This is a genomic window from Pseudomonas maioricensis (genome assembly GCF_022790535.1).
GTDB classification, from domain to species: Bacteria; Pseudomonadota; Gammaproteobacteria; order Pseudomonadales; family Pseudomonadaceae; genus Aquipseudomonas; species Aquipseudomonas maioricensis.
In genome coordinates, this window is sequence record NZ_LOHG01000009.1 from 75,083 (window position 1) to 190,425 (window position 115,343).

General features: G+C 56.0%; 93 protein-coding genes and 5 pseudogenes (1 of these 98 cut by a window edge). 42 read left to right on the top strand and 56 right to left on the bottom strand.

Features of this window, described 5'->3' with window-relative positions; genetic code table 11:
* Window positions 1–61 precede the first annotated feature (61 nt).
* Window positions 62–853: a substrate-binding domain-containing protein gene (locus AUC61_RS15480; RefSeq protein ID WP_243247132.1), complete on the bottom strand. Its 792-nt coding sequence runs from the start codon at window positions 851–853 to the stop codon at window positions 62–64.
* 315 nt (window positions 854–1,168) lie between these two features.
* On the opposite strand from AUC61_RS15480, the gene AUC61_RS15485 reads away from it, so the two are divergent.
* From AUC61_RS15485 to AUC61_RS15500, 4 genes are read left to right on the top strand one after another with little or no spacing between them, the layout of a single operon-like run.
* Entirely contained in the window at window positions 1,169–2,260 is a 1,092-nt protein-coding gene (locus AUC61_RS15485) for a glycosyltransferase family 2 protein (protein WP_243247133.1), read from the top strand.
* A 46-nt stretch (window positions 2,261–2,306) separates the two neighbouring features.
* Window positions 2,307–3,134, top strand: a complete 828-nt coding sequence (locus tag AUC61_RS15490; protein WP_243247134.1) for an ABC transporter permease — start codon at window positions 2,307–2,309, stop codon at window positions 3,132–3,134.
* Window positions 3,124–4,518 carry an ABC transporter ATP-binding protein gene (locus AUC61_RS15495; protein ID WP_243247135.1) on the top strand — a complete coding sequence of 465 codons (1,395 nt, stop codon included), beginning with the start codon at window positions 3,124–3,126 and terminating at the stop codon, window positions 4,516–4,518. The genes AUC61_RS15490 and AUC61_RS15495 overlap by 11 nt, the downstream gene beginning before the upstream one ends.
* Entirely contained in the window at window positions 4,484–8,971 is a 4,488-nt protein-coding gene (locus AUC61_RS15500) for a glycosyltransferase (RefSeq protein ID WP_243247136.1), read from the top strand. Before AUC61_RS15495 ends, AUC61_RS15500 begins: the two co-directional genes overlap by 35 nt.
* A 3-nt stretch (window positions 8,972–8,974) precedes the next feature.
* Here the strand turns inward: AUC61_RS15500 and AUC61_RS15505 are convergent, their stop codons facing one another.
* A complete protein-coding gene (locus AUC61_RS15505) occupies window positions 8,975–11,581 on the bottom strand; it encodes a DUF7657 domain-containing protein (RefSeq protein WP_243247137.1) in 2,607 nt (868 codons plus the stop codon).
* 250 nt (window positions 11,582–11,831) lie between these two features.
* On the opposite strand from AUC61_RS15505, the gene AUC61_RS15510 reads away from it, so the two are divergent.
* The 3 genes from AUC61_RS15510 to AUC61_RS15520 all read left to right on the top strand — a co-directional run bounded on the left by AUC61_RS15510 (window position 11,832) and on the right by AUC61_RS15520 (window position 14,386).
* Entirely contained in the window at window positions 11,832–12,689 is an 858-nt protein-coding gene (locus AUC61_RS15510) for a class I SAM-dependent methyltransferase (RefSeq protein WP_243247138.1), read from the top strand.
* 115 nt (window positions 12,690–12,804) lie between these two features.
* Window positions 12,805–13,140 (top strand): GtrA family protein, encoded by a 336-nt coding sequence (locus tag AUC61_RS15515; protein ID WP_340163296.1) that lies wholly within the window; start codon window positions 12,805–12,807, stop codon window positions 13,138–13,140.
* Between the two features lie 208 nt (window positions 13,141–13,348).
* Window positions 13,349–14,386, top strand: a complete 1,038-nt coding sequence (locus tag AUC61_RS15520; RefSeq protein ID WP_243247139.1) for a glycosyltransferase family 2 protein — start codon at window positions 13,349–13,351, stop codon at window positions 14,384–14,386.
* Between the two features lie 18 nt (window positions 14,387–14,404).
* On the opposite strand, the gene AUC61_RS26635 is transcribed toward AUC61_RS15520, so the two are convergent.
* The 4 genes and pseudogenes from AUC61_RS26635 to AUC61_RS15535 form a co-directional block, all read right to left on the bottom strand.
* Window positions 14,405–15,268 carry a methyl-accepting chemotaxis protein gene (locus AUC61_RS26635; RefSeq protein WP_422765398.1) on the bottom strand — a complete coding sequence of 288 codons (864 nt, stop codon included), beginning with the start codon at window positions 15,266–15,268 and terminating at the stop codon, window positions 14,405–14,407.
* Window positions 15,260–16,324: pseudogene (locus AUC61_RS26640) on the bottom strand (methyl-accepting chemotaxis protein); the annotation flags it as partial. The gene AUC61_RS26635 and the pseudogene AUC61_RS26640, both read right to left, overlap by 9 nt.
* A gap of 271 nt (window positions 16,325–16,595) precedes the next feature.
* Window positions 16,596–18,518: a HAMP domain-containing methyl-accepting chemotaxis protein gene (locus AUC61_RS15530; protein ID WP_243247141.1), complete on the bottom strand. Its 1,923-nt coding sequence runs from the start codon at window positions 18,516–18,518 to the stop codon at window positions 16,596–16,598.
* A 368-nt stretch (window positions 18,519–18,886) separates the two neighbouring features.
* The gene (locus tag AUC61_RS15535; protein WP_243247142.1) at window positions 18,887–19,309 is read right to left on the bottom strand and encodes a hypothetical protein; all 423 of its coding nucleotides are present in this window, start codon (window positions 19,307–19,309) and stop codon (window positions 18,887–18,889) included.
* Between the two features lie 200 nt (window positions 19,310–19,509).
* Between AUC61_RS15535 and AUC61_RS15540 the strand changes: the two genes are divergently transcribed.
* Window positions 19,510–22,140: a bifunctional diguanylate cyclase/phosphodiesterase gene (locus tag AUC61_RS15540; protein ID WP_243247143.1), complete on the top strand. Its 2,631-nt coding sequence runs from the start codon at window positions 19,510–19,512 to the stop codon at window positions 22,138–22,140.
* A 166-nt stretch (window positions 22,141–22,306) separates the two neighbouring features.
* A complete protein-coding gene (locus AUC61_RS15545) occupies window positions 22,307–24,256 on the top strand; it encodes a putative bifunctional diguanylate cyclase/phosphodiesterase (protein ID WP_243247144.1) in 1,950 nt (649 codons plus the stop codon).
* Window positions 24,257–24,512: 256 nt separating this feature from the next.
* Here the strand turns inward: AUC61_RS15545 and AUC61_RS15550 are convergent, their stop codons facing one another.
* Window positions 24,513–25,466 carry a LysR family transcriptional regulator gene (locus AUC61_RS15550; RefSeq protein ID WP_243247145.1) on the bottom strand — a complete coding sequence of 318 codons (954 nt, stop codon included), beginning with the start codon at window positions 25,464–25,466 and terminating at the stop codon, window positions 24,513–24,515.
* A 271-nt stretch (window positions 25,467–25,737) separates the two neighbouring features.
* On the opposite strand from AUC61_RS15550, the gene AUC61_RS15555 reads away from it, so the two are divergent.
* The 3 genes from AUC61_RS15555 (at window position 25,738) to mmsB (ending at window position 29,669) form a co-directional block, all read left to right on the top strand.
* Entirely contained in the window at window positions 25,738–27,081 is a 1,344-nt protein-coding gene (locus tag AUC61_RS15555; protein WP_243247146.1) for an MFS transporter, read from the top strand.
* Window positions 27,082–27,102: 21 nt separating this feature from the next.
* Window positions 27,103–28,629, top strand: coding sequence for a CoA-acylating methylmalonate-semialdehyde dehydrogenase (locus AUC61_RS15560; protein WP_243247147.1), 1,527 nt, complete (start codon window positions 27,103–27,105; stop codon window positions 28,627–28,629).
* Between the two features lie 152 nt (window positions 28,630–28,781).
* The gene (gene mmsB / locus AUC61_RS15565; protein WP_243247148.1) at window positions 28,782–29,669 is read left to right on the top strand and encodes a 3-hydroxyisobutyrate dehydrogenase; all 888 of its coding nucleotides are present in this window, start codon (window positions 28,782–28,784) and stop codon (window positions 29,667–29,669) included.
* Window positions 29,670–29,820: 151 nt separating this feature from the next.
* On the opposite strand, the gene AUC61_RS15570 is transcribed toward mmsB, so the two are convergent.
* The 7 genes from AUC61_RS15570 to argH all read right to left on the bottom strand — a co-directional run bounded on the left by AUC61_RS15570 (window position 29,821) and on the right by argH (window position 37,095).
* Window positions 29,821–31,182, bottom strand: a complete 1,362-nt coding sequence (locus AUC61_RS15570) for an MmgE/PrpD family protein (RefSeq protein ID WP_243247149.1) — start codon at window positions 31,180–31,182, stop codon at window positions 29,821–29,823.
* A 133-nt stretch (window positions 31,183–31,315) separates the two neighbouring features.
* Entirely contained in the window at window positions 31,316–32,218 is a 903-nt protein-coding gene (locus AUC61_RS15575) for a polysaccharide deacetylase family protein (protein ID WP_243247150.1), read from the bottom strand.
* The gene (locus AUC61_RS15580; RefSeq protein ID WP_243247151.1) at window positions 32,211–33,059 is read right to left on the bottom strand and encodes a polysaccharide deacetylase family protein; all 849 of its coding nucleotides are present in this window, start codon (window positions 33,057–33,059) and stop codon (window positions 32,211–32,213) included. The genes AUC61_RS15575 and AUC61_RS15580 overlap by 8 nt, the downstream gene beginning before the upstream one ends.
* Before the next feature lie 63 nt (window positions 33,060–33,122).
* Window positions 33,123–33,959, bottom strand: a complete 837-nt coding sequence (locus tag AUC61_RS15585) for an ABC transporter substrate-binding protein (protein ID WP_243247152.1) — start codon at window positions 33,957–33,959, stop codon at window positions 33,123–33,125.
* Window positions 33,960–33,987: 28 nt separating this feature from the next.
* A complete protein-coding gene (locus AUC61_RS15590) occupies window positions 33,988–34,752 on the bottom strand; it encodes an amino acid ABC transporter ATP-binding protein (RefSeq protein WP_122666804.1) in 765 nt (254 codons plus the stop codon).
* An 18-nt stretch (window positions 34,753–34,770) separates the two neighbouring features.
* A complete protein-coding gene (locus tag AUC61_RS15595) occupies window positions 34,771–35,646 on the bottom strand; it encodes an amino acid ABC transporter permease (protein WP_243247153.1) in 876 nt (291 codons plus the stop codon).
* A gap of 21 nt (window positions 35,647–35,667) precedes the next feature.
* Window positions 35,668–37,095 carry an argininosuccinate lyase gene (argH, locus tag AUC61_RS15600; protein ID WP_243247154.1) on the bottom strand — a complete coding sequence of 476 codons (1,428 nt, stop codon included), beginning with the start codon at window positions 37,093–37,095 and terminating at the stop codon, window positions 35,668–35,670.
* Window positions 37,096–37,260: 165 nt separating this feature from the next.
* On the opposite strand from argH, the gene AUC61_RS15605 reads away from it, so the two are divergent.
* Window positions 37,261–38,232, top strand: coding sequence for a LysR family transcriptional regulator (locus tag AUC61_RS15605; protein WP_243247155.1), 972 nt, complete (start codon window positions 37,261–37,263; stop codon window positions 38,230–38,232).
* Between the two features lie 73 nt (window positions 38,233–38,305).
* Here the strand turns inward: AUC61_RS15605 and AUC61_RS15610 are convergent, their stop codons facing one another.
* Window positions 38,306–39,277 (bottom strand): LysR family transcriptional regulator, encoded by a 972-nt coding sequence (locus AUC61_RS15610; protein WP_243247156.1) that lies wholly within the window; start codon window positions 39,275–39,277, stop codon window positions 38,306–38,308.
* 121 nt (window positions 39,278–39,398) lie between these two features.
* On the opposite strand from AUC61_RS15610, the gene AUC61_RS15615 reads away from it, so the two are divergent.
* The 3 genes from AUC61_RS15615 (at window position 39,399) to AUC61_RS15625 (ending at window position 42,571) form a co-directional block, all read left to right on the top strand.
* Complete coding sequence (locus AUC61_RS15615; protein ID WP_279291049.1) at window positions 39,399–40,175, top strand: class II aldolase/adducin family protein; 777 nt, start codon at window positions 39,399–39,401, stop codon at window positions 40,173–40,175.
* Window positions 40,172–41,098 (top strand): 2-hydroxyacid dehydrogenase, encoded by a 927-nt coding sequence (locus AUC61_RS15620; protein ID WP_243247157.1) that lies wholly within the window; start codon window positions 40,172–40,174, stop codon window positions 41,096–41,098. Before AUC61_RS15615 ends, AUC61_RS15620 begins: the two co-directional genes overlap by 4 nt.
* Before the next feature lie 219 nt (window positions 41,099–41,317).
* Window positions 41,318–42,571, top strand: a complete 1,254-nt coding sequence (locus AUC61_RS15625; RefSeq protein ID WP_243247158.1) for an OprD family porin — start codon at window positions 41,318–41,320, stop codon at window positions 42,569–42,571.
* A gap of 73 nt (window positions 42,572–42,644) precedes the next feature.
* On the opposite strand, the gene AUC61_RS15630 is transcribed toward AUC61_RS15625, so the two are convergent.
* On the bottom strand, window positions 42,645–43,586 hold the full coding sequence (locus tag AUC61_RS15630; RefSeq protein WP_243247159.1) for an NAD-dependent epimerase/dehydratase family protein: 942 nt from the start codon (window positions 43,584–43,586) through the stop codon (window positions 42,645–42,647).
* A gap of 112 nt (window positions 43,587–43,698) precedes the next feature.
* Window positions 43,699–44,601: a LysR family transcriptional regulator gene (locus AUC61_RS15635; RefSeq protein ID WP_243247160.1), complete on the bottom strand. Its 903-nt coding sequence runs from the start codon at window positions 44,599–44,601 to the stop codon at window positions 43,699–43,701.
* Window positions 44,602–44,839: 238 nt separating this feature from the next.
* Here AUC61_RS15635 and AUC61_RS15640 point away from each other — a divergent pair, with 238 nt between their 5' ends.
* The 4 genes from AUC61_RS15640 (at window position 44,840) to ggt (ending at window position 49,279) form a co-directional block, all read left to right on the top strand.
* Complete coding sequence (locus tag AUC61_RS15640) at window positions 44,840–45,601, top strand: sulfite exporter TauE/SafE family protein (protein WP_243247161.1); 762 nt, start codon at window positions 44,840–44,842, stop codon at window positions 45,599–45,601.
* Between the two features lie 141 nt (window positions 45,602–45,742).
* Window positions 45,743–46,327 carry an NADPH:quinone oxidoreductase MdaB gene (gene mdaB, locus AUC61_RS15645; RefSeq protein WP_243247162.1) on the top strand — a complete coding sequence of 195 codons (585 nt, stop codon included), beginning with the start codon at window positions 45,743–45,745 and terminating at the stop codon, window positions 46,325–46,327.
* 188 nt (window positions 46,328–46,515) lie between these two features.
* Complete coding sequence (locus tag AUC61_RS15650; RefSeq protein ID WP_243247163.1) at window positions 46,516–47,412, top strand: LysR family transcriptional regulator; 897 nt, start codon at window positions 46,516–46,518, stop codon at window positions 47,410–47,412.
* 199 nt (window positions 47,413–47,611) lie between these two features.
* On the top strand, window positions 47,612–49,279 hold the full coding sequence (gene ggt / locus AUC61_RS15655) for a gamma-glutamyltransferase (RefSeq protein ID WP_243247164.1): 1,668 nt from the start codon (window positions 47,612–47,614) through the stop codon (window positions 49,277–49,279).
* 144 nt (window positions 49,280–49,423) lie between these two features.
* Here ggt and AUC61_RS15660 read toward each other — a convergent pair whose 3' ends face one another.
* A complete protein-coding gene (locus AUC61_RS15660; RefSeq protein WP_243247165.1) occupies window positions 49,424–51,007 on the bottom strand; it encodes a peptide chain release factor 3 in 1,584 nt (527 codons plus the stop codon).
* 346 nt (window positions 51,008–51,353) lie between these two features.
* Between AUC61_RS15660 and AUC61_RS15665 the strand changes: the two genes are divergently transcribed.
* Genes AUC61_RS15665 through AUC61_RS15680 form a run of 4 tightly spaced genes read left to right on the top strand, consistent with a single transcriptional unit; the run spans window position 51,354 to window position 54,806 of the window.
* Window positions 51,354–52,067: an ABC transporter permease gene (locus AUC61_RS15665; RefSeq protein WP_095098671.1), complete on the top strand. Its 714-nt coding sequence runs from the start codon at window positions 51,354–51,356 to the stop codon at window positions 52,065–52,067.
* Between the two features lie 15 nt (window positions 52,068–52,082).
* Window positions 52,083–52,976, top strand: coding sequence for a glycine betaine ABC transporter substrate-binding protein (locus tag AUC61_RS15670; protein ID WP_122666788.1), 894 nt, complete (start codon window positions 52,083–52,085; stop codon window positions 52,974–52,976).
* A 13-nt stretch (window positions 52,977–52,989) separates the two neighbouring features.
* Window positions 52,990–53,643: an ABC transporter permease gene (locus AUC61_RS15675; RefSeq protein WP_087266619.1), complete on the top strand. Its 654-nt coding sequence runs from the start codon at window positions 52,990–52,992 to the stop codon at window positions 53,641–53,643.
* Window positions 53,640–54,806, top strand: a complete 1,167-nt coding sequence (locus AUC61_RS15680; protein WP_243247166.1) for an osmoprotectant ABC transporter ATP-binding protein OsmV — start codon at window positions 53,640–53,642, stop codon at window positions 54,804–54,806. Before AUC61_RS15675 ends, AUC61_RS15680 begins: the two co-directional genes overlap by 4 nt.
* A 228-nt stretch (window positions 54,807–55,034) precedes the next feature.
* Here the strand turns inward: AUC61_RS15680 and AUC61_RS15685 are convergent, their stop codons facing one another.
* The 3 genes and pseudogenes from AUC61_RS15685 to AUC61_RS26645 all read right to left on the bottom strand — a co-directional run.
* Window positions 55,035–55,301, bottom strand: coding sequence for a type II toxin-antitoxin system RelE family toxin (locus AUC61_RS15685; protein WP_231673760.1), 267 nt, complete (start codon window positions 55,299–55,301; stop codon window positions 55,035–55,037).
* Complete coding sequence (gene relB, locus AUC61_RS15690; protein ID WP_122805763.1) at window positions 55,285–55,512, bottom strand: type II toxin-antitoxin system RelB family antitoxin; 228 nt, start codon at window positions 55,510–55,512, stop codon at window positions 55,285–55,287. The genes AUC61_RS15685 and relB overlap by 17 nt, the downstream gene beginning before the upstream one ends.
* Window positions 55,513–55,721: 209 nt before the next feature.
* Window positions 55,722–55,865: pseudogene (locus tag AUC61_RS26645) on the bottom strand (DUF6124 family protein); the annotation flags it as partial.
* Window positions 55,866–56,708: 843 nt separating this feature from the next.
* Here AUC61_RS26645 and AUC61_RS15700 point away from each other — a divergent pair.
* Entirely contained in the window at window positions 56,709–57,872 is a 1,164-nt protein-coding gene (locus AUC61_RS15700; protein WP_243247167.1) for a type III PLP-dependent enzyme, read from the top strand.
* A gap of 108 nt (window positions 57,873–57,980) precedes the next feature.
* On the opposite strand, the gene AUC61_RS15705 is transcribed toward AUC61_RS15700, so the two are convergent.
* From AUC61_RS15705 to AUC61_RS15715, 3 genes are all read right to left on the bottom strand, one after another.
* Entirely contained in the window at window positions 57,981–58,817 is an 837-nt protein-coding gene (locus tag AUC61_RS15705) for a hypothetical protein (protein WP_243247168.1), read from the bottom strand.
* Window positions 58,818–58,901: 84 nt separating this feature from the next.
* Window positions 58,902–59,885 (bottom strand): alpha-xenorhabdolysin family binary toxin subunit B, encoded by a 984-nt coding sequence (locus AUC61_RS15710; RefSeq protein WP_243247169.1) that lies wholly within the window; start codon window positions 59,883–59,885, stop codon window positions 58,902–58,904.
* A gap of 5 nt (window positions 59,886–59,890) precedes the next feature.
* Entirely contained in the window at window positions 59,891–61,186 is a 1,296-nt protein-coding gene (locus AUC61_RS15715) for an alpha-xenorhabdolysin family binary toxin subunit A (RefSeq protein WP_243247170.1), read from the bottom strand.
* A 412-nt stretch (window positions 61,187–61,598) separates the two neighbouring features.
* Here AUC61_RS15715 and AUC61_RS15720 point away from each other — a divergent pair, with 412 nt between their 5' ends.
* Entirely contained in the window at window positions 61,599–64,124 is a 2,526-nt protein-coding gene (locus AUC61_RS15720; protein ID WP_243247256.1) for a sulfite reductase flavoprotein subunit alpha, read from the top strand.
* 145 nt (window positions 64,125–64,269) lie between these two features.
* Here the strand turns inward: AUC61_RS15720 and AUC61_RS15725 are convergent, their stop codons facing one another.
* From AUC61_RS15725 to AUC61_RS15775, 11 genes are all read right to left on the bottom strand, one after another.
* Complete coding sequence (locus AUC61_RS15725; protein WP_243247171.1) at window positions 64,270–65,244, bottom strand: peptide ABC transporter ATP-binding protein; 975 nt, start codon at window positions 65,242–65,244, stop codon at window positions 64,270–64,272.
* Complete coding sequence (locus AUC61_RS15730; RefSeq protein WP_243247172.1) at window positions 65,244–66,212, bottom strand: ABC transporter ATP-binding protein; 969 nt, start codon at window positions 66,210–66,212, stop codon at window positions 65,244–65,246. The genes AUC61_RS15725 and AUC61_RS15730 overlap by 1 nt, the downstream gene beginning before the upstream one ends.
* A 10-nt stretch (window positions 66,213–66,222) precedes the next feature.
* Window positions 66,223–67,134, bottom strand: coding sequence for an ABC transporter permease subunit (locus tag AUC61_RS15735; RefSeq protein WP_243247173.1), 912 nt, complete (start codon window positions 67,132–67,134; stop codon window positions 66,223–66,225).
* Window positions 67,135–67,145: 11 nt separating this feature from the next.
* Window positions 67,146–68,156, bottom strand: a complete 1,011-nt coding sequence (locus tag AUC61_RS15740) for an ABC transporter permease subunit (protein ID WP_243247174.1) — start codon at window positions 68,154–68,156, stop codon at window positions 67,146–67,148.
* Window positions 68,157–68,229: 73 nt separating this feature from the next.
* Entirely contained in the window at window positions 68,230–69,825 is a 1,596-nt protein-coding gene (locus tag AUC61_RS15745) for an ABC transporter substrate-binding protein (protein WP_243247175.1), read from the bottom strand.
* Between the two features lie 80 nt (window positions 69,826–69,905).
* Window positions 69,906–71,288: an OprD family porin gene (locus tag AUC61_RS15750; protein WP_243247176.1), complete on the bottom strand. Its 1,383-nt coding sequence runs from the start codon at window positions 71,286–71,288 to the stop codon at window positions 69,906–69,908.
* Window positions 71,289–71,459: 171 nt separating this feature from the next.
* Window positions 71,460–73,058, bottom strand: a complete 1,599-nt coding sequence (locus AUC61_RS15755; protein ID WP_243247177.1) for an ABC transporter substrate-binding protein — start codon at window positions 73,056–73,058, stop codon at window positions 71,460–71,462.
* Between the two features lie 355 nt (window positions 73,059–73,413).
* Window positions 73,414–75,042: an ABC transporter substrate-binding protein gene (locus AUC61_RS15760; RefSeq protein ID WP_122666774.1), complete on the bottom strand. Its 1,629-nt coding sequence runs from the start codon at window positions 75,040–75,042 to the stop codon at window positions 73,414–73,416.
* A gap of 283 nt (window positions 75,043–75,325) precedes the next feature.
* Window positions 75,326–76,927, bottom strand: a complete 1,602-nt coding sequence (locus AUC61_RS15765) for an ABC transporter substrate-binding protein (protein WP_243247178.1) — start codon at window positions 76,925–76,927, stop codon at window positions 75,326–75,328.
* A 128-nt stretch (window positions 76,928–77,055) separates the two neighbouring features.
* The gene (locus tag AUC61_RS15770; protein ID WP_243247179.1) at window positions 77,056–79,275 is read right to left on the bottom strand and encodes an HET-C-related protein; all 2,220 of its coding nucleotides are present in this window, start codon (window positions 79,273–79,275) and stop codon (window positions 77,056–77,058) included.
* A gap of 218 nt (window positions 79,276–79,493) precedes the next feature.
* Window positions 79,494–80,207, bottom strand: a complete 714-nt coding sequence (locus AUC61_RS15775; RefSeq protein ID WP_243247180.1) for an SIMPL domain-containing protein — start codon at window positions 80,205–80,207, stop codon at window positions 79,494–79,496.
* 250 nt (window positions 80,208–80,457) lie between these two features.
* Between AUC61_RS15775 and AUC61_RS15780 the strand changes: the two genes are divergently transcribed.
* From AUC61_RS15780 to AUC61_RS15815, 8 genes are all read left to right on the top strand, one after another.
* Complete coding sequence (locus tag AUC61_RS15780; protein WP_243247181.1) at window positions 80,458–81,717, top strand: ATP-binding protein; 1,260 nt, start codon at window positions 80,458–80,460, stop codon at window positions 81,715–81,717.
* Window positions 81,714–82,274 carry a response regulator transcription factor gene (locus tag AUC61_RS15785; protein ID WP_122395569.1) on the top strand — a complete coding sequence of 187 codons (561 nt, stop codon included), beginning with the start codon at window positions 81,714–81,716 and terminating at the stop codon, window positions 82,272–82,274. Before AUC61_RS15780 ends, AUC61_RS15785 begins: the two co-directional genes overlap by 4 nt.
* A gap of 86 nt (window positions 82,275–82,360) precedes the next feature.
* Entirely contained in the window at window positions 82,361–84,097 is a 1,737-nt protein-coding gene (locus AUC61_RS15790; protein ID WP_243247182.1) for an ABC transporter ATP-binding protein/permease, read from the top strand.
* Window positions 84,098–84,190: 93 nt separating this feature from the next.
* Window positions 84,191–84,940 carry a FadR/GntR family transcriptional regulator gene (locus AUC61_RS15795; RefSeq protein ID WP_122666767.1) on the top strand — a complete coding sequence of 250 codons (750 nt, stop codon included), beginning with the start codon at window positions 84,191–84,193 and terminating at the stop codon, window positions 84,938–84,940.
* 352 nt (window positions 84,941–85,292) lie between these two features.
* Window positions 85,293–86,204 (top strand): 5-dehydro-4-deoxyglucarate dehydratase, encoded by a 912-nt coding sequence (gene kdgD / locus AUC61_RS15800; RefSeq protein ID WP_027901126.1) that lies wholly within the window; start codon window positions 85,293–85,295, stop codon window positions 86,202–86,204.
* A gap of 226 nt (window positions 86,205–86,430) precedes the next feature.
* A complete protein-coding gene (locus AUC61_RS15805) occupies window positions 86,431–87,810 on the top strand; it encodes an MFS transporter (RefSeq protein ID WP_243247183.1) in 1,380 nt (459 codons plus the stop codon).
* Between the two features lie 10 nt (window positions 87,811–87,820).
* The gene (garD, locus tag AUC61_RS15810; protein ID WP_243247184.1) at window positions 87,821–89,374 is read left to right on the top strand and encodes a galactarate dehydratase; all 1,554 of its coding nucleotides are present in this window, start codon (window positions 87,821–87,823) and stop codon (window positions 89,372–89,374) included.
* Window positions 89,375–89,604: 230 nt separating this feature from the next.
* On the top strand, window positions 89,605–90,795 hold the full coding sequence (locus AUC61_RS15815; protein ID WP_243247185.1) for a zinc-dependent alcohol dehydrogenase: 1,191 nt from the start codon (window positions 89,605–89,607) through the stop codon (window positions 90,793–90,795).
* Window positions 90,796–90,972: 177 nt separating this feature from the next.
* Here AUC61_RS15815 and AUC61_RS15820 read toward each other — a convergent pair whose 3' ends face one another.
* From AUC61_RS15820 to AUC61_RS15835, 4 genes are all read right to left on the bottom strand, one after another.
* The gene (locus AUC61_RS15820) at window positions 90,973–91,743 is read right to left on the bottom strand and encodes an alpha/beta hydrolase family protein (protein WP_243247186.1); all 771 of its coding nucleotides are present in this window, start codon (window positions 91,741–91,743) and stop codon (window positions 90,973–90,975) included.
* Window positions 91,727–92,851, bottom strand: a complete 1,125-nt coding sequence (locus AUC61_RS15825; RefSeq protein ID WP_243247187.1) for a DUF3182 family protein — start codon at window positions 92,849–92,851, stop codon at window positions 91,727–91,729. Before AUC61_RS15825 ends, AUC61_RS15820 begins: the two co-directional genes overlap by 17 nt.
* A 25-nt stretch (window positions 92,852–92,876) precedes the next feature.
* The gene (locus AUC61_RS15830) at window positions 92,877–93,254 is read right to left on the bottom strand and encodes a Rho termination factor N-terminal domain-containing protein (RefSeq protein WP_243247188.1); all 378 of its coding nucleotides are present in this window, start codon (window positions 93,252–93,254) and stop codon (window positions 92,877–92,879) included.
* A 132-nt stretch (window positions 93,255–93,386) separates the two neighbouring features.
* Window positions 93,387–93,764, bottom strand: coding sequence for a low affinity iron permease family protein (locus AUC61_RS15835; protein ID WP_243247189.1), 378 nt, complete (start codon window positions 93,762–93,764; stop codon window positions 93,387–93,389).
* Between the two features lie 173 nt (window positions 93,765–93,937).
* On the opposite strand from AUC61_RS15835, the gene AUC61_RS15840 reads away from it, so the two are divergent.
* The gene (locus AUC61_RS15840) at window positions 93,938–94,132 is read left to right on the top strand and encodes a hypothetical protein (protein WP_243247190.1); all 195 of its coding nucleotides are present in this window, start codon (window positions 93,938–93,940) and stop codon (window positions 94,130–94,132) included.
* Between the two features lie 381 nt (window positions 94,133–94,513).
* Here AUC61_RS15840 and AUC61_RS26500 read toward each other — a convergent pair whose 3' ends face one another.
* The 3 genes from AUC61_RS26500 to AUC61_RS15850 form a co-directional block, all read right to left on the bottom strand.
* On the bottom strand, window positions 94,514–94,711 hold the full coding sequence (locus tag AUC61_RS26500; RefSeq protein WP_340163297.1) for a hypothetical protein: 198 nt from the start codon (window positions 94,709–94,711) through the stop codon (window positions 94,514–94,516).
* A 226-nt stretch (window positions 94,712–94,937) separates the two neighbouring features.
* Complete coding sequence (locus tag AUC61_RS15845) at window positions 94,938–95,957, bottom strand: alpha/beta hydrolase (protein ID WP_243247191.1); 1,020 nt, start codon at window positions 95,955–95,957, stop codon at window positions 94,938–94,940.
* Between the two features lie 50 nt (window positions 95,958–96,007).
* Entirely contained in the window at window positions 96,008–96,421 is a 414-nt protein-coding gene (locus tag AUC61_RS15850) for a DoxX family protein (protein WP_243247192.1), read from the bottom strand.
* Between the two features lie 381 nt (window positions 96,422–96,802).
* Between AUC61_RS15850 and amaA the strand changes: the two genes are divergently transcribed.
* Both amaA and AUC61_RS15860 read left to right on the top strand, forming a co-directional pair.
* Complete coding sequence (gene amaA / locus AUC61_RS15855) at window positions 96,803–98,089, top strand: L-pipecolate oxidase (RefSeq protein WP_243247257.1); 1,287 nt, start codon at window positions 96,803–96,805, stop codon at window positions 98,087–98,089.
* Between the two features lie 124 nt (window positions 98,090–98,213).
* The gene (locus AUC61_RS15860) at window positions 98,214–98,420 is read left to right on the top strand and encodes a DUF6434 domain-containing protein (protein ID WP_243247193.1); all 207 of its coding nucleotides are present in this window, start codon (window positions 98,214–98,216) and stop codon (window positions 98,418–98,420) included.
* Here AUC61_RS15860 and AUC61_RS15865 read toward each other — a convergent pair whose 3' ends face one another.
* From AUC61_RS15865 to AUC61_RS15890, 6 genes are all read right to left on the bottom strand, one after another.
* Entirely contained in the window at window positions 98,421–98,765 is a 345-nt protein-coding gene (locus AUC61_RS15865) for a hypothetical protein (protein WP_243247194.1), read from the bottom strand.
* 315 nt (window positions 98,766–99,080) lie between these two features.
* Window positions 99,081–100,481, bottom strand: a complete 1,401-nt coding sequence (gene hglS, locus AUC61_RS15870) for a 2-oxoadipate dioxygenase/decarboxylase HglS (protein ID WP_243247195.1) — start codon at window positions 100,479–100,481, stop codon at window positions 99,081–99,083.
* Window positions 100,482–100,761: 280 nt separating this feature from the next.
* Window positions 100,762–102,012, bottom strand: a complete 1,251-nt coding sequence (locus AUC61_RS15875; protein WP_243247196.1) for a 2-aminoadipate transaminase — start codon at window positions 102,010–102,012, stop codon at window positions 100,762–100,764.
* A 297-nt stretch (window positions 102,013–102,309) separates the two neighbouring features.
* Window positions 102,310–102,696, bottom strand: a complete 387-nt coding sequence (locus AUC61_RS15880; protein WP_243247197.1) for a cupin domain-containing protein — start codon at window positions 102,694–102,696, stop codon at window positions 102,310–102,312.
* Window positions 102,697–102,786: 90 nt separating this feature from the next.
* Window positions 102,787–103,596, bottom strand: coding sequence for an AraC family transcriptional regulator (locus AUC61_RS15885; RefSeq protein ID WP_243247198.1), 810 nt, complete (start codon window positions 103,594–103,596; stop codon window positions 102,787–102,789).
* A gap of 350 nt (window positions 103,597–103,946) precedes the next feature.
* On the bottom strand, window positions 103,947–104,699 hold the full coding sequence (locus AUC61_RS15890) for a hypothetical protein (protein ID WP_422765381.1): 753 nt from the start codon (window positions 104,697–104,699) through the stop codon (window positions 103,947–103,949).
* Between the two features lie 234 nt (window positions 104,700–104,933).
* Between AUC61_RS15890 and AUC61_RS15895 the strand changes: the two genes are divergently transcribed.
* From AUC61_RS15895 to AUC61_RS15905, 3 genes are all read left to right on the top strand, one after another.
* A complete protein-coding gene (locus tag AUC61_RS15895; RefSeq protein WP_243247199.1) occupies window positions 104,934–105,293 on the top strand; it encodes a hypothetical protein in 360 nt (119 codons plus the stop codon).
* 3 nt (window positions 105,294–105,296) lie between these two features.
* The gene (locus AUC61_RS15900; RefSeq protein ID WP_027901417.1) at window positions 105,297–105,479 is read left to right on the top strand and encodes a DUF1289 domain-containing protein; all 183 of its coding nucleotides are present in this window, start codon (window positions 105,297–105,299) and stop codon (window positions 105,477–105,479) included.
* A gap of 85 nt (window positions 105,480–105,564) precedes the next feature.
* Complete coding sequence (locus tag AUC61_RS15905) at window positions 105,565–106,113, top strand: hypothetical protein (protein WP_243247200.1); 549 nt, start codon at window positions 105,565–105,567, stop codon at window positions 106,111–106,113.
* A gap of 147 nt (window positions 106,114–106,260) precedes the next feature.
* Here AUC61_RS15905 and AUC61_RS15910 read toward each other — a convergent pair whose 3' ends face one another.
* Both AUC61_RS15910 and AUC61_RS15915 read right to left on the bottom strand, forming a co-directional pair.
* A complete protein-coding gene (locus AUC61_RS15910; protein WP_122666747.1) occupies window positions 106,261–106,509 on the bottom strand; it encodes a hypothetical protein in 249 nt (82 codons plus the stop codon).
* 333 nt (window positions 106,510–106,842) lie between these two features.
* Entirely contained in the window at window positions 106,843–107,343 is a 501-nt protein-coding gene (locus tag AUC61_RS15915) for a nuclear transport factor 2 family protein (RefSeq protein ID WP_243247201.1), read from the bottom strand.
* Window positions 107,344–107,729: 386 nt separating this feature from the next.
* Here AUC61_RS15915 and AUC61_RS15920 point away from each other — a divergent pair, with 386 nt between their 5' ends.
* Both AUC61_RS15920 and AUC61_RS15925 read left to right on the top strand, forming a co-directional pair.
* Window positions 107,730–107,963 (top strand): type II toxin-antitoxin system Phd/YefM family antitoxin, encoded by a 234-nt coding sequence (locus tag AUC61_RS15920; RefSeq protein ID WP_122395597.1) that lies wholly within the window; start codon window positions 107,730–107,732, stop codon window positions 107,961–107,963.
* A gap of 10 nt (window positions 107,964–107,973) precedes the next feature.
* Window positions 107,974–108,256 (top strand): annotated as a pseudogene (locus AUC61_RS15925) (type II toxin-antitoxin system RelE family toxin).
* Window positions 108,257–108,308: 52 nt separating this feature from the next.
* Here AUC61_RS15925 and AUC61_RS15930 read toward each other — a convergent pair.
* The 6 genes and pseudogenes from AUC61_RS15930 to AUC61_RS15955 all read right to left on the bottom strand — a co-directional run.
* A complete protein-coding gene (locus AUC61_RS15930; protein ID WP_243247203.1) occupies window positions 108,309–108,605 on the bottom strand; it encodes a hypothetical protein in 297 nt (98 codons plus the stop codon).
* Between the two features lie 29 nt (window positions 108,606–108,634).
* A pseudogene (locus AUC61_RS15935) lies at window positions 108,635–108,844 on the bottom strand (hypothetical protein); the annotation flags it as partial.
* Window positions 108,845–108,971: 127 nt separating this feature from the next.
* The gene (locus tag AUC61_RS15940; protein ID WP_243247204.1) at window positions 108,972–109,298 is read right to left on the bottom strand and encodes a hypothetical protein; all 327 of its coding nucleotides are present in this window, start codon (window positions 109,296–109,298) and stop codon (window positions 108,972–108,974) included.
* Between the two features lie 750 nt (window positions 109,299–110,048).
* A pseudogene (locus AUC61_RS15945) lies at window positions 110,049–111,916 on the bottom strand (DNA/RNA helicase domain-containing protein).
* Window positions 111,917–111,940: 24 nt separating this feature from the next.
* Window positions 111,941–112,324 (bottom strand): nucleotide pyrophosphohydrolase, encoded by a 384-nt coding sequence (locus AUC61_RS15950; RefSeq protein ID WP_090281339.1) that lies wholly within the window; start codon window positions 112,322–112,324, stop codon window positions 111,941–111,943.
* 415 nt (window positions 112,325–112,739) lie between these two features.
* A protein-coding gene (locus AUC61_RS15955; RefSeq protein WP_099266774.1) for a DEAD/DEAH box helicase crosses the window boundary here: on the bottom strand, window positions 112,740–115,343 show its 3' portion. Its footprint extends 408 nt past the window's final position; the window shows 2,604 of its 3,012 coding nt (coding positions 409–3,012); its start codon lies off the right edge, out of view; its stop codon occupies window positions 112,740–112,742.

Here is a 115,343-nt window from a genome sequence, read left to right on the forward strand (position 1 = left end):
TCGGCAGCTCCTACAGGTCAATGTTAGCCGCGGGCTGGGCGGTGCCATGGATCATGAGCGGCTATTTGGCCACCGGATCCAGGCCGCTTTTTTTGATCGCATCGGCTGCGGCCACTGAACCCAGATACTCCAGCAGTTGCCGGGCTTGCTCTGGATGCGTGCTGCGCGAAGATACGGCGCCGGAATAAAGCGTCATTTGCTGGGCCTGATCTGGAATCAAACCGATGATGTCGATCCCTTCAACCGGCTTGAGCTCGCTCAGTTGCTGAAAACCGATCTGTGCTTCGCCACGGGCTACAACCTCACCGACCGGCGTCGCAGGGATCATGCGGCTTTTGCTCTGCATCAGATCCCCTATATGCATCTGATTGAACAGCACGCGGGACAGGTAAACGCCGCTGGCGCTGTCTGAATAGGCGACGGACGTAGCATCAAGCAAGGTCTTTTTGAACGCTTCCATGGTGCTGATATCGGGTTTGGGCGCGCCGTGCTGCACAGCCATGGCAATGTAGGATTTACCCAGATCGACGCGACTCTTGGGGTCTATCTGACCATTTTTGATGAGCTTATCCAGCGCCGAACTTACCATCAGGACCACATCGGCAGGTTCATTGCGGGCCAGCCGATTGGGGATCGCTTGCGGTGTGGCGCCCATCGACGGTGCAGCCTCGGCCACCAGGCGCACGCCGGTACGCTGCTCATAGTCGCCGCTGATTGCATTGAGCGCGCCCATGATGCCACCGGAGCTGAGAACGATCAGGGAGACGGGTTTGGCGGGTGTCGCGGCGCTGACGAAAGCCGCAGGAGAGATGAAGAGGACGGCGCCAAAGAAGCATGAAAGAATTTTTTGCATGTGGAGATAGACCTTGCAGTGTAAGAAACCCGACGATTATGTGGCAAAGCCGACAACATTGCGCGGCTATCGAACAGCCGATTTTCGAACGAAAGACATTTCCACAGCAGGATGAAGTTAACTAACGGATACAGTTTTTGTTTCAAGTTTGTAACACTTGTAGGAAATTGCATATTTCGTGCTCGCGGTTTTATTCATGATTTCAAAGGCCTGTGAAACAAACGACCATTCATCGCCCCGGCAGACTTAAATCTCTTTTGACTGCCACACTGGCTTACACAATTAGGCACTCTCCTTTACCTAGGTAATCCGACAATGATCAACGATCATTTGACCGGAACCTCGTGCTGTATTCATGGCCGTTCGCGTGTAGATGAAAGTTCTGAGTGTTCCCTGAATAAAATAGGTGCGTCTGAAACTTGCGCGGCGGTAGCGTTGGCGTCAATAACCCATCGCGATCACGCCGTTGTTGAACCCTGGCCTATTAGTGTTTCAGTCTTGATACTGATGTGCACTTATAATGGGCAGTCGTTTTTAGAAAAACAGTTGCAGTCGATCAAAGATCAAACCTGTCACGACTGGCACGTTGCTGTTTCAGATGACGGGTCAGAGGACGCAACGGTCAATATTATCAACCGCTACCGGTACCTGTGGGGTGAAGATAAAGTCAGCCTGTGGCGCGGGCCTGAGCGAGGCTTTGCCCGTAACTTTATTTCAACCATCTGTAATAAAAACCTGTCCGCAAGTTATTACGCCTGGTGCGATCAGGATGATGTATGGGATGTGCATAAGTTACAGGCTGCGCTGACGTGGTTGAACAGTGTTCCCGAGGAGGTCCCTGCGTTGTATTTCGGTCGCACGGAGTTAGTTGATCAGCGCGGGGAGGCATTGGGTTATTCGCCGTTGTTTCGGCGTCCACCTTCGTTCGCCAACGCATTGGTTCAGAACATCGGCGGCGGTAATACCATGGTGTTGAATCATGCCGCGCGTTTACTCCTGGAAGAAGCCGGGCAACATCTGGACATCGTCTCCCATGACTGGTGGGCGTATTTGTTGATCACCGGTGTGGGTGGCAACGTTTTCTACGATGCCACACCTTATGTTCATTACCGGCAGCACGGCGCCAATCTGGTCGGTTCGAATTCCGGCTGGTCAGCCCGAGTGGTTCGGATACGCATGTTGTTTCAAGGCCGTTTTCGGCACTGGAATGCGGCCAATATTGCGGGTCTGGAAACGATCCAGCATCGCCTTACGCACGAAAATCGTCTCATTCTGGAAAAATTCAAAGCGCTGCGTGGTCAGCATTTCCTCGGTCGGCTACTTGGCCTGCGCCGCTCCGGAGTCTATCGCCAGACGGTGCTCGGTAATCTCGGCTTGCTGTTTGCCAGTGTGATTAACGAAATCTGACAGGCGTGGCTTCAAGCATCATTTCAATAAGGAGCTTCCTATTAACGTGAACCCCCATCTTACGCCTGGGGCCGACCCCCTGAGTCTTATTCGCAGCCTATGGCAGTATCGTCAACTTATCGCTGTCATGACCAAACGAGAAGTCATCGGCCGTTATCGAGGCTCGATAATGGGCCTGGCCTGGTCTTTCTTTAACCCCGTCCTGATGCTTGCTGTTTACACGTTTGTTTTCTCGGAAATCTTTCAAGCGCGGTGGGTCGGTCAAGAGACCGGTAAAGGTGGTTTTGCAATTCTTCTCTTCGTAGGGATGATTGTGCATGGCCTGTTTTCCGAGTGTGCCAACCGTTCGCCCGCCCTCATCATTTCAAACAGCAACTATGTCAAGAAAGTCGTTTTTCCGCTGGAAATCCTGACCGTAGTCACGTTGGGGTCCGCCCTGTTTCATACCCTTGTCAGCCTGGTGGTCTTATTGGCTGCTCAGTTTTTATTGACTCAGCAGTTGCAAGTCAGTGCCCTGTTTTTTCCGTTGATATTACTGCCTTTGGTGATCGCGACATCAGGTGTCAGTTGGGGCCTGTCCGCACTGGGTGTTTATCTGCGCGATGTGGGACAGGTGATTGTGGTGCTCACCACCGTATTGCTGTTTTTATCACCGGTACTGTATCCCGTGGCGGCATTGCCAGCAGCCTATCAGCCCTGGCTGAAACTCAATCCGCTGACGTACATCATTGAGGAAAGTCGCAATGTATTACTGCTCGGAAAATTCCCGCAATGGGACAGTCTGGCGACAGCCATGTTGATCGCGTTGGCGATTGCCGCAGCCGGGTTCTGGTTTTTTCAGAAAACCCGCAAGGGGTTTGCCGATGTCATCTGAAGAAAATGTCATCAGCGTACGTGACATTTCCAAATGCTTTCATACCTACGAAAAACCTTTTGACCGGCTCAAGCACTCCATCATTCCCCGCCTGCAACGCAAACTCGGATCCCCTGTAACGTCTTATGGCAGAGAGTTCTGGGCACTGCGCAACATTGATTTTGACGTTCGGCGTGGTGAAACCGTGGGCATCGTCGGGCGCAATGGCTCAGGCAAGTCCACGTTGCTGCAGATTATCTGTGGGACTTTGACGCCTTCGGCTGGGGTTATACAGACCCATGGTCGGGTCGCGGCGCTGCTTGAGTTGGGCTCCGGCTTCAATCCGGAGTTCACCGGGCGGGAAAATGTCTATCTGAATGCCGCGGTGCTTGGTCTGGACCATGACGAGGTCGATCAACGTTTTGATGCCATTGCCAGCTTTGCGGATATTGGTGAGTTCATCGATCAGCCGGTCAAGGCGTATTCCAGTGGCATGGTGGTTCGTCTTGCGTTCGCGGTACAGGCTCAGGTAGATCCCGACATTCTGGTCGTGGACGAAGCGCTTTCAGTAGGCGACGCACGATTCCAGGCCAAATGCTTCGAGCGGTTGCGGCAGTTGAAAAACAATGGCACCAGTATTCTGCTGGTGACTCATGCCAGCGAACAGGTGGTCACTCACTGCGACCGTGCCGTTCTACTGGAGCAAGGTAGGGTCGAGATGCTCGGGCCCTCGAGGCCGGTGATCAACCGTTATCTGGATATTCTTTTTGGTCGGGACAAGCCTGCCGAACTCATGCAGGCGCGGTCAGAGAACCTATCGGCTCTAGCCAGCCTTGATACTTCCCGGGCGGGTACAACACCGCAGTTACTATTCGATCAAGGCGCTTACGCCAGTCGTGCCGGGTTCAACGCTCATGAGTATCGATGGGGCAATGGCGCTGCCAGCGTGCTGGACTTTCACCTTGTCGCCAATGGTCGCTGCTTTCCTGCCGTCATCGAACCCGGTGCTGAAGTGGTTCTGCATCTGGCCATCCGCTTCCACCGCATGGTCATCAACCCGATCCTTGGCTTCACGATAAAAACCAAAGAAGGAGTGACCGTTTACGGCACCAACTCCTTGTTGCTCTCCTGTGCCGCGACTCAACGACTCGGCGCAGCCGACTCCGATGCCATTGCCTGCCTGCAGTTCACCAACCGACTTGCCAGTGGTGACTACTTCATCTCCATCGGTGTTGCCTCTCGGGAAGGTGAGGACGTCGTTCCCCATGATCGTCGTTACGACTCCATTCATTTCGTCGTGCCATCAACCCCGCAAGCGCTTGGCCTTATAGATCTGGCCGTCACTATGGATATCGATCAGGTGCCTGAACATGATCAAGCTACAAGAGAAGGGATACCGCTTTAACTCCGAGACCGGCATATGGGTGCGCGACGATTATCAGGGGCTTTCTTACAGCGATGGTGATGAAAGCGAAGAGCGGATAGCGCGGATTATCCGAGAGGCTGAAGATTTGTCAGTCCTGTCCAGGGAGTTGACTAATCAAAGCGTTGGTTGGGCGTCGATTTATCATCTGGACAGTGCCAGGGCCAATATCCTGCGCCCGTTCGAGGGCTACCTTTGCGGCCGGACGCTGGAGGTCGGCGCTGGTTGTGGTGCCATCAGCCGTTATCTGGGGGAGTGCGGTGGTTCAGTCCTGAGCCTGGAAGGCAGTGTGCGCCGAGCCCACATAACGGCAAGTCGTACGCGGGACCTGGATAATGTCGTAGTGGTCGCCGAGCGTTTTGAAGAGTTTGATACCGACGAGCGTTTCAACGTCGTGACGCTTATAGGCGTGCTGGAATATGCCGGTGTCTTCAGCCAGGACAAGGACGCAGCACTTCGGATGCTCAAGCGTGCGCGTCAGCTGTTATTGCCCGACGGCAAGCTGTTCATCGCCATTGAAAATCAGTTGGGGCTGAAGTATTTCGCCGGGGCCCCCGAAGACCATATCGGATTACCTATGTATGGGATCGAGGGGCGTTACACCAAAGGAAAACCACAAACGTTCGGTCGAAAAGAACTGGACGCCCTTATCAAGGCGGCAGGTTTTCAGCAGTCAGAGTTCCTGTACCCGGCTCCGGATTACAAACTGCCCCACTCGATCATCACTGAGCGGGGGTTCAATACTGACTCATTCGATGCGGCAGCCCTGGCCTGGCAAAGCGCCAAAAGAGACCTGCAATTACCGAAGGAAACTACGTTCAATCTTGAGCGTACCTGGCCTGTGGTGATCTCCAATGGCCTCGGTACTGAGCTGGCAAACTCGTTTCTGGTCGCCGCGTCGTGTGCTGCTGAAACCTGTGTGGGGGCGAATATTCTGGCGTATCACTACAACACTGGTCGTATCCCGGTGTTCTGTAAGTCGTCGCGGTTTATCAAAACCCCGACAGGTATTGAAGTTCAGCATGAGCGGCTGTTTAAAGGCCCGTGGAATCAACCCGAAAGTCATTTTCAACATATCCTCACTGACGTCGACTCCTACGTCTGTGGCGCTCCTCTAAGCCAGCGTTTCGTCAATATTGCGACCACGCCGGACTGGATGACCCAGGATTTTGGGGTGTTTATCCGGGAGTATCTGGAGCACCTGCGAGCCCTGCTTTCAGTCCACGAGTGCAGCCTTGAGCTCAAGCGTATCGATGAGCAGTTGCCAGGTATTTTTGTCGATGCTGTGCCGCAGAACATCTTGGTCAAATCCGACGGTACTCCGCTGTTCATTGATGTCGAATGGGATTTATCGGGAGGTGTGGAACTGGGCTACTTGCTGGTGCGTGGACTCCTCCCGCTCATCACCAGCACCCAGCCCTTTCACCCCAGCATCATGCCGCCCACCCGCAAGCAGTTCATGTTAGAAGCGATTGACTCGGCAGGTCTGGTCATTACCGAGGAGGATATCAATCGCTACGTTGCGCTTGAGGCGTTGTTTCAGGGCCTGGTCACCGGGCGTTCGGCCAGTGAGTTCCTCGATTGGAAACCCGATGAGCCAATCAATCAGAAGGTGGTGCCTGCTGCAGTGCCTTTGCAAGCCAAGCTTTACTACAGCAACGGGGATGGCGAATTCAAGGAGTATGCGTGCATCACTCACGACTTGATTCCCGGCCATCAACAATTGTGTTTTTCTTTTGCCTCGATGCCAGCCCGTCCACGGCGATTAAGGCTCGACCCGGTCGACCAGAAGGTCTCGTTCGCACTGGATAATGTGCGCCTGCTCAGGGGAGGCAACGAAGTCTGGGCGTGGGACCGTGATGTCCAGAGTCTGATTGCTACCTCCGGGTTGATGAGGGTCGACAAGTCCGGTACACCGGTCTTTTTCTTGAGTCTGGATGACGATCCTTATCTGGAGTTACCGGTTGACCTGTCTTTCATTGATGGGGTTGAGCATCTCAGCCTGCACCTTGATCTGGTGCTTTACACCGACGAGGTCATGGCGCGGCTGGTCAGCGTTGAGCTTAATAGCGTCAGCCAGTATCAGCAGGCGTTCCAGAGTTCGCTTGCACCGCTGGCTGAGCAAATTCAGGCGCTGAGCCGCAGTGTGGGAGATCTGGACAGGGTCACTCATGGCCTTGCTGAAAGTGTGATCGAGTCCGAGAAGGATACGATCGGCATGGTTGAGCGATTGCTGGTTGATCATCGCCAGATACTGACGCGGCAAATGGGAGAGCTGGACAGAGTCACTCACTCGCTGGCCGAAAGCGTCATCGAGACCGAGCATGAAACGATTGAGACCATCGAGCGCCTTTTGAGCGATCAGAGCCACGTTGTTAACGAACGAGGCTTACAGATAGAGCGACTAAAACAAGAGTTGCGCAGCCAGCAAATCGACAAAGACACCCACATCCATCATTTGAACCTGCATGTTATTGCGCTGGAATCGTCATACAGTCGCAGGCTCTCCGCGCCCGTGCGTAAATCGCTAAGTGCCATCCGGCGCGTCAAGCGTATCTCGACGTTGGTCCCCTCAATGGTCCAGCGTGGCGGCGGACTCACGGAAACCATGGCCAGGGTTATTCGCGTTCTCAGGCAGCACGGCGTAAAGGGGCTCGTCGACCGGGTACGCTGGTTCAGCGGCACCGATCACGGTCAAAACGAAAACCTGTTGGCTCCCGAAGTACCCAGCCGCCACGACTATGCCGCCTGGATCGAGCGCTATGACACGTTGAGCGTGCAGTCGCGCTGGGAGATAACCGAACATATCCGCACCTGGGAAAAACAACCGCTGATTTCCATCATCATGCCGGTGTTCGATCCGCCTCTGGATCTACTCCGGGCGGCGGTCGATAGCGTGCGATATCAGCTTTATCCCCATTGGGAACTGTGCATTGCCGATGATGCGTCTACTGATCTGGATGTCCGGCAATATCTGGAGCAGCTCCAACACGATGACCCGCAAATCAAAGTGGTTTTTCGCGAACACAATGGTCACATATGCGCAGCGAGTAATTCGGCGATAGAACTCGCCAGGGGTGACTATCTGGCGCTGATGGACAACGACGATCTGATCGCGGAACACGCCTTGTATTGGGTGGCGCGCGCGGTCGTGGAGAATCCCGAGGTCGGGCTGATCTATTCGGACGAAGACAAGATTGACCTGCTGGGCAAACGCAGCAGCGCTTATTTCAAGCCCGACTGGAACGCTTTTTTGTTTCGTTCGCAGAACATGATTTGCCACTTGGGTGTTTACCGGCGCGATGTTGTTGAGCGTGTCGGAGGTTTTCGCCTGGGGTTCGAAGGTGCGCAGGATTATGACCTGGCCATGCGCTGTGCCGAACAACTCAAGCCCGATCAGATCTTTCACATCCCGAGAGTGCTCTATCACTGGCGCATCCACGAGGGCAGCACGGCACAAGGGGGCGACCAAAAGCCCTATGCGGCAGAGGCTGGCCTCAAGGCGCTGAACGAGCATCTGCAACGTCAATCCATGTCAGCTCATGCAGAATTACTGCCTATGGGCATGTATCGGGTTCGTCATCGACTGCCCGATGTTTTGCCCTTGGTGAGTCTCATCATTCCAACGCGCAATGCGCATGTGCTGGTCAAACAATGCATCGACAGCATCCGGCAACTGACAACCTATGAAAACTACGAAATCATTCTCGTGGATAACGGCTCTGACGACGAAGAATCGCTTCGCTATTTCGCCGAGCTCGAAGGCGAGGCTGATGTACTGGTGATACGCGATGAGCGACCTTTCAATTATTCGGCGCTGAATAATCTCGCGGTGCGCCAGGCGCGTGGCGAATTAGTGGGTTTGATCAACAACGATATAGAGGTCATCAGTCCTCAATGGCTGGAGGAAATGGTCTCGCTTGCGCTGTTACCTGGCGTGGGAGCCGTAGGGGCCCGACTCTGGTATCCCGATGATCGACTTCAGCATGGTGGCGTCATAGTCGGGATTGGCGGGGTCGCTGGACACTCACATAAATGCTTGCCCAGAGGCGAATACGGCTACTTCTGTCGCGCATCACTGATTCAGGAAATGTCCGCAGTGACCGCCGCGTGCATGGTCATCAGGAAATCAGTGTTCGAGCAGGTCAACGGGCTGGACGAGGTTAACCTTAAAGTCGCTTTCAACGATGTCGACTTCTGCTTGCGTCTGCGCGAAGCGGGTTATGTGAATGTGTTTACGCCTTTCGCGGAGCTGTACCACCACGAGTCAGCGACTCGCGGTGCGGAAGACACGCGCCGCAAGAAAAAGCGCTTCAAGCGTGAGATTGATTACATGCTCGCAAGGTGGCCAGAGATCAAGGTGGATTACGCCTACAACCCCAACCTGACCCTGGACCATGAAGACTTCGGCCTCGCGTGGCCGCCGCGGGTTTAGTTTCTATTTGACTGTGAACCAGCTCCAGCCATTGGCTGTACCTGTAAACGAAAGGCCTTTGTTCTCATCAAGCCTTGATGTGTCGTTGTCGGGGGCCAGGACGACGTTGGCGCCCGACAAACGGAAATCGAACGTCGCCAGGTTGAGGGTCACCATGACGATGTCGGGGTGAGGTGTACCTAGTTTGTAGGCCTCTGCCGGGGACTGTGCTCCGACAAAGGCGAGATGCTGGTAGCGGTTATAAACGTCTCGCTGTTTCCCGTCTGGATCCATTCGGCTCCACAGTGTTTTTTGCGGGAAGTAATTGATTCCGTTGACGACTGATATTCCGGATGCAATCAGGAACATTGCAGGCGTCGTGCTCTCCAGGACCACAACTCTTTTACCTTTCAGGGCGCTGGCTAGCGTGTCGGCAGTCGTGGGTACAGGACGCAGCCGGACTTCGCTGGGGGCGATGCTGATGGGATGAAAGCTCACTGTAGTCGCCAGCGACAGCCCCAGACTGATGAGGACAAAGGGTTTGAATCTGTTGGTTATCAGGAAGTAGCTGAGGGCGGCAGTGATGAGAAGTATCAATATCAACAGGCTGGATGGCATGCCGGACGTCAGGGTGCTGTCCAGCTGTGCGAGGCTGCGGTACACGATATAAATCCAGCCCACGGAGACCGCGACGGCAATGACTTTGACAGTTTGTGTGGACTCTTGGGGTTGAGATTTTTGGCCCAACAAGAGTCGGGTAAGAATCAGGCTCGCAAGGCCCAATGCCAGATCAGCGCGATAGGGCGCAGAACGCCCCCACAAAGAGTATTTGGCCAGATCAGTCGGGAAACCGACAAACATGTAGTAGAGCAGTACTCCGCATATCGCGGTGAGCGACCATTCCAGTGCCGTCAGCCTGTTCTGTATGGCTCGCAATGCGACCAGGGCCGCCAAGGGCAGTAACAGGTAATAAAAGCTGGAGATTTCGCTTTGATTACTCATGGTGCTGTTGATCAGTTGCAGGGTCGGGATGTTTGTGAAACCTCTAAGCAGCAGTGGAAGTGTTGCCGTACCGCCCACGGTGAGCCGCTGCCCGGGATAGACCGTCTGGGACATTGTCTGCACCGCATCGCTGGCGTCTAACCACCATGCGGCGACGAGGGCTCCCGCTACACCCATCGCAAAGAGATAGGTTATGCCTCTTGGAAGCGTTAGCTGCTGGTGGAGCTTTTCACGGATGACTATTCCTATCGTCATGGCAACGAACACGTAGCCGACTGAAACCTGCCAAGGGGGATACAGGATGAACGCAAACCCGGCACTCGCGAGTCCGAGCAAAACGCCCAACGGAATCAGCCTGTAGAGGGAGGAAGTTTTGAGAATCTGCAACGCACTGAGCAATATCAAGCAGGGGAAGAAAACGGTGTAAGCGGGCCAGAAGGACCAGCCAACGACATAAGGTGCGCAGCAGAACAGCGCTGAGAACAGGAAACCATGCTTCCAGTGCTCGTCAGACAGCCTGTTGAGTACGAACGCCAGTGCCAGGAAGCATCCGACGATTGGAAAACACCAGTTCCATGACAACGCACGCCTCAAATCAAATACAAAAAAGCCCCATGTGGCTGGCTTGGCCAGTGCCGTGACATGAGCGATGGGAACGCTGGTCATGCTGGTGACCATCATGTTCTGGCCATCCTCCCCCACGTTCTTGTTAACAACTGGAAACGGCGGCTCATGGTTGAATTGCGCTATGGCAAAGGGGGTCTGAACCAGCCACTCATCGCTGCGTATTGGCTGGTCGTTGCCCATGATTCTGATGCTGTCCATTTCGACAAAGGGAGCATTGGCCTGGCCATGGTGTAACGAAGATCCTGTTAACCCCAGACCCACAAAGAGGAATGAAACCAGCAGGACAAATGAACTGAACAGCGCGGGCTCTGATAGGCCCAGCGCGAATCGGTGATTGATCCGCTGAGTGATCGCGGTCGATTTAATGAACGCAATGGCCAGGAACAGCACGCTAAAGGCAATGATCAGTTTTATTGGGCGGATAACACTCTTGTCATTGGCAGGGTCCTGATAAACATAAAGGCTTTGCGCAGTTGCCGAGGGTGTCAGTGTTATCGACTCACCTGACGCAATCCGGGCTATCGCCGTGACTGCGTGTACCCCGGTTTTTATACCGTCGGGTATTTCGAATGAAACTCTCCATCCTGAATTCAACCACTGAGGCCGCTGGAAGATTTCCGCCACGTCTGGCCGCAAAGGCTTTTCAAATACCCCGGCGTACACCTCTTTGTCATCCAGCCGTATTGCGATCGAGGTGATTTGTCGACTGGCCTGCTCGGCGGCTGCCCACCCTTGAGCGGTGATGCGATTGTTTTCAAACGTGATCAAGTCGATATGACCTCGACCTGCGGCGGGGGATAGTTGTGGCTCGGTTGCCCAAACGGTACTGCAGTAAATACTCAGCAGTAGTGCAATGTTGAACATATAAAACGGTTTGAAAATACTGAGTTCAGCCCTGGCTTCGTGGGCGCGCGCGTGAAAGGCGACTATCAGTCCTTTGATACAGGATGCGGCGTTGATAATGAGGAATGTCGAATAGCGAGGGCGAGAATTTGACGTCATTTATTGGCTGCCTTCTGTTTTAAATGATCAGTGACCAATCCAGAAAAACAGCGCTACTCTGGTGAGCGCAATCTGTGAAGCAGGCGTTGACTATACGATGTGCTTTATTGCTTTAGCAACCGGCGGACATGAACTATCGTGCTAGTCTAAGTCACTGTTATAGCCCTGTAGTGATAGCAAGTGTAACGTCAGCCTTACAATAACGTCGGCGTGCGAGTCATCACGTGATTTCGATAAGGGGGTAATGGGGATGTCGCTCAATAACTGTCCGGTGTGTGAAACACGGTTGAAAGAGTCGTTGTTTAACTGGCATTTTTCCTGCCCGAGTTGCGCCTATGAGCAGTCGAGTCTCTTGCCTGCCATTAATGAAAATAGGGCGCACGACAATATCGACGAGGCGGCAAGAGAAACGGGGCTGCGGGAGCTGCGACTCAGTAATTTCAGAATACTGCTGCAGGCCATCACCGCGTTGAAACCCGAGGGCGGGCGCTTACTGGATGTGGGGAGTGCACACGGCTGGTTTCTTGAGGCCGCCATGGGTACTTATGACGTATTGGGTGTGGAGCCCGATGAAGCCATCTGTGCCGCCAGTGCTGCGCGTGGTCTCCCTGTCCGGAACGGCTATTTTCCGGATGTTTTACTGGACCTCGAAACATTTGACGTGATTGTATTTAACGATGTGCTGGAACATATTCCGCCGGTTATCGAGATCCTGCGGTCCTGTCATGAACGACTCAATGAAGGTGGTTATCTGGTTGTCAATTTGCCCAGCAGCAATGGCGTGTTTTATCGCGTCGCCCGGGTGTTTTCGCGGTTGGGTTACACGGGTTTCTTTGAGCGGCTTTGGCAAAAAGGCTTGCCTTCACCGCATGTGCATTATTTCAATGAACATAACCTTGCCACGCTGCTTGAACGCAACGGTTTTGTAATGACCTCTACCGGGCGGCTGCCCGTCGTCAGCCTCACGGGGTTGTATTCCAGAATTTCCTTTGCCGGGAAAATGGGGCGGTTGAGCAAAGTTATTATTTATTGTGCCGTTGCCCTTGCATTGCCGGTTCTAAAGTTACTGCCCAATGACATTGTTTATTTAGTAGCGCGCAAAGCCTGACGGGTTAAGAACGAGGCCTGACTATCGGGCGGTCTTTTCATAAGACCGATTTTTCAACAGGATCCAGGTATTTGTAGCGGGCATTATGGGACGATTTTTTTTGCGGTATGTCAGCGTGGGCATGGTGAATACAGTGATTCACTGCGGTGTATTTGCAGTGCTGTTCTTCTGTGTAGGGGCCAGCCAGGCTGTGAGCAATTTGCTGGCATTTACGGTAGCCGTAACCTTTAGTTTTTTTGCCAATGCCCGGTTCACGTTCAGCGCCGATGCTACGGCAGTGCGCTATTTCCTGTATGTCGGTTTCATGGGGCTGTTGGCTGGCACTTTTGGCCTGCTGGCCGATATCTGGGCGCTTCCTCCTCTTCTGATGCTGACGCTTTTTGCCTCTTTTAGCCTGGTATGCGGGTTCATCTATTCCAGATTCATTGTGTTCGCAAAAACGCGGTCATGAATGCTGCCAGGCTCATGAACGTCATTCGCTTTACAGGCTAATCGGGCTGGCCTGATGTGATTCCCGCTGACAAGGCGTTCCTGCATTTCGCCAAAAGATGATGTATCCAAATTCCGGTTGCGCCGTGTTGCGGAGCAGCAGTCAGGTCCGGACTCTTCCAGAAAGCTGGGGCCGTGATGTACCCACAGAGCATCACCAAGGTACACACATGACCCACATCGCAATCGTTCTACCGGCGTATAACGAAGAGCTTACCGTTGCTGCGACGATCGAAGATTTTTTTCAAGAGCTGCCAGATGCCTCGATCTGGGTGATAAACAATCGCTCGACCGACGCCACTGAGCACATTGCCCGGCAGACCCTGCAGAGGTTGAGGTGCCTGGGCGGAGTGGTCAATGAGCCTCGACCGGGCAAAGGCAATGCCGTCAGGCGCGCGCTTCTGGATATCGATGCCGAAGTCTACGTGCTGGCCGACGCTGACCTGACTTATCCCGCATCTGATGTTCACGCATTGCTCAAGCCCGTGCTGGCTGGCGAAGCCGATATGGTCGTGGGTGACAGGCACAGCCAAGGGCAGTATGCCGTCGAGAACAAGCGCGCATTGCACGGGTTTGGAAACCGTTTGGTACGTGACCTGGTGAACCGGTTATTCGGTGCAAACCTGGCCGATATCATGAGCGGTTACCGGGTTTTCAATCGGCGTTTCGTCAAAAGCTATCCGATACTTGTGGAAGGTTTCGAAATTGAAACTGACATGACGCTCCACGCACTCGACAAGCGTTTTCGTATCGTCGAAATTCCATCGGATTATCGTGACCGCCCCAGCGGGAGCTTTTCGAAGCTCAACACAGTCAAGGATGGGGTGCGGGTCGTGAGTACTATATGGAACATCCTTCGCTATTACCGACCCATGCTTTTCTTTGGCGGTTGCGCATTGATATTCGCGCTGGCGGGCCTGATCGCTGCCGTCCCGGTGATCAACGACTGGATCCGTGAGCAGTACATCTACCATATCCCGCTGGCTATCCTGGCAACGGGGCTGGAGCTGGTTGCGGTGGCGATGGCTTCGATCGGGTTAATACTGGATTCAATTTCACAGCAGGATCGAAGGCACTTCGAGCTTGAGTTGTTGCGCATGACTCACCCTGCTCAAGGGCAGGCTGGTTGGAGCTCGCCTGAGAATGGACGAGAGGCTCGACCGGTTACTCAGGAGCGCGCTAACCCACAGAGCACAAAGCATCTGTGAGCGTGCGGCTGATTTAAGTCAAATTCTGAAATGACTCACCATCGTCTGCAACTGATTACCCAGACGCGCCAGCTCAACGCTGGAGGCTGCGGTTTCCTCGCTTGCTGAGGCAGTCTGCTCGGAGATGTCGCGCACGCTGATGATGCTGCGGCTGATTTCCTCAGCCACAGAGCTTTGCTGCTCGGCAGCGGCGGCGATTTGCTGGTTCATGGCCTGAATGCTGGAAACCGTCTGGGTAATGCTGCCTAGCGAGGTCCCGGCTTTGCGGGTCAAGGCGACGCTGCTGTCGGTCAGCTCGCGGCTGCTGAGCATGATGCTCGAAACCTGACGCGTGCCGTTTTGCAGGCCGCTGACCAGGCTTTCGATTTCTTCGGTCGATTGCTGGGTCCGTTGCGCCAGACCACGAACTTCATCTGCTACGACGGCAAATCCACGACCGGCTTCCCCTGCGCGCGCCGCTTCAATGGCGGCGTTGAGGGCCAGCAGGTTGGTTTGCTCGGCAACCGCTTTGATCACGTCCATGACCTTGCCGATCTTGTCGCTTTCCTGTTCCAGCTGAGTCATCGCATCGGCGGAGCGCACCACTTCAGAAGCCAGACGCTCGATTTGTGCGATGGCTTCACCGACGACTTTGTCGCCTGCGCGGGCTTCGCTGTCGGCTGCCGAAGCGGCCTGGGATGCTTGCTCTGCGTTGCGGGCAACCTCCTGCACGGTGGCTGACATTTCGTTCATGGCGGTGGCAACCTGGTCAGTCTCGACCTTCTGGCTGTTGACCCCGGCGCTGGTCTGCTCGGTCACTGCGGAAAGTTCTTCGGCAGCGCTGGCAATCTGCGTGACGCCATCACGAATGCCGCCGATCAAGTCGCGCAGCGTGCTGCCCATACGCTGAATACCTTGCTGCAATTCGCCCAGTTCATCGCGGCGGGTTACGACGGTACTGTGTGTGAGATCGCCGGAGGCAATGCGCTCGACTACATTCAGCGTGTCCCGCAGCGGGCGGTTGATCTGTTGGGTGATGACGGCTGCCGCAAGTGTGCCCAATACCAGTGCCAGCAGCGTGCAGGTGATCTGCAGAGTACGTGCCTGACTGGTGTTCTGTTCACGAGCATTGAGCTGGAAGTCGTACATGGCGTCACTTGCCTGAGTGATCGCGCGCCCTTGTTCAAGGGTTTCTTTCGTGGCTTCCAGGACATCCGCGTTTGCTGCTGTGAAGCGCTGCACCGCCGCACGGTAGCCGATCAGCGAAGCCTCTAGCTGCTTGAGCTTGTCACCATGTCTGGTTCCAAAGGTCGCGTACAGCTGCTCCATGCCTTTGAGTGCTGTGTCGAGTTGCCGGAACGCGTTGTCTTTGGTGGTCGTCGTCGCGTTGCCGGTATAACCGCGGACTTCGTAGCGCACCAGTGCCAGGTTTTCCTTGGCCTTCATGATGTCCTGATAGGCAGCGAAGCGTTCATCACCTGAAGGCATCTGCATCACGTCATCCAGAATCTGACCAATCAGCTCTGCGCCTTTGACGGCATAGACACCCATCTCTTTGCGTACGGCGGCGTCAGTTTTGTAGGCCTCGCGCATCTTGCTCAGCGACTTCTGATAATCGGCGGTGAGGCTACTGATCTTCTGCAGGCTGCCCAGGTTGGTTGCGCTGGCAAATACTGTGGCAAGACGATTTTGTTGCGCATCGAACTGATCCAGTGCCGTTTGTGCCACGGCCGCGCTTTTCTCGTCGCCCTTATCCACCACATATTGCAACCGTGCGGAGTTCACGTCGTCCAGCAGAGCATTGAGCTGGGTGATGTCGACCATTCTGTCGCTGCGCTCAATCAGCTTGCTGACGCTGCTCCAGCCGGTGGCTGCAAGCACGGCAGTCAGAATCAGCACTACGCCGAAACCCAGCGCCAGTTTCATTTTGACGCTGATATTTGCAAACCACGTATTCATGACACTCCTTGGAAATCTTGCCAAAGCTGCAGTAAGGGAGCCAGCGATAGAGATGAACGGACGACGCTGATCACTGATCGAGGCGCTAGCCTGAAACAAATTGATATATATGAATGCATGAATACTAAAAATTGTGGCGCTTGGCCATCAATTTTTTGGCGTCATTTTATCGAGGGTGTCGGGGCGATCTTGCAAATACGTGCTTCAGAAACGCTCAAGCCCGGCATTTAGCCGGGCTTGAGGTGTATTGCGAGGTGCTGACTGAAAAGGGTCAGACCTTGAAGTGGCTCACCAGCATTTGCAGCTGATTGCCCAGTCGGGCGAGTTCAACGCTGGATGCGGCGGTCTCTTCGCTGGCCGAAGCGGTCTGCTCGGACACATCGCGCACGTTGATGATGCTGCGGCTGATTTCCTCGGCGACTGCGCTTTGCTCTTCCGCTGCGGCAGCGATTTGCTGGTTCATCGCTTGAATGTTGGAAACCGTCAGCGTGATGCTTTCCAGCGATGTACCGGCCTTGCGTGTCAGGGTCACGCTGCTTTCAGTCAGCTCACGGCTGCTGAGCATAATGCTTGAAACCTGACGGGTGCCGTTCTGCAAACCGGCGACCAGCGCTTCGATTTCTTCGGTGGATTTCTGTGTGCGCTGCGCCAGACCGCGGACTTCATCAGCGACTACCGCAAAACCACGACCGGCTTCACCGGCACGCGCCGCTTCGATCGCAGCGTTGAGGGCCAGCAGGTTGGTTTGCTCAGCGACGGCTTTGATCACGTCCATGACCTTGCCGATCTTGTCGCTTTCCTGTTCAAGCTGAGTCATCGCGTCAGTGGAGCGCACGACCTCGGCTGCCAGACGTTCAATCTGCACGATGGCTTCGCCGACAACTTTGTCACCGTTGCGCGCTTCTTTATCGGCTACCGATGCCGCGTGGGATGCTTGCTCGGCATTACGTGCAACTTCCTGCACCGTGGCCGACATTTCGTGCATGGCCGTTGCCACTTGATCAGTTTCAACTTTCTGACTGTTAACACCCGCGCTGGTCTGCTCGGTGACTGCAGACAGTTCTTCTGCGGCGCTGGCAATCTGCACAACGCTGTCACGGATATTGCCGATCAGATCACGCAGGGTTGTACCCATGCGCTGAATGCCCTGTTGCAGTTCACCCAGTTCGTCGCGACGGGTCACGACCATGGTGTGCGACAAGTCGCCGGAGCCGATGCGCTCGACAACTTCCAGGGTATCTTTCAATGGACGGGTGATCTGACGCGTGATGATCACTGCCGCCAATACGCCCAGTACCAGGGCAAGCAGGGTGCAGATCAATTGCATGTTGCGTGCGTCAGCGCTTTCGATGTCGCGACGATCCAGCTGGATCTGGTACATGTCATCGCTGAGTTTGACGATGGTTGCGCCTTGGGTTGTCATGTTTTTGCGCAGTACCGCGAGGCTAGCAATGGTGGTTTTGAAGTCAATCAAAGAGGCGCGGTACTCGCCCAGCTCGGCTTCCAGCTGCTTGAGACGGTCAGCTTGTACGCCGCTGAAAGTCGATTGAGTGGCTTGCAGACCTTTGACCGCGTTCTCGATCTGGTTCAGCGCCTTTTGCTCATTTTCAGGCGTGGTGTTGCCGGTATAGCCGCGAGTCTCATAACGCGCGAGCATCAGGTCCTGTTTGACCTTGCTGATGGCTTGATACTGTTCAAAACGACGTTCGTCATCTGCGCCCAGGTTCAAGACATCGGCGTAGAGCTGATCGACCAGCGCGTTGCCTTTGTCGGCATGAGCGCCCATTGAATCGCGTGCGCTATTGCTGGCTTTGTAACCGGCGCGCATTTCTGCGAGGCCTTTTTCATATTCGGCGATTACCGTGCTCAGTTGCTTCAACAGTGCAATGTTTTCCGGGCTCTTGAAGCTTTTCAGCAGTTTTTCCTGCTGAGCCTGGAAGCCATCCAGGGCCACCTGAACGGTCTGAGCCACGGTGTCGTCACCGTCTGCGACCATGTACTGCAGGCGCGTCACGCGCAATTTGGTCAACTGGGCATTGAGTTCAGTGATGTCACTCATCCAGTTGCTGCGGTCAATGAGTTTGCTCAGGCTGTTCCAGCCAGTCAGAGCGAGGATGGCAGTAAAAATAAGCACGAGCCCAAAACCGAGGGCGAGCTTCATATTGACGCTGATATTGGCAAACCAGCTGTTCATTGTGTTTCTCCACGAGTTTTTTTGCTTGGAAGATCAATCACAGCCGGAGCGTTATTTTTTTAAGGCAGCGAGACATCTGTACAACACCCTATCGGCAATGGTTTGCGAACCTGAATGGCCGGTCGTCAAAAAGTAATGCACAGTTTCAAGCAGTTGTTTGATCACCAGTTTTTAATCGCGGAAAAGTTTTAAGCAGATATCGGACATCATATTTGTTGAGTTAATTATCACGCAGGTTATTGGATCCAATTACCTCTTTCGCAGAGTGTGTTGGTTAGGCGGCTTTATATATACCCTATGATCACAAGGCTTTATTGCAGGCAAAATTAAGCCCGGCCAAAGCCGGGCTGTTTGAAGAGCAGATGAAATCAGCTCAGACGATTTGCACCAACGTGGTCAGCACCATCAGCAGCGACACGGTTAGCACCGACGTGATCAGCACCATCAGCAGCGACACGGTTAGCACCAACGTGGTCAGCACCATCAGCAGCGACACGGTTAGCACCGACGCGGTCAGCACCATCAGCAGCGAGACGGTTAGCACCGACGTGATCAGCACCATCAGAAGTCAGACGGTTAGCACCGACGCGGTCAGCGCCATCAGCAGCGATGCGGTTTGCACCGACGTTGGTATGAACTGCGCCACCTTCAGCCACAACGATGACTGCCGGAGTAGGGTCTATCAGGTTGGTGTCGTTGTTGCCTGGAAGGCTTGGAAGCTGTGGAGACGCGAAAGCACTTGAAGCCAGTACGGAGAAGGTCAGGCCGAAAATCAGTTTTGAAGTTTTCATGGTAGTTGCTCCAGATCGGGTTAGTTGTTAACTCGGTATGGAGGCAATGCTACGCCGCTGAGATTTATTAAGAAGTCAATGCTATTGGTACCCATCATTGGCCAAATTGATAGTTGAAAATGCCGCTCAAGGAACGGTGATTCAGGTCGATGATGAGGTGCACTCGAATTTCTTTTATCGGCGTACATGGGTAGCTGCATGTGAACGAAGCCCAGGCAACAGCGAGCCGTTATAAGGGCTCCTACAGCACCTTCCTTTTACCTCTTGGGGTGCTGTTCATCGGTGCTGTCCTTTCCTATGGATTGGGCGCATTGGATAACGCACGCTCTCGAGACAGCGAGCGAGATGGCGTGACGTTGCAGCTCAGCAGTCTGGGGACGCGATTGGCGGAGCGCGTTCGATTTGCTTTCAGTGGCACCGAGGGTATCGCGCAGCTCATCAGCATCGACGGCAGTATTTCCCCACAGCATTTCAGGCGCATGGCTCAAAGCGCAATCGAGGCTGTCCCTTACATTCGCCACATTGTCATCGCGCCCGGTGATGTGATTCAGGATACCTACCCTCTGGCAGGCAACGAGGGGATTATCGGGCTGAACTATAGTACCCGCCCGGAACAGTTCCCCCTTATTGTGAAAGCGCGCCTGTCGGGTGCCGCGTTGCTGGCCGGACCTGTGACCTTGTACCAGGGGGGCCGGGAGTTGATCTACCGGCGTCCTGTTTTCCTGTCTGCCCGTCATGAGCATGATGCTTATTGGGGGCTCGTTTCCGTGGTTGCCGGTACTGACGCGTTATTGAAGGCGGGCGGCATTGAGGAAGAGGAAGGGCTGAAAGTTGCGCTGCGCGGTCAGGATGGCCATGGGGCTGAGGGCGGGATGATTTACGGCGATGCAGCGCTTTTTCAGAGCGATCCAGTTTTAGTCGAGGTCAGTATTCCCGGTGGCACTTGGCAACTGGCGGCTCAGCCCAAAGCTGGCTGGGCAAAAGTCACCATTATCGACTCCTCGCTTTTTCTTCTGGCGATTTCCACATCGCTGCTGCTGAGCATTTTTATTCTGCAGGCCAGCCTTAATCACCGACTGATTCGTCGGCGAAATTCCGAGCTGCGCGATGAAATCGCCGAGCGGGAAAATATTTCCTCTTCGTTGGTACAAAGTGAGGATCGTTTTCGCACCTTGTTCGAGCGCTCTCCTGACCCTATCTGGATCAGAGGCCAGGATGGGCGGATTAACCTGGGCAACTCTGCTGGGCTTCGAGCTTTGGGGTTCGAGGGCCCTGCATTCCCGAGCGTTACCGTCGCCGATATTTCACCGCAGTTCCAGCCGGATGGTCAGTCCTCCGCGGACAAAGCTGCAGCTTTGAGGGCCGAGGTCGAGCGTGAGGGTTCATTGCGTTTTGAATGGGACCACAAGCGTGTGGATGGCAGTGTCTTCCCCACCGAGGTGACGCTGTGCACCATGCAGCTTGCACACGAGCAGGTGACGTACGCGATCGTTCGCGATATCACCGCTCGCAAGGAGGCTGAACGGGGGCTTGAGCGTCTGGCTCATTTTGACTCGGTGACCGGCCTGCCTAATCGGGTGTTGTTCCACAAACAGCTGAATCAAGGCATTGAGCAGGCAAAGCGGCAAAACAACTGCATGGCCGTGCTGATGCTGGATCTGGATGGTTTCAAAATGGTCAACGACAGTCTTGGCCACCCCATGGGGGATTTATTGCTGCAACACGCCACTCGCCGTTTTGTCGATGCGGTGAGGTTCGGGGATGTTGTCGCCCGATTGGGGGGCGATGAGTTTGGTTTCATTCTCGACGGGCTTGAATGCGAGGCGGACGCCGTCCCTGTGGTGGGGATGATCCTGCGATCGTTACAGGAACCGTTCGATCTGGAGGGCACCGCTGCACTCGTGACCGCCAGTATCGGCGTCACGATGTACCCCGCGAATGGCGCTACCGCCCAGGCGCTGCTGACTCAGGCCGATACGGCGATGTACGCCGCCAAAGAAGGCGGGCGCAATGATTTCTGCTTCTACCAGCCGCATATGACCACGCTGATTCAGGCGCGAGTGGCGCTGGAGGCCGCACTGCGTCAGGCACTTGAGCGCAATGAGTTCGAGGTCTGGTATCAATCCAAGCTGGATCTGAAAAGTGGCCGGGTTGAGGGGGCGGAGGCACTGATCAGATGGCGCAGCCCGACGCTTGGGCTGGTGTCGCCTGCCGATTTTATCCCGCTTGCAGAGCGCACCGGGTTGATCGTCTCTATTGGCCAGTGGGTGCTGGAGCACGTGTGCCGTCAGGCCCGGCGCTGGCGCGATAGCGGAGTATTTACCCGGCACGTGGCGATCAACGTGGCAGTGCTGCAAATAGAACGCGGAAATTTTGTCGAAGACGTGCGGCTGGCTTTGCAGCGCCATGACCTGCCGCCCCAGGCGCTGGAAATTGAAGTCACCGAAAGCCTGATCATGAATCGCCAGGAGTTGGCGCACACGGTACTGAGTCAGTTGCGCAGCATGGGGCTGACTGTCGCCGTCGATGATTTCGGCACGGGCTACTCGTCCCTGGCGTATTTGAAAGACTTGCCCATCGACAACCTGAAGATAGATCGCACGTTCGTTTCCGGTCTGCCTCATGACAAAGCCTACGTCGCGATTACCCAGGCGGTTATTGAATTAGGTCATGCACTGGGTTTCACCGTCACCGCCGAAGGGATTGAAACCCCGGAGCAACTGGCGTTCCTGCGCAATGCTGGTTGTGACACGGGCCAAGGCTACTTGATCAGCCGACCCATGCCGGTCGACGAATTTGAAGAATGGCTGGGTGTTCCCATCCCGACTTGAAAACGTGATCTACAATCAAATAGCCACCATTCATCGGAAGGTTTTCATAATCCTGTCATCCGGCCGACACGAATAAGTAAGCGCACTGTCCATTGATGCACTTGGCCCAAACTGGAACGGAGATCCGGTCGGTTTACAACTGGTTGAAATTTCAGAGCTGCGCCTCATGAAGAAAACGTTGCTCGCCAATTTGCGAGCGCTTATGTCTGTGCCTCACGACAACCCCGGCTTGGTCAAAGCCCAATACATCGCGTTGTCCCGACAACTGCCGATGATGTATTTCATTCTGCTTATCAATACGCTGGTGTTGGCGGGCACTCACTATTCATTGGCGCCGCGCTGGCTGGCCGTGTATTGCCCGCTGATCATGACGGTATTCGGCGTCATCCGTGCCGCGGAGTGGTGGCGAACCCGTAACCGCATACCCAGCCCGACAAAGATGCTGGCTGCCTTGAAGCGTACGAATCGTCTTGCGCCCTTTGTCGCGGCCGGGTTTACCGCGTGGTCGCTGGCGCTGTTTCCGTATGGCGATAGCTACGGTCAGGCTCATGTCGCGTTCTACATGGCGATTACGGTCATCGGCTGCATCTTTTGCATGATGCATTTGCTCCCCGCCGCGCTGGCGACCACCGTTGTGGTCAACACAGCGTTTGTGATTTTTTTCGCGTCGACCAACAACATCACGTTTATCGCCACTGCGATTGATGTGCTGCTGGTCTCCGTTGCGATGCTCGTCATTCTGAAAGCCCAGTACGGCGATTTCACCCGCCTGGTGAACATGCAGGCCAGCACTGAAAGGCTCAGTAACGAGAACCGTCGCCTCGCCAACATGGACAGCCTGACCGGGCTGGCAAACCGCCGACAGTTTTTTTCTCAACTGGAATCCTTGCTGACGAATGCCCGCGAGCAGGACGTGCGTCTGGCGGTTGGCTTAATCGACCTGGACGGCTTTAAACCGGTGAATGATCTTTACGGCCACAGCATTGGCGACAAGCTGCTGTATCAGGTCGGACAACGTCTGACAGGTCTGCTCGATGACGGCGTGCACCTGGCCCGACTGGGCGGAGACGAGTTTGCGTTGATCATGACCGATGCCAAAAGCGACGAGCAATTGCGTACTTTCGGTGAGCTGATCTGTGCGCAAATGCGTGAGCCGTTCATGCTCGTGGATATTCCAATTCAGATCAGTGCTTCCTTCGGCATCGCAACATTTCCTGATCTGGCGGCCAGCGAAACCGAAGTCTATGAGTACGCCGATTACGCGCTTTACCAAAGCAAGCGGAACAGACCCGGTACGGTCTGTATGTTTTCCGCTGCCCACCGTCAGCAACTCAATCGGCAAGGGCTCACCGAGCAGGCACTGCGCAGGGCTGACTTGCACGAAGAGTTTCACGTGGTCTTCCAGCCGATCATGGACATCTGCACTCAGCGCACCGTAGCGTTCGAAGCACTGGCTCGTTGGAAAAGCCCTGAATTGGGTAACGTTCCGCCCAGTGAATTTATCCCCATCGCCGAACGCATCGGCATGGTCAACCGCCTCACTGTGCCGCTGCTGACCAAGGCCCTACGGACTGCAAAGTCCTGGCCCGCCGGGGTTCATCTATCGTTCAACCTGTCCGCGCATGACTGCGGGTCGGAAGAGGCGGCGCAGATTATCGTGCAGGTCATCAAGGACAGCGGATTCGATCCGGCGTGCCTGGACCTTGAAATCACCGAAACGGCGGTTATTCAGGACCTGGCCCAGACTCAAGCCGCCATCGCCCTGTTTCGCAACCTGGGCTGCGGCATTTCCCTGGATGACTTCGGTACCGGGTATTCGAGCCTTAGCCAGATACATGCCCTGTCCCTGACCAAACTCAAGGTCGACCGCACCTTCGTTACCGACCTGCACCTCAACCCGGCCAGCTTCAAGATCGTCAAATCGCTGATTGCGTTGTGTCACGACATGCAGCTTGAGTGCATCGTCGAAGGGGTGGAAACCGAGGCCGAACTGGATGCGCTGAAAAGCCTGGGCTGTATGTCGGCGCAGGGCTACCTGTTTTCGCGGCCAATGCCACCGGAAGACATTGACCGGTGGTTTAACAGTGAGCAAGTGAGCCTGGTCTGCGCGCTCTGACATGGCCGACCAATCAAGCAAAACGCAATCTTCCAAGTGAACCCTGTCCTGTAGGAGCTCACCGAGGTTACGAGGCCAGCGATGACGGTGTGTCTGATACTCCGCTATCGCTGGCCTCGTAACCTCGGTGAGCTCCTGCAAATCCAGTGTTTGCTGCGCGACAGCTGTATGTCTGGTCATGGAAATATTGTGGCTGTACTGGCCTCTTCCCGGATAAATCCGGTCCCACGTCTTATACATTCCTGAGCTGAGCTGCTCACGACTGATCCGCAAACCTCAGTTCCCGCGATTGCCCCAGCAGCAGTCCCTGATTCAACTCCGTCACTTCCCGAATGTAATCCCACAGCACCGTAATCCGCTTCAACTTCCTCAAGTCCTCCCGACAGTACATCCAGAAATGTCGGGTGATGTTCACCTCCTCTGGCAGTACCGGTATCAACCGCGAGTCCTGAGCGGCTAGAAAGCACGGCAAGATGGCCAGTGCACGTCCTTGCAGCGCCGCGAGGTATTGGGCAATCACGCTGGTGCTGCGCAGTTGCGCCTGCGCGCCGGGCAGCAGATTGCTGAGGTAAAGCAGTTCGGAACTGAACGCCAGATCATCCACGTAGCTGATGAACGTATGCGCGGTCAGGTCGGCGCTGCTATTGATGGGCGCATGAGCGTCGAGATAGTCCTGGGTCGCATACAGGCGCAGGTTGTAGTCGCACAGTTTGCAGCACACATAAGGCCCATGTTCCGGGCGTTCCAGGGCGATGACGATATCGGCTTCTCGCTTGGAAAGGCTGATGAAGTGCGGCAGCGGCAGAATGTCTACCGAGATGTCTGAGTAGTTATCAAGAAAATGGCTGAGCTGCGGCGTGATGAAAAAACTGCCAAAGCCTTCGGTACAGCCGATGCGAATATGCCCGGATAACGCCAGGCCTGATCCTGAAACCTGCTCGCAGGCCAAATGCAGGGTGCTTTCGATGGACTCGGCATAGCCCAGCAATCGTTGCCCCTCGGCAGTGAGGACGAAACCGTTATTGCGGGACTTCTCAAACAACAGCGTCCCGAGCGAGCCCTCCAGCGAAGTAATGCGTCGCGACACCGTGGTGTAATCCACCGCCAGACGTTTGGCTGCAGTGCTGGCCTTGCGGGTGCGGGCCACTTCAAGGAAAAACTTCAGGTCATCCCAGTTCAGGCTGCTCAGGGAGGTGATGTTTTTTTGCATGTTGGTCCTGCTTTTATGTGCGTTCTTGTTAGAAGTTTGCACATCTATACTCCAACGCAGCCAGTAAACACAGAGCCGGTTGGCGCTGGACCTGTAGGAGCGCCGAAGGCTGCGATGGCGGTGCGTCAGGATTTACGTCTCGCAGCCTTCGGCAGCTCCTACAGGGAATGGATTTCAATTCATAGGATGAGTTGGGCTTAACAGCTTCACAATCCCAGGCAACACCCCACGACATAACACCCTGCACAACAATAAATAAGCGGAGGAGTTTATGAAGGACGCAATGACGGCGGACGCTGGTGCACTCGATGCCGGTCCCGCGAAGAAAACCAAATCCTATCGTCTTGCCGGTGCGGCGAGCATGGCGGGCACTACCATCGAGTGGTACGACTTTTTCCTGTACGGCACTGCCGCCGCTCTGATCTTCAACAAAATCTTCTTTCCGGCACTGGACCCGATCACCGGCGTATTGGCGGCATTCGCCACCTATGCAGTGGGCTTTCTCGGGCGGCCTTTGGGCGGGATTATTTTCGGGCATTTCGGCGACCGCATCGGGCGCAAATCCATGCTGTTGATGACGCTGATGATGATGGGGATTCCGACCATCATCATCGGTCTGATTCCCACGTATGAGCAGATCGGTTACTGGGCGGCGCTGATTCTGGTGGTCATGCGCTTTCTGCAAGGTATGGCGGTCGGTGGCGAATGGGGCGGCGCGGTGTTGATGGCCGTCGAACATGCGCCCGAAGGCAAAAAAGGCTTCTATGGGAGCCTGCCGCAAACCGGTGTGGGTGCAGGTCTAGTACTGGCTACGCTGGCCATGGGCATGGTCGCTAAACTTCCCGAAGAAGACATGCTCAGTTGGGGCTGGCGACTGCCGTTTATTGCCAGCATCGTATTGCTGGGCGTCGGGTGGCTGATCCGTCTGAAGGTCCCGGAGTCGCCTGATTTCGAAAAGCTCAAGCAGGACAAAATCGCCGTCAAGGTGCCGCTGTTCAGAGTGCTGCGTGAACATCCACGGGAAACCCTGACGATTATTGGCGCGCGCACCGCAGAGAACGCCTGGTTTTACATGTCGGTGACCTTTGCTCTGGCCTATGCGGCCAATCAGCTACAGATTCCACGCGCCGATGTGCTCAATGCGATTACCGCGGGCGCGGCCCTTTCATTGATCACGATGCCGTTCTGCGGCTACCTCTCGGACAAAGTCGGCCAGCGCCGTTTGTACTTCGCCGGTCTACTGCTGCTGTGCGCATTCGCTTATCCCTTCTTCGCCATGCTCGGCACCCGTGAGCCGGTGTTGGTCTGGTGGGCGATGGTGCTGGCGGTAGGGGTGATCTTCCCGATCCTGTATGCCCCGGAATCTCTGTTGTTCGCCCGGCAGTTTCCGGCAGAAATCCGTTACAGCGGGATCTCGGTTTCAGTACAACTGGCTGGCGTATTAGGCGGTGGTTTCGCGCCGATGATCGCCACCAAGCTGCTGGCTTACGCCGATGGCAGCCCGCATTACGTGATCGTTTATCTGGTGGGTATGGGTGTTGTGGCTCTGGTTTGTACCGCGCTGATGAAGCGTGATCCGCCTCGGCATCGGGCGTCCAGCCCGAGTCCCGAATAACTGTTTGATCAGGAGATTTCGATGAACGCTTCCCCGAACAAAAAGGACAATAACGTGGATCGAGTCAAGCTACTGATCGACGGCGAATGGGTGGAATCACAAAGCACCGAGTGGCACGACATTATCAACCCGGCGACCCAGCAAGTGCTGGCTCAGGTGCCGTTCGCCACCTCCGGCGAAGTCGATGCCGCCGTGGCCGCCGCACACAAGGCGTTCCAGACCTGGCGCCATACGCCGATCGGTGCGCGGATGCGCATCATGCTGAAACTGCAGGCCCTGATTCGTGAACACTCGCCTCGTATCGCAGCAGTGCTGAGCGCGGAGCAGGGCAAGACCATCGCGGATGCCGAGGGCGATATCTTCCGCGGCCTGGAGGTGGTTGAGCACGCCTGCTCCATTGGCAGCCTGCAGATGGGCGAGTTCTCCGAAAACGTGGCAGGCGGCGTTGATACTTATACGTTGCGCCAACCCTTGGGCGTCTGCGCTGGCATCACCCCATTCAACTTCCCGGCAATGATCCCGCTGTGGATGTTCCCGATGGCCATTGCCTGCGGCAATACCTTCGTGCTCAAGCCCTCCGAACAGGACCCGATGTCGACCATGTTGCTGGTCGAACTCGCCGTAGAGGCGGGTGTTCCGCCGGGCGTTCTCAACGTGGTGCATGGCGGCAAAGAGGTGGTGGACGCCATCTGCACCCACAGTGAAATCAAAGCCGTGTCCTTTGTTGGCTCCACGGCCGTCGGCACTCACGTCTACAACCTTGCCGGTCAGCATGGCAAACGGGTGCAATCGATGATGGGCGCGAAGAACCATGCCGTGGTGCTGCCCGACGCCAATCGTCAGCAAACCCTGAACGCGCTGGTCGGGGCCGGTTTCGGCGCTGCCGGTCAGCGTTGCATGGCCACGTCGGTGGTCGTCCTGGTCGGAGCGGCGAAACAGTGGCTGCCGGACCTTAAAGCCCTTGCTCAGAAACTCAAGGTCAATGCTGGAAGCGAGGCGGGTACCGATGTCGGCCCAGTCATTTCCAGACGCGCAAAGCAGCGGATTCTGGACCTGATCGAAAGCGGAGTGAAGGAAGGCGCGAAGCTGGAACTGGACGGCCGAGACATCAAGGTGCCGGGTTTTGAAGATGGCAATTTTGTCGGGCCGACGCTGTTCTCTGGCGTAACCACGGACATGCAGATCTACACGCAGGAGATATTCGGTCCGGTGCTGGTCGTGCTGGAAGTCGACACGCTTGATCAGGCCATCGCGCTGGTCAACGCCAATCCGTATGGCAATGGCACCGGCCTGTTCACCCAGAGTGGTGCGGCAGCACGCAAGTTTCAGAGTGAAATCGACGTGGGGCAGGTGGGCATCAACATCCCGATTCCGGTGCCCGTGCCGTTCTTCAGCTTCACCGGTTCACGCGGGTCCAAGCTCGGCGACCTCGGTCCATACGGCAAACAGGTAGTGCAGTTCTACACTCAGACCAAGACCGTCACCAGCCGCTGGTTTGACGATGACAGCGTCAATGACGGGGTGAATACCACCATAAACCTCAAGTAGAAGAAAAATCCTGTGGGAGCTGAGCTTGCTCGCGATAGGTGCACCGCAATTCTAGAGTGAACCGTGTCCAGCCTTATCGTCGGAATGCCGCCCAGACCAAGCTCAGCTCCTACAGGGAATTGCGGTGGGTTTGAAACACAAGGAGAACAACAATGAAAATCGCATTCATCGGCCTGGGTAACATGGGCGCGCCGATGGCCCGTAATCTGCTCAAGGCCGGGCATCATCTGCATCTGTTCGACCTCAACACCACCATCCTCAATGGGCTGGCTGGATTGGGCGGGCGCATCAGCGAATCGCCGAAACATGCAGCTCAAGGCGCTGAACTGGTGATCACCATGCTGCCCGCTGCCGCCCATGTTCGCAGCGTCTATCTCAGTGAGGACGGCGTGCTCGCGGGTATCGGCTCAGGGGTGCCCGCAGTGGATTGCAGCACCATTGACCCGCAAACCATTCGCGAAGTGGCTGCCGCAGCGGCTAAGCAAGGCGTGAGCCTGGGCGATGCGCCGGTTTCCGGCGGTACCGGCGGCGCGCAGGCAGGTACGCTGACGTTCATGGTCGGTGCCAGCGACGAGCATTTCGAAACGCTCAAGCCAGTGCTGGCGCAGATGGGCAAGAACATCGTTCATTGCGGTGGCATCGGCACCGGGCAAATCGCCAAAATCTGCAACAACATGCTGCTGGGTATCTCCATGATCGGCGTGGCCGAAGCCATGGCGCTGGGCGATTCGTTGGGCATCGACACTGAGGTGTTGGCGAAAATCATCAACACCTCGACAGGGCGCTGCTGGAGTTCCGAGATGTACAACCCATGGCCGGGCATCGTCGACACCGCGCCAGCTTCCCGAGGTTATACCGGCGGCTTTGGTGCCGAGCTGATGCTCAAGGATCTTGGCCTGGCCACAGAGGCGGCGCGGGTCGCACACCAACCGGTGATCCTCGGCGCGGTGGCGCAACAGCTGTATCAGGCGATGAGCCTGCGCGGCGAGGGCGGCAAGGACTTCTCGGCGATTGTTGAGGGGTATCGCAAGAAGGTATGAAACTGATGCAATTCAATGTGGGAGCAGAGCTTGCTCGCGATAAGGTTGAACGCGGTTCACTTCAGATCGCATCAAGCCTTATCGCGAGCAAGCTCTGCTCCCACAGATGATTGCATTCCAGCCTCTCATCGTTGGGCGCCGCCTGTTTCGCCTAAGGCGCGCGCAGCAAATCCAGCATCTCCTGCAGATCAGTGATGTGCTGCAGATTCATGCACAGTTCGCCCAGGTGCTCGGCTTGCATGGCGGGCAAAGCGCGGGTGGCCAGCGAGCTGTATTTCTGCCACAGCTCGCTGTCGCCAATCGGGTTCAATGGGCCGCCCAGCGGGGTTTTGATTTGCAATGAAGCGCTACGCCCGTCTTCGCAGATCAGGATGACATGCGGCTCATCCAGTGGCGCAAGCGACGCATCGACGTGCATTTGAATCTTCTGCATGAACGCCAGTAACGCCGGTGATGTGCGCTTTTTCTCCTCGTATGCATCAAGCCCCGCATGGCCCAGTACGCAACGCACCGTCAGGGCGTACGGCAGGCTCATTTGCGCAGCCGCCAGGGTTTGCGTGTCGAGCCCGGCGCACATGTCCACCAGAAACGCGCTGGCGTTCACCTTGATGGATTTCACCTGGTCTGCATTGATTTGCAGCTCGCTCAGCAACTGCCCAATCGCGTCGATGGCCGAGTGGGTGCCACGGCACGCCGCATACGGTTTGATGGAGCAGCGTGCCAGTTTCCAGACCTCGCCCAAGCCTTCTGTCAGCGCTTGAGGTTGTGCCGTGTCGCGAGCGAGTGTGCGCAAGAATCCGCCCCACACGTCGTCGAACACCTGCGTCGGCCCGGTGATGCCTTCTCGGGCGAGCAATGCTGCGAGTACACCGCCTTCGGCCGGGCGTCCGGCATGGAGTTTTTTGCTGTCGGCACCATCGTGAATGAACGCCCACAAACCGCCACTCATACTGGCTGAAAGGCCCAGTGCCGATCCGGTCTGTTGCTCATCAAGCCTCAGCAACCGTGCGCATGCCGCTGCCGCGCCGAATACACCGCAGGTTCCAGTGGAGTGCCATCCCGCTTCGTTGTGGGGTGAATAGCCCCCGCAAGCTTCAAGCACCCGGCGCGCCACGTCGTAGCCGATGATCATGGCGGTGATCAGCTCTTTGCCGTCCGGCATCGGCTCGCACAGCGGTAGCACCGCAAGCATCGCCGGAACGACGACCGCGCCGGAGTGATCGCAACCGCCTGAATCATCCAGCTCAAGTGCGTGCGCGGCGATCCCGTTGATCAGCGCTGCGTTGCGGGCCGATAACCCATAGTCGGCCCCCCAGATCACCGATGCGCCTTCTGCTTCGCTGGCGTTCATGGCACGCAATGCATTTTGCGTCAGAGGAGTTTGCGACCCGGCCAGCGCAGCGCCCAAGGTGTCGAGCAGATGCTGCTTGGCTTTAACGACCAGCGCTTCGGGTAATTCATCGAATGAAGTACGACAGATGAATTGACTGAGGGTTTCAACGGCGTTGCTCATGAAAAGAGGCTCATAAATGGGAATGATCGCTATCTCTGTAGGAGCTGCCGAAGGCTGCGATGGCATTATTCCTGATGCACCGCCTTCGCAGCCTTCGGCAGCTCCTACAGAATCAACGTAAGGCGTCAGCTTGTCAGGCGTTCTGCACGTTGTAATGCCGCTCAAACACCGCAGCCGGGTGATCTTCAGGCAGGGTGTTGTGGTTACCGCTCCACCAGTCGGCGACCTCCTCGGCAGTGGCAAACCAGACATCCGGTTGGGCCTTGAGCCAAGTCAACAGCTCCAGCAGCAAGCCGCTGCGGCCAACAGTGCCCAAGGTTTCCGGGTGCAGGCGCAGCACGTAACACAGGCCAAAACGGTGGAAGCCATTGAAATCATGCTGCCAGTTTTTCAACACCTCGGCGCTGGAGCCGATTCGCGCCTGGCTGACCGGCACGGCAGGCGCAAGGTTGAAGGCGAAGTAAGGCTCGTCTTCCAGCTCGCAGTGCAGCGGCAGTTCAACCAGCGGTTGGCTGTCAGCGTTGGTTGCCGGATGCAGGTAGGGCAGATCATCGCCTGCCCAGGACGACGACCAGGCGATGCCTTCTTCGCGTAAGGCATCGACGAAGCCCGGTGCATAACTGCCCGCGGGTGCGCGAAAGCCGCTGGGACGCTGACCGGTCATCTCGGCGATGACCTGGCAGCCTCGTTTTAGCGAGGCGCGTTGTGCGGTGAGATCCAGTGCTGAAAAGTCTTCATGGCGATAACCCGAACAGGCGATTTCGTGCCCGGCAGCGTTGATGGCTTGAATCACCTGCGGATTTTCCTCGGCAACAATACCGGGGATGCACCAGGTCGATGGCAGGTTCTGATCAGCCAGAATCTGCAGCACGCGTTGCACGCCGCGCGTGGTGCCGTAGCGCCAGACCGAGAGGCTTTTATCCCGCCCTGCGATGGCCGGGACCTGAGTCAGGATGCCGTGCACATCGTTGTAGTCGAACGTGATGACCACTGCGCAGCGATACGGTGCAGGCCAGGTTGAACGGGCTTCACTCATGGCGGTGCTCCTTGAGCCAAAAGTTGGCGACGTCGTTGCACGTGGCGAACCAGACATCCGGATGGCTGTGCATGTGTTCGAGAAAGCGTTCCAGAATGCCGATGCGCCCCGGTTTGCCGCTGATCTTGGGGTGGAACAGCGTGGTCATGCACAGACCTTCGCGATAGGTGCCGTCGAACTCGCTACACCAGTTGTCCAGCGTCTGGTCGTAACTGGCGATGCGGTCCAGCCCGGCGGGATAATTCGGCGCCCGGGTGTAAGCCAGCGAGGCGTAATCGTCCAGTTCCCAGCGCCCGGGGATTTCCACTAAGCCGTCTGGCTGACCGGGCACTTCGATGAAGTACGGGCGGTCGTCGCCACGCATGCTGCTGGAGTAGGTCACGCCGCAGTCCATGAGCAGGGCGGGTGTTTCTTTGTGCCAGTCGCCTGAAGGCGTGCGGAAACCTGTGGCAGTGATGCCCAGATAACGTTTGAAAATGTCGGCGCTGACTTTCATGACGTCGCGCTGGGCTTGCAGGTCCAGGGCGAAAAAAGATTCGTGGCGATAGCCGTGATAAGCCACTTCGTGGCCATGTTCGATGATTGACTGGCACTGGCGCGGCCAGTTTTCCACCACCCAGCTCGGGACAAAAAATGTCGCCGGTGTGGCATGGGCTTTAAGCATATCCAGCAGGCGAGGCAAGGCGCGATAGGGGCCGTAGCTGCCGAAAGTGAAGTATTCCGGTTTCTGCCAGATCGAACCGTCGAGCATCGCAGCACCGGTCGGGCCGTCCAGATCGAACGCCAGGGCGACGCTGGCGCGGGCGTTATCGGGCCAGCGCAGATCGTGGGTGGCAAACATGGGCGTCTCCATTGCAAACCGTTGAGCATCACCCGCCCGATCCATGGGCGAGTGTCGTTTGGCTTACTTGGCGCCGTTCAGAACCGCTTCTTTGACTGCGCCGTTCTGGAGCTGCCACTTGCCGAGGATCTGCTCGTAGGTGCCGTCTTTGATCATGTCGTTGAGGGTGGCGATGATCGCTGCGCTCAGCTCCGGATTATGTTTGGCAACGCCCAGACCGGTGAGCTGACGAGCCAATGGCTCACCCAGAACTTTGAATACGCCAGGTTCCTGGCCCTGAATGTACGGCAGGGTTTCGCTGCCTTGCACGGCGGCGTCCAGGCGCGACTGACGCAGTTGCGCACGTGCATCAGCGCTGCCTTCGGTACCGACTACGGTGATGGCCGGTTTGCCTTTGGCGACGCAATTCACGTCACTCCATTTGGCGATCTCCACCGGGAACGTGGTGCGACGGCTGGTGCCGATCTTCTTGCCGCACATGTCTTCAACGGTCTTCAGGTCTTTCTGCGATTCGAGGGTGTAGAACTGCGGGCCTGTGCTGAAGTAGTCGACGAAGTCCACGGTCTGCTGACGCTCAGGGGTGTCGGTCATACCCGACAGCACGATGTCGATACGGTTGGTTGCCAGGCCGCTGACCATTTGCTCGAAAGCGGTTTCCTGCCACTTGATCTCAGTACCCAGACGCTTGGCAATTTCGGTACCCAGGTCGTAATCGACGCCGGTCAGTTTGCCGGTTGCCGGGTCCTTGAAATCCATCGGAGGATAATTCGGGGCAATACCCGCAGCAATGAAGCCCTTTTCCTTGATGGATTTTGGCAGTGCGTGAGTGTCGGCTGCCCAGCTCGAAACCGAAATCAGGGCGGACAGTACAGCGGTAGCGGTAAGCGCGAAAGTTTTCAAATCGGACATCCTCAGCAAGGGTTAGGGATCAATTCAGAACGGCAGCAATAAAATCCTGGGTGCGTTGATTGCGCGGGTTCATCAGCACGTCTTCCGGTGCCCCCGTCTCTATGATTTGCCCGGCATCCATGAACACCACGCGGTTGGCCACTTCCCGGGCAAAGCCCAGTTCGTGAGTGACCACGATCATGGTCATGCCGCTTTTGGCCAGGTCGCGCATGACCGACAGCACTTCCCCGACCAGCTCAGGGTCAAGCGCCGAAGTCGGCTCATCGAAAAGCATCAGCTTGGGGCGCATGGCCAAGGCACGGGCGATGGCAACACGTTGCTGCTGACCACCCGAAAGCTCGATGGGATAAGCATTGGCCTTGGCTTCCAGGCCGACACGCTTGAGCAGTTCCATGGCCAGTTCGCGGCAATCCTCAACAGGTTGGCGCAGCACCTGGGAGGGCCCTTCGATGATGTTTTCCAGCACTGTCATGTGGGCGAACAGGTTGAAACGCTGAAACACCATGCCGGTCTTGAGCCGCTGTTTAGCGATTTGTACGTCGCTCAGTTCCACCAGCTTGTGGCCGTCGGTACGGAAACCGAGGATTTCGTCATCCACCCACAAGCCGCCAGCGTCGACTTTTTCCAGCTGGTTGATGCAACGCAGCAAGGTGCTTTTGCCCGAGCCTGACGGGCCGATGATGCACAGCACTTCGCCGTGAGGGATTTCCAGATTCACGTTCTTGAGCGCCTGGAAGTCGCCGAAGAACTTGTTGACGTCTACCGCCTTGACGATGTTCAGCATGATTGCGCCTCCTGAGGCTCAGTTACGTTTGCCAGCGCCACGGGCGAAGCGTTTTTCCAGTCGGCTCTGACCGAACGTCAGGATGGTCACGACCGCCAGATACCAGATGCCGGCCACGATCAGCAGCTCCATGACGCGGGCGTTGGCGTAGTAAATGTTCTGGGCGTTGTGCAGCAGCTCCGAGTACTGAATGACGCTGGCCAGACTGGTCATTTTCACCATGCCGATGAACTCGTTGCTGACCGGCGGGATGATGATGCGCATGGCCTGCGGCAGGATGATCCGGCGCAAGGCTTGCAGGCGCGGCATGCCGATGGACTTGGCAGCTTCATACTGGCCACTGTCCACCGAGAGCAGACCGGCACGCACCACTTCGGCGGTGTAGGCACCTTGGTTGATGCCCAGGCCCAACAGCGCAGCGGCAAACGGCGTAATCACCTCAACAGTCTTGAACTCGAACAGACCGGGGATGCCCAGAGTCGGGAAGATCAACGCCAGGTTGAACCACAGCAGCAGTTGCAGGATCAGCGGCGTACCCCGGAACAGCCAGGTGTAACCCTGAGCGACGTAGCGCAGCAGCGGGTTCTGCGACATGCGCATCACCGCAACGATGACCCCGAGTACGACCCCAAGCGCCATGGCCAGAATCGACATGATGATGGTGTTGAGCAGGCCGAACATGATCGATTCTGCTGTCAGGAACTGCCGCACGAAACCCCATTCGATATTGCCGTTGATGAAGGCGTTAACCAGCCCGATCAACATCACCACGATGAGTGTCGCGGCGAAGTAGCGGCCGTAGTAACGACGCGGTACCACCTTGTAGGTCGAAATGTCGTACTTGGCTGCAAGTGAAGCGCGTTCGGCGCTGGCTGAAGCTTGAGGCTTGGACATGATGCAATACCCTCCGATGAATCAGCCGCGCGGACCCGCGTAGTCGAGTGCCCATTTTTCCTGAGCGATCAACTGCGCCTTGAAGCGCTCGATCTGCTCGGCAACCCGCACGGGCGAAGTACCGCCCCAGCCACTGCGCGCGGCCAATGCTGCTTCCAGCGTCAGTGCGTCGAGCACTTCAGGCGTCAGGCGTGAGTCAGTTGCGGCCAGTTGTTGGGTGCTGAGTTCTTCCAGGCCGATATTGTTTTCTTCACAGAGTTGCACCAGCTTGCCAGTGATCTCGTGCGCTTCCTTGAACGGCACGCCGCGTACAGCCAGCCAGTCTGCGACCTCGGTGGCGAGGGTGAAGCCCAGTGGTGCCTGACGCAGCAATTCGTCAGCGCGCACCTTCATGGTCTGGACCATGCCCGCGAAGGCTGGCAGCACCAGGTGAACCGTTTCCAGGCTGTCGAGAATCGCGTGTTTGTCTTCGCTCAAATCACGGTTGTACGACAGTGGTTGAGCCTTGAGCACGGCCAGAATGCCGGTCAGGCTGCCGATCAATCGGCCTGATTTGCCGCGGGCCAGTTCGGCTATATCCGGGTTCTTTTTCTGCGGCATGATCGAGCTGCCGGTGGCGTAACCGTCGTCCAGTTCCACCCAGCGGAACTGACGCGACGTCCATAGGCAGAACTCTTCGGCCAGTCGCGAAATATTGATGCCGAGCATGCTGCTGCAGAACAGGAATTCCGCGACGTGATCGCGGCTGGCGACCGCATCGATGGAGTTCTCGCAGGGGCCGCTGTAGCCCATTTCTGCTGCCGAACGTTGCGGGTCGCGGGCGATGGCCGAGCCCGCCAGGGCCGCTGCGCCCAATGGCGACAGATTGAAGCGTTTGTCCCAGTCTTGCAGGCGCTGAACGTCACGGTGAATGGCCTGAGCATGCGCCATCAAATGATGAGCGAACACGATCGGCTGCGCCTGCTGCAAGTGAGTAAAGCCCGGCGCAATGGTGTTGATGTGCTGTTCGGCTTGTGAGACCAGCGCCTTTTGCAGTTCGAGAATGGCCAGGGTCATGACCCGTACCTGATCGCGCAGGAACAGGCGCATGTCATTCGCTGACTGATCATTGCGTGAACGGCCTGCACGCAATTTGCCGCCCAGTGTGCCAAGGCGTTCTGTCAGCAGACGCTCAATGAACGTATGCACATCTTCGTCGGCGGCAATCGGCTCAATGCTGCCCGCAGCGAAGTCCACATCGATGGTGCGCAGCGCTTCAACGATGCGTGCAGTTTCGTCGGTGTCCAGCAGCCCGGCGCGGTTCAATTCATTGGCATGCGCCTTGGAGCCAGCAATGTCGTACGGCGTCAGACGGAAGTAGGCGCGTGGCGAGCGTGACAGGTTTGCCATGGCTTCTGCCGGGCCGGTTTTGAAGCGCGCGCCCCAAAGGCGATCAGTTGCGTCAGACATGTAAATTCTCCGTTGGCACGTTGATTGCTCAAACCCTTTTGTGTGTTATCAACTGCGATGTGAAGATCGCAGGGCGAGCAAGGAATAAGTGGGCTTACACATAACGTTGAATCGATCAATTGAGAGGGATGCTAGAAAAAACCAACGCGTGGGGAAATGTTTTAAATGGCAAGTCAACTTACTGAAACTGGAAACCTGCCAAAAAGAAGTGGTGAAGCGGCGATGTCAATGGCCACTGCCATGGACTTGAAACTCTTCAAGGTTTTTAGGGCAGTGGTTGAAGCAGGAGGCTTTACTGCGGCACAGGTAGAACTGAATATCAGCCTGGCTGCAATCAGCAAACAGATATCCGATCTTGAAATCAGACTCGGCATGCGCCTATGTACGCGGGGGCGGGAAAAGTTCTGCCTGACCGAACAAGGCAAGATCATTTATGACGCCAGCCTCGACCTGTTCATGGCGCTGGATAACTTTCGCGATCGCTTGGGCAATGTCCGGGGTGAGTTATTGGGCGATTTGAATATCGCGGTCATTGATAACACCGTTTCAGACCCGGACTCTCCCTTGATTGAAGCTCTGAAAGCCTTGCAAATAAAGGCTCCAAAGGCCAAGGTGCGTCTCAATGTGGCACCGCTGGACGAAATCGAACAAGGCATTCTGAAGGGCCGTTTTGCAGTGGGCATTGTGCCGGTTTATAGCGGCAAAGATGACTTTCAGGTGATGCCGTTGTACGACGAAATATCAGAGCTTTACTGTTCGAGCGGTCATCCATTTTTTGCCATGAATGATGACAGTATCGATGAGCAGTGCCTGTCTCAGGCAGAATTCGTTGAGCACGCTTATGCGGTTCATGCAGGCAAGCCGAAACTAATGAGCAGCCGCGAAGTGACCGCGGTGGCCACTCAGGTTGAGGCCGTGGCGATCCTGATTAAAACCGGTCGTTACCTGGGTTATTTGCCTGTTCATTGGGCGAGAAGTTACGTTGAACGTGGTGAGATGCGCGCCATAAAGAGGCAGAAATTTGCCATAGCCACACCAGTGAAATTGTTGTACAGGCAACAGGTGCCACGTAATCCTTTAGTGGATGCTTTTCTACAGATAATGCAGGAAAGTTCAGCCGTTAATAACAAAAGTTAATAAGGCTTAAATAAGCGCACGCTGTCGGTGCGCGTTACTTAAATACCCGTTTATCGTGCACCTGAACTGAACATTATGGGTTGGATTGGCTGTTCCTCGACGCTTCGCGCAGGCGTTGCAGGAAAACCGATTCGGCTTTTGTCAGGCGTTGTTCCTGATTCCACAGCAGGCTGATGTCCACGGAGCCAACGCCTTCTTCAGGCGGCAGGCGCCACAGATGCCCGGCACTCAATTCTTTCTGGCAGATGTGCTGCGGCAGGCAGGCGATGCCGAAACCCGCCAGCACCAGACGTAACACCTCCTGGGTATTGGCTGACGAGGCGACGATTTGCCCGGTCAACTGATGCAGGTCGCGAAACTCGGCAAGCGATGACAACGTGCCGCCCAGCAGATCCCCGGTGAAAATAATTAACGGCTCGTTGCGCAGGTCTGCGAGGCTCAGGTCCTCACGTCCATATAAAGGGTGCGCGTCGCTGCAATAAAACGCGTAGTGCTCTTGAGTCAGGCACTGCTGGCCGAGCCAGGCAGGGGCGGTACGATTGACCGCGAGGCCGACACTGGCGGTTTTCTGAGCGAGAGAACTGAGAATCGCATCGCTTGATTGCACGTCGATTTCCAGGGTGATGCCGGGATAGTCGCGATGCAGCTCCAAAAGAAATCTGTCGTAGGCCGGGCAGCGAATGCCGCTCACCGTGAGCAGGCGAACTTTGCCCACCACCTGATCGCTGCTGCGTTCAAGGGCCGCATCCAGTTGCGTGAAGTGGCCTTGCACTTCGGCCGCCACACGCAGTGTTTCGATACCTGACTGGGTGAGCAGAAAGCGTGGCCCACGGCGCTCGATCAGCGCCGCACCGAGTTGCTCTTCCAGGCGTTTGATCGCCTGGCTTACCGCAGGCTGGGACAGGTGCAGACGCACTGCGGCGCGGCTGATACTCAGCTCCTGTGCCACGACCTGAAATGTACGCAACAGATTCCAGTCCAGTCGCTCGCCCAATGGTCGCGAAGAGGGGCGGGGGATGGCTACCGGGCTAGTTGATTGAGTCACTGCACAGCCTTTATTGGTGAAAAAAATAATGAATATAAGTAATGGCGAATTGAACTGCGTTGCCCTTTGCTCTTAAAAAGGCTGCACAAATTGCGCCATGACCTTTTTGATGGAACCCACGATGTCCGCTTCTGCCAGCCACAATCGGCTACCGCTGCACATGCCCGAGACCGAGCGCGCCGCCCGTTGCGAGCTCGCTGCGCTCTATCGTTTGCTGGCGTACTACCGCATGACCGACCTGATCGATACGCATATTTCCTTGCGGCTACCGGGCGACAGCGGGCACTTTCTGATCAACCGCTATGGCACCTTGTTCGAGCGCATGAGCGCCAGCACGCTGGTGAAGATCGACAGCGAGGGTAACGTCGTCGACGAGTTCTATCCCGAGCATCGCGTCAACCGTGCAGGCTTCGTCATTCATTCGGCGATCCATGCGGCACGCCCCGATGCGCACTGTGTGATTCATACCCACACCGCAGCGGGCATTGCAGTCTCTGCGCAACTGGCGGGGCTGTTGCCGTTGAGTCAGCATGCCTTGAAGTTTTACAACCGCCTGAGCTATCACACCTACGAAGGCATCGCCCTTCATGTCGCCGAGCGTGAGCGTCTGGTGGCCGATCTGGGCAGTACCAATGCGATGATTTTGCGTAATCATGGTTTGTTGGTGGCAGGTGGTTCAGCGGCTGAAGCCTTCTCCAATATTTACTTTCTGGAGCGTGCCTGCCAGGCGCAGGTTCAGGCATTGGCTGGCGGCACCGAATTGATACAGCCCGACCCGCAGGTCTGCGAGCACACTGCGCAGCAGTTCGAGGCCGATGACAGCGATGGCATCACTGAGCTGGCCTGGGAGGCTGCGCTGGAATTGATCGCCAGCCAGCGTCACGAGTATTGCTCATGAAGCCTCTGGTGTTGCTTGGATCAGGCGGCGGCCTGGGTCGTGTTCGTGAAAATCTCCTGGCGCTGGATTCGTCGCTGACGATTTTGCGGCCGGGCGAAGCGGGTGCGCAGGAGGCTGAAGTTGCACTCTGCTGGAACCCGTCAGCGGGCGATCTGGGAATGTTCCCTCACTTACGTCTGATTCATTCCATCGCTGCCGGTGCTGATCAGATCTTCAAGGACCCGAGTCGGCCAGCACACGTTCCTGTCTGCCGCATCATCGATCCAGACCATCGGCTGGGCATGATCGAGTACGTGTTGTGGGGTGTTTTGCACTACCACCGTGGCTTTGATCAGATGCTGAAAAATCAGGCCCGTGTGGTGTGGAACCGGCCTGGGCAGCAACCCGCCAAGCAAACCCGAGTGGGCGTTATGGGGCTTGGCGAGCTGGGCCGCGCCGTTGCGGTGCAACTGGCGGGGCTGGGTTTCGATACGCGTGGCTGGGCACGCCGTCCGCAGCAGGTAGAAGGTGTAAAAACCTTCCAATTAGCTGAATTCAATGAATTTTTGAGCGGTTTGGACATCCTGGTCTGTTTATTGCCTCTTACCACAGAGACAGTCGGCATTCTGAATCGCGAGACCTTCGCACTCATGACGAAGGGCTCGGTGGTTATTAACTGTGGTCGTGGCGAACATCTGCGTTGCGATGACTTGCTGGCAGCGCTGGACAGCGGTCAGTTGCGTGGCGCTTTGCTGGATGTATTCGAGCAGGAACCGTTACCCAAGGAAGATCCATTCTGGCGCCATCCGCAAATATGCGTGACGCCGCACATTGCTTCATCCGCTTCCTACGAAGTGATCGCTGAGCAGATTCTGGGGAACCTGAAACGCCTTGATGCGGAGCTACCCTTGGCGAATCAGGTGAACCCGGAACAGGGCTACTAGGGAGAGTAGTAACAAGTCAGACCTAGAGGGGGCTTCTTGGGGAGAAGAAGCCGGGGCTGGCTGTGAGTGTCTACAAGCTGCTTATCCAATGAGCTTCTTGATAATAAGAAAGCCATCGCGAATGTATTGGCGAAAGAAACATTCCCTTCTGAATCTGCCAATAAATATCCGCTCGCCCAACGAAGGATAGCGGATGCGATAACCAACGGAGCAGCAGTAATGAATGTCAGTAAATTGAGTGTCATTGCCCTGGCAGTGGCAGCGGGATCTGTGCAGCCGGTTTTTGCTGATTCTCAGGCAGACGCAAAGGGTTTTCTGGAAGGCGCCAAGTTGAATGTCAAGGCGCGCAACATGTACATGAACCGTGATAACCGCGCGACTAACGCGACCAAAGCTTACGGCGAAGAGTGGGCTCAGGGCTTCATCGGTAACTTCGAATCCGGCTTCACCCAAGGCACCGTAGGTTTCGGTCTTGATGCCATTGGCCTGTACGGCATGAAGCTGGACACCGGCGGTGGTCGTTTCGGCGGCGGCACCGGTTTGCTGCAACCCACCAAAGATGGCCAGGGCGTCAAGGACGACTACGGCTATGCGGGCGCAGCAGTAAAAATGCGCATTTCCAAAACCGTGCTCAAGTTTGGTGATCAGGTTGTCAACAACCCGGTGTTCGCCACCTCTGACAGCCGTCTGTTGCCAGAAACTGCCCAAGGTCTTTTGGTCACCAGTAACGAGATCGATAGCCTCACGCTGCAGGGCGGTCACTTCACGGCGCTGAGAAACCGCAACCAGAGTTCCCACGATAATGCGGGCCTGGATGTCATCAACTTTGGTGGCGGTGCGTACAAGTTCAACAAGAACCTGTCGACCAGCGCGTACTACTCCAACGTCGAAGATATCTGGCGTAAATACTACGGCAGCCTGACCTATGCGTTAGCGCTGACGCCGCAAGATGCTGTGAAGTTTGACCTCAACGCTTACGACACCAAGAGCATTGGCAAAGAAGAGTTGGGCAAATACGACAACACCATCTGGAGCCTGACGGCGTCGTACAGCATTGGCGCGCACACCTTCCAGGTGGGTCGTCAGGTGGTTAACGGCACCAAAGGCTACGACTACGGTATCGACGGTAATAGCACCATCTTCCTCGGTAACTCGGTTCAGTATTCCGACTTCAACCATGAAGACGAGAAGTCCTGGCAGGCTCGTTACGACCTGAACATGGCGACCTATGGCGTGCCGGGTCTGAGCTTCATGACGCGGTATGTGAAAGGCACCGACTTCAAAACCGCCACCAGTGATGATGCCAAGGCCTGGGAGCGTGACGTTGAAGTCAAGTACGTCTTCCAGTCCGGTCCTGCCAAGGATCTGAGTTTGCGTGTGCGTGCCGCCAGCTATCGTAGCCCGTCTTCTGATGGCGCCGGTAAAGTCGATGACACGCGTCTGATCATTGAGTACCCGATCAGCATCCTGTAACCCGTTTCGATCCCCATCGAGATGTAGCCCGCTCCGGATTCATCCTCTGGAGCGGGTTTTTTATTGGCGCGTTTCAAGGGTTCAACCTGCGGTAGTCACGACCGCTCTGGATCAGCGCATCAATGGTTGCCAAGGGCGGCGTCCAGCCGAGCACCCGACGCGCTTTGTCCGAATCAACCGCGAGTGACGCACACAGCGTTGAATACATTGCACCTTTACCCAGCAACCTGGCTCCATGGCGCAATAACGACTTGGGCACAGGCACTAGCCGAGCGGTCGAGCCCATACCGTTCGCCAGGTGCGTCACCAGTTCAGCGGTGGACATGTCAGCGCCGTCGGATATCAGAAAAAGCTCATTGGCCGCCGCCGGGTGCTTGATGCACAGCGCAATGAAATCCACCAGATTCTCCAGGGCAATCATGCTGCGCCGGTTATGGATGGCGGCAAACGGCATGGGGACACCCGAATGAACCCATTGCATCAATCGTGAGAAATTCCGCGGTGCGTGTCCTGCGTACACCAGTGGCGGGCGGATGATCACCCACTCCATGGCTGTCCCTTGTAACAGCTTTTGCAACGCTTGCTCAGCTTCAAGTTTTGACTGTGCGTAGTCATCCGTCGGGGCGGGCAGGGATATTTCGCTGAACGGGGCGTGGTGGGTTGTCGAGCCGTTGACACCGACTGAACTGATGAAAATGAAACGTCGGGTGCCTGCCGATAATGCCTGCCGTGCCAGGGCCAGTGTGCCGTCGACATTGGTACTTCTGAGTTCTTTAAGCGAAGTGCCGGGTGTGGCGAGATGGGCAGCAACATGAATGACGGTATCTACGTCTTGCAGAGCAGCGGACCAGTCGGTCGCCGCATTGGCTGTACCTACTTGAATCAGGGAAGCCCCAGAAGGCTCCCGGTTTTCGTGCCGTGTCGAACCTATCACTTGGTATTCAGAGTCCGTGGCAAGCCTGTGCAGTAGTGCTTTACCGATAAAACCTGTTGCGCCGGTGACGAGAATTTTCATGGTCTTCCTGACATGTCATGTGCAATAGCTGGAAGCAGAATAGTCGCAAGATCGGGTATTGCTGATTGTTGGCGGCACAGACCCGTTGCCAAATGTGTAGCGGTGGCGTATTTCAATTTCCGGCGCTCAGGCCTTTCATGCTCAACGCTTCCAGCAATGCCGCCGCATACCCCGGCAACGCATCGAAATCCAGCGCGCACAGGAGTAATTGCCGGTCGGCCCATGCGTCGCTCAACGGCACACTTTTGAAGTGATGCTGCCCTTGCCAGCGTTGCACTGCTGCTTGCGGCACGATGCTCAATCCTGCGCCGTGGCTGGCCATTCGGATCGCTGCGTCAAAGCCTTCAGCGCGCACCCTGATGCGCAGCCGCTTACCGACATGCAACGCTTGCGCTTCCAGGTGCAGCGCCAGCGCACTGTTGGCCGACAGGCCGACGAATTCGTAATCCAGCGCCTGGCTGAAATGCAGGTGCTCTTCAAGCGCCAATGAATGATTCAGCGGCATGATCAGGCTCAATGGGTCCGCTCGAAACGGTCGGGTCTGCAGGTCACTGGCGTCGACGGCGTCGGAGATAATCCCGATGTCGGCCGTGCCATTGCGCAACGCATGAAGGATGCGCAGGCTCGGTTGTTCTTCGACATCGATGTCGATGTTCGGATGGCTGACCAGGAAATCCGCCAACAGCTCTGGCAGATGCTCGCTGAGGGTTGAGCTGTTGCACAGCAGGCGCACTTGTCCCTTGAATCCCTTGGCATAGTCCGCGAGATCAAACTGCATGCGCTCTACCTGTTGCAGTATCAGCCGCGCGTGCTGCGCCAGCGCCTTGCCCGCAGGCGTGGGCGTAACGCCGCGCCGACCGCGTTCTAGCAGCGGAATGTTCAGCGAGGTTTCCAGCCCTCGAATGCGCGCACTCGCTGACGCCAATGACAAATGACTGCGCGCTGCTCCGGCGGTGATATTGCCGCTTTCCAGCACATTCAAAAACAGGCGTAGGTCAATCAGATCGAAGTGCATGTGGGTTTTCTGGTGTGGCTCATCTCAAAACAATGCAAACCACCGCATTGAAATACATATTTCTGTAGGAGCTGCCGAAGGCTGCGAAGCGTTGACCCTGACACGAAGCCATCGCAGCCTTCGGCAGCTCCTACAGGTATTCAGACAGCGACCAGTAAATACAGCCTCTGCTTCTGCCTGAGGCTGGCTCAGTATATGGCGAATTTTCCAATACGGTCTGTGCTGCCAATATAACGCCATGAACGACATTATCGAGCACTACCAAACTCTCGGCTGGACCTTGTCAATACTGGTGATAGGGACTTTTCTGCTGGCCGGAACCGTGAAGGGTGTAATCGGCCTTGGCTTGCCGACTGTGGCCATGGGCTTGCTCGGGATGGCTATGCTTCCGGCGCAGGCAGCCGCATTACTGATTATTCCTTCGACTGTGACCAATGTCTGGCAACTGATGACTGGCGGTCATCTGATCCCTTTGCTCAAGCGGCTTTGGCCCATGTTGCTGATGATTACTTCAGGGACAGTTTTGGGGTCCATGGTCATCGGCATCAGCAGCGGCCCGTTGATGACTCGGGCGTTAGGCGCGGCCTTGTTGCTTTACGCCTTGAGCGGGCTCTTTTTACCGACGCTGCGCGTTGCGCCACGTCATGAAGTCTGGCTTGGCCCTGTGTGCGGTTTTGTCACCGGCGTGATCACCTCGGCCACCGGGGTGTTTGTGATCCCGGCCGTGCCTTACCTGCAAGCATTGGGTTTGGAGCGCAACGCGTTAGTGCAGGCGTTGGGGCTGTCGTTCACAGTCTCGACGCTGGCGTTGGCAGGTGGCCTGTTCTGGAATGGCGCGCTCGGTGGCGGCGAGTTGGGGGCTTCTGTTCTGGCGCTGATCCCTGCGCTGCTGGGCATGTGGTTTGGGCAGTGGCTGCGTCAGCGGATCAGCGCGCAGACGTTCAAGCGCGTGTTCTTTATCGGCATGGGAATATTGGGTTTGCATCTCATGCTCAGCTAGTAGCGTTCAATAATGAAGGGCTTATTCGTGCTTGTGGGTCAAAAGTTATTTGATCTCGTCGGCCTTATTCCGACAAGCCTCAGCCTGTATCTTTCGCCCATCAAATTTAATGACCCTCCCTTTTACTTGATGGGGTAACGCATGAAAAAGATTCTGTTGTTGAACGGCGGCAAACAATTCGCTCACTCCGATGGTCGGTACAACGCCACCCTGCACGAAGCGGCGGTGGCTTATCTGGATCGCTCCGGGTTCGACGTCAAAGAAACCTTCATTGATGGCGGTTACAACATCGCGGATGAAGTGCAGAAGTACCTGTGGGCAGACGTCATCATTTATCAAATGCCAGGCTGGTGGATGGGCGCGCCGTGGACCGTCAAGAAGTACATCGACGAAGTCTTCACTGAGGGGCATGGTTCGCTTTACGCCAACGATGGCCGTACCCGATCCGATGCGTCGCAGAAATACGGCAGCGGCGGCTTGCTCAAGGGCAAGCAGTACATGATTTCTGCAACCTGGAACGCGCCACAGCAAGCGTTTGAAGACCCGACTGATTTCTTCGAAGGCAAAGGTGTGGATGCAGTGTACTTCCCGTTCCACAAAGCCAACGAGTTCCTCGACATGACCGGCTTGCCGACTTTCCTTGCCGTGGATGTCATGAAAATGCCGAACATCGAGAACGACGTGAAGCGTTACGAAGCGCATCTGGCGAAAGTGTTTGGGGTGTAACCGCAGGTTTGACAGGGGCGCCTAACCCCGTGGGAACGAAAGCGGCGGTACAGACGATAGATATGTATTGGATGTACTGAGGTCTTCGCGAATGAATTCGCTGCCACAGGTTCGGCCCTCAGTATTGGTTTTCAACTCTTGCTCAAATTAGCGCTAATATCCCGCGTATTTTCGAGCGGAGTACAAGGATGAAAGCCCGGTCTGACGAATTACAGGTATTTGTTTCAGTCATCGAAAGCGGTTCAATTTCTGCCGCTGCCGAGCAGATCGGGCAGACGCCATCGGCCATCAGCCGCACGCTGTCGCGCCTTGAGGCCAAGCTGGAAACCACCCTGATCAACCGCACCACGCGGCGCATGGACCTGACCGAGGAGGGCAAGTACTTTCTCGAACAGGCCCGGCAGATCCTGGCGCAAATGGAAGACCTCGAAGAACGCCTGTCACTGCGTCACCAGACGCCGGCCGGGCGTTTGCGGATCAACGCGGCATCGCCATTCATGTTCCATTCGGTCGTGCCTTACGTGGCCGAGTTTCGCCAGCGTTGTCCGGAGATCCAGCTGGAGCTCAACACTAACGATCTGATCATTGATCTGCTGGAGCAAAGTACCGACGTCGCCATCCGGATCGGCAACCTTGCTGATTCGACCTTGCATGCCCGTTTTCTGGGCAGCAGCCCGCTGAATATTCTGGCCAGCCCGGCTTATCTTGAGCGTCATGGTCAGCCGAAAACGGTGGCAGCTCTGGCCAGTCATACACTGCTGGGCTTTACCCACACCGAAACCCTCAATCACTGGCCGTTACGCCATGCCGAAGGTGATCGCTTACTGATCCAGCCAACTATTTCCGCGTCCAGCGGCGAGACCCTGCGCCACCTGGCGCTAGCGGGTGAGGGGATCGTTTGTCTGTCGCACTTCATGACCCACGAAGACATCCGCCTGGGCCGCCTGAAAATTATCCTGCCCGCCGCCAACAGCGGCCATCGCCAACCGATTCATGCGGTGTACTACCGCAACTCACAGCTGGCGCTGAGGATTCAATGCTTCCTGGATTTCATTCAGGAGAAAATGGCGGGGTATGTGGTTTAGTTGGCCACTTGCGACTAGACCGCGACGGTTCAACAAGACTGTGAGTGCATTCTCTGTAGGAGCTGCCGAAGGCTGCGAAGCATTCATTCTGACACACCACCATCGCAGCCTTCGGCAGCTCCTACAGGTCTAAAATTTGCGTTTACGGCCTCACTGGTCATTAATCAATCTCGTCTGACCTTCACATTAAGGAAGCCTCATGCGAGTGGTTATGTTCAAGACACTGGCTTTGTCAGTGGCAATCATCAGTTCCTCTTCAGTATTCGCCGTCACGCTGGAAGGCGGTGCGGTGGCGTCGCCTGATGAGTATGGCGCCAAGGTCGCGGCGGATGTGCTGCGCAAAGGCGGCAACGCGGTGGATGCCGCCGTCGCTACGGCGTTCACGCTCGCCGTGACCTACCCAGAGGCGGGCAACATTGGTGGCGGTGGTTTCATGACCTTGTTCATGGATGGCAAACCGTATTTCCTCGATTACCGCGAGACTGCACCTAAAGCTGCCAGCCGCAACATGTACCTCAACGAAAAGGGCGAGGTCATTGAAAGCATGAGCCTCGTTGGCGCTCGCGCAGTGGGCGTGCCGGGCACGGTCATGGGGCTTTGGGAAGCGCATCAGAAATTCGGCAAGCTGAAGTGGGCTGAACTGCTGACTCCTGCGATTGGCTATGCTCAGAACGGCTTCAAGGTGGCTGAAAAACAGTACATGTACCGCCAGGAAGCCTTGGAGCTTTTTAAAGGTACGACCAACTTCAATGACTATTTCGGCAGCATGAAGGTGGGTGAAACCTTGCGCCAACCTGAGTTGGCCAAGACCCTGGAACGCATCGCCAACAAAGGTGCCGATGAATTCTACAAAGGCGAAACCGCTGATCTATTGGTCAAGCAGATGGAGCATGACAAGGGGCTGGTGACCAAACAGGATCTTGCTGATTACAAAGCGCTTTGGCGCAAGCCGCTACACGTCAACTGGCAGGGCAACACGTTGTACACAGCGCCGCTGCCCAGCTCTGGCGGTGTGGCGTTGGCGCAACTGATCGGCATCAAAGAGCAGCGGGCTGACGATTTCAAGGGCGTGGCGCTGAATTCCGCCAAGTACATTCATCTGCTGGCGGAGATCGAAAAACGTGTATTTGCCGATCGCGCTGATTACCTGGGCGACCCGAACTTCACCAAGGCACCTGTTGCAGAGTTGATCGACCCGAGTTATCTGGTCAAGCGCGCAAATGAGATCAACCCGACCGCAATTTCCCCGACCGAAAAGGTCAAACCGGGGCTGGAACCGCACCAGACCACGCACTTTTCCATCGTCGACAAACAGGGCAACGCGGTCAGCAACACTTACACGCTGAACTGGGATTACGGCAGTGGCGTGGTAGTGAAAGGCGCGGGCTTCCTGCTCAACGACGAGATGGACGATTTCAGTTCCAAGCCGGGCGTGGCTAACGCGTTTGGTGTGGTCGGCGGTAGCGCCAATGCCATCGAGCCGGGCAAGCGCATGCTTTCATCGATGAGCCCAAGCCTGGTGACACGTGACGGCCAGGTAACGCTGGTACTGGGTACACCCGGTGGCTCGCGGATTTTCACTTCGATCTTTCAGGTGCTGAACAATATTTACGACTACAAGCTCCCGCTGAAGGAAGCCGTAGGGGCGCAGCGCGTGCATCACCAGTTATTGCCCAAGGACACCATTTACTACGATTCCCACGCACCGCTGACCGGCAAAGTTGCCGACGAGCTGAAAGCCATGGGCTACACGCTCGAAGATCAGGGTTGGGAGATGGGTAACGTGCAGGCGATCAAAGTGGACGGCACGAAGCTGGAAACAGCCTCGGATCCGAGGGGCAGGGGAGTGGGGATGGTGGTGCGGTGATTAACTCATTGCTGAATTGAAATGAAATTTATCTGTGGGAGCAGAGCTTGCTCGCGATAAGGCTGAACGCGACCTAAAGTGAATCGCGTCCAGCCTTATCGCGAGCAAGCTCTGCTCCCACAAGTGGTCAGCTTTTGTGGCTAATTAATGATGCTCACGCGTAGCGCGGAATTTCACGTCTGCCCAGCGCTCTTCCATCAAGGCCAGGTTAACCCGTGTTGGCGCGAGGTAGGTCAGGTGACCGCCGCCGTCCAGTGCAAGGTTTTCCACGGCTTTGACTTCAAACTCTTCGAGCTTCTTCTTGTCCGTGCACTCGATCCAGCGAGCTGAATACACAGTGATCGGCTCGTAAGCGCATTCGACTTTGTATTCTTCCTTCAGTCGGCTTGCTACCACATCGAACTGCAGCACACCCACGGCGCCGAGAATGATGTCGTTGCTGCGCAGCGGGAAGAACACCTGCGTGGCGCCTTCTTCGGCCAGTTGCTGCAAACCCTGACGCAATTGCTTGGACTTGAGCGGATCCTTCAGGCGCACGCGACGGAACAGTTCCGGGGCGAAGTGCGGGATGCCGGTGAAGCCCAGGCTTTCGCCTTCGGTGAAGGTATCGCCGATCTGAATCGTGCCGTGGTTGTGCAAACCGATGATGTCGCCCGCGTAGGCTTCTTCAAGCATTTCACGCTCGGAAGAGAAGAACGTCAGCGCGTCGCCGATACGCACGTCTTTGCCCAACCTGACATGGCGCATTTTCATGCCCTTGTCGTAGCGGCCCGAACAGATACGCATGAAGGCGATACGGTCGCGGTGTTTCGGGTCCATGTTCGCCTGGATCTTGAACACGAAGCCGGTGAATTTCTCTTCAACCGGTTCAACGGTGCGCTCATTGGCAACACGGGCCAAAGGCTTCGGCGCCCAGTTCACGACCGCATCCAGTACGTGGTCAACACCGAAGTTGCCCAGAGCCGTACCGAAGAACACCGGGGTCAGTTGACCGTTGATGAACTCTTCCTGATTGAACTCGTGGCAGGCGCCTTGCACCAGTTCCAATTGCTCGACGAAACGGTCGTACTCGTCACCCAGATGAGCGCGGGCTTCGTCCGAATCCAGCTTCTGGATGATCTTGGTTTCAGTGCGCTCGTGGCCATGGCCTGCGGTGTAGACAATGATGTAGTCGTCAGCCAGGTGGTAAACACCCTTGAAGTCGCGGTAGCAACCAATCGGCCAGGTCACTGGCGCAGCCTTGATTTTCAGGACTGCTTCGATCTCGTCCAGCAACTCGATCGGGTCGCGAATATCGCGGTCGAGTTTGTTTATGAAGCTGACGATCGGCGTGTCACGCAGACGGCACACGTCCATCAGGGCGATGGTCCGTGGCTCAACCCCTTTACCACCATCGAGCACCATCAGCGCCGAGTCGACGGCGGTCAGGGTGCGATAGGTATCTTCGGAGAAGTCTTCGTGGCCCGGGGTGTCGAGCAGGTTGATCATGTGATCGCGATACGGGAACTGCATGACCGACGTGGTAATGGAGATGCCGCGTTGCTTCTCCATTTCCATCCAGTCGGACGTCGCGTGACGATCTGATTTACGAGATTTCACCGTGCCGGCGACGGAAATGGCCTTGCCCATCAACAGCAGTTTTTCTGTGATGGTGGTTTTACCCGCATCCGGGTGGGAAATAATGGCGAAAGTGCGGCGTTTCGCGACTTCGGCGGCCTGTTGGGTCATGGGAAATCGCCTGGCAGGTGAGTCAAAAAAGGGCGCAGATTATAGCCTAAGTCGAGGCAATAACCGTACCGTTGAGTAGATGCGCGGTGGCCAATTAGCATCTTTCATGGGAACCTTTCAGGTCGTGGAGACGTCCATTCCCCCGTCAAGGCCAGTAAAACGGCCAACGTCAGGGGCTGATTCATCAGCATTGTTGGCTTGACGAAGCTGCGCTAATGGCTTGTGTTTTCGCCGAGGGCAACCTCAATGGCGACCCACCCGCTGCTCTTCGCGAACGTTATTCCTGATCACCTGCAAGGGGCGGTCAACGGCAACGCGTTCGCCGACTGAAATAAGGAGTCCGCCTGTGGCTAATCGCTATGGCAAGGGGCTGATTGGAGGTGCGGTTGTAATCGCACTCCTGGCCCTGCTGATCCACTGGATCGGCATCAGTACTATCAAGCAATATCAGGATGACCTGCTTTTCTATCTGCAAGCTCACCTGATTCTGGTTCTGGTTTCAATGTTGGCGGCCCTTGTGGTCGGGATCCCGGCGGGCATTGCCCTTAGCCGACCAAGCATGGTTGGCCGCGCCGAACGCTTCATGCAGATCTTCAACATTGGCAACACCGTTCCCCCTCTCGCCGTTCTGGCCATTGCCCTCGGGATTCTCGGGATCGGTAGTGGACCTGCGATCTTCGCGCTGTTCCTCGCCTCGCTGTTGCCCATCGTGCGCAACACCTATGAAGGCCTCAAAAACGTTCAGGGTTCACTCAAAGAAGCGGCTGTCGGCATCGGCATGACGCCGCGTCAGGTTTTGTGGCGGGTGGAGTTGCCCAACGCCGTGCCGATCATCGTCGGTGGTGTGCGTGTCGCGCTGGCCATCAACGTGGGTACTGCACCGCTGGCCTTCCTGATCGGCGCCAACAGCCTCGGCAGCCTGATCTTCCCGGGCATCGCCTTGAACAATCAGCCGCAACTGGTGCTGGGCGCAGCGTGTACCGCTCTGCTGGCATTGCTGCTCGATGGTCTGGTGACACTCGCCAGTCGTACTTGGCTGGAACGCGGCCTGACTCGCTGAGCGAAAGGATTACCGATGAAAAAATTATGCTTGTTTCTAGGCTTTGCCATGCTGTTCCCGGCATTTGCCCAAGCGGCGGACAAACCGCTGCTGCGCATTGGCGCTCGTGTGTTTACCGAGCAGACCATGCTGGCTGAACTCACCGCGCAATACCTGCGTACCAAAAACTACGACGTGCAAATCACTGGCGGTCTGGGCAGCAACCTGGCCCGTAGCGCACAGGAAAGCGGTCAGCTGGATCTGCTGTGGGAATACACCGGCGTTTCGCTGGTGGCTTACAACCACATCGATGAAAAGCTCGACAGCGAACAAACCTACGCACGGGTGAAAGAAGTCGACGCCAAGAAAGGCCTGGTCTGGCTTTCGCCGTCGAAATTCAATAACACCTACGCCTTGGCGTTGCCGCAGAAAGTGGCGGACAAATACCCGCAGGTCAACACCATGACCGACCTGACCAAAGTCCTCAAAGACGAAGCCAAAGAGGGTCATGTCGTAGCGCTGGACACCGAGTTCGCCAACCGTTCCGACGGTCTGATCGGCATGGTCAAGCATTACGACATGAATCTCGGTCGTGAAAACACTCGGCAGATGGACGCAGGCCTGGTCTACACCGCGCTGCGTAACGGCCAGGTATTTGCCGGGCTCGTCTACACCACCGACGGCCGCTTGAACGCCTTCAAACTCAAAGTGCTGGAAGACGACAAGCATTACTTCCCGGACTACACCGCCGCCCCGGTGATCCGTCAGGAGTATCTGGACAAGCATCCGGAAATTGCCACGTTGCTCAAGCCGCTGGCTGATTTGCTGGACAACCAGACCATGATTGACCTCAACGCTCGTATCGACGTTGGTCATGAAAGCCCGTCCACGGTTGCCGCAGATTTCCTGCGTCAGCACCCACTTAACTAAGGAAGGAGACGATATGAGTATTTTTAGCGCCTTCTCCCACCTGGATTGGGCACAGGTCATTCAACTGACCTGGCAGCACATCACGCTGGTCGGCATTGCTGTGACACTGGCCATCGTTGTCGGTGTTCCACTGGGTGTGTTGATGACCCGCTTCCCGGCGCTCGCTGGCCCACTGCAAGCCAGCGCCACCGTTCTGCTGACCGTGCCATCGATTGCCCTGTTCGGCCTGCTGCTCCCGTTCTACTCCAAGTTCGGCCAGGGCCTTGGCCCGATGCCCGCTATTACCGCCGTGTTTCTGTACTCCCTGCTGCCGATTATGCGCAACACGTATCTGGCACTCACAGGTGTGGAACCGGGTATCCGCGAAGCCGCCAAAGGCATTGGCATGACCTTCGGCCAGCGCCTGCGCATGGTTGAACTGCCTATCGCCGTACCGGTGATCCTCGCTGGCGTGCGTACTGCCGTGGTGATGAACATCGGCGTCATGACCATTGCCGCCACCATCGGTGCTGGCGGTCTGGGTGTACTTATTCTTGCTTCAATCAGCCGCAGCGATATGTCGATGCTGATCGTCGGCGCGGTACTGGTCAGCATTCTGGCCATCATCGCTGACCTTCTCCTGCAATGGCTGCAACGTGCGCTGACTCCAAAAGGATTACTGAAATGATCGAACTCCAGAACCTATCCAAGACTTTCCAAAGCAACGGCAAAGAAGTGAAGGCTGTTGATTCGGTCAGCCTCACCGTGAACGAAGGTGAGATCTGCGTCTTCCTCGGCCCCTCGGGTTGCGGCAAGTCCACCACCCTGAAAATGATCAACCGCCTGATCATGCCGACCTCCGGCAAGGTGCTGATCAACGGTGAAGACACCACTGATCTGGACGAAGTGACCCTGCGTCGCAACATCGGTTACGTGATTCAGCAGATCGGTCTGTTCCCGAACATGACCATCGAAGAAAACATCGTAGTGGTCCCAAAACTCTTGGGCTGGGACGCCAAGCGTTGCCACGACCGTGCTCGTGAACTGATGAGCATGATCAAGCTGGAACCCAAGCAGTACCTGCATCGCTACCCGCGTGAGCTGTCCGGAGGTCAACAGCAGCGTATCGGTGTGATCCGCGCCCTGGCGGCTGACGCGCCCTTGCTGTTGATGGACGAACCTTTCGGTGCGGTCGACCCGATCAACCGCGAGATGATCCAGAACGAATTCTTCGAAATGCAGCGCGCGCTGAACAAGACCGTGATCATGGTCAGCCACGACATCGACGAAGCCATCAAGCTGGGCGACAAGATCGCTATCTTCCGCGCAGGCAAACTGCTGCAGATCGACCACCCGGATACCTTGCTGGCGCACCCGGCAGACGAGTTCGTGTCGAGCTTCGTCGGCCAGGACAGCACCCTCAAGCGTCTGCTGTTGGTCAAAGCCGAAGACGCTGCGGACAACGCCCCATCGGTCAGCCCGGAAACCCCAGTTGCCGATGCACTGGAAGTGATGGACGAAAACGACCGTCGCTACATCGTCGTCACCGATGCCGAGAACAAGGCCATGGGCTATGTGCGTCGTCGCGACCTGCATCGCCAGACCGGCGACTGCCTGCAGTTCCTGCGTCCGTTCAACGCCACCGCAGCCTACGACGAACACTTGCGCATCCTGCTGTCGCGCATGTACGAGTTCAACCGCTCATGGCTGCCGGTGCTGGATGCCGAAAACGTGTTCCTGGGTGAAGTAACTCAGGAATCGATCGCTGAATACCTGAGCTCGGGCCGTTCACGTGGTGGCAAGACGAGCATTGTTTCACCGGCTGAGATTGCGGCTGACGCTCAGGCCTGATGTAAAAGCCCCGCGCTGCAATGGCGCGGGGTTTGCTCATCCTCGTAGTGCATCCGTAGGAGAGGCTTTGGCCGCGAGAAGGTCGGTACATTCGCTGGATCGCCTTCACCAGGAACAGCGTCCTCCCGGTTAAAGCCAGTCCTAAGGGATTGCGCGGTCCTTGTGGGGGGGCGTCTCCGCATGGATCCCGGTTGCTCCACATGTCACCCGTTCCCCCGCCTTTATAGCCTATCGGTAGACGTCTTTACGGTTTCCAAGCTGTACGACGAGAACTCGCAAGGCGCCATCTTGTATCTCGCATATCACCCGATAATCTCCAACGCGATAGCGCCACAAACCTCCCAATGGCCCAACCAAAGCTTTGCCGGTGCTACGAGGATCATCACGACTGACGATCCGTTCATCCATATAGTCCAGGATGCGTTTGGCTATTTGCCGATCCAGTTTGCGTAATTGCGTTTTTACGGTATCCGTATATTCAATCGTCCAAACCAAGGTCTTTCCTTACATCGGCAGCTGAGTGAACGGCTTCCTGCCCCTTGCGCAAGCGCTCGAGGACCTCGGCCGCCAGATAATAGTCCTCGAGCTCAGTCAGGCCGTTGTCGATTATTTCGCGAAGATAAAAAGCTTTGGTTCGGCCGGTGCTGCTAGCCAAAAAATCAAGGCGTTGCTCAATTTCGGGTGCTAAGCGAATGGAAGTAGCCATATTTAAGTCTCCTGTGAATGCATGTATTCAATGTATCACACGCTCCTGAGGACGCTCCAAACCTAGTGTGTACCTCCGATTATCGGTAGCTGATTCTCAAGGCTCGACGGGGATGTAGCTATCACGTCGGTAACTCATCCTTGACTCCAACTCGTCTGCTCCCGCTCCCGCAGGAGACCGCATTCTCCTGCGGAGAGTGATTTTGTGCTCTATTGCGGCTCTACTGTAATCAACGATCTCTCAACTAACCCCTGCGCAATCTCGACCAGATGCACCACCGAAAATGCCAGGTCGCGTTTCTGGCCGGTGAAATGGTCGCTGGATTCGTAGGCGGTGGCGGCTGCGCAGCGGAGTAGGTCGCTGACGCTCTTGTTCGAGTGTGGTTTTCATCACGTTGTTACTCCTGAAAATTCCGGAGCCATCATTTGCCGCTCTCACACAGCAAAGGGGTGGCAGCTATGTACGGGGTGAGAGACCGGCAGGAGCACCCGGCCAGACCGAAGTCTGCCCATACACAGCTGCCATAACGGGCAGGCGGATGCACCTGATACAACCGGGCTCTCACACCCGACCACCGATTCTTCAGTGGCGGAGCGCAGGCTAGTTCCGGGAAATGGCGGGCGCAAGCGGGTTTGAGTTTCTAGGAAACTTCACACGGGAGATAGGGACGAGTCATTCGTAATCGTCACATTTTTTGTGGGAAATCCCCGTCTTGTGGGAGCTGGGCTTGCCCGCGATAAGGTCGCCGCAGATATCAGGTCTATCGCATTCAGCCTTATCGTCGGAATGCCGCCCAGACCAAGCCCGGCTCCCACAGGTTCTGCGGTGATAGATATACCGAGAAGGCGCCATCTCACCACTCGATTCACCTCAAAAATGAACATCAAGCTGTCACACAGGTCCGTTACTACAGTGGGGCATACGAGCCGATCCGGCACAAACGTCTGCAAATGCGACATTTTTTGTTGATCTCAAACCCCTCAGGTCCTACAGTTCGCGCCGAACGTCCATGCTGGAAACGATCCATCCGGCTCAAGTACTGACGACGAGACAGCAAGGCCATAGGGAATGCGCTTCCTGGTGGCCTTTTTGCTTTCGGCGGACATGCCTTGGGAAGTAGGCGAACCAAAGTGGGGATACGGAGGACGTTCATTTGCACCCATTGATTAATGCAGTTTGCCAGTAGGAGTTTCCGCATGCCGATCCAGGTCGAAGACTATTTCCAGCGCGACACCTTCAACAAAATGAAGGCGTTTGCCGACAAGCAAGAAACCCCTTTCGTGGTTATCGATACCGCGATGATCAGCCAGGCCTACGATGACCTGCGCGCAGGTTTCGAATTCGCCAAGGTTTACTACGCCGTCAAAGCCAACCCGGCGGTCGAAATCATCGACCTGCTCAAGGACAAAGGTTCGAGCTTCGACATCGCGTCGATCTATGAGCTGGACAAGGTCATGGACCGCGGTGTCACTCCAGACCGCATCAGCTACGGCAACACCATCAAGAAATCCAAGGACATCCGCTACTTCTACGAGAAGGGCGTGCGTCTGTTCTCCACGGACTCCGAAGCCGACCTGCGCAACATCGCCAAGGCTGCGCCGGGTTCGAAAGTCTACGTGCGTATCCTGACCGAAGGCTCGACCACGGCTGACTGGCCTCTGTCGCGTAAATTCGGCTGCCAGACCGACATGGCCATGGACCTGCTGATCCTGGCTCGTGATCTGGGTCTGGTGCCTTACGGCCTGTCGTTCCACGTCGGTTCGCAACAGCGCGACATCAGCGTCTGGGACGCGGCGATTGCCAAGGTCAAAGTGATCTTCGAGCGTCTGAAAGAAGAAGACGGCATCACCCTCAAGCTGATCAACATGGGCGGCGGCTTCCCGGCCAACTACATCACCCGCACCAACAGCCTGGAAACCTACGCTGAAGAAATCATTCGCTACCTGAAAGAAGACTTCGGTGATGACCTACCGGAAATCATTCTGGAACCAGGCCGTTCGTTGATCGCCAACGCCGGTATCCTGGTCAGCGAAGTGGTGCTGGTGTCGCGTAAATCCCGCACTGCGGTTGAGCGTTGGGTGTACACGGATGTGGGCAAGTTCTCCGGCTTGATCGAAACCATGGACGAAGCCATCAAGTTCCCGATCTGGACCGAAAAGAAAGGCGAGATGGAAGAAGTGGTTATCGCCGGCCCAACCTGCGACAGCGCCGACATCATGTACGAAAACTACAAGTACGGCCTGCCGCTGAACCTGGCCATCGGTGACCGCCTGTACTGGCTGTCCACCGGCGCGTACACCACTAGCTACAGCGCTGTTGAGTTCAATGGCTTCCCGCCGCTGAAATCGTTCTACGTTTAAGCATTTGGCTGTTAAGGCTGAGTGAAAAAACCCGCGAGTGATCGCGGGTTTTTTTATGAGCACAGGTTTATTTTGCACATACACGCACAGGCCCAACGTTCTAAATGTTCACAACACCGAATGAGTGCGGTTAATCATGTTTTGAGCCAGGGTCAGGCGAGTGCCCATCTGATTTATCTGAAAAATGAAAGTCCTCACATTGCTCTTGTCACTGATGAGCAACAACTGATTTCTGGAGTCATTCAGGGTTTCGCGTAAACGAGTGCAGTAACCAAGCACATTACCGGCTGCTTCCAATGCGACGGTATATTCAGTTCGTGAGGCGTCAAGGCTGCTATTGGCGAGATCCAGTTGTTTTTGCACAGGCCCGGAAAATGTTGAATCAGGCCTGCGATGCCGGGCTTCATGCTCTGCAATCTTGACCCTCATGAAGTCAACCGTGCGCGGGATAATGTCAGTGGCGGTTTGCAGAAGCAGTTTCAGCTCGCTGAACGCTGTATAAAGCAAACCGTCAAATTGGGTGAGCTTTTGCGACAGGAAATACGTCACATCGTAGGTTTTACTGGAGGGGCTGATACCGAGTTTACCGTTCATGTTGAATGGCTCTGCATGAAGCAACAAGGTATTCAGATTTTCACGAACGGCGTCAGTACCCTCTGGTCGTTTGTAGAGTTTGAGTTGGCTAACCAGTTCGTTGGCTTCATCAATGACTCGGGTGGCATCCTGATGCAGTTGGCGTAGGTTCTTTACTGTTCCTGGCCATAGAGGAATATCACGCTTGGCACGAGCCGCAACATTGTTCAGTGCCGGGTGTTGGCCGCTCTGCAGTAATGGTAGGGTAAGGTTTTTCAAGAAGCTGTCGACGGAGATGGCATAACGCTCAAGATAGGCTTGGAAGTTATTCAAGCCAAGCACATCAGACTTGCCGATAAAATATGCAGCCATGGCAATGCTCGCTTATTGTTGTGATCGAAGAGTGCGGTACAAGGGCGGGCGTTGCCACCCTTGTAACGTCATCGTTCGATTTGTTTAGCGGAAGGATGGCAAGTAATGGATCACCGCTTTAGCGTCCTGAAGCCACTGCTCGACAGACTCATCGTCGTCGTGCTGTGTCGACGTGTGCTTGTTTACGAAGGACATCAATGAGGTGACGATTTTCGAGTACTCCTGAACGTACTTCGCGCGCTCATCGTCAAAGCCGTGGATGCTGTCGATTAACCGGATGCGCTGGTCAGCCATCCTTGCTTCATCTTTCTTGTCGTTGATTTTCTGTATTTCTGCATCAATACGAGCGCGTAGGTTTTTGCGCAGGCTCAACAGCCCGAAGTAGTTCAGTGATGCGTCAAGGGTGGCGAGTGACTTCTGCAACAGATCAAGGGCAGCCTTCACGGCAACTGCGTGTGGACCTGCCAGTTGGAGAGCGGCGAGCGATTCGGCGTTGAGAATGGTCTCTTGACCAATATCGGCAAACCCCTTGGTTTCAAGGGCCTTGATTGCATCGTTCAATGTGTGCAGTTCGCTGTTGAGGATGCTGTTACGCTCTTCAAGGACAGTAATCTCTGCAGGCAGTCTCACAGCCTCTATGTCGAGCGTTGCTAGGGAGGCCATAGTTGATTGGCGGCTGAATGTTTCTTTGAGCAACTTCAGGTGATTGGCCATTTGCATTGCCCTTTCGCCAGTGATCTCTGTCGCATCAACCCGGACGCCCGAGATGCGTCCCAGAATATATTCCCGATCATCTTCATCAGTGACTTCCTCAAGGTCGTCTTTATAGCGCGCGACCTGGTCGATAGGATACTCCAGCGCAAAGCTTATTTTCTGGGCTGCGTCGTAAAATTCCCGGTGCGCGTCATTCAGTCCGGCGTTCAGACTGTTGAATTTGGCAAAGACATTTGGCAGAAAGTTTGTTGCGTTGTGGTAGACGGTGGCTTCTATCATTTTCGAGTTGCAGGCATTTTTTGCATCACGCATCGCGATCATATCGGGCACGTCAAGAAATATAGGGGTATTCATGGCTATTAGACTCCGACGCTGTAAAGTTGTCTTGGGGTGATGCTCTGACGCTGCATATTAGTGTTGGGATTATTCTCTTCACGGAATTCTTTATCGGCCTGGTCAAAGACCTCATAAAGGAGTGCAGCATCGCGGCCAATCGTTTCCCAAGGTGTAACGACGGATCGAAAGTGATCCCTGAACTGGTATAAGTTCAAGGCGTCATTGATGGTGTCTACGCCTTGCCTGGACCGCTCGATGAATAGGGTGAGGTGATTCCACACGATGGCCAGATTTTTGGTGGCCATGTCGGCGTCAACGGCAATGGCATCCAGGTCCTGCAGTTTGCTTCGTACTCGATGTAACGAAGCAAGGACTTTATCTTTAGTGCGCATTTCTGCGATCTTACCTTCCTGCTCCCGGCGCAGTTCATTACGTTCTTTACGGATTTTTTCCGCTTCAACGCCGTTGTAAATAGCAATGCCCAGTCCGACGATGTTCAATTGAGACGCCGCTTCCAGAGCAGACTTGACAGAGTTCTTGTAGGCGGCGTTAAGCTCTTCAATTTTTGTGGCGCGAAGCTCGATGTTTTCGCTCAGCGTTTTTATAGCATGTGCAAGATTGCTGTTGTTGATGGTTTCGATCTTGATTTTGATCTCGGGGATCACTTTTTCCGCAAGGTCAATGCTGAATTTGTCGAGGCGTTTTTTCAGAGTGTCCGCATCGCTTTGTTGCCGTTTCACGGCTTCGAGTATATTGTCCAGAAAATAGCTGAATTGGCTGACGGTGTATTTGTCCGCTGCGTCAAACTGGAACTCTTTGAGACGGTCGCCGAGTTCATCCTTAAGCTTTCGAAGATCTTCCAGTGTTCTGATGTTGTACGTGTCGAGTTTGTTTAGTGTTCTTACATCACTGATGATTTCTTGCATGGTGATGCCGTTGTTTTTGATGTCGCCAGCAAATATCTGAAGCTTACTGGTCACGGCGATCAAGTCAGTGCGTAATGGGTTCCACGTCCGGGCGTGGTTGTTTATCAGTGTAAACGTCTTTTGAAAGTCCTTGGGTTCCAGACCCTTTCCTGCGCCATCACCTTCGTTGTAGCCAAGGTAGCCAATCACTGCACCTAGTTCGACTGGCAACGCGAGGCCTTCCATTTCATAGCGCTTGATGTCCAGAATCTGGTCTTTTGTCAGAATTAATCCAGGTCCACGAGTTGAGTCCGGCAGACGGCCTACCGAGGCGTGGATTAAAATTAGCGGCGCTCTACTGGCTTCGTCGACCAAGGTGTCGTCGGCCACTGGAGTATCATATTGATAAGTCATTTCATTAATCCTTTAATGAATGGGCTGAAAGTTATTACGTGTGCAGCTTCGTGCTGCACAATCGCTAGGCTAGGTGTCAGGGTAGGGCGGGTCAAAGCGGGAAGTAAGTCCGGATTTGTAATGCGCTGAAGTTTCATGCTTTAACGTTAGTTATTGTTGCAAGGCCTGTTATTCAGCCACCGTTCAAACCCCCGGTTTAAACGTTGCTCCTCTGTAAACGCCCACTTGACAGCGAAACGTCTTACTCGCGAAGTCTGGAGTGCCACTTCACCAACGAGTTGATTCCTACAGATTGCGTGGCACCTGTGAAGCGGCTGCCCTTTCGCGTCTTCGGGAATCAGATACAGATGAGAATTCATCCCTTTTAGGCGCATAATGCGCCGCATTGCGGGTCCATGAGGTCGTAAGGGTGCTGAAGAAGATTCTGTTTCAAGTCCACTGGTTCTTCGGCATCACGGCCGGGCTCGTGCTGGCGTTGATGGGTATAACCGGGGCTCTCTATTCGTTCGAGGATGAGATCCTTGAGTGGATCAACCCTGATGCGTTGATCATCGAGGTGCGTGGCACACCTTTGCCACCGGTAGAGTTGGTGCGCAAACTGGAAGCCGAAACGGGGCTGACCGTGGCGATCCTGCGCGTACAGGTCGTGGGCGACAAAGCTGCACAGGTTTATTTCACGCCGCCACCCGGTGAGCGGCGCGGGCCGATGCGCAACTTCAACCCGTACACCGGTGAAGTCACGGGCGACGCTGCCGGTGCCGGTTTTTTTGATTTTGTTTTGCGCCTGCACCGATTCCTCGCCATGGGGGAATACGGCAAACAGGTGACCGCTGCCTGCACGCTGATTCTGATTTTCTTCTGCCTGTCCGGGCTTTATTTACGCTGGCCACGCAAGGCTCTGAACTGGCGTATCTGGCTGACCATGGACTGGGCCAAAAAGGGTCGCAGCTTCAACTGGGACCTGCATTCGGTATTTGGCACCTGGTGCCTGCTGTTCTATCTGCTGTTCGCTGTCACCGGTTTGAACTGGTCTTACGACTGGTTCAGCAATGGCATGCACGCGTTGCTGGGCGATGCGCCAATAGGCGAGCAGCGGCGGGGTGGTGGTATGCGCCCTGTCGGTAAAAGCGAGCCAGCGCCGAAGGCTGATTACGTCGCGATCTGGAACAGTATTCAGGCGACGGCAGGTCCAGCATTGGCTTCGTACAATATTCGCCTGCCCAACACTGCCGGTCAGCCCGCGACCATTTTCTACCTGCTCAAGGATTCGCCACATCCACGGGCGCTCAACCAGATCACCCTAGACCCTGCCACCGGCAGCATCAGCGCGGTGTCCCGCTATGCCGAGAAGAGCTTCGGCGCGCAGTTGCTGGTCAGCAATTACAGCCTGCACGTTGGCAGTTATTTCGGCATGCCGGGGCGGATCATCATGACCGTCGCATCGCTGATGATGCCGCTGTTTTTCATCACGGGCTGGTTGTTGTATCTGGATCGTCGACGCAAGAAGCGCGATGTGCGCAACGCCCGTGCGGGTGTCGCCAGCAACATTGAAGGGCCTGCATGGCTGATTGGTTTTGCCAGTCAGAGCGGGTTTGCCGAACAGTTGGCCTGGCAGACGGCCGGGCAACTGCAAGCTGCGGGAATGCCGGTGAATGTTCAGCGCCTGGCTGATGTCACCGAACAGGACTTGAGCCAAAGCCGTAACGCGCTATTTGTGGTCAGCACGTTCGGCGACGGCGAAGCGCCGGACAGTGCCCGGGCTTTCGAGCGCAAGCTGCTAGGGGCAGGGCTGTCACTGGAAAATCTGAATTATGCGGTGCTGGGGCTTGGCGATCGGCAGTATCAACATTTCTGTGCGTTTGCTCATCGCTTGCAGGACTGGTTGAAAGAGCGGGGCGGCCAGTCGCTGTTTGCCTCCGTGGAAGTGGACAGCGCCGACCCGGTCGCCCTGCAGCATTGGCAGCAGCAGTTGGGGCAATTGACTGGCAGTACGCCTGCGGTTCTCTGGCAAGCGCCCGCTTATGACAACTGGGTTTTGTCGCAGCGCGAACTGCTTAATCCGGGCAGCAGCGGTTCGAAGGTGTTTCTGTTGGGCCTGACACCGCCGCCGTCGAACACATGGGCGGCTGGCGACCTGGTGGAGGTGATGCCACGCAACAGCCCGCAGGCCGTCGAAGACTTTCTCGCCGGGCTGGGTGTTGCTGTCGATAGCAGCGTGAACATTGGCGGGCTGGACGAGCCTGTCGAAGTGGCATTGGCCAGCCGTCAATTGCCTCACCACCGTGCGCATCTTGTGGGGCTGCATGCTCAGGCATTGATTGATGCGTTGGTACCGTTGGCCCCGCGTGAGTACTCCATCGCGTCTATCGCCGAGGATGGCGTGCTGGAGTTGATCGTGCGTCAGGAGCTGCATCCGGATGGAGGTCTGGGGCTGGGTTCCGGTTGGCTGACGGAGCATGTTGCGCTCAACGAAGCGGTCAGTCTGCGAGTGCGGCGCAACAGCAGCTTCCATCTGCCCGCCGAGCCTCGACCATTGATCCTGCTGGGTAACGGCACCGGGCTGGCCGGGTTGCGCAGTCTGCTCAAGGCGCGCATCGCACAGGGGCAGTTGAGCAATTGGTTGCTGTTTGGCGAGCGTCATCAGGCCTTTGACTTTCATTGCGGTGACGAATTGCGGGCGTGGCTGGCGGCAGGAAAACTCACGCGGCTGGACCTGGCGTTTTCCCGTGATCAGGCTGAGAAGATTTATGTGCAGGATCGCTTGCTGCAAGCCGCGGACGAGTTAAAAGCGTGGCTTGCGGACGGCGCAGCGATTTACATCTGCGGCAGCCTGGAAGGCATGGCGGCTGGAGTGGACACGGCGCTGATCGAGATCATTGGCGCGCAGGCAGTGGGAGAGTTGATCGAGGAAGGGCGGTATCGAAGGGATGTTTATTGACAGTCCCTGAAGCGAATTCAGTGAACTCGGTCCTATGTGGGAGCCGAGCTTGCTCGCGATAAGGTTCACACGATTTGTGTTAGATCGCGTACAACTTCATCGCGAGCAAGCTCGGCTCCTACAGGTCTATCATCAACCCTTAAATTTACGCCGCCACAAACTGCTCGGCGTAATGGCAGGCAACCTGGCGGTTGTCGACCAGACGCAGGGCCGGTTCTTCAGTGGAGCAACGCTCGGTCGCGTACGGGCAGCGCTTGTGGAAGGCGCAGCCGCTTGGCGGGTCGAGCGGGTTAGGCAGTTCACCGACGATCTTGATCTTCGGCTTCAGCGGGTCCGGATGAATCGTCGGGGTCGCCGACAGCAACGCCTGGGTGTACGGGTGCAGCGGACGGTTATAGATCTCTTCCTTGGGACCCATTTCCGCCGGGCGGCCCAGATACATCACCAGCACCGTATCCGCAACGTGACGCACCACCGACAGGTTGTGGGAGATGAACACGTAAGCCGTGTTGAACTCCTGCTGCAGGTCCATGAACAGGTTCAGCACCTGTGCCTGAATCGACACGTCCAGCGCGGAAGTCGGTTCGTCTGCCACCAGCACTTTTGGTTGCAGCATCATGGCGCGAGCCAGAGCGATACGCTGACGCTGACCACCGGAGAACATGTGCGGATAACGCTGATAGTGCTCAGGGCGCAAACCGACCTGAGCCATCATCGCCTGCACTTTCTCCCGACGTTCCTTGGCAGACAGGTTGGTGTTGATCAACAGCGGCTCGCCGAGCTGATCACCAATTTTCTGCCGTGGATTGAGCGACGCGTACGGGCTCTGAAAAACCATCTGCACGTCTTTGCGCAGTTGCTTGCGTTGATCCTTGGTGGCACCGGTAACTTCCTGACCGGCGATTTTCAGCGAGCCAGAGGATGGCTCTTCAATCAGGGTCAAGGCGCGGGCCAGGGTCGACTTGCCACAGCCGGACTCACCGACCACAGCCAGCGTCTTTCCTGCTTCAAGTTCGAAAGACACGCCATTAAGTGCGCGTACCAGTGCGTGACCTTTGAACAGGCCACGGGAGACTTCGTAGTGACGGGTAAGGTCGCGGGCGGTAAGAACGACGCTCATTACGCCACCTCCTGATTCAACGGATAGAAGCAACGCGCCAGGCTGTGAGCTTTTGGATCAAGCCCTGGGCGCTGGGTGCGGCATTTGTCCTGCACGTAAGGGCAGCGCGGCGAGAGCAGGCAGCCTTGCGGGCGGTCATAACGACCCGGGACCATGCCCGGGAGGGTCGCCAGACGCTCGGCACCCATGCTGTGTTCCGGAATCGCCGCCAGCAGCGCTTCGCTGTAGGGGTGTGCCGGCACGTCGAACAAACCGGGTACCTGACCCACTTCAACCGCCTGGCCTGCATACATCACGCAGACACGCTGAGCGGTTTCAGCCACAACCGCCAGGTCGTGAGTAATCAGCACCAGCGCCATGTCCTGCTCTTTTTGCAGGCTTAGCAGCAGTTCCATGATCTGCGCCTGAATCGTTACGTCCAGTGCAGTGGTGGGTTCGTCAGCGATCAGCAGCTTGGGTTCGCCAGCAATCGCCATGGCAATCGCCACACGCTGGCTCATGCCGCCCGACAGTTGATGCGGGTACGCATTGAGACGCGATGCAGCGCCCGGGATTTCAACTTTCTGCAGCAGCTCAAGGGCACGTTGACGCGCCGCCCTGCCAGACAGGTTCAGGTGTTGACGCAGAACCTCTTCGATCTGGAAGCCCACGGTGTAGCTGGGGTTCAGTGCGGTCATTGGGTCTTGAAAGACCATCGCCAGGTCTTTACCGATGATCTTGCGACGCTGCCGGGAGTTGAGCTTGAGCAGCTCATGGCCGTCGAAGTTCAGTGAGTCAGCGGTGATCACGCCAGGGTGATCGATCAGGCCCATCAACGCCATCATGGTTACGGATTTACCCGAACCCGACTCGCCGACGATGGCCATGACTTCGCCTTTCTCGACGCTCAGCGACAGGCCATCGACAACAGGCACTGCGCTGGCATCGCCGAAGCGGACGTTGAGATTCTTGATTTCCAGAAGTGACATGCGAATCTCCTCAGGCGGCATTTTTGAGTTTCGGGTCCAGCGCATCGCGCAGCCCGTCGCCCATCAGGTTGATTGCCAGCACGCTGAGCAAAATGGTCAGACCCGGCAGGCTCACTACCCACCAGGCGCGTTCGATGTAGTCCCGTGCCGAAGCAAGCATGGTGCCCCACTCAGGTGTTGGCGGTTGCACGCCCAGACCGAGGAAGCCCAGCGCAGCGGCGTCGAGGATTGCCGAGGAGAAACTCAAGGTCGCCTGCACGATCAGCGGTGCCATGCAGTTTGGCAGCACGGTGATGAACATCAGGCGCGGCAGGGTAGCGCCAGCCAGACGCGCAGCCGTCACGTAGTCGCGGTTCAGTTCGCCCATCACCGCAGCGCGGGTCAGACGAACGTACGAAGGCAGCGAGACGATGGCGATCGCGATTACGGTGTTGATCAGGCCAGGGCCGAGGATGGCGACAATCGCCACTGCCAGCAGCAGCGAAGGCAGGGCAAGCATGATGTCCATCAGGCGCATGATTGTCGGGCCGAGAATGCGCGGGAAGAACCCGGCCAGCAGGCCCATCAGAATGCCCGGAATCAACGACATGACTACCGACGACAAACCGATCAGCAGCGACAGGCGCGAACCTTCGATCAGGCGCGAGAGCAGGTCACGGCCCAGTTCGTCGGTGCCCAGCAGAAACTGCCATTGGCCGCCTTCAAGCCAGACCGGAGGGGTCAACAGGAAGTCACGGTATTGCTCGCTCGGGTCATGCGGCGCGACCCAAGGGGCAAACAGCGCGCAGAACACGATCAGGGTCATGAACATCAGGCCGGCAACCGCGCCTTTGTTTTTCGCAAAGGCTTGCCAGAATTCTTTGTACGGCGAGGGGTAAAGCAGGCTTTGATCGACTGCTACCGCAGGAGTAGGTGTGCTCATAGGTAATGATCTCAGCGCTGGTGACGGATGCGTGGGTTGGCAAAGCCGTAGAGGATGTCCACCACGAAGTTGACCAGGATCACCAGGCAGGCGATCAGCAGAATGCCGTTTTGTACCACTGGGTAGTCACGGGCACCGATCGCTTCGATCAGCCACTTGCCGATACCCGGCCAGGAGAAGATCGTTTCGGTCAGTACCGCACCGGCGAGCAGGGCGCCAACTTGCAGGCCGAACACAGTCAATACCGGGATCAGCGCGTTACGCAGGCCATGCACGAACACCACGCGAGCAGGCGACAGGCCCTTGGCACGAGCGGTCCGGACGTAGTCTTCACGCAGTACTTCCAGCATCGAAGAACGGGTCATCCGGGCGATCACCGCCAACGGGATGGTACCGAGCACGATGGCAGGCAGAATCAGGTGATGCAGTGCATCAAGGAAGGCGCCTTCTTCATCGCTGAGCAATGTGTCGATCAGCATGAAACCGGTTCTTGGCGGGATGTCATACAGCAGGTCGATACGCCCGGAGACCGGTGTCCAGCCCAGCGTCACCGAGAAGAACATGATCAGGATCAGGCCCCACCAGAAGATCGGCATCGAATAGCCCGCCAGGGAAATACCCATCACCCCGTGATCGAATAACGAACCCCGTTTGAGCGCAGCGATGACTCCGGCCAGCAAGCCAAGAATGCCCGCAAAGATCAGTGCTGCAATCGACAGTTCCAATGTGGCCGGGAACAGTGCGGTGAACTCGGTCCACACGCTGGTCCGCGTGCGCAACGATTCGCCAAGGTCGCCTTGGGCGAGCTTGCCGACATAATCCAGGTATTGCGCATACAGGGGTTTGTTAAGGCCAAGGCGTTCCATGGCCTGAGCGTGCATTTCCGGATCGACCCGGCGTTCACCCATCATGACTTCAACCGGGTCGCCCGGAATCAGGCGGATCAAGGCAAAGGTCAGCAAGGTGATGCCGAAAAACGTGGGTATCAACAACCCCACTCGGCGGGCGATAAAACTAAACATCTTTGTGTGTACCTCATCAGCCGGTTAGGCGTATTCCAGCGGGGCTCTGGTTAGAGCCCGCCGGATTATTTTTCTACTTCACCCTGGTAGTGGCGAAGTTGTTATTGGTCAGCGGGCTAATTTGGTAGCCTTCGACGTTGCTACGCATTGCAGTAAACAGTTTTGGATAAGCCAGGCTCAGCCAGGGTACGTCTTTAGCGAAAATCTGCTGGGCTTGTTCGTAGAGTGCAGCGCGCTCCGCCGGGTCGGTCTTTTCCCGAGCCTTGGAGATTGCCTCTTCAAAAGCCTTGTTACACCAGCGGGCGTAATTTTCACCATTCTTCGCGGCTTCGCAACTCAGGTTAGGTGTCAGGAAGTTATCCGGGTCGCCATTGTCGCCAGCCCAGCCTGCAAACACCATGTCGTGTTCACCTGCTTTGGCACGTTTTAGCATCTCGCCCCATTCCATGACGCGCAGATTCAACTTCAAACCGATTTTGGCCAGGTCCGCTTGCAGCATTTGCGCACCCAGCGCCGGGTTCGGGTTAGTCACTGCGCCGCCATTACGCAAGAACAGGCTGAACTCCTGACCTTCCGGAACGCCTGCTTCTTTAAGCAGTGCCCGTGCTTTTTCCTGGTCGTGTGTCGGGTTCTTGATGTCGTGGGCGTAGCCGAGCAGGGTTGGAGGATACGGATTTACCCCTTCAGTTGCTTTGCCTTCGCCGAACAACGCCTTGATATACGCTTTTTTGTCGAACGCCAGATTGATCGCTTCACGCACACGCACATCGCTCAGGTACTTATGCGTCGTGTTGATGGCGATGTAGCTGGTCATCATGGCTTCCATCTCGTCGATCTTGAGCTTGGGGTCTGCCTTGATGGTTGCGATGTCGTCCGGTTTTGGATAAAGCGCGACCTGACACTCATTAGCCTTGAGCTTTTGCAGGCGCACATTGCTGTCCAGTGTGATCGCAAAAATCAGCGCTTCACTGGGCACTGCACCCTTCCAGTAATCCGGGTTGGCTTTATAGCGAACTTGAGCGTCTTTGGCATAGCGAGTCAGGATGAACGGGCCTGTGCCGATGGGCTTGCTGTTCAGTTCTGCTGTTTTGCCCGCTTTGAGCAACTGGTCGGCGTACTCGGCGGAATAGATCGAGGTGAACGGCATGGCCAGGTCACGCAGGAACGGCGACTCAGGACGCGTCAGGGTGAATTTGACGGTGTGGTCGTCGATCTTTTCGATGCTTTTAAGCAGGTCATTGAAGCCCATGCTTTCAAAATAAGGGTAACCGGTCAGAGATTTCTCATGCCAAGGGTGCTTCGGGTCCAGCTGACGCTGAAAGCTCCAAAGGACGTCATCGGCGTTCATCTCGCGGCTTGGTTTGAAATACTCGGTGGTCTGGAACTTGACGCCTTTGCGCAGGTGGAACGTGTAGGTCAGGCCGTCGTCACTGACGTCCCAGCTTTCAGCGAGGTTGGGTTCTGTCTCGGTGGTGCCGGGCTTGAAGCCTACCAGTTTGTCGAGGAACGTTTCTGCCGTGGCATCAGCCGTGACAGCGGTGGTGTATTGAACGATATCGAAGCCTTCAGGGCTGGCTTCGGTGCACACCACCAAAGGCTTGGCCGAGACGCTCATTGCCGCACTGAGCAGTGCCAGGGCGATAGAGTTGCGTAGCGATAGCAGTTTCAATGGGAAACCTCCGTTGATTGAGCGTCAAAGACTGATCCGCCGCGGTGTTGGCCCCCGCGGCGGATCGGTCAGGTCACGAATTACAGGATGTTGAATGGAATCGTGGTTACCAGACGGAACTCGTTGATGTTGCCATCAGCCTGGTTTTCGCTGGCGCGGTGCGTGGTGTAGGTCGCGCGGATCGCGGTGGCCTTGAGTGGGCCGGACTGTACAGCGTATGAAGTGCCGATGCCGTACTCGTAGTGCGTTTCGCCGTCCATTGCCAGCACGTCGCTATACGCAGTGCCTTTGTACTTGGTGCCGTCGATGTCCCAGCCGCGAGCTTGGTAGATGTTGAATTTCAGACCTGGCACGCCGTATTCAGCCATGTTCAGCACGTAGCTGAGCTGAAGGGATTTCTCGTTCGGGCCGTTGAAGTCCGACAGCAGGGAGTTGGCCAGGAAGATCGCGTTGGATTCGCCGAGGTAGTCAAAGTACTCGTCGCCGTTCACGTCCTGATAAGCGATGCTAAAGCTGTGCGCTTTGTGGGTCGCGGTGAACGACAGGCTGTAAGTGTCGTTGTCGATCGGACCCAGCTTGCGGCTGCCGGAATCTTTGGTTTTGTAGTAGTTCAGGTTGGAGCTCAAGCCCAGTACGTCGGTATCGCCCAGTTCATGGGTGAACGCGAAATAGTACTGGTGCCAGAAGTCTTCAACGTTGGACGCATACAGGCTGGTCGTCAGACTCTCGAACGGCTTGTAATCCATACCTGCCATGTCGACCCGATCAGCCGTCGCACCGTTGCCAGCATACGAAGAGCTGAACTTGGTCATGCTCTGTTGCATACGTGGCGAAATGCGATCGTAACTACCGGCCTGGAACGACAAGTTGTTGAATTCGGCGCTTTTCAGCGTGACACCGTTGAAGCTCGATGGCAGCGCGCGGTTGCCGAGGTAGGCAATCACAGGGTTGTTCAGCGACTGGCGGCCTGCGGTCAGGGTGGTGTTGGAAACACGCGCTGTGATGTTGGCAAGACCTGCCTTGCTCCATTGGCCGACTGCGTCACCGTCACTGTCAGCCAGGGTGCGGTTGGAGCTGTTGATGAAGTGATCCTGATCACGATCCAGCGCAATCGCGTTGTAAAGTGCCAGTTCAGTGGAGAAGCCTACAACGCCTTGAGTGAAGCCCGAGGTGTAGTTAACGATGGTGCCCTGTTGCCAGTTGATGCGACGTGGGGTTGTTTTTGTAACGCCATCATCCTGATAACTGTAGCGCGGGGTATCTCGACGACGCAGCTCGTTCGAATACCAGTTACGCGTCGTACCGGTCAGGTGTGAATCTTCAATGAAGCCACCGGCCTCGCCCTGTGCACTTTTAGAACTCAGCTCGGTTGGCACGAATGCCTGGCTAACAGGTTCTGCCTGGGCCATTGCGCTCAATGAAGCAATAGACAAAGCGACTGCTGCGGTACTGACTTTTCTCACGATTGAAGCTCCCTTTACTACTTATAGTTGCCAGTTTTTTTGGTCTGGCTCTGGTTGTATGAGGCTTTTTTTGCCCCGTTTTTTTGGATACATCTGCTAACAAAACGAATTTCTGGAACAGTGATACTCACCGCCCTGGTCAAGGGCAGTGAGTGTCTGTTGGTCTTTTGCTTAGTCGGCGACGCTGACGCCGGTGAAAGTGTTACGTCCGAACGGGCTGACTTTGAAACCCTGCACTTCTTTACGCAGCGGCTGGTTGACCGTGGAGTGAGCGATCGGTGTGATTGGCACTTGCTGTTTCAAGTACTGCTGGGCCTGTTTGTACAGGTCGGTACGCTTCTCTCTGTCCGCGGTGGCAACAGCGGCCTTGACCAGTGCGTCGTATTTCTCGTCGCACCACATGGAGTAGTTGTTACCGCCAATGGCCGCACAGCTGTACAGCGTGCCCATCCAGTTGTCCGGATCACCATTGTCGCCAGTCCAGCCGATTAGCGAGATATCGTGCTCACCCGCCTTGGTGCGCTTGAGGTATTCGCCCCACTCGTAGCTGACGATCTTGACCTTGATACCCACTTTGGCCCAATCGGCCTGGAGCATTTCAGCCATCAGTTTGGCGTTGGGGTTGTAAGGACGTTGTACCGGCATTGCCCAGAGGGTCAGCTCGGTACCTTCCTTGATGCCCGCAGCGCGCAGCAGCTCTTTGGCTTTTTCAGGGTTGTACGGGTTGTCCTTGATGGTCTCGTCGTAAGACCACTGGGTCGGCGGCATGGCATTGACGGCCAGTTGGCCTGCGCCCTGATACACGGCGTTGATGATCGCCTGTTTGTTGACGGCCATGTCCAGCGCCTGACGCACTTCCAGTTTGCCCAATGGCTCATGGCGAACGTTGTACGAGATATAACCCAGGTTGAAGCCAGCCTGTTCCATCACCTTCAGGTCTTTGTCTTCCTTGAGCTTCTGGATATCGGCCGGGCGTGGGTTGAGCGAAACCTGGCACTCGTTGGCCTTGAGCTTCTGCATCCGTACCGAGGCGTCGGTATTGATCGCGAAAATCAGGTTGTCGATTTTGACGCGGCTCGGGTCCCAGAACTCCTTGTTGCCCTTGTAGCGAATTTGCGAGTCTTTCTGGTAACGCTGGAATACAAAGGCGCCGGTACCGATAGGCTTCTGGTTGATGTCGTGCAGGTTGCCGGACTTCATCAACTGGTCTGCGTATTCAGCGGACAGAATCGAGGCGAAGTTCATCGCGACGTTCTGGATGAACGCGGCATCAACCTTGTTCAGGGTGAAGACCACGGTCAGCGGATCGGTTTTTTCCACCGACTTGATGTTCTTGTTCAGGCCCATGCCGTTGAAGTACGGGAATTCGGTCGGGTAAGCGACACGAAACGGGTGATCCTGTTTGAGCATGCGATTGAACGTGAACAGCACGTCATCGGCGTTGAACTCGCGGGTTGGTTTGAAGTACGGCGTGGTGTGGAACTTCACCCCTTCGCGCAAGTGGAAGGTGTAGGTCAGGCCGTCTTCGGAAACATCCCACTTGGTGGCCAGTGCCGGGATGACTGCCGTGCTGCCCTGTTCGAATTCTGTCAGGCGATTGTAGATCGGTTCGGCGGCGTCGTTATCGGTGCCGGCCGTGTACTGGGCGATGTCGAAACCTGCCGGGCTGCCTTCCGAGCAAAACACCAGATTGCTTGCGGCTTGAGCCGCAGGCGTCATGCCCAGCAAACCAAGGCTGAACAACGACGACATGGCAATGGTTTTACGCATGATGATCCTTATCCTTCAAGTGAGTAGTTAATGCCCAACAATTGCCAGGCAAAGCATTGCCTGCAAGCTGGAAGCCTTCTCGACTGCTCAGTAACAAAATGAAATAGCTTGGCCCGCGCCCTCGAAGGTATGTCCGTTGGGCGAGACTGTATGTAGTACCTGGTGCCTAAAAGCGCGTAGGAAACTTCTGTATGTAGTTAGCGCACTTTATGTAGGCGCTGCCGAAGGCTGCGATAGCGTTATATCTGACGCACCGCGATTCGCAGCCTTCGGCAGCTCCTATAAGGAAATACGAATATTTATATATCCGACAAAAGGAAGTAACTGCGCTGTTTGACAGCGCAGTTACTTGGTCTTACTTGCCGGTAACGCTAACGCCGTAGAACGAGTTCAGACCAAACGGGCTGATCTTGAAGTCTTGTACGGTAGTGCGCATCGGTTGGTAAACCGTCGAGTGCGCGATAGGCGTCATTGGCACGGCCTCTTTGAGGAGGTGCTGTGCCTGTTTATACAGTTCGGTACGCTTGGCCTGGTCGGTCGTTTCCTTGGCCTGGTGGATCAAGGTATCGAACGGCTTGTCACACCATTTGGCAAAGTTGTTGCCGTTGATGGCGTCACAGCCAAACAGGGTACCCAGCCAGTTGTCCGGGTCACCATTGTCACCGCTCCAGCCAATCAGCATTGCGCCGTTTTCACCGGCTTTGGCGCGCTTGATGTACTCGCCCCACTCATAGCTGACGATCTTGGCGTTGATACCGATTTTCTTCCAGTCGGACTGGAGCATCTCGGCCATCAGTTTGGCGTTCGGGTTGTAAGGACGCTGAACCGGCATCGCCCACAGGGTGATTTCGGTGCCTTCCTTGATGCCAGCCTGCTTGAGCAAGGCTTTGGCTTTTTCAACGTCAAACGGTGCATCTTTGATGGTGGTGTCGTAAGACCACTGGGTTGGCGGCATGGCGTTCACAGCCAGTTGGCCCGCGCCCTGATACACCGCATCAATGATGCCTTGCTTGTTCACGGCCATGTCCAGGGCCTGGCGAACTTCCTTGATGGCCAGAGGGTTTGGCTGATCGCTACCCTTGATCTTGTCCATGGTGTTGTAAGCGATGTAACCCAGGTTGAAGCCTGCCTGATCCGGCATCTTCAGGTCCTTGTCGGCCTTGAGTGGAGCGAGGTCGGCAGGGCGCGGGTAAGCGGTGATCTGGCATTCGCCTTTCTTGAGCTTCTGCGCACGAACCGAAGCATCGGTAGTGATGGCGAAGATCAGGTTGTCGATTTTGACGTCTTCAGGCTTCCAGTAGTCCTTGTTCCCGGTGTAACGGATATTGGAGTCTTTCTGGTAGCTCTTGAAGACGAAAGGACCGGTGCCGATAGGCTGCTGATTGATCAGCTCCGGCTTGCCTTCCTTGAGCAGCTTGTCAGCGTATTCAGCAGACTGGATGGACGCGAAGCTCATGGCCAGGTTCTGGATGAAAGCAGCGTCGACTGTGCCTAGCGTCATCTTGACGGTGTGGGCATCAACCTTCTCGATCTTGGTGATGTTGGTGTCCATCGCCATGTCGGTGAAATACGGGAACTCGGTCGGATAGGCTTTGCGGTACGGCATATCCTTGTCGATCATGCGATTAAACGTGAACAGCACGTCATCAGCATTGAATTCGCGGGTTGGCTTGAAGTACGGGGTGGTGTGGAACTTGACGCCTTCACGCAGGTGGAAGGTGTAAGTCAGGCCATCCGGGGACACGTCCCAGCTGGTGGCCAGGCCTGGTACTACAGCGGTACCGCCACGTTCGAACTGGCTCAAACGGTTGAAAACCGTTTCCGCTGCTGCGTCGAAGTCGGTACCAGTGGTGTATTGGCCTGGGTCGAAACCGGCCGGGCTGCCTTCGGAGCAGAACACGAGGTTCGATGCCGCTTGAGCGAAAGGAGCTGCAGTGATCAAGCCTGCACTGAGTAGAAACGGAATGACCGCGTGTTTGAGCATGGTGGCCTCAGGTTGTTGTCATTTTTAAAATAGAGGATCTGACCTTGTGAGCCGATCTTGCCGATACTTATGCAGGGGCCATACCCAAAGCAAGATGTTGACGCCAAGGAAGTCTCAAAGTGTGGCACGACCGTACAGGAATGTCGCATAAGTGTAATTTCTGACGCATTTGATCGTTTGCGCGTCGCATTCGGGAAGGTTTTGCGCACCAATCGTGCGCAGTCAAACGTGTTGAATGCACTCGATTGGCGCGGCAGTGTTACCAATTTTTCGAATGGTCCGGTTATTTGGTCAGGCTTACACCATAAAACGGCGTCAGGCCGAAGGGGCTGAGTTTGAAGTCCTGTACTTCCTTGCGCATTGGCTGGAAGACCCGGGAATTGGCAATCGGTGTGATCGGCACTTGCGCCTTGAGGATCTGCTGCGCCTGTTGATACAGCTTGATGCGCTCGTCGCGATCTGTTGTCAGCTTGGCTTTCTGTACAAGCTTGTCGTAGGCGGGGTCGCACCACTTCGCGTAGTTGCTGCCTTTGACGGCTGCGCAGCTGTACAGCACACCGAGCCAGTTGTCCGGGTCGCCGTTGTCACCCGTCCAGCCGTAGATCATTGCATCGTGCTCGCCAGCCTTGGCGCGCTTGATGTACTCGCCCCACTCATAACTGACGATATTGGCTTTGATGCCGACCTTGGCCCAATCGGCCTGAATCATCTGGGCCGACATGCGTGCGTTGGGGTTGGAAGCGCGTTGCACGGTCATCGCCCACAGATTGATCTGGGTGCCCGGTGCGATCCCGGCTTCCTTGAGAAGCTGTTTGGCTTTTACCGGATCGTGCGGTGCATCCTTGATAGTCGGGTCATAACTCCATTGGCCCGGAGGAATGGCGTTCTGAGCCAGTTGCCCGGCACTTTGGTAAACGGCCTTGATGATCGCCGGTTTATCAATGGCCATGTCCAGCGCTTGGCGCACTTTGAGTTGATCCAGTGGCGGATGGGTCACGTTATAGGCCAGGAAGCCGAGGTTGAAGCCCGGCTGGCTAATGACTTTGAGGTTTGGATCCTTCTCCATCTGCTCAATGTCCTGCGGACGCGGATAACCGCTGACCTGGCACTCGCCTGCCTTGAGTTTCTGCAGCCGAACCGCTGCATCGCCGTTGATAGAGAAGATCAGGTGATCAAGCTTCACATCTTCGGGTTTCCAGTACGCCGTGTTCGCGTCGTAACGAATCTGCGCGTCCTTCTGGTAGCGCTTGAACACGAACGGTCCGGTGCCGATCGGCTTCTGATTGAGCTCTTCAGCTTTGCCCTGCTTGAGCAACTGATCCGCATACTCCGCCGATTGCACGGATGCAAAGCTCATGGCCAGGTTCTGCACGAACGCTGCATCGACGTTGTTGAGGTTGAACTTCACGGTCTGGTCATCGACTTTCTCGACGTTCTTGATCGTGGTGTTCATCCCCATATCAGTGAAGTAAGGAGACTCTGACGGGTACGCCTTGCGGAACGGGTGGTTGGCGTCCAGCAGGCGCTGGAAGGTGAACAGTACGTCGTCGGCGTTGAAGTCCCGGGTGGGCGTGAAGTAATCAGTGGTATGAAACTTCACGCCGGGACGCAGGTGAAAGGTGTATGTCAGGCCGTCGTTGGAGACGTCCCAGCGTGTCGCCAACCCCGGCTCGACTTCAGTGCCGCCGCGCTTGAACTGCGTCAGGCGGTTGAACACCGTTTCTGCCGAGGCATCGAAGTCTGTGCCGCTGGTGTACTGGCTTGGATCAAACCCCGCGGGGCTGGCTTCTGAGCAATAGACCAGCGTGCTGGCAGCGTGAGCCAATGGCGCGCAGGCCAGAAGGGCGGTGGTCAAAAGCAGTGGTTTGAATACATGTTTTCCCATGGAACCCTCGCGAGTGCGGCAGTGGCTGCCTGACTTTCATCAGGCAGTTGGACAGCGCAGGATGTCGTACTGTCGTGCCGCTCACAAGCCTCGCATGTCGAGAGTCGAAATTGCTTCCGATACCTGTTTTAAGCCTCTTTGCTATTGCCCATCGCCTTGGCGCTTTGGCGTTGTTTTATCTCTGCGACATCCTTGAGCCCGATGGCGCTACCAAGTTTCTTGAGATAGTCCCACGAGTTCAGACTTTCCTTCGCAAAGGTCTGGAACCTCTTGTGTACGACTTCCTGAAGTTCCTTGTGCAGTCTTTCGAGGTCGGTCAAAGAGCTGGCGCGTTTGATTTGCTCGGGATTTTTGCTCGCCCAATCAAGAAAGATATCGTCCAGAAGGTAGGTGTCCTCCGGGTGTACAAAATAGCTGAGGGCGATATCGGTCGGTTTCATCTCCGAGCCAAACCGCCAGTAATTGAGCATGGCGCCCGCCACCTGCTTGATAGCGCTCGACGCGCAGCTTGCCGCCAGTTTATGCAACGGATGATCGGCATGATCCTTGGCCAACTGGGAATGCGTGGGATCTGTGGACCCGGTTCGATGGGGATCGGCCACGGTATGGGTCTGTATATCGTCGATACTGTTGCCGATGATTTGCAGTATTCCCTGGAAAATCGTGCTGTAGGCGTTGCCCGCTAAACGCAAGGGGCTGGAGATGACCCAGTAGTAGAGCTCAAGCAGATTGAAGCCGGGATTAGCGCTGGCCTTGTCACGGGCGGCAAGGAAGTCTTGAAACGTCTCCAGCAACCACGCTTCGTTATGTTCATTGAGCAGAATCAGCAGCATTTGCTCCGACTCGGAGCGATCGCCGGGCTTGGTCGGGGTGAAATCCCATATTTGGCCTGGCGCCAGGAGCTTGGCGATAGGGCCTGCCAGGCTGGCGATTATGTCAGTGCCTCCAAATGTACCGGTCACTACTGGCAGTTTGTGTTTGCAGTCGGCCGGGCCTGTCCACGGTAGTACGTCCTTATGATTCAGGGCAATGAGATTCAACTCGACAAAGTTGGAGTGCGCGAAAAAGTCTTCGAGTATATGCAGCGCTCCGCCCAGCTTGCGTAAACCTTCCGGGGTGTAACCCTCTTTCATGGCGGCGTACAGTTCCCTGTACATTTTTGCGCCTGAAAGATGTATGTACGACTTCATCGACGTGTCGTAATCCACCTCCAGAAGTGGATCATCGTCCAGCACCCAGGCTTCGAACTCCGGATCGCGTTCAGCGGGATCCGCCGGGGTGGGATCTTCAACTCTCGGGTTGTCGATGTGATGGCTCGGGCGGTAGACCCCCAGTTTCTGCTCGGTCACTCTGAAGCTGGAACTGTCTTGGGCCCTTAACTCGGGAAATTTTCTGGCGGCCATTACATCGACCACCGCGGTCAGTGCTTCGCGCGACATGACCGCGGGGAAGTCTTTCTTCTGATTTTTGCCCCGGACGATCTTGGGATCCAGTAATTGCGCATGATCCCGAAGCCAGTTACCGAAATACATGGCTCGCAGGTCTTCTTTGGCAAAGCCAACCGCCTCCAGGCCTGCTTCGATTCGTTCGTGGCTGAAAAGGCCGTTGCCGCTGCCATCTGCTTCAAATGCTTCGCGGTCGGGGTCCATCGCGTCGCTCTCCAGCCGCACGATGTCACTCTGTCTTTCCCGTACCGCTTGCATGCCCTGGGCGTAATTGATTTTGATGAGGTGTTCGGCTTTATCCCCCTCGACGTAGAGGCCGAGGATCAGGTCGTCTTCTTCCTGCAGCCCGGCCCCTGCCATGTGCAAAGCAAAGCGGGAGCCTTCTTCGCCGGCGGAATCCGAGTGCAGAGACGGTGTGCTGGCTGCGTGATGGGGGGCAATGTCCCGGCGGATTACATCGTCCAGGTGGTGGCCGAACTCATGAAGCAGCACGGCCAGCAGCTCCCAGGTGGCGTCGGGGTGTTTGACGATGTGCTGCATTGCCGCCGCATGAATCCTGATGGTCCGGTCGCGGTTGTTGTAATCGGCTGGATAGGTACCCGACGAGACAATCTCGTAGCGAGGGAGGGGGACGGTCCCTGCGATCAGAGCTTTTTGCAGTTCCAGATACACCCTGGGAGGGATGTCCACGCCAAAAACAGTTGCCATTTCCATGATGAATTGAGGTGCAGCGTACGTACGGGCCAAACCGGTCAGGAGCGTCAGGGCAAAGGTACTGTCCAGGCGCTGTCGGCTCGTGCCTGATGAAGAGGCGAATGCGTTTTTGCCGACCGCCTTGCTGCCATGCATCAGGTGATTAATGTAGCGGGCGTTTTTTTTCGGTGAGGCAGTTTGAGGATTCATCCGTGAGTCCTTGGGGGTGTGCAGACGCATAAGGTCGCGTCGCATTGAAATGAGTTGGGTGAGGCCGGATGAAGTTTATAGACGGGGCCTGACCGAAAAAGCAGGACCTGCCTTCAATTGCTGTAGGTGAGGGATTCAAGCGGGGTACGAGTGGTGAGCGATGATCCGGAGAGATGGCGGCAACCTGGGGCTGCCGCCGACTTATCAAGCAATAGTCATCAAGGGATGGCGACTTCGATCACGCCATCGGCAGTCACTGTTACATCGCTGGTGCCCGCTTCGACCTCAGGCGTCGGCGCTGCTGAGTCGCGAGCTGCTTTCATCATCATGACGGGAGCACGCAGATAGGGCTGTGGGTAACCGGACGTGTTGAAGTTCAGGTTGACCACTTTGTAGCCCGTGCCGCCCAGTGCCTCGGTGACCAGTTGGGCCCGTGCGCGAAACGCCGTGACGGCTTCCTTGAGCAGCGTGTCTTCACTGGCCTTGCGGGTAGGTTTGGAGATAGAGAAGTCCATACCACCCATCTTCATATCGCCGAGCAGTTCACCGGTCAATTTGGACAGTGCTGCGAAGTCCGCGCTCTCCAGGCGTAGCTCGGCGCGCTCGCGCCAGCCGGTGATCTTCTGGCCTTTGTCGTCGTAGATCGGGTAGCTGTTGCGATTACCCTGGCGAATGGTGACGTCCTTGACCTGACGTGCCTGGCCAAGCGCCTTGTTCAGGGTTTCGGTAATTTCGGCCGCCAGTTTGGCTGGGTCGGTATTCTGCGCTTCGCTGTACAGCGTGACGTTCATCAGGTCACGGGTGACCTCCTGATTGACCTCCGCATGTACAGAAACCTGGTTGTAGTTAACGCTGTCTGCCAGGGCTGGAACGCTGGTCAGGGCAGCGGCGCCGAGGGTGAGCAGGGCGGCGGTAGGGCGAAGGCTGAACATTGGAAACTCCTTGTTATGAGGCGTGTCGTTGTCGAACAGGCCTGCACCGCAGGTTGCTGCGGCGCAAAGCTTTAAGACTGTGAGTAAGGAATGTGGTTCCGGCAGCGTCATGGCTGCCAGCCACCTGATCGCCGAAACGAAAGGTAAATTATTCATGAAACCTGTGGTGGTTTGCCGCAGTTTGCGCAGTTTTTGTTGTTGCTTGGTTATACTCGCTGCGATCCGCCTGGAGCACTCATCAGGAGAGCTCATGCTCGCCCCCGTTCAAATGTTGTCCGCTACGCGCCAGAATCTCTGGCGTCTGACGTTTATCCGCACGCTGGTACTGGCTGCCCAGGCCGGTTCCGTGGGCATTGCGTACCTGTTCCATTTGTTACCTCTGCCGTGGATGCAACTGGCGATCACCCTCGGATTCTCGATGATCTGGTGTGCGGTGACGGCAGTTCGCCTGCGCACGTCGTTGCCGGTGACGGAGCAAGAGTACGCCGTGCAGTTGGCTTTCGACCTGTTTATTCACAGCGCGCTGCTGTATTACTCGGGCGGTTCAACCAACCCCTTCGTTTCTTACTACCTTGTGCCGTTGACCATTGCGGCGGTCACGTTGCCATGGCGCTATTCGCTGATGCTGTCGGGCATCGCGCTGGCGCTTTACAGCTGGCTCCTGGGGCATTCCTTTCCGCTGGACACCTATCCGATCTCCCGGGAAAACATGCAGATCTATGGCATGTGGCTGAGCTTTGCCCTGGCCGCAGCCGTCATCACTTTTTTTGCGGCAAAGATGGCCGAGGAGTTGCGACGTCAGGAGCAACTGCGCGCCGAGCGCCGTGAAGAAGGGTTGCGCGATCAGCAACTGCTGGCGGTGGCGACGCAGGCGGCCGGTGCGGCCCATGAGCTGGGCACACCGCTGGCGACCATGAGCGTACTGCTCAAGGAAATGCGCCAGGACCACAATGACCCTGCGTTACAGGATGATCTGGAAGTCCTTCAGGAACAGGTTAAACAGTGCAAGCAGACCCTGCAGCAACTGGTGCGTGCCGCAGAGGCCAACCGCCGTCTGGCAGTGGAAATGCAGACCGTCAGCCATTGGCTCAATGAAGCGCTTGATCGTTGGCACTTGATGCGCCCTGAGGCCAGCTACCGGTTTCAGTTGCTTGGCAAGGATGCAGCGCCCATGCTTGCGCCGCCGCCTGACCTGACTCAGGCGCTGCTCAACCTGCTTAATAATGCTGCCGATGCCTGCCCCGAGGGCCTGGAAGTGAATCTGAACTGGGACAGTACCGAAATCTGTATCAGCATCCGCGACCATGGGCCCGGCGTGCCACTGGCAATCGCCGAACAAATCGGTAAACCTTTCTTTACGACCAAAGGTAAGGGCTTCGGCCTCGGCCTTTTCTTGAGCAAGGCCAGCGTGACCCGCGCAGGTGGCTCGGTAAAACTCTACAGTCATGAGGATGGCGGCACGCTCACCGAGCTGCGCTTGCCCCGTGACGCCCGAGGAGATGATGTATGAGCGATGAAACCCAGGTTGAAGGCGAAGAACTGCCGCATCTGTTGCTGGTTGATGATGACGCCACTTTCACGCGTGTAATGGCGCGGGCAATGTCCCGTCGCGGTTTCCGTGTGAGTACCGCCGGTTCCGCCGAAGAAGGTTTGATCCTGGCTCAATCGGACATCCCTGAATTCGCTGCGCTGGACCTGAAAATGGACGGCGATTCCGGTCTGGTGCTGCTGCCCAAGCTGCTGGAACTGGACCCGGACATGCGCGTAGTGATCCTCACCGGTTATTCGAGCATTGCCACGGCGGTCGAGGCCATCAAGCGCGGTGCCTGCAACTACTTGTGCAAACCTGCCGATGCCGACGATGTACTCGCAGCGCTGTTGTCGCAGCATTCGGACCTGGACACGCTGGTGCCGGACAACCCGATGTCGGTTGATCGCTTGCAGTGGGAGCACATCCAGCGTGTGTTGACCGAACACGAAGGCAACATTTCCGCTACCGCCAGAGCGCTGGGCATGCACCGCCGCACCTTGCAGCGCAAGTTGCAGAAACGCCCCGTACGCCGCTAACAGTTGCTGTTTGTCATGGATGATCGCGCAGTGCGTCCGCCGCTAACGCCCGGACGCTGAACTTCACCAGAAGTCGAGTCGTCACCATGAGTAGCAATGCCGAGTATTCCACTGTCAATGACAGCGTGCGGGAGAAGTTCTTCTCTCGCGTCTGGAAACTGATCACCCCTTACTGGCGAAGCGAAGAAAAGCGCCTGGCCTGGGTTCTTTTGATCGCCGTGATAGTCCTTTCGCTGTTCAGCGTGGCCATTTCCGTGGTGCTCAACAGCTGGTATCGGGACTTCTATAACGCACTGGAAAAGAAAGACCTCGCGGCCTTCACGCAGTCGATTCTGTATTTCTGCGGCATCGCCACCGTCGGGATTCTCGGTGCCGTATATCGCCTGTATCTGACGCAAATGCTCACGATTCGCTGGCGGCGCTGGCTCACCGAGCAGCATTTCACCAAATGGCTGAGCCATAAAAGCTATTACCAGCTGGAACAGAACGGTTACACCGATAACCCCGACCAGCGTTTGTCCGATGACCTCAACCAATTCACCAGCAACACCTTGAGCCTGGGCCTTGGCTTGATGAAGACGGTGGTCAGTCTGGTGTCCTTTTCGATCATTTTGTGGGGCGTCTCCGGCAGCATCGAAGTGCTCGGCGTCACGATCCCGGGCTACATGTTCTGGGCTGCGTTTCTCTACGCGGTGGTGGGCAGTTGGCTCACACACGTGATCGGTCGCCGGTTGATTCCGCTGAGCAACCAGCAGGAGCGTTATGAGGCAGACCTGCGTTTCTCACTGGTTCGCGTGCGGGAAAATGCCGAGAGCATCGCGTTGTCTGATGGCGAGCCCAACGAGAACCAGCGCCTGAGTTCACGCTTCGGCATGGTCTGGAGCAACTTCTGGTCGATGATGCGCGTGCAAAAGCGCCTGACGTTCTTTACTGCGGGTTACTCACAGATTGCGATCATCTTCGCCTTTGTCGTGGCTGCACCCCGCTACTTTGCCGGCAAGATCGAGCTGGGCGAGCTCATGCAGATCAACTCCGCCTTCGGCAGTGTGCAAGAGAACTTCAGCTGGTTCATTGACGCCTACGCCACGCTCGCGTCGTGGCGTGCGACGTGTGATCGTCTGCTCAGCTTTCGGCAAGCCCTGGATCAGAACGAAGCTCATGTGTCAGCCATCAAAATCAGCCATGCCGGTGACTCGCTGAGTCTGGCCGGGCTGGCGCTGCAACTGGGCGCAAGTCGACAGCTGCTGAACAACACGAGCCTGAACGTTGCTGCCGGTGAGCGGGTCATGGTGGGCGGCCGCTCCGGCAGTGGCAAAAGTACCTTGCTGCGGGCACTGGGTGGGTTATGGCAGGACGGCAAAGGCCATATTCAGCTTCCCGCTGAGCGTTATTTATTCCTGCCGCAGAGGCCTTATCTGCCCATCGGCACTTTGCGTGAGGCCATGAGTTATCCACAGGCCGTGGAAGTCTACCCGGCAGAGCGCTTCGCGCAGGTGCTGAAGACCTGTCGGCTGGAGCATCTCGTGTCGCGCCTTGATGAGAGTAATCACTGGCAACGCATGTTGTCCCCGGGTGAGCAGCAGCGGGTGGCCTTTGCTCGCGCGCTATTGTTCAAGCCTCGCTGGCTTTATATGGATGAAGCCACGTCGGCCATGGACGAGGAAGACGAGGCGTTGCTGTATCAGGCGCTGATTGATGAGTTACCGGATGTAACTCTGATCAGCATCGGCCATCGCAGCAGCCTGAGGCGTTTTCACAGGCGGCTGCTGCGAATAGAGGGCGGAGATTTGCGCGAACAGCCGCATTCTCTGCCTGTTGTATGATCGGTTCGTACTATTCAGTCGTTTTTACGAATGTGATCGTATAACCCGGTGAGCTATCATCACTTCTTTCATTGCTTGAGATTGACGTTGGATATGGAAAATCAAAGCGCACTGCCTCGCGCACGCCGCAAGCACCGCAGCCTTGCGCAAGAGCTGGTTACTGAACTGTCCGAGCGGATTCGCAGCGGGCTGCTCAAGCGTGGCGACAAGCTACCGACCGAATCGGCCATCATGGAAGAGCAGGGCGTCAGCCGCACGGTGGTGCGTGAAGCCATTTCACGTCTCCAGGCATCCGGCCTGGTAGAAACCCGTCACGGCATCGGTACCTTTGTGCTGGATACGCCGAGCCCCAGTGGTTTCCGGATAGACCCGGCGACCATCGTCACCTTGCGTGATGTGCTGGCGATTCTCGAGTTGCGTATCAGCCTGGAGGTCGAATCGGCCGGGCTGGCTGCGCAGCGACGTACTGACGAGCAATTGCTGGCGATGCGTCAGGCGCTGGACGCATTGAATGAAAGTGCTTTGCATGCCACTGATGCGGTGGGTTCGGACTTCCAGTTCCACCTGCAGATTGCGCTGTCGACAGGCAACCGCTATTTCACTGACATCATGACCCACCTGGGTACCAGCATCATCCCTCGTACCCGTCTGAACTCGGCGCGCCTTGCGCATGACGATCAGCAGCATTACATGAACCGTCTGAGCCGTGAGCACGAAGAGATTTACGATGCCATCGCTCGACAGGACTCCGACGCCGCCCGCGCCGCGATGCGCCTGCACCTGACCAACAGCCGCGAACGCCTGCGCCATGCCCATGAAGAGGCAGAATCGCAAAGGGCTTGATTGAGTGCCGCTGGATGGCGCGCCTCAATACCTGTGGGAGCAGAGCTTGCTCGCGATAAGGCTGGATGCGGTTCATTTCAGATCGCATCCAGCCTTATCGCGGGCAAGCCCAGCTCCCACAGAACTTGCGTAGTCCGGCAGGGCCGCTCGCCCCAGTGATCATACGACCTTAGTCTATTCAATTTCCCGCCAAGGCCCATTCCTCCGGGGCCTGCGCTACCATCTGCTACCGCTCGCGGAAAAAACCGAAAATCCCTGTTGAGTGATTTTATTATCAGTTGTACGATGACTTACGACATCGGCAGACGACCGGTGATCCATTCACAATAAATGCTCCCAGGGTGTTCGAATAATGAATCCACAAGAACTGAAGTCCATCCTTTCCCACGGTCTGCTGTCCTTCCCGGTTACCGACTTCAATGCGCAGGGCGACTTCCATCGCGCTGGCTACGTTAAACGTCTTGAGTGGCTGGCCCCGTACGGCGCAAGCGCTCTGTTCGCTGCCGGCGGTACAGGTGAGTTCTTCTCCCTGGCAGCCAGCGAATACTCCGAAGTAATCAAGACCGCGGTCGATACCTGCGCTACCAGCGTGCCAATCCTGGCTGGCGTTGGCGGTTCGACCCGTCAAGCCATCGAATACGCTCAAGAAGCAGAGCGTCTGGGCGCCAAAGGCCTGCTGCTGCTGCCGCACTACCTGACTGAAGCCAGCCAGGACGGCGTTGCTGCCCACGTTGAAGCCGTTTGTAAGTCGGTGAAAATCGGCGTGGTTGTTTACAACCGTAACGTCTGCCGCCTGACTGCTCCACTGCTGGAGCAACTGGCTGAGCGCTGCCCTAACCTGATCGGCTACAAAGACGGTCTGGGTGACATTGAACTGATGGTTTCGATCCGCCGTCGTCTGGGCGATCGCTTCTCGTACCTGGGTGGTTTGCCGACCGCTGAAGTCTATGCTGCGGCCTACAAAGCGCTGGGCGTTCCGGTGTATTCCTCGGCAGTTTTCAACTTCGTACCGAAGCTGGCGATGGACTTCTACCACGCTATCGCGAAGGACGATCACGTTGCTGTTGGCAAATACATCGACGACTTCTTCCTGCCATACCTGGACATCCGTAACCGTAAATCCGGTTATGCCGTCAGCATCGTCAAGGCGGGCGCGAAAATCGCCGGTTACGACGCAGGTCCAGTGCGTACACCACTGACTGACCTGACTGCCGAAGAGTACGAAATGCTCGCCGCGCTGATGGACAAGCAAGGTAAGCAGTAACACACCACGGAAACAAAGCCGCTGAGCGATCAGCGGCTTTGTGCCATGGGCGGTTTGCCAGCGACACAAGGGCTGATGAAGTTTGCATTGGCTTGTAAGGAAGCGCATTAACTGTGGGTGGGGAGCGTCGTACACACGACCATTCCCAAGGGGCCGGCAGGCGCAAGCAGCAAAAAAAATAGATTTACCCGCGTAAAAAAAATAATTAGTGGGAGTTCACACACACATGCAACAGTCCAAGCCGACTCACGTCCGCTATTTGATCCTGCTCATGCTTTTTCTGGTGACCACGATCAACTACGCCGACCGCGCTACCATCGCTATCGCGGGCTCCAGCCTGCAAAAAGACCTTGGTATCGACGCTGTCACTCTCGGGTACATCTTCTCTGCTTTCGGCTGGGCCTACGTGGCTGGTCAGATTCCAGGTGGCTGGCTGCTCGACCGTTTCGGTTCCAAGAAAATCTACGCATTAAGCATCTTCACCTGGTCGCTGTTCACCTTGCTGCAAGGCTATGTAGGTGAATTCGGCGTCGGCTCCGCCGTCGTTGTGCTGTTCATGCTGCGTTTCATGGTCGGTCTGGCCGAAGCGCCTTCCTTCCCTGGCAACGCGCGTATCGTGGCAGCCTGGTTCCCGACCGCTGAACGCGGCACGGCATCTGCCATCTTCAACTCCGCGCAATACTTCGCCACCGTACTGTTCGCTCCGCTCATGGGCTGGATCGTCTACAAGTTCGGCTGGCAGCATGTGTTCGTCGTGATGGGTGCCATCGGTATCGTGTTCTCGGCGGTCTGGATGAAAGTCATCTACAGCCCACGTCAACACCCGCGCATCAACAAGGAAGAGTTTGATCACATCGCCAACAACGGCGGCATGGTCGACATGGATCAAGACCAGGGCAAAGGTAAAGGCACGAGCGGCGGCCCTAAATGGGACTACATCCGTCAGCTGCTGACTAACCGCATGATGCTCGGTATCTATCTGAGCCAGTACTGCATCAACGGCATCACCTACTTCTTCCTGACCTGGTTCCCGGTGTACCTGGTTCAAGAACGTGGCATGACCATCCTCAAGGCGGGCATCATTGCGTCCCTGCCAGCGATCTGTGGTTTCATCGGTGGTGTATTGGGCGGTGTGATTTCCGACTACCTGCTGCGCAAAGGCCACTCGCTGACCTTCGCTCGCAAGGCTCCGATCATCGGCGGCTTGCTGCTGTCGACGACCATCGTTGCTTGTAACTACGTTGATATCGAATGGATGGTGGTTGGCTTCATGGCCCTGGCATTCTTCGGTAAAGGTGTAGGCGCGCTGGGTTGGGCGGTTATGTCCGACGCTTCGCCAAAGCAGATCGCCGGTTTGAGCGGTGGCCTGTTCAACACCTTCGGTAACATCGCTTCGATCACTACTCCTATCGTGATTGGTTACATCATCAGCTCCACTGGCTCGTTCAAATGGGCTCTGGTGTTCGTGGGTGCCAACGCTGTGGTAGCGGTGTTCAGCTATATCTTTATTGTTGGCGAGATCAAACGCGTTGAACTGAAAGAGCCTCCAACCAAGGGGCCACTGACTGGCGAAGACGCCAGCGAACTTTCTCAAGCTAAATCCTGAGGAAACCGTGATGAACCTGATTCAACATGCCGACTCCCCACGCTACATCCGGCTGCATGAGCTGGATAACGTGGTGGTAGTAGTTAACGATCAAGGTGTGCCTGCCGGTACTGAATTTGATAATGGTCTGGTGACCGTCGATAACGTTCCGCAGAGCCACAAGGTCAACACCGTCGATATCGCTGAAGGCGAGCCGATCATTCGTTATGGGCACACCATTGGGTATGCCCTGCAGCCGATTCCACGGGGCAGTTGGGTCAGGGAAGATCAACTGCGTATGCCATCGGCACCGGCTCTGGACAGCCTGCCGATGTCAGACGCGGTGCCGGAAAGAGGCGCACCGCTGGAAGGTTTTACCTTCGAAGGTTATCGCAACGCCGACGGTACTGTCGGCACGCGCAACATTCTGGGCATTACCACCACCGTGCAGTGCGTGACCGGGGTGCTTGACCATGCGGTCAAGCGCATCCGCGAAGAGCTGTTGCCCAAGTACCCCCATGTCGATGACGTGGTGGCACTTACTCATACTTACGGCTGCGGTGTAGCTATTACCGCGACCGATGCTTACATCCCGATCCGTACCGTGCGTAACCTTGCGCGTAACCCGAACCTGGGTGGCGAAGCGCTGGTGATCGGTCTGGGCTGCGAAAAACTGCAGGCCGGGCAAGTCATGCATGAAGACGACCTGTCCGTCGATCTCAGTGATCAGTGGATGTATCGCCTGCAGGACTCCAGCCATGGCTTCAATGAAATGATCGAGCAGATCATGGAATTGGCCGAAGTGCGCTTGAAGAAGCTGGATCTGCGTCGCCGTGAAACCGTGCCAGCCTCGGAGTTGATTCTGGGCATGCAGTGCGGCGGCAGCGATGCGTTTTCGGGTATCACCGCCAACCCGGCGCTGGGATACGCCTCGGACTTGCTGCTGCGCGCAGGCGCAACGGTGATGTTTTCGGAAGTGACCGAAGTGCGCGACGCCATCTACTTGCTCACCTCCCGCGCGGAGACGCAGGAAGTGGCCGAGGAACTGGTGCGGGAAATGGACTGGTACGACCGTTACCTGGCAAAGGGCGAGGCTGATCGCAGCGCCAACACTACGCCGGGCAACAAGAAGGGCGGTCTGTCGAACATTGTCGAGAAGTCCCTGGGATCGATCGTCAAGTCCGGCAACAGCGCGATCAATGGCGTGCTTGGCCCTGGCGAGCGGTTCAAGCGCAAAGGCCTGATTTTCTGTGCAACGCCGGCCAGCGACTTTGTCTGCGGCACCTTGCAACTGGCAGCCGGTATGAACCTGCATGTGTTCACCACCGGTCGTGGTACGCCGTATGGCCTGGCAATGTCACCTGTGGTCAAGGTCTCGACCCGTACAGAACTGGCGCAGCGCTGGCCTGATCTGATCGACATTGATGCCGGTCGTATCGCGACCGGGCGTGCAACCATCGAAGACCTGGGTTGGGAGCTGTTCCACTTCTACCTGGACGTGGCCAGCGGCAAGAAAAAGACCTGGACCGAGCATTATCGTCTGCACAACGACATTACCTTGTTCAACCCGGCGCCGATTACATAACCTCCCGGTTTTTGTAGGAGCCAACTTGTTGGCTAAAGGGCCTGACGCGGTGTTGTGTCAGGCACGCTGCCTTCGCGAACACGTTCGCTCCTACCGGTCCAAAGCATCGTTACGTCGCCGCTGGTCCTCTCACTTTCAGGTCCTCTGAACTTACGTCTTCCCATCGCTCTCACTTGTTAGGTCCGGGCATTTCTGCCCGCTTGGTTCTCATAGCCTGCAAGGAGAGAAAAATGCGTGCACTGACTTATCACGGGGCTCACGATGTTCGCGTCGATAACGTTCCTGATCCGGTTATTGAAGAAGTCGATGACGTTCTGTTGAAAGTCACCGCAACGGCCATTTGTGGCTCGGATCTGCACTTGTACCGCGGCAAGATCCCGGCAACGGAGTCGGGCGATATCTTCGGCCATGAATTCATGGGTATCGTCGAAGAAGTCGGCTCTCAGGTCACAACGGTCAAGCCTGGTGACAGGGTGGTTATTCCTTTTGTGATTGCCTGTGGCAGTTGTTTCTTCTGCCAGCTGGATCAATTCGCAGCGTGTGAAACCACGAACACCGGGCGTGGCGCGATCCTCAACAAAAAGTCCATTCCACCGGGTGCAGCGCTGTTCGGTTTCAGCCATTTGTACGGCGGTATTCCAGGCGGCCAGGCTGAGTATGTCCGCGTGCCTAAAGGCAATACCGGGCCCTTCAAAGTGCCGGGCACGCTGGCTGATGAAAAGGTGTTGTTCCTTTCCGACATCCTGCCAACCGCCTGGCAAGCAGTGCTCAATAGCGGCGTGGGTCAAGGCTCAAGCCTCGCTATTTATGGCGCCGGGCCGGTAGGTCTGCTCAGCGCAGCGTGTGCACGAATGCTGGGCGTCGAGAAAATCTTCATGGTTGACCATCACGCTTACAGGTTGAGCTACGCGCAAAGCACCTACGGCGTGATCCCCATCAACTTCGATGAAGACGATGATCCGGCCGACACGATCATTCAGCAGACGCGAGGCATGCGCGGGGTCGATGGTGTTATCGATGCCGTGGGTTTCGAAGCCAAGGGCAGCACCACCGAGACGATTCTCGCGACACTGAAACTGGAAGGCAGTAGCGGTAAAGCGTTACGTCAGTGCATCGCTGCAGTACGACGCGGCGGTGTCGTGAGCGTGCCGGGCGTTTACGCCGGTTTCATCCATGGCTTCCTGTTCGGCGACGCGTTCGATAAAGGCCTGACGTTCAAGATGGGTCAGACCCATGTGCAGCGCTATCTGCCTGAACTGCTGGAGCACATTGAAAGCGGCGCGCTGGAACCAGAGGCGATCATTACCCATCGCATGTCGCTGGAAAATGCCGCCGAGGGCTACACACTTTTCGACAAGAAGCAGGAGGAGTGTCGCAAGGTGATTCTGGTGCCGGGGCTTGATGGCCGGGAGGGCGATTGATTCCGTTGGCGATTATATAGTTGCCCATGTGCTGACAGGCCGACCGCCACTCCGACGATACAGGCGTCTCGGCCCGTCAGACATACGGTGTCATCGTTCATCGCGGGCAAGCACCGCTCCCACAGAACGCACGCATCCCGCCTGGGCCTCGGTCGGTGCGCGAGAGCTCATTGCCTCTCAGGAATACTTCGCCGAATGGTGTGGGAAGCCGACGAGGCGCGCACCGATCACCATCTCGCTGATCCAGTTAGTCAACATCGAGCTGTAGATGCTCTGGCTCAGGTCGCTGCTCAATGCATGGTCTGCGCCATCCACCAGACGATAGGTGAGGGAGTGGGCCAGCTCGAATGCGCCGCGATAGCTCATCAGGGTTGCATGAGGTACGTAGTCATCCTGCTCGGATTCAATCAGCAACACGTCGCCCTTGAACTCCTTGCAGGCGGCCAGTGCCCGATTGTCTGCCGCCGTCACGGCTGAACGGCGATAGTGCGCAAGCTTGTCGCGATCCAGCTCTTGCTTGGGCATTTGCCAGTCCGCATCCCAGTACAGCGCAGGCACCCGCAAGGCGAGCCATTTCACCGGGCGCATGGAGCTGAGGATCGTTGCCAGATACCCGCCGTAGCTGCTGCCGATCACGGCGATGGCATCGTTATCCACCGCCGGGTGGCTAATCAGTCGGTCGTAGGCCGCGAGCAGGTCGGCCAGGCTTTGCTCGCGTGATACCTTGCCGCGCATTTCGTGGGTGCGCTCATGGCCACGCAGATCGAAGGTCAGGCACACGCAGCCAAGACCGGTGATGTTCTTGGCGCGTGCCAGATCTCTTTGCTGGCTACCGCCCCAGCCGTGTACGAAAAGAATGCCGGGAATTTTTGCGCCAGGAGTCAGTATCGTCCCGGAGATCGATTGACCATCGACTGCAATTTCAATGCTTTCACTGCTGACACTCATAAGGTTGGACCTTTGTGAATTTGCTAATGAAACCGACTTGGGGATCGTCGCCTTCGTAAAGAACGCTGGCATCCGCCGGGATCTTGGTTTCGCCGTAGATTTCGTGAGTCGACGCGCAAATACGCTGCAGCGCGGGGTCGGCAGCGAAGGCCAGTAACGCCTCCACTTCGGCGGGGCTCGCACCGCCGATTCGCCAAGACTGTTCAAGCACTCCGGAACAGCGTTCGCCTTTGGCGTTGGTACCCTGAGCGATATCGTAATTTCGCCGTGAGGCGATAAAATCCGGGAAGTGTTTGAGCGCTGCGTTTTCATAATCCATGGCTTGGGTCACCGCACGCCGCACGTACTCTTCAAGCTCCAGCGCGAGCAGCGCTTCATAACCGCCGCGCACCACCCACAGGGTAGAGCCGCCGTAGACCGTTTCACCGGTGTTGTCTTCGGTCAGGCATTGAGTTCCGTGGTAGCTGGCGGTGATCCCGCCGACGGTCACCTGGCCAACGCTCAGCGTAACGACGTCAGTAAGATCCTCCTCAATCACCAGACCCCATGTCGCGACCTCGTCCATGTTTTGCTCGCCGATGGCCGCTTTGAGCTGAGCCTGGTGGGTCACAACGATTTGCCCGCGACCCGCCGTTGCCAGCACAGGTTTGATGCGCGCAGCCCCTGTGGCGAGAATCTGCTCGCCCGCACGTAGCGCATCGGCCTCGTTGAACACGGTGAAACCACCCAGCACCGACTGCGCAGCGTCTTCATGAAATCGACGTGACCATCCGCGTGGCTGCTGGGTGGCATCTTTCAGTAAAGGATGTGAAATGGCTTTGGTGGCCATGAATGGCTCGGCAATCAACCCGCCAAACAGATCGTCGGCCGACTGGATGTTCAGCGCGCTGTTTTCCTGCTTGCCGATCAAGGTGTCCGACGGGATGAAGTAGAGGTTCGCAGCGGTATGAATAGCGCTGTCATAGAGACCGAGAAACTCGCACCCCAGCAGGGTTGCGAGTTTCTCGGCCAGCTTTTGATGAACACTCACTTCGTGCGTGGCGAGTTTTTTGTGGGTGGGCAAAAGAACTACTGCAGCTTTTTCAGTGCTCGTTCCGGATTCGCTCATGGACGACTCCCTGTGTCGGAAATGACTACGAAGCTTGCTCTATGGCGCTGATCAGTTCCTGCTTGTTCATGCTTGAACGCCCCGCAATCTGCAGGCCGCGGGCACGTTGAAGCAGGTCGACCTTGGTCTGGGATTCCAGAGACTGGTTACTGCGTGGGGCGCCCTTTTTGGTAGCGACGGCTCGCTTGGCGGAGTCCTTGCGGTCATGAGATTTTGCAGCCGGAGACTTTTGGGTTCCCGAGCCACCTTTGCGCTCACCGCCGCCGGACTGCTTGTTGACGGTAGCCCAGGCGCGGGCTTCGGCTTCCCCTTTGGAGACGCCTTTTTGCTCGTAGCCCTCTTCAATGTGGGCCGCTTTGCGTTTTTGCTCCTGGGTGTATTTGTCTTTATTTGCGGTAGGCATTTGCGTTTCTCCTTCCGTTAGTGGCACCCGAACAAGCCAAAACATTGCGTCGGGCTTCACTGTTATGAATCGCGGCGCAGGAGGAGAGTTCCTTGGCGCTGACCGCCGGAAAGAGGTAGCCCGTTCAACATCTCATTCGCTTGTGAGATCACCTTCACGCTTATGTGCAGCCCCCAGAGCGCTGTATTCCTTGCGTAACGCCCGCAGTTCTTTCTGGTCCAGCTTGTCCAGATTCAACAACGCGTTCTGAGCATCCTTGGTCACCCGCAACAACTCATCGATCTTGATGTGCAGCACATCGTTGTCGCGGTTTTGGGTGTTCTGGATCAGGAATACCATCAGGAACGTGATGATCGTGGTGGAGGTGTTGATGATCAGTTGCCAGGTGTCGTTGTAATGAAACCAGGGACCGGTAATGGCCCACAGGCAAATCAGGGCAATGGCAGCGATGAATGTTCGTGCGCTTCCAGCCCACTTTGATAAACCTTGGGCAAATCGGGAAAACTTCATGCGGTGCAGCCTTTCGTGGATTCTATTCACTAGAGACCACACATGAATCCTGAAATTTCTTCTTACAAATACTTTCATGCAGACCGACGGCGAAAACTTCATCTACAGTGAAATTGTTTTGCAACGCTGAAGTGTTTATATCCCCTCATGGATCGAATGACAGGAGAGATATTATGCCGATGATCGCGAGATGGGCCCTGCAAGGGATCGCACTGTTCCTGTTCGCCTGGATGGCGACAATGGCGGGGCAGTGGAGCAGCAAAATTATGGACGGCACTCGCTCAGACCGGCTTGCGATAGTGGCTGAAGGTGCGCTGATGAATGCGAAGACAGTCGCCAGTAATGAAGCGGCGAGCAGCGCGCAGTAGGCTATCGGATTTAAACGATTTATTGAGGGTGGCGGCTGTAGTTTATCGCTACCTCGCAGTCTCGCAGCCAACAGGGATCCGTTGGAGCGAGGCTTGCCCGCGAACCGAACGACGCGGTATGACGACCCTCCGCATTATCGTTCTTCGCGGGCAAGCCTCGCTCCTACAAGTCCAATGCCTGCTGCGTGACTGCGCACAGAAGGCGCCATCTGCATCAAATAGCAGGCAAAAAAAGACCCGCTACGAGGCGGGTCAGGAGATTCAACAGGAGTGACGCTAGGTTAAAAGCGACCCCGTGAAAATCATGTGAAAAGGATGTCGCAGAAACGAAAAGCCCGGCAATTAGCCGGGCTGTTTATTTTCTGGTTTATAGCTTGATCATTAGCGCGCATGTGCCGCCGTCTGTTTAACCGAGGTAGCGCTAAATTGCCCCGGTAATGTATGAGGGGCATTAATGCGTGATGTCATTTTGTTAGCAAATTCACGTGCTTCGTCCAGGCTGCGACATTTAACCGGGTAATTGTCCAGCTTCACGACCCAATTGGCGCCGTGAGTCCCTTCTTCTATTTGGATAAGCATAAGCAAGCATCTCCATCAGTGAGGTGAACGAAACGCCGATCAACGGCGGCTGAAAACGTCGGGAAAATCCTGCACCGAAAATGGCGAATGAGCTACACAAAAATTACCAAACCGATGAACGTAACGTGCCCGTATTTATTGACCGAAACGCCCTTTGTTGAAACGACAAAAACACCGCTCTGCGTGTGGCAGTAGCGGCGTTTTAGTATCAGTTTTAACGTGATGCTTAGTTCAAGTGTGCCTTCAGCTCAGTACCGGCCTGACGCATCGCGGCTTGTACTTGCGGAATCTGGCTCAACGGGTTGAGCAAGCCATAGTCGTGGATCATGCCGTTGTAACGCACGGTGGTTACAGCAACACCGGCAGCATCCAGTTTGCGGGCATACGCTTCGCCTTCGTCACGCAGTACATCGGCGCCTGCGGTCTGTACCAGTGCTGGCGGCAGGCCGCGCAGTTGTTCGATTGTCGCTTTGAGTGGCGAAGCGTGGATCTGAGCACGCTCTGTAGCGCTAGTGGTGTAGTTGTCCCAGAACCATTTCATCATGCCCTTGGTCAGGAAGTGACCTTCAGCGAATTCGTTGTACGAACCGGTCTCGAAGTTCGAATCGGTCACCGGCCACAGCAACAGCTGGAAGCGCAGTTTAGGGGTGTTCTGTTCCTTGGCCATCAAGCTGACCACGGCTGCCATGTTTCCGCCGACGCTGTTACCGGCCACTGCCAGACGCGAACCATCGACGCCGATTTCCTTACCGTGCTCAGCCACCCATTTAGTCGCGGCGTAAGCCTGATTGATTGCAGTCGGGTAGTGCGCTTCGGGAGACGGCGTGTAGTTGACGTACACCGCTACTGCACCGGAGTTGACCACCAGGTCATGGATCAGGCGTTCATGAGTAGCGAAGTCACCCAGTACCCAGCCGCCACCATGGAAGAACATGAACACCGGCAGATCACCTTTCACATTGGCCGGGCGGACGATTTTCAGATCAATCGATTCGCCTGCCACTTTGATGCTGCGGTCGCTAACTTGTACACCCGACAAATCAACCTTTACCGATTGCTGTGCGCCGGTGAGCACGGCGCGTGCATCTTTGGGGCTCAACTGTTCAAGCGGCTTGCCGCCACCTGCGGCCAAGGCGTTGAGAAAGCCTTGGGTCTGGTGCTCGATGTACGGGGTTTCAGCAGCGAAAGCGGTGTTGATAGACAGCGCGAGTACGGTCAGTGCAGTGGCTTTTTTGATGATGTTCATGGCGATAGTCCTTGAATACTAATGGTCGTTAAAAGTCGTTCGAATGTTGATCAGGCAACAGCCAGTGTTTTGCGGCTGCGGGCATCCAGGCTGAAAGCCCCTGCGCCGTTGGCAGCGATCTGCAGCAAGCCACCGGCGATGGCGACGTTTTTCAGGAAGTTGATCAACTGGCCCTGGTCAGCAAAGTTGTTGTGGAAGACTACTGCGGTCACGACGGTGAAACCGGCCATCAGCAGCGCAATCAGGCGCGCCTTGTAGCCCAGCACCAGAGCAGTGGCGAAGCCGATTTCCACGATCAGTGCAGCGATGAACGCCAGGTCCGGAAAAGGCATGCCGCTGGAGGCGATGTAGCCTTTGGTTGCTGCCGGTGCTGCCAGCTTGCCGAAGCCGCTGAACAGAAACAGAGAGGCGAGCAGTGCGCGGCCAGCCAGAGAAGTGAAAGCTGCTTGAGTGTTGGTGTTCATGGTTGTTGCTCCAAATTCGAATCAGTCAGATTTGTGTGCTGGGGGTCTGTGTCAGCACCATGGAGCGAATAGTAGAGAGGTAGCGAGATGTGATAAATCGGCTGGAAACGGTTTTACTGTCAACTAGAACGGGACAGTTGAGCCGAGCTCAATTCCACCTGTAGGACCGGCTTTAGCCGGGAGGGCGATATCCCAGGCGATACAAAGTTGTTGGGTGAAAGATCGCTCTCCCGGCTAAAGCCGGTCCTACGGGGTGCCTGGAAAAGAGTCATGCCGAAACCGACTGATATCCGGAGTAAAGGTCGTTTGGTATTGCCCTTGCATCGGATCAAGAATGAAGCAGGTTTTTTCGTGTTCAGTTCGGGCGGGGATCAAGTCGAGATGGATCAGTTGCGTGAGCAGTGTTTGTGGGAACAAGTCACGATTCGTCAGATTCAACCTGTTGCCTTAAGCGCGTCGCTTAGGGTCGATGTTTGCGTGATCGGCGGCGGTATCACCGGTTTGTCCGCGGCACTGCATTTACTGGAAAGCGGCAAGTCTGTCGCGCTGCTCGAAGCCTCGCGCATAGGCACCGGTGGCTCGGGGCGCAACGTCGGGCTGGTCAATGCCGGTAGCTGGATTGCACCTGATGACGCTGCCGCGATTCTCGGCCCCGGCGTGGGCGAAAAATTCAACACGGTCATGGGCCTGGCCCCTGCGCTGGTGTTCGACCTGATCGAAAAATATTCGATAGATTGCCAGGCGCGTCACGACGGTACGTTGCACATGGCGCATAACGCCAATGGCGCCAAAGACATCGAGGCGCGCCACAATCAATGGAAGCGCCGTGGCGCCGATGTCGAGTTGCTGACCGGCGCCAGGTGCCGTGAATACTGCGGCACCGATAAAATCCCGACCGCGTTGCTCGACCGGCGTGCCGGCACGATTAACCCGATGGCGTACACCGTTGGCCTCGCCGAAACCGTGCTCAAGCTTGGTGGGCAGATCTTCCAGAACTCGCCCGTGCAGGCCGTTACTCGTGAAGGCTCGGCATGGGTCGTCAGCACCGTCGGTGGTGCGGTCACGGCTGACAAAGTCGTGGTCTCCACTGGTGCTTACACCGAGGGCGAGTGGGCCGGTATCAAACAGAATTTCTTCAAGGGCTATTACTACAACGTCGCGTCCGAGCCGTTGAGCTCAAGCGCCGCGGATGAAGTACTCAAGCACGGTCAGGGCTCCTGGGACACGCGCATGGTGCTAAGCAGTATTCGACGTGATAACGAAGGTCGTCTGATCCTCGGCAGTATGGGCAAGATGAACAACAAACCTGACTGGTTCATCCGCAGTTGGGCGGACCGTATTCAGAGCCATTACTTCCCGCAACTGGGGAAAGTCCAATGGCAGATGCACTGGACGGGCTGCATCGACTTCACCCCTGATCACATGGTCAAACTCTTCGAGCCTGCGCCGGGGCTTGTGGCCGCCAATGGCTATAACGGTCGCGGTAATACCACGGGGACGGTTATGGGCAAAGCCTTCGCAGACTTTCTGGTCAAGGATGACCCGAGCGTGCTGCCCATCCCGTTCGCGCCAGCCCATGAGTTGAAAAGCGCAGGCGTGCGCGCGCTGGCCTATGAAACCGGCTTCAACCTGTATCATGCCGGGCAGTGTCTGCGGGTTATTCTTTAAGGCTGGAGTGGCGGTTCTGTAGGAGCGAATTTATTCGCGAAAGGGCCATTACATCCGGTACATTTTCGATCCTTCGCGAATAAATTTGCTCCCACAGGTTCTCCATCGACTTCAGGACTTCCCTATGCCTACCGACTGGCACAGCAACGCCATCACCCGTGCCACCCCTGTCGACAAGACCTACAAGAACACCCAGAACGTGCGGCGTTTCATGCTTGAGCAGTGCGGGGACGGGTTCAAGTTTGATCGGGATTTCATGGCCTGGATTCGCAACGAGACCCCCAAGACCATGGGCGATGTCGCCGATGAGTGGCACCGTCGGCAGCGCTGATCAATCGGCCCGGAAGCCCCAGACAATTTCTACCACCCGTACCGCGACAATCAAATACAGCAGGCAAAAGAACACCTGCAGCAGGACGTGGTAGCGCAGTTTGGCTAAACGATGCAGACCGTCGCTGATATTCATCAACATCAGCACGGTGGACACCACGATCAGCCCCAGCCCCGTCACCTGCGATCCCCATAACCCCATGAAAACCTGGTGATTACCGTTAAGCGCGCTGCTGCCTGCGGCAAATAGCAACGCGCAGACCAGCAGGTTTTTGACGTTGTCGAACACCTTGGTATTCAGATCGTGGTCCAGCAGACCCAGATACCGCCTCCATAACTTGCTCATGTTTCGTCACCTTTGCTAACGCAGCAGACGGGGGAGCGCTTGAGCAAGGATAGGTCGTCAGACACCACATCACTCCCTGATCGGTAACAGATTAAACGGCATCTTCCAGATTGCCCCTATTCTGTAGGAGCTCACCGAGGTTACGAGGCCAGCGATAGCGGTTCGTCAGACACCACATCACTCCCTGATCGATAACGGATTTCTGTAGGAGCTGACGAGCAGCGCGAGGCTGCGATGGCGGAGTATCAGACAGACCACTATCGCAGCCTCGCGGTGCTCGTCAGCTCCTACAGGGCAACAGGGTAATGCGAACGATCACGCCAGCGGCGCGATCCCCAATGCTTGCGAGCACTCCAGTAATGAGCGGCGCTGGGTGTCGGCGTAGAGCTTGAGTTCGTTGATGGTGCTGCGCCCCAGTGCGCGTTCGAAGTCCTGCTGATTCGAACTGGTGCCGTAATGGGACTGCGCGTCATCGCCCAGGTTGGACTGGAAAATCCCCGCCGCGCTGACGGGCAGGAAGTCCTCATAGACCAGCGGCTCGAAGTGCACGTAACCCGCCTCGATCAACTGCTCAAGATCGGCGCTCTGCTGCACGCCTGCGCCCATCGCCACACCTTGCTCTGTAGCGAAGTAGCGGAAGTAAGCCAGATCCTGCGCACGCATCTGTTCGTAGCTGTCCGGGAACGCCGTGAAGGTTTTCCCCAGCAGTTCGGCATAGCGCACCGCGTTACCTTCGTTGGGGAATTCACCCAGCGCGCCCCGGGCCTCGTTCAGCAACTGGTCGTACAGCTCGCGGCCTTTAGGTGTAAGAGCCGCGCCACGTTGTTCTATTTCACCGAAGCGTGCTGAGTGGCTGCCTGCTTCAGTGGCGGACTGACCGACAAACGTAATGGCTTCTTCCAGCGCCTTGAAACTGGTCTGGCGCAGCAGGATAGGGCACTCGCGACGCGGCGGACCTTCCACTACGGCCTTGGGCGTGATGCCTTTTTTGGGCATGCCGTCCTGCACCGTATCGATGTCCAGCGTGCGTGGCGTCAGGTGATTGATGTGCGGGCCGCGAAACGCCACCACGTCAGCAATCAGGCGATGTTGGGCGTTCAGCTGTTTGTACTGCTCCAGGCTCACGGTTGCAGTGCTGTGCCAGCGGAACGTTTCCAGCGCTTGCTCAACGAAGTCCAGCGCGTCGGCTTCAGTCAGGCCGCCGTCCAGTTCCGATTTTTCAATCAACTGCAGTGCGCGAGGAGTGAAGATGTTGCGCTTGCTCAGCACCTGACTGGCGAAATCCCGCAGTTCGGTATTGTCGATCAGCTCCAGGCGCAGCAGCGAGGTGAATACCCGAAACGGGCTGACTTGCAGCGCGTGTTCATGCACGGCGCGAAAAGCCGTGGAATGCACGGGCACGCCCGCAGGGGTCAGGTCGTAGTAGCCCACGGGCTCCATCCCCATGACCGCAAACAGGCGGCTTAATGTGGCCAGTTCGGTCGCGGTGCCGACGCGGATTGCGCCATGGCGCTCCATGTCCAGACGCTGAATTTCGCCCGTCTGCTTCAAGCTCTGCGCAACCTGAGCGTTGCGCGCCAGCACGCCTTCGTTGGTCTCTGCGACCAGATCCATCAACGTCCCGTAGAGCGGCACTTCGGTTTTGTACATGTCCGACATCGCACGGGAAAAGCGGGCGCGGATCTCGTCACGGTTAGCGAAGCTTGAAGCTGTCATTGCAGGGATTCTCCTATTATTCGCAATCAGGCCTTGCTGGCCTATATCGGCGCAATCCACGGTTGCAGGTATTGGAATGGCGTTTATGTGGGAGCAGAGCTTGCTCGCGATTCAGACACCTCGGTTTGCCTGATGCACCGAGTTGCCAGAATCGCGGGCAAGCCTCGCTCCCACATAGATCGCGCAATACTCGGCGTCGTGATCAACCATTGAGCTTGCAGGCTAAAAGGTACTCAAACATTCCATAGGCTAGCTGGGAGAGCGTTTTATCCACTGATGATTATTCCAACCCAGCCAGACACTGCTCAAAAATATCCAGCCCTTCGCGCATCACCTCTGGCTCAATCGTCAACGGTGCCAGCAGGCGGATGATGTGCCGCGACTTGCCGCTGGGCATCAGCAACAGCCCCGCGTTACGAGCCGCTTCCAGCAATTGCGCCAACTGCCGTGTGCCGGGCGCGCCGTCGGCGGTGATCAATTCGATACCGCGCATGGCGCCAACGCCTGTCAGCCGTCCAAGATACGGCGACAGTTTGTTGGCCAGCCATGCTTCGTAACGGCTGACGATCATGTTTTCCTGCATCTCGCCCCAGGCCGACAGGTTCTCGTCGTTCAACTGGTCGAGGCTGGCGATACCCGCCGCGCAGGCAATCGGGTTGCCGGAATACGTACCGCCAAGGCCACCTTTAGGCAGCGTATCCATCAATGCCCGACGCCCGACCACCGCGCCCATCGGGATGCCGCCTGCAATGCTTTTGCCCAGCAAGATCAAGTCGGGTTCTATACCCAGCCTCGTAAAGGCAAAGCGCTGCCCGGTACGCCCAAAGCCTGACTGGATTTCATCAGCGATCAGCAGGATGCCCTTGTCGTCACAGAACCTGCGCAACGCCTGAGCGAAGTCGGGCTGCATGGCCAGAAAACCCCCTTCACCCTGAACCGCTTCGAAGATGAAACAGGCCACATCGTTGACGTCGATTTCAACGCTGAACAGCCGATCAAGCGCCTTGAGCGCCTGTTCGGTAGTGACGTCGTTGTCTTTGCTCGGATAGGGAATGTGAAACACCGGGCCAGGCAACACGCCGACTTTCTGCTTGTACGGCGCGACTTTGCCATTGAGGTTCAACGTGGCCAGCGTGCGGCCATGAAAACCGCCGTCAAAGGCGATAACCGCAGTTTTACCCGTGGCGCCGCGCACGATCTTCAGCGCGTTTTCGGCAGCTTCAGCTCCGCTGTTGGTGAGCATGCCGCTGAGCGGATAAGACACCGGGACAAACTTCTCCAGCTTGTCCATGAACTTGACGTAGGGCTCATGAGGCACGGCATTGAAGCAGTAGTGTGTGAGTCGGGTGGCCTGATCCTGAATAGCGGCCACCACCTGAGCATTGGTATGCCCTAGATTGAGCACCCCAATACCGCCAACAAAGTCGATGTAGCGCTTATTGTCGGTGTCCCATACTTCGGCGTTTTTACCGTGGGAGAGTGTCAGCGGATGAACATGAGAAATCGACTGACTGATGTTTTCGCGACTCATTATCAATGTCTGCCCAGAGAGAGTGCGCCTATATAAGCGAGTAAAGCCAATCCCTCACAAGCGAAATAAACTCGCGGCGTTATTCCAATAATTCGGGACGTGTTGATGATTGACAGACCGCGTCTGTAGGAGGGAGCTTGCTCGCGATGCTTTTTTCCATTCAGAGAACGACTCCCAGGCAGGACGCCATCGCGAGCAAGCTCACTCCTACAGGTGATCACTTAACCTGTGGAAGCGAGGCAGGGACTGGGCCGCATCCGGACGATGAACAATGACGCGATATGTCTGATGCCCAACTCAAATCCACACATCATTAACCGCCGTCCGGTCACTCTCCTCATGCCCGGTATTCAATACTCCGCGCGGTTCGATCAGCAGCAGTTTCACTTCTTGCTCAGCATAGGGTTTGTGCTCGATGCCTTTACCAACGACATACATCTCACCGGCAGCCACCGTGACAAACCCGTCACGAAAATCGATGCGCAATTCGCCTTCAAGAATAATGAACGTCTCATCGGTATCGGTATGGGAGTGCCAGATAAAGTCACCCTGGATCTTCACCACTTTGAACTGATAGTCGTTCATTTCGGCCACGACTTTTGGCGTCCATTGCTCATTGAACAGCGCATATTTGGCGGCGAAATTAACCGGGGTGTAGGGCGGGGCAGAACAGGTGCTGGTCATGGTCGGTGCTCACGGTTGATTGAGAGGCCACAACCTTAGCGAGCCACACATGACCCGTATTGCATGATCGTGCAGCTTTGGCGGTCGCTGTCAGCTGCGGCCGAGCATCTTCAGCCAGCGGGCGGGCGAGATACCAAACGCTTGGCTGTATTGGCGCGTCATGTGGCTCTGATCGAAGAAACCACAGGCCAGCGCAGCGTCACTCAACGGTTGGCCTGCAACCAGTAAACGACGCACTTCGGCCAGGCGGCGCTGGGTGATGTAGCGATAGGGACTGGTGCCATACAACGCGCGAAAATCCCGCGACAGACTCCAGCGATCACGCCCGCTGGCCTGCACCAGATCGTCCAGCGTAATGACCTGATCCAGCGCGTCATGAATGTAAATCCGCGCCCGCTCTGCCGCTGCATAGTCCAGCGCCCGCCGACCACGCTTATTGCCCGCAGCCACATCCAGCGCCTGCGCCAGGTCGTAAATGGCGTCCTCTTCTTCAAGTGGATCCAGCGCGTTATCCATGCTTTGCAGCAAAGCACTGGTCGCCGCAAACAAGCGTGGATCGCTGGACAAACCACCCGCCACAAAGGGCAATGACTTGCCGCCCAACACTTGTTGAATCAGTGAGGGTTCGATGTAAAACATTCGGTAGTGAAAGCCTGCATCGGTCCCGGCCTCGCCGTCATGGACTTCATCCGGGTGCAAAACCATCGTGCCACCGGCCAGGCTGTGGCGGTAATCGTTGCGGTAATGAAAACTCTGCACACCCGCCAGCGTGCGCCCGATGGCGTAGGTGTCGTGCCGATGAGGCGTGTAGCCGTGCCCGCCGAAGTAAGCCTCGATCCGTTCCATCTTCCGCGACTGCGGCGCGCGCACCAGCCAGTCGCGTTTGTTTTGTGTGGTCATGGAGGTTTGCACCCCAAGGTTACGATGGGCACACGATAGCTAAAAAACAGGGGAGAAGGGGCAAGTAAATGCGGGGAGTCGGGAATTTGCAGGAGTGAGCTTGCTCGCGATAGCGTCAGCTCAGGCGATGATTTTCGACGGAGAAGTCGAATCGCGAGCAAGCTCACTCCTACAAAAACAACACGTATCTGAACTTGCTCAGCGCCTGTAGGAGCTGCCGAAGGCTGCGATCGCGGTATGCCAGGGAGACTGCTATCGGCGCCGTCGTAACCTCCGACAACGCCTACAGAAATAGCACCGGCTAAGCGCTTGACCGTGAATAGAGTTCCTACAGGGCTTTGGTGCTTAGATCAAAACGCCAGGCCGACCTTCACGCCATACTCATCGCGCTTGAGTTTGGTGTTATCAGCCACGTCCGAATCCTCGTCGAGCTTGTATTCGGAGCGGGTGTAATAGACGCCAGCGGTCAGAGGTAGAGAGCCGTTCTGGTTCATCAGGAAGCTGACTTCGGCATAAGGGTTGGTGCGGTCCTTGAGGTCGACGGTGTCGCTGCCCAGATCATTCACCTTGATGTACGTATCGGAGTTGATCGTGCGGCGTGCGCCCAGCTCAACACGCATCGTGCCTTGATCGAACTTATGGTTGTAACCCAGCGCAGCTTTGGCAAACGGCGAGCGGGCGGTCATTTCGATGTCGTACTCGTCAGAGTCCGGCTCGTAACGCGTCCAGCCATAACCACCCCCGACAATCACGTCCACGAAGTTGCGCGCATCCAGTGCCGCACGCCAGCCCAGGTCTACATCACCTTGGCCTTCCTTGAGCTTGTTGTCGCTCTTCTTGCCGTACTTGGCCTCAACACCCGCCTGATAAATAAAGCCCGACTCGGCCGTCAGTTTGTTACCGAAATTGAAAAACAAACCCGCCTGGGGCATGTGCTCTTTATCCGACTCGCTGCCGCCTTCCAGCTTGAAGTCACCGTAACTGCCCAGCAAACCGGCGATGAAAATCGGGTCGGTGGAGGATGCAGCCATCGCGTAAGGCGCGGTCAGCAGAGCGGTGAGGGCGGAGAGTTTCAGCAGGCGAGGGGCAAAACGAATAGACACTTTTCAACTCCTTGTGAAAAAAATGTGAAAACAAAGCGTCTGGTTCGAGGGGATCGGGCGGGAGAAGTTCGGGGGCTGGTGTAGGAAAATGCCGCTGCCTCGACATTCCTGCAGTGCACCCAGCGGACGGCATTGGCAGAAATTAAGACAGATCCTACAAAGCTTCGCGTTGATGGATGAGACGACGAGGTAACGTATGATTGCCGTCTTATCGAAATCACCAAGGACCCAGCCATGCCGACGTTGAGCAAACGCGATCAGGCCCGTATCGAACGTCGCCTGGCGTCTACCCTGACCGAAGCGTGCGAAACCGCAAAAGCGGAAATCGTTGGTTTCTCCTGGCTGACCCACGAAGTGGATTACGCGGCATTCCCCGCCAGCCTGCGCGTGGTGTGGATCTTCGATACACAAGCGCAAAAAGATCAGGCGCTCGCCACTGGCCAGCGTGAGCGCATGGTTGAGCTGACTGCCCAGGCATTGGAAGACGCAGAAATCGTCATTGCCGATGTGAGCAAACGCGTGCAATTCGACAGCGAAGAGCAATGCCAGCGCGCCAACGGCGGCAACTGGCAACAACGCCTGGCTCGGGGCTGAAGCATGGCCAAGGACATCGAGAACCCCTGTACCTCTGTTTGCCAGTTGAGTGGCGACTTATGTGTGAGCTGCGGCCGTAACAAAGAAGACATCCGCAAATGGCGGCGAATGAACCGTCCCGAGAAAATGGCCGCCGTGCAGCGCGCCAGTCAGCGACTGAAAAGCCTGAATAAAAAGAAAGGATAGGCACGCGTTGTCAGGCGCTGTGAAAGCCGCTGCCCTCTGCAATACTTCTTGAAAATCGTCACCCGACTTGTCGCCAGGGAAAATCATGAAAACAAAAAGCCTGATGTTCTTGTGTCTGTTCAGTGTGCTCGGAGCCTTGCAGGCGAACGCCGCGGATAAATCCTGTGCTGAGGCCATTGGCGACAAGCGCTCGGCACTGCTCGTGAAGCAATGCATCAGCGTGTCGCCCGCCACACATCCACCGTGCAACGCGGCCAACAGCTGCGAAATGATCAACAGCGAAGTCGAACGCGGTTGCGGCATGTTGAGCGACGACGCGAGCGCGCCGGACTTCTGCACGTTCGCCCTCACAAAACCTGAAACCTTCCAGGGCGCATTAATCTCCGGCAGCGGAATCGAGGACCACACCGTCACCGTGCTGCTCAATGACGGCCGGCGCTTCACCGCCTATTGCGACGGCAAATGCGGTTCGTGGTTTATCGCCGAAGACGAAGGGGAGGCCACCTTGCTGCCCAATATCGTGGGCCGCAACGTCAAAGTCACCGTGGCGAGTGAGCCCAACAAAGACCGCATCGCCGGGCCTGCAGAAGATGAGAAGTTGGTGTTTGTGAAGAAGATTGAGTTGGTTAAGTAACACGCCGACTTCTGACGTGTAGGAGCTGCCGAAGGCTGCGATTTGCCATGCGCCAGGATTGACGCCTTCGCAGCCTTCGGCAGCTCCTACAAAAAATATATTCCAGATAGGGGTTGATGGCGCTAAGGCTGCGACTGCGGCTAACCTCTACTTCTGCGGCTCAAACGCCTCAAGCCGCGCCTGCACCGCATCGTCGAAAATCATGTACAGCGCTTCAACATCACTCGGTCGCAAGCGCTTGGCCGTCTCCAGCCCAAGGATGAAAGCGATCTGTAACTCGCCCTCGCTCTCAATATCTTCGCGGGTGCTGGCGGCATCCAGAGAGCGGAGCAGCTTATCAATGGGCCCACGAATAGGCTTTGGCAGCCTTAACAGGTCCAGCCGTTCTTGTGGCATTACGCTCTCCAGGCCATCGACCGGGTCGAGGGCGGTTAGTAAGCCGATCATAGTGGGCCAAAACGGGCGGGAAGGGGATAGAAAAAGCGACGTAATGTTTGGGACAGCCCCACAGCGCAAATTCTTCGGTTGCTGTCTTTGTGCCCATGGCGCCACGCTGTCGGGCGGCAGATACAGGACCGGTGGGACCGGATTCATCCGGGAAGAGGCCAGTGCATCCGCCACATCATCGTTGTGTGGAATGCCGCCTTCCCGGATGAATCCGGTCCCACCGGTTCTGTGTAGCTTCAGATAATTAAGTGTTGTTGGCAGGAGTGACCGCAGGAGTGTCTGCTACGCACCCGGCTTCACCCGCTCTATCAAGTCATTCAGCACATACGTGTCCAGAAATGCCTTCACCTGCGTGACCTGCCCGTCCTTGAATGTCAGGTGCCACAGGTAATTATTTCGGTACGGCTGCTGATCAATGGCTGTGGCTTCACCGTTCCACAGCACAACCACCACATCGCCTTCAGCCACGATGCTCAAAACGGTTGGTTTGATAGGGGTGGCCAGTCGCGCACTGATCGGCTTTACCGCTCGCTCCAGAAAGTCCTTTTTACCTTGGTACACGCCAGAGACAGGGCTGGAACCGGCGACGGTCCACTCAGTGTCAGGCGTTAACAGATCGAACGTTGTGCCCTTGCCTTGCTGCCAGTTCACAAACGATTGACGGACCAACTCGGCGTTTGAATGCGCAGCTGATTTGTCCGTCGCCCATGCTGCGCTCGTCAAAAGCACAGCAAGCAGAGCAGCAGCCTGAACTCGAAAAACCGTTTTCACCCATGCAGTCATGACCATTCACTCCATTGCGGTTGTAGGGATTCTTGTCTAGAAGACCCTAACCCGCAGGTGGGCTGGTGGTGTAGCTCGATACTGCCTGGAGATTGCCTGATGCTGCATTCTTCAAGCAGGCTACATATGCGTATTGTTTTACGTATGACAGTGCGTATAATCTGCAAGCGCTGCAACCTACGATCAGGGCCAATTTACAGGCCTGCTAACCTGCGAACGTTATGAATCAGAGCACGTGTTCAACGTGCAGATGCATTCAATCTACGAACATTATGAATTTACGCGCGTACTCATCCTGCGAACGTATTCAACCACGAACATACCGAGGCATTAAGCGCATGAGTGCACTCCTGGACCGAGCTGAGCAGGCGGTATCCGCAACAGCAATGGTGCGTGGCTTCAGTGCGAAATTGAAGGAAGTCACCAGTGGAGTGATTACTCACCTGGTGATTTTCAAGGACAACGAGCCCGCGGCAGTGCTGATAGGTGTAGACGCCTACCAGGCCTTGCAGGACGAGCTCGAAGACCTTCGCGCTGAACGCCTGGCCATTGAGCGCCTGCCCACCTTGAACGATCAGAACACAGTGAGCCTTGAGGATATGGAGGCTCGCTTCAAGTAGGCATCAGCCAATGCAATGGAGCGTCCGTTTCCACCCCGAAGTAGAGCAAGACCTCAAACAGCTGGGAACGGCTGAAGCGAGGAGAATCCTAAAAGTCATTCGTGAGCGTATCGCTGAAGGGGAGCCCGATAAAATCGGCAAGCCACTGCGCGGAATGCTCACCGGATACCGCAGGATTCGGACAGGTGATGTGCGCATTATGTACCGCATTAATGGCACGGAGATTGTTCTTGTGCTGTGTGGGCGCCAGGCGCGACGACGAAGTCTACGCGGCCGCCACCCGGCGAGCCTGACTTGAACCCTGCTTCGGCGGGGTTTTTTCGCTCTATCGTTTTGTGAGTGTCTTCAGGGTTGGCGCCCGCTGATCTCCAGGTGACCATCACAGCTCATCAAAGCCATTAGCTTCTTTTGCCCGATGTCGAACGGGACAATCCACCAGTCCGTTCTGGAGTCATACGATGCCCCAGGCTGCAGTTCATAGGGTGTTGTTTTCACCTGCTGAGGGTGCCTTAAGAAATAAGCATCCAGTGACTGCAGCCAGAACTGCTCACCGTAATCGGGACAGGACATTTCAGGTCGCTCTTCGCATCCGGCAAGCATGACCGGCAGCAAAATCGCCAAAGTTTTAAAGCAGACTTTCATTGGCTATTCCTTGGGAGGTCGGGCTAAGCCTAACAGAGCTGCTTGTTTGACAGGCTGCGTGACGGAAGCAACACCCTTGTCGCTAGAGCCACACTGCCCGCCGAAATATCAAAAGTCGTCCCGTTAGCCCGCGCCATATCATCGGACAGGATGGCCGCCACCGCACCACCGATACCCTGCGCCACATAGGTGTTCACTTCTTGATTGTCGCGCACCACGCCGCCGCCAAAGTCGTCGGCAAAAAGGTAGGAGCGAACCTGTTCGCGAAGCGGTAGACCTGACGCACCGCGTGAGACCCCTCGCCAACAAGTTGCCCCCAACTGACACCTCGCCATTTCAATCAAATGCGCAATTGAAAATACATGATCACGCTGACTGCCGTTCAGGCTCATGACGGCTGAACACCGCCTCACCTGCGTTCCAAAGACGCGTCTCGATCACCCGATGCACATCGCACACTTCCAGCATCAACAGGTGAGCGGTGCTGGCAATGGTCAGCAGATCGGTCTCGTCCGCGTCGGTGGGCTTCATGTTGATCAGCGTATCGAGGAAGCGCGTAACAAGGCTGACTCGCCGCTCAGCACAGGCTTGCAAGTCTTTCAATGGCGCCTCGGAGTCCAGCAAAAAAACGGGGTTGTCCTGACCCGGTTGGGTGAGAGGGATGTAGCGGGGGAGTGGTGGGCTGTGGCTCATTGTGAAGCTCCTATGTTGTGTTCGACCGCCGCGACCGTCGTCAAACGATCAAGGCGGCAGCTGTGCGTGGATTGACGAACCGGAACATAGGAACAACCCGGCAGGCCGTGAGGCCTTCCACGCACAGCCACCATAACAGTGGCAGCTGCTTCACCTATGTTGAACGGATCGTCAAATCCAGTCGTTGATTTGGCAACGACGGCGCGCAGGTTAGGGGTCTAGCAGGAGGCGAAGGGGGTATTTATATATATTTTTTCGTGAGGTTGAAGCATGGATGTATTGCCGGGCATGAGCGGCCGACAGTCGACCTGTAACACCAGCTGGAGCGGTTGGGATCGTTGTGGGTAGGGGGCTCATCTGCTTGGGCGTTGGTGGCATGGCTCGATACGGCATGGCAATTATCTAGTGCTTTACGGGAAAGAACGCTGAAAGTACTGGTAACTCAACCAACCAACGGCCACAAAAAGCATCTGCGTCGCCGCGAGGTGCTTTTTTACTGCTGGGCCGGGGTAATTTGAAACAAGTCGGTATCTATCTGTTTTTTCTAGTTAATAATTTATTGGTCAACTTGCTTGGAATACCAGTTGGAACGCAGCGTGGTCTGGATTCCGATGGACGGTGCTTTTGTGAACCGCCCCCAAAAGCGAATCGGGGCCAAATCTATCAAGCAAATGGTAGTGCTGTTGATTGTTGCCCCTGCGCGTACGATGTCCCCACTCGCACGTACAGGAGCTCCTGACAACGATACCGTCAATGATTACTGTGCTGGCTAAGCCGACTCTTGAAGTACTGCGCAGTCTCTTTGTCGGTGCAGTATAGGTAGCAACCCTTCATCCCGCGTGTCATCAGGGTTCGGTACGTATTTTTGATGATCAGGTCTGTTTCACTTTTCGCGAGGGTAGGTTGCTCTTTCATCATTTTTTTCCACCCGCGAATCGATTTATCGTGCTTGTCGCGCTCATCCGGGGATGTCACTACCTGACCGTCACGTACGACTAGATCTGGCCCGATAATCACCCCGATGTAGTCGACTTCCAAACCTTGGCAGGTATGAATGCAGCCAACCTGCTCGATGGAGTTCTCAGCGATGATCCATAGGCTGCCATCCTGATTCAGGTTCCATTGGCGTTTGTAGTCACCAATGACGATATCAGCAGCGGCGGGGTCTTTCTTGCTCAACCATGGCCAGCAATAGCCCGCGACCACACGAGCTTTGTTTCCATGGTTTTTCTCGTTGATTGCTTCATGCATCGTCTGAGGTGAGTCGAACATCTTAAACTCGTACTCTTGAGTCTCAAGCGTCGGATTTGCCGTCGTGCGAATGCCTAGCGTGTCATCCAGCCATGCCAGGTAACCGTCAGAGCCACTGCAGCGAAACTGCGAAGACAGCACGTGTTCTTCCACCACAGCACCCTTGGCTTTTGCAAAGGCGCGTATCGCCTGCTTGCTGCCGATATCGCTCAAGGTTACACGCTGGTCTTCATCAATGAAGAAAATTGAGCATTTCGCTGAGTCAATCAGCTCTTTGATCTGGTTCTCCCCAAGGTTTCCGTAAAGCCCGCTTTTCTCATTCAGCCGGTGAGCTTCGTCCACGATAAGCGCATCGAACGTGTTGGGCTCAGTGTCGATGAATGCCCCAGAGCCTGAAAAGAAATTCGAGAAATGGCTGCGCTTGATGGTGCCAACCAGTTTGCTTTCGTAGACCTTGCGTGGGGCAGCATTCTTGGAGACGTATTTGCTCATCAGCTTCAATTCGGTGAGTTTCACCAGCAGATTGATAGCGAGAACAGTTTTCCCGGTGCCCGGTCCACCTTCGATGATCATCACCTTGGGGGCTTGGTCCGAGGCCTCGCTTGCCGCCGCCAGCGCCGACTCAAAAATTGCTTTCTGATCGTCAATCAATACGAACTCGGGTTTGCCTTTCATCAACCCCCCGAGCGCTTCGGCTAGCGCCTTGGACGGGCGAATTTTTCCTTCGGACAGCTCGTAAAGAACCTCTTTGTTGTCGCCATGACTTATATGCTTTTTCAGAAAGCTTCTGAGTTTACTGAGCTCTTCCGGGCCTTTCAGAAACAGGGGAGCCTTGCTGATGTGGGGCTCGTAGTGAGCTGAATCTATGATGCCGTCGCTGACGTAGTTATGGAGGTAGGCACACGGGCGGATTTCGATGCTTTTGTCATACACCGCCTCGTTGAAGCCTTCAACAGCGCTGCATATGACCACACCTGATAGGACGGGTGAATGGTCTCAATGAGGCCGCCACCCAATGCCGTTTTGACGATGGCATCCTTGGTTGTGGCGTTGGCCTTACTCCATTGCTTCAGCTCGATCAGTACGGCCTTTTTTGCCTGGTTTTCGTCGCGACCGGTGAGTAGAAAGTCGATTCGCTTCGACGACTGCGGAATGTGCAATTCAATGGCCAGGCCTGCATCACTCGGCAGGCCCTCATCTCTAAGGACCTTGGCCATATATGTTAGGGACCCTTGCCACGACCTGATTTCCGAGGTGCCAACGTTCTTGCCGGTAGCTTCCTTGTAATGCCTGAGGATCACCTCCTCGATGTCATCGTTATCGTTGTCTTTAAGAAATTGCTGTTTGGTCGCAGCGTAAACGATCACGGGTTGTCCTTAGATACGGGGTGGTCAGAGTCGGTCGTACTTTTTGCTGCTGCTTCTGGCTTTAGCCACGGGGTACTTCTGGCCATTCGAGGCGAGTTTCCGTGTCACCGCCTCGTTGAGGTCAATGCCGAGTACGCTGCTCAGGCGAACCAGGTACATCAGTACGTCCGCCAGTTCGTCCTTGACGGCTTGGCCGATTTCGGGATCTGTTGCGGCAGAGATCGAGTCGGCATCGCTCATCCATTGGAAAATCTCGCACAGCTCGCCGACCTCGCCAGTGAGAGCCAGGATGAGATTTTTGGGAGAGTGGAACTGCTGCCAGTCGCGATCATCTGCGAACCGCTGGAGGGATGCGGCAAGCTTCACTACGTCAACCAGTGGCGCGGATGAGCTGTCTGAGTCACTCACGGGGTTATCTCTTTGGGAATCAGTGGGGAAAATGTGTAGGAAAACTGGCCTTGGATTGTAAGAGTTTTTTCTGTGTTCGCAGATTTTTTTGTGTTTTTTCTCACCTGTTGGTTGCCGGCCGGAGTGCTTGCCAGTGTTCGCCATCGATGAGTGTGAATCCGCAGAGGGTGACTGCGAATTCACAGCTGGGGTCTGTCGCTTTTTAGTGAACTATTTCTTGGATTGCGGGCTGAATGTGAGTTGCCCAAAACTTCACCAGAGGGCTACAAGTGATGTGAAACATTAGCCAGCATGCGTAGATGACGTACCCCCCCGATCACAAGCTGCCCCTGTACTGACTCGGTTATCCAAACGTAGGCAATCCCCCCCAATACTTTGGGGGGGTTAATTACTGTTTAACCTTGAAGGAGTGAACCTATGGAGATGTGAAGATCTTGAGATCTACATCAAGTTCATCCGCAGTACTCAACCAGTCCTCAATCAGTTGATACGCCTGAATACTAGTGGCCGGACAAGCTAGTGGGTTTTCCATGCTTTTTATGAAATGTTTAGTGGAGAAGGAGTTGCCAGCGACAATCCAAATCTCCTTCTTACATTTCATCGATACTCTTCGCTTGCAGATAACATCCCAGACTTTGTCAGAAAGTGAATCGTCATCCGGGGCAGGATGATTAATAACTCCGTCCACTAACCGATACCGGGTGTCTAGCGGAAACTCTGCATCATCAGAGGGCCAAGATTGCTTCCATGTAAAATAGTTCCCAGGCTTTACGCTCTTACGGCCCGAAACCAACATGTGAATATTTTTTATTGCCTGACTACCCACCTCTGCAATAGCACCAGCTGAAGAGCCTGGATTTAGGGCATCACCGCACTTGACATGAACGAAGCATAACTTATCTGGCGAAGACAAAATAAAATCAGCGGGCTCAACTCCCATGTCGCAGCACAGTACGATATCGCAGCCAGGGATATATGTCGTGAAGGGGCCGAGCGATCCAAGTGGAGTTGCTGGGTCTCCGTAACCCTTCAGTAGGTCGATCAGGTGAAAAATCGAATCCGTATCAAAAAAATCTCGGGTGGTGCGATGATACTTATGATCACGGGTGTGCCCCTTCTCTCTGAGATCGGGAGCTTTCAGTGCATCTAGTGGAAAGAGGGCATTGCCTGCGAAGCTGTCCTCGGCAGAAATTCCACGCTCATAGGGCAAGGCTAATCTGTAAAAAGCCCCTGCCAAATAAGTTACGCCGTCTTCATACAATACTTTCAACTTGTGTCCTGTATTCAGATACTCGACGACCCACTCGATATCAGCCCTGTCTTCGGAAGCCCCAGATAGAGAGACCTCGAAATAACCGTCATTATCCAAATACTCCAGCGCAAGTTCTATCAGATCACCCTGCGCGTCGATAGTTATCCCTTGTTGATAGTCAGCATAAATGAAATCAGGATAGATTACCCCGTTAGCAGTTTGTACCGGGCCCTCAAGATCCGTAAAGTCCAGTAGCACGGATAGGATTTCTGAGGTCGGCTTTTCGGTGATCGGTTGTGCGTAGGACTTTATCAGACGCCCAGCATTACCTCCGGCATTGATACATTCGCCAATCGCGTCGACCCATTGAGAAACATCTTGAAGGGTAAAATTAGATTCTTTTTGATCTACGACCCTTCCTGACCTTGCGCCAATGTAATAGCTGCTGTCTCTTTTGCCATCCAGACCAATGTTATCGACCTTTACCATAGTTAATGCATAACGAGAATTGCTCTGACTGCCGCGTCCGCCATCGAGGTTCTGCCCCTTCAGCGCCACGGACTCAGGGCGGCGTACCGCCTGGCCGATTGCACGCGCGTGGGTTTCTTTGATTTGGTGAATTGCTGTTTTTGCAGCCAACGCAGTCAATTTGTCAATATGAATGGCATCACCGAGCCGATATTGTTCCTGATTGTAATAGCGCCCACCGCCGCTATCGAAGATAGCTACGCCTGAGTCAATTTCCTTTACAACAATGACGTGCAGCTTCGGCTCGAAGAAAAGCTTGCCTGTAAAGAATTTTGAGCTATTGAACTCAACATAGACCATGACCCGTAAATCAAGAACCTCGTCATAGGCCTTGACTAGTGAGCCAGAACCATGCAACTCCCAATACAGGCGATCCATAAGTAAAGGCAGAGAAAAATCATTTTCTTTCTGAACAAAGCACATCGACACATAAGGAATCTTTAGATCATCTTCCGGGTCTATGGTGTTGAGATTTACCCTCTCTTTGAATTTTCCGTCAAAATAGCTGTACCTCGGGAAACTTTCGAGAAAAGATTCAATCAGATAACTTGTGCTCAGGGAACTAACAAATTCTGATGCGCCGCCATTGGCAAGGTAGTCATCGAATTGTTTGTATCCTTCCCACATGCCCTCATTCGCGCCCCGGCTTAAGTCGACCACTAGTGGTTGAACATCCCCATAGCGGCGTACGATCCGACCTACGGCCTGGACCAGTTCGCGCCCACTCCCCAACTCATAGGTGAGGATCAGCAGCTTAGCCTCAGGAATATCAACTCCTTCATCAAGCTTGTGCTGGTGAATGATCACCCGCAGCCCTTCGACTTTAAGCGCTCGGCCAACTCGCTTGAACTTATTTTGCGCCTCGTCGATTTCCAATCGCTCATGCACGCTTGCCGTGGTGAATGATTGAGAAAGGAGGTCATGATATTTTTGTATCTCCTCAAGGCTCTTGCACTTCACGATACACTTCACGTTCTTGTTCGTATCGAGATAGTCTATAATACCTGCAAGTAGCTCCGCTTCCCCTTCGATCTGCTTGTACTGGGGCTCCATAATGACCCCATCCTCGATGGCCTCTTTGAACGTAAAAACATAAAAATGGTCGGTGCTTACATTTAGCTCAAATAAGTCATTGCGATAAGGTGTTGCAGTGACCACCACTTTCATTGCTGAGGACTGACGTATTATTTCACGCCAAACTGGAGATGGCTCAGAGTGTCCTTCGTCTACAATGATCAG

Coding starts and splice junctions, on each gene's coding strand:
- AUC61_RS15735 (WP_243247173.1), bottom strand. CDS start 67,134: ATGAGCACACCTACTCCTGCGGTAGCAGTCGATCAAAGCCTGCTTTAC.
- AUC61_RS15830 (WP_243247188.1), bottom strand. CDS start 93,254: ATGCCTACCGCAAATAAAGACAAATACACCCAGGAGCAAAAACGCAAA.
- ggt (WP_243247164.1), top strand. CDS start 47,612: ATGCGAGTGGTTATGTTCAAGACACTGGCTTTGTCAGTGGCAATCATC.
- AUC61_RS15730 (WP_243247172.1), bottom strand. CDS start 66,212: ATGTCACTTCTGGAAATCAAGAATCTCAACGTCCGCTTCGGCGATGCC.
- AUC61_RS15635 (WP_243247160.1), bottom strand. CDS start 44,601: ATGCACTTCGATCTGATTGACCTACGCCTGTTTTTGAATGTGCTGGAA.
- AUC61_RS15780 (WP_243247181.1), top strand. CDS start 80,458: ATGCTCGCCCCCGTTCAAATGTTGTCCGCTACGCGCCAGAATCTCTGG.
- AUC61_RS15625 (WP_243247158.1), top strand. CDS start 41,318: ATGAATGTCAGTAAATTGAGTGTCATTGCCCTGGCAGTGGCAGCGGGA.
- AUC61_RS15770 (WP_243247179.1), bottom strand. CDS start 79,275: ATGAATCCTCAAACTGCCTCACCGAAAAAAAACGCCCGCTACATTAAT.
- AUC61_RS15880 (WP_243247197.1), bottom strand. CDS start 102,696: ATGACCAGCACCTGTTCTGCCCCGCCCTACACCCCGGTTAATTTCGCC.
- AUC61_RS15650 (WP_243247163.1), top strand. CDS start 46,516: ATGAAAGCCCGGTCTGACGAATTACAGGTATTTGTTTCAGTCATCGAA.
- AUC61_RS15930 (WP_243247203.1), bottom strand. CDS start 108,605: ATGAAAGTCTGCTTTAAAACTTTGGCGATTTTGCTGCCGGTCATGCTT.
- AUC61_RS15740 (WP_243247174.1), bottom strand. CDS start 68,156: ATGTTTAGTTTTATCGCCCGCCGAGTGGGGTTGTTGATACCCACGTTT.
- AUC61_RS15640 (WP_243247161.1), top strand. CDS start 44,840: ATGAACGACATTATCGAGCACTACCAAACTCTCGGCTGGACCTTGTCA.
- AUC61_RS15795 (WP_122666767.1), top strand. CDS start 84,191: ATGGAAAATCAAAGCGCACTGCCTCGCGCACGCCGCAAGCACCGCAGC.
- AUC61_RS15820 (WP_243247186.1), bottom strand. CDS start 91,743: ATGAGTGTCAGCAGTGAAAGCATTGAAATTGCAGTCGATGGTCAATCG.
- AUC61_RS15805 (WP_243247183.1), top strand. CDS start 86,431: ATGCAACAGTCCAAGCCGACTCACGTCCGCTATTTGATCCTGCTCATG.
- AUC61_RS26500 (WP_340163297.1), bottom strand. CDS start 94,711: ATGCTTATCCAAATAGAAGAAGGGACTCACGGCGCCAATTGGGTCGTG.
- mdaB (WP_243247162.1), top strand. CDS start 45,743: ATGAAAAAGATTCTGTTGTTGAACGGCGGCAAACAATTCGCTCACTCC.
- AUC61_RS15760 (WP_122666774.1), bottom strand. CDS start 75,042: ATGCTCAAACACGCGGTCATTCCGTTTCTACTCAGTGCAGGCTTGATC.
- AUC61_RS15505 (WP_243247137.1), bottom strand. CDS start 11,581: ATGACGTCAAATTCTCGCCCTCGCTATTCGACATTCCTCATTATCAAC.
- hglS (WP_243247195.1), bottom strand. CDS start 100,481: ATGACAGCTTCAAGCTTCGCTAACCGTGACGAGATCCGCGCCCGCTTT.
- AUC61_RS15850 (WP_243247192.1), bottom strand. CDS start 96,421: ATGAACACCAACACTCAAGCAGCTTTCACTTCTCTGGCTGGCCGCGCA.
- AUC61_RS15865 (WP_243247194.1), bottom strand. CDS start 98,765: ATGAGCAAGTTATGGAGGCGGTATCTGGGTCTGCTGGACCACGATCTG.
- AUC61_RS15500 (WP_243247136.1), top strand. CDS start 4,484: ATGATCAAGCTACAAGAGAAGGGATACCGCTTTAACTCCGAGACCGGC.
- AUC61_RS26635 (WP_422765398.1), bottom strand. CDS start 15,268: ATGGGCAGCACGCTGCGCGACTTGATCGGCGGCATTCGTGATGGCGTC.
- AUC61_RS15710 (WP_243247169.1), bottom strand. CDS start 59,885: ATGAATACCCCTATATTTCTTGACGTGCCCGATATGATCGCGATGCGT.
- AUC61_RS15700 (WP_243247167.1), top strand. CDS start 56,709: ATGCCGATCCAGGTCGAAGACTATTTCCAGCGCGACACCTTCAACAAA.
- AUC61_RS15480 (WP_243247132.1), bottom strand. CDS start 853: ATGCAAAAAATTCTTTCATGCTTCTTTGGCGCCGTCCTCTTCATCTCT.
- AUC61_RS15595 (WP_243247153.1), bottom strand. CDS start 35,646: ATGTCCAAGCCTCAAGCTTCAGCCAGCGCCGAACGCGCTTCACTTGCA.
- AUC61_RS15510 (WP_243247138.1), top strand. CDS start 11,832: ATGTCGCTCAATAACTGTCCGGTGTGTGAAACACGGTTGAAAGAGTCG.
- AUC61_RS15545 (WP_243247144.1), top strand. CDS start 22,307: ATGAAGAAAACGTTGCTCGCCAATTTGCGAGCGCTTATGTCTGTGCCT.
- mmsB (WP_243247148.1), top strand. CDS start 28,782: ATGAAAATCGCATTCATCGGCCTGGGTAACATGGGCGCGCCGATGGCC.
- AUC61_RS15790 (WP_243247182.1), top strand. CDS start 82,361: ATGAGTAGCAATGCCGAGTATTCCACTGTCAATGACAGCGTGCGGGAG.
- AUC61_RS15495 (WP_243247135.1), top strand. CDS start 3,124: ATGTCATCTGAAGAAAATGTCATCAGCGTACGTGACATTTCCAAATGC.
- amaA (WP_243247257.1), top strand. CDS start 96,803: ATGGATCAGTTGCGTGAGCAGTGTTTGTGGGAACAAGTCACGATTCGT.
- AUC61_RS15675 (WP_087266619.1), top strand. CDS start 52,990: ATGAGTATTTTTAGCGCCTTCTCCCACCTGGATTGGGCACAGGTCATT.
- AUC61_RS15715 (WP_243247170.1), bottom strand. CDS start 61,186: ATGACTTATCAATATGATACTCCAGTGGCCGACGACACCTTGGTCGAC.
- AUC61_RS15860 (WP_243247193.1), top strand. CDS start 98,214: ATGCCTACCGACTGGCACAGCAACGCCATCACCCGTGCCACCCCTGTC.
- AUC61_RS15535 (WP_243247142.1), bottom strand. CDS start 19,309: ATGAAAACTTCAAAACTGATTTTCGGCCTGACCTTCTCCGTACTGGCT.
- AUC61_RS15845 (WP_243247191.1), bottom strand. CDS start 95,957: ATGAACATCATCAAAAAAGCCACTGCACTGACCGTACTCGCGCTGTCT.
- AUC61_RS15815 (WP_243247185.1), top strand. CDS start 89,605: ATGCGTGCACTGACTTATCACGGGGCTCACGATGTTCGCGTCGATAAC.
- AUC61_RS15920 (WP_122395597.1), top strand. CDS start 107,730: ATGGTGCGTGGCTTCAGTGCGAAATTGAAGGAAGTCACCAGTGGAGTG.
- AUC61_RS15775 (WP_243247180.1), bottom strand. CDS start 80,207: ATGTTCAGCCTTCGCCCTACCGCCGCCCTGCTCACCCTCGGCGCCGCT.
- kdgD (WP_027901126.1), top strand. CDS start 85,293: ATGAATCCACAAGAACTGAAGTCCATCCTTTCCCACGGTCTGCTGTCC.
- garD (WP_243247184.1), top strand. CDS start 87,821: ATGAACCTGATTCAACATGCCGACTCCCCACGCTACATCCGGCTGCAT.
- argH (WP_243247154.1), bottom strand. CDS start 37,095: ATGTCTGACGCAACTGATCGCCTTTGGGGCGCGCGCTTCAAAACCGGC.
- AUC61_RS15670 (WP_122666788.1), top strand. CDS start 52,083: ATGAAAAAATTATGCTTGTTTCTAGGCTTTGCCATGCTGTTCCCGGCA.
- AUC61_RS15900 (WP_027901417.1), top strand. CDS start 105,297: ATGGCCAAGGACATCGAGAACCCCTGTACCTCTGTTTGCCAGTTGAGT.
- AUC61_RS15885 (WP_243247198.1), bottom strand. CDS start 103,596: ATGACCACACAAAACAAACGCGACTGGCTGGTGCGCGCGCCGCAGTCG.
- AUC61_RS15910 (WP_122666747.1), bottom strand. CDS start 106,509: ATGCCACAAGAACGGCTGGACCTGTTAAGGCTGCCAAAGCCTATTCGT.
- AUC61_RS15620 (WP_243247157.1), top strand. CDS start 40,172: ATGAAGCCTCTGGTGTTGCTTGGATCAGGCGGCGGCCTGGGTCGTGTT.
- AUC61_RS15605 (WP_243247155.1), top strand. CDS start 37,261: ATGGCAAGTCAACTTACTGAAACTGGAAACCTGCCAAAAAGAAGTGGT.
- AUC61_RS15485 (WP_243247133.1), top strand. CDS start 1,169: ATGATCAACGATCATTTGACCGGAACCTCGTGCTGTATTCATGGCCGT.
- AUC61_RS15570 (WP_243247149.1), bottom strand. CDS start 31,182: ATGAGCAACGCCGTTGAAACCCTCAGTCAATTCATCTGTCGTACTTCA.
- AUC61_RS15680 (WP_243247166.1), top strand. CDS start 53,640: ATGATCGAACTCCAGAACCTATCCAAGACTTTCCAAAGCAACGGCAAA.
- AUC61_RS15840 (WP_243247190.1), top strand. CDS start 93,938: ATGCCGATGATCGCGAGATGGGCCCTGCAAGGGATCGCACTGTTCCTG.
- AUC61_RS15785 (WP_122395569.1), top strand. CDS start 81,714: ATGAGCGATGAAACCCAGGTTGAAGGCGAAGAACTGCCGCATCTGTTG.
- AUC61_RS15915 (WP_243247201.1), bottom strand. CDS start 107,343: ATGACTGCATGGGTGAAAACGGTTTTTCGAGTTCAGGCTGCTGCTCTG.
- AUC61_RS15825 (WP_243247187.1), bottom strand. CDS start 92,851: ATGAGCGAATCCGGAACGAGCACTGAAAAAGCTGCAGTAGTTCTTTTG.
- AUC61_RS15555 (WP_243247146.1), top strand. CDS start 25,738: ATGAAGGACGCAATGACGGCGGACGCTGGTGCACTCGATGCCGGTCCC.
- AUC61_RS15520 (WP_243247139.1), top strand. CDS start 13,349: ATGACCCACATCGCAATCGTTCTACCGGCGTATAACGAAGAGCTTACC.
- AUC61_RS15550 (WP_243247145.1), bottom strand. CDS start 25,466: ATGCAAAAAAACATCACCTCCCTGAGCAGCCTGAACTGGGATGACCTG.
- AUC61_RS15560 (WP_243247147.1), top strand. CDS start 27,103: ATGAACGCTTCCCCGAACAAAAAGGACAATAACGTGGATCGAGTCAAG.
- AUC61_RS15765 (WP_243247178.1), bottom strand. CDS start 76,927: ATGGGAAAACATGTATTCAAACCACTGCTTTTGACCACCGCCCTTCTG.
- AUC61_RS15905 (WP_243247200.1), top strand. CDS start 105,565: ATGAAAACAAAAAGCCTGATGTTCTTGTGTCTGTTCAGTGTGCTCGGA.
- AUC61_RS15580 (WP_243247151.1), bottom strand. CDS start 33,059: ATGTTTGCCACCCACGATCTGCGCTGGCCCGATAACGCCCGCGCCAGC.
- AUC61_RS15590 (WP_122666804.1), bottom strand. CDS start 34,752: ATGCTGAACATCGTCAAGGCGGTAGACGTCAACAAGTTCTTCGGCGAC.
- AUC61_RS15940 (WP_243247204.1), bottom strand. CDS start 109,298: ATGAGCCACAGCCCACCACTCCCCCGCTACATCCCTCTCACCCAACCG.
- AUC61_RS15755 (WP_243247177.1), bottom strand. CDS start 73,058: ATGCGTAAAACCATTGCCATGTCGTCGTTGTTCAGCCTTGGTTTGCTG.
- AUC61_RS15660 (WP_243247165.1), bottom strand. CDS start 51,007: ATGACCCAACAGGCCGCCGAAGTCGCGAAACGCCGCACTTTCGCCATT.
- AUC61_RS15895 (WP_243247199.1), top strand. CDS start 104,934: ATGCCGACGTTGAGCAAACGCGATCAGGCCCGTATCGAACGTCGCCTG.
- AUC61_RS15875 (WP_243247196.1), bottom strand. CDS start 102,012: ATGAGTCGCGAAAACATCAGTCAGTCGATTTCTCATGTTCATCCGCTG.
- AUC61_RS15835 (WP_243247189.1), bottom strand. CDS start 93,764: ATGAAGTTTTCCCGATTTGCCCAAGGTTTATCAAAGTGGGCTGGAAGC.
- AUC61_RS15575 (WP_243247150.1), bottom strand. CDS start 32,218: ATGAGTGAAGCCCGTTCAACCTGGCCTGCACCGTATCGCTGCGCAGTG.
- AUC61_RS15630 (WP_243247159.1), bottom strand. CDS start 43,586: ATGAAAATTCTCGTCACCGGCGCAACAGGTTTTATCGGTAAAGCACTA.
- AUC61_RS15530 (WP_243247141.1), bottom strand. CDS start 18,518: ATGAACAGCTGGTTTGCCAATATCAGCGTCAATATGAAGCTCGCCCTC.
- AUC61_RS15615 (WP_279291049.1), top strand. CDS start 39,399: ATGTCCGCTTCTGCCAGCCACAATCGGCTACCGCTGCACATGCCCGAG.
- AUC61_RS15705 (WP_243247168.1), bottom strand. CDS start 58,817: ATGGCTGCATATTTTATCGGCAAGTCTGATGTGCTTGGCTTGAATAAC.
- relB (WP_122805763.1), bottom strand. CDS start 55,512: ATGGCTACTTCCATTCGCTTAGCACCCGAAATTGAGCAACGCCTTGAT.
- AUC61_RS15725 (WP_243247171.1), bottom strand. CDS start 65,244: ATGAGCGTCGTTCTTACCGCCCGCGACCTTACCCGTCACTACGAAGTC.